This is a genomic window from Bacillus sp. MSP13 (assembly GCF_000815295.1).
GTDB lineage: Bacteria > Bacillota > Bacilli > Bacillales > Bacillaceae > Bacillus > Bacillus vallismortis.
The window spans coordinates 115,344-230,686 of sequence record NZ_JXAQ01000014.1; the positions used below are offsets into that span (position 1 = coordinate 115,344).

The window sequence follows — 115,343 nt, forward strand, 5'->3', positions numbered from 1 at the left end:
TAAGCGATTACATCGAGTGTACCCATAACCAACCTCCGTTTTGATATATATTCCGACCATACCCCGTACCCCTATTATTAAAACTTCTTACAATAAGACAAATAAAAACACGCTTTCCAGTTTGAAAAAGGTCAACGAAGGGCCTATGCCGGATCTTACCTGTGTTGCGGACATAGGCTTTTTGTTGATAAGAGAGTCATGTTTTACAAGCGGGGGAAGTGGATATGGTATAAATGAAATCATTCTTGAGGAGGTTTACGAATGGCATATGAACAATATCAATCGCTAGTTGAGACGCTTCACGACTGCATGGTGGCTTGCAACCATTGCTATGACGCCTGTTTAGAAGAAGAAAATGAAAATATGATGGCGGATTGCATTCGGCTGGACCGGGAATGTGCTGATATTTGTGCGTATGTAGCGCAATCGATCGTGAGAGGCACGCCGTTTGTTTCTGAGCTGACACAGGCTTGTGCGGCGATTTGCGAGGCTTGTGGAAATGAATGCAAAAAGCATGACAAAGAGCATTGTCAGGATTGCGCGGAAGCTTGTTTTTCCTGCGCCGAGGCTTGTAAACAGGCGGTTTAACATTGAGTCAAACAAGGGCTTGAAACAGTGGAGATGAGACTGTTTCAAGCCCTTTTTTATTCAGATGGAGAATTCTCTTTTTTATCAATATACAGAGTGCCGTCTGTTTGAACTTCTGCGTAAAATACTTCTTTAGGATGTTGGATGCCGGATTCTTTTAGCCGGTCCATCAGCCATTGTTTGTTCAGATTCAATTTTTTCAGGTTATCTTCTCTCACTTTCCCATCGGCTATGACTGAAGCGGGATGGGAAACGTTTGGATTTGTATTTTCTCCTTGAACGTTCATATCCTTTTTCGTCACGTTTTGTTTTGCTTGCTTTTTCAGGACGGATAAACTGCCGTCCGTTTCAAAAATGGCATAATCGACATCGGCTAAGGAAAATATATTTTTTTTGCGCAGTAAGGTTTGTAAAGCATCGAGATCAAGACGGACGCTTCTTAACTGCTTATCCATTATTTTACCTTTTCTTATTAAGATGACCGGCTGCCCTTCAACCGCATACCGAATAGCAGGGAACTTAATATCCAGAAATCCGACGATGATTGTAAAAGCGCTCCAGGCAAACAGGGCGATGAATCCATTTCTGATGCTGAGGGTGGAGTCAATGGCAAGCGAGGCTCCGATGGTTCCAATGGAAATGGCTGACACAAAGTTAAAAAAGGTCAGCTGGGCGATTTCTTTTCTGCCCATCAGTCTCGTTAACACCAACAAGGTGATAAAGGCGATGATCAGCCTAATGATCAATTGAGGAATAGGCATTGGCGAAAGCTCCTTTTATATAGATTCGATTCATATGTCTTTTATTTTCATCTTTCTTGGGGAAAACAATGCACCATTTTTTCGATCGTTCATAGCCTATACAGACCATAAAGGAGGGATGTTGATGAAACTTCCTGCCGTAGATCTGGGGATAATGGCAGAGCATTTGAGCACCCATGAAGGTGTGATTTCTAAGCTTGAAGCATACGAGTCTGCTGTTGGGCATCGCGATTTGAGGGATTTGCTCCAATTGCATGCGAATCTTTTGAGAACTCATGTCACGGCGATGCTGGCACTGATCAACCCGGATCAAACGGGTGAGGTGCATTTGCCTGAGATGCCGCACGTGCATTTTCACCAGCATTCAGGGGCTCTTTCGGCTGCTGAAAAAGATATCGCTCTTGAGGCTAGGTCGACCGCAAAACTCATGGGAAGCGATAATTTTAATTCGGCATTAATGATGAAACATCCTAACGTGAGGAATATTCATCTTCAAATGTCTTTCCAAAATGCCGCGCTGCAAATGCTGTATACCCGACTGATCAGAAGAGGAAATGGTGAATTTGTTCCGATGGCCAGTGAACAAATGCAGCGGTTGACGCTGCAGCACTATCAGCATGTCGGGAATGAGTGAACCATAGGTGAAAGCTTTTCCAATGATCAAATGGAAAGGCTTTTTTGAGTAATATTACATAAAAAGGGAACAACAAATAATGAGTTTTATTCAGGAGGTGCTTTTGCTTGGACATGCTTCAGAAAGAAATACAGATTGGCGAGCACAAATTGTTTTACCGGACTGCAGGTGTCGGCAGCAAAACGATTTTGCTGTTACATGGAATTCCGACAAACTCTTTTTTGTGGATGAATGTGATCCCGCAGCTGGCCAAGCAGTACACTGTTATTGCCCCTGATATGCTTGGATACGGACTTTCAGGCAGGGCGGCAAAAGAAGAGCTGACCCTTCCGATGCAGGCGCAGTACATCATATCGCTGCTAGATATGCTTGGCATTCAGAAAGTAAACGTTGTCGGGCATGATCTGGGCGGAGGAGTCGCACAAATATTAGCTGTCCAGTATCCGGACCGGGTAGAGAGTTTTGTGGTAATTGATGGCGTGGCCTTCAGCAACTGGCCGCTCCCTAAAGTAGTATCGCTGCGGTATCCGACAGCGCCTGAGTTTGAGCCGTCTCCATATTTCATTGAGCGGATGATCAGAGAAGGGATCTTTCATCAGCAGATGGTTACACCCGAGATTCTTCAAGCTTTTATCGCGCCGTTTGATCATGAAAACGGGCCAAGGGAGTTACAGGAAGCTTCGCTCGCGCTTGAACATCATCAAACAGAAGATGTGGTTCCCGGGCTTCAGGGAGTGCGCGTACCGGCCACGTTTTTGTATGGGCAATATGATCGGTACCTTCCGCCATACTGGGGATTCAAGCTGCAGGAAACGGTCCCGAATTCCATGTTTAAAGTGCTTCCGGAATGCAGCCATTATTCCATGCTGGACAATCCTTTATTGGTGTCTCAAGAGATTATGGCCCATATGAATCAAATGAATGGATAACACGTAATGCCTGACAGATTCTGATGTGATTTCACTGTCAGGCATTATTTATTTTGAGAAAAACGAGTTGACAGGATAAGAAAACAATTTCTTCCTATTGTCTTGTTTTCCCTTATATAGAGGGAGGGAAGTCATACCTCTTGCGTGTAACGGTACAACTGGCCACTAAGATTCTCATAGTTTCGTTTGGGGGTTGATAATATACAGACAGGTTGGAGAGATTCATCAGATAATAGGGGCCGTTTATATGAAGAAATGTCTTGTAGATTGGGCTTGTTCGTATGTGTGATAGATGTTCATGATGTGATCACGGGTACAATAAGCTTAAGGACTGAATGATTACATTGCACTGTTTTTACCAACTCTTAACAATCTTTATGCCAAATTAATCTTAGATTGATATTCGTTTGCTAGTATCAAAGTATGAAATAAATAAAGAGTGAGGAGTTTGATGATGAAAAGGACGTATTTTGCTTTGCTTACTTTAGTTATTCTTGCCGTATTTTCAGGTTGTTCATCTTCTGCAGGAGGAGCAGCGGCTGAAAAGGATACACTTACGATCGCTTGGCTTCCAAATGAATCTGGGGCAGATTTTACAGAAGCACGGGATGAAATAGGAAAGATTATTGAAGAGAAAACAGGCAAAAAGGTCAAACATCAAACGACAACAGACTATATTGTCGCAATTGAAGCAATCGCCAATGGAAATGCGGACATATCTTTTTTAGGAGCGCAGGGTTACATAGAAGCACATAATAAAAATGAAAAGGTTCTTCCTCTCGTCGTTCGATCTGGTGAGTCCGGGACTTTAGAGGATGCGGTTTATTACAGTTGGCTGGCTGTCAATAAAGACAATGTTGATGAATATCAAAAAGGTGATGAATTTTCGATTGATCACATTAAGGGCAAGAAGTTTTCTTTCGTATCTAACAGTTCCACTTCCGGGTTCAAGGTTCCATCGCAAGGCATCGTGGATTATTTCAGCAAAAAGGATGAGTTTAAGAACTTGAAGGCAGAGGATTTGCTGCAGGGCGGGAAAAACCAGTTTTTTAGCGAGGTATTATATGGAGGTTCTCACCAAGGATCTGCAGTCAACCTGTTATCAAACAAAGCGGATGTCGCTGCGTTCTGTGATTCATGTGTAAACACTTATGTAGAGTTGGCGGATGGGGAAGAGAATCGTGCCGGAGCGGTTTATAAAGTGAAAGAGGGGGCGGCAGAACCATTTAATACAGTTGTCGGGAAAGAATTTTCCCTCATTTCCGCTACTCCTGTGCTTAATGCGCCATTTGCCATCAACTCTGAGAATGTGGATAAAGATCTCCAAGCCAAGCTTGTAGACATATTGACATCTGATGCGGTGACGAATAACGAAAAAGTTTTCGTGCCAGAGGATTCCAAGTTTACAGGGTTATTCACGAAAAAAGGGGATGAGCGTTTAGTAGAAGTCGATGACTCTTGGTTTAACCCGATACGCGAACTTTCCAAATAACGAATAACGAACAAGGAGAGGTAGACTATGTCAGCCCTATTAGAAGTGAATCAAGTATCCAAACGATTTGGCGGTGATCAAGTGGCGTTGTCAGATGTTTCCTTCTCTGTCAATCAAGGAGAGTTTGTTTCAATTATCGGTCCATCAGGAGCAGGGAAATCGACTCTCCTTCGCTGCATTAATCGCATGATTGATGCAAGCAGCGGAGACATCACCTTTGATAACATCAATGTGACGAATTTAAGGAAAAGGGATTTAAAAAAAATCCGAACAAAAATGGGGATGATTTTTCAACACTATAATTTAGTGAACCGCTTGAGTGTAATTGAAAACACCCTTCACGGCAACTTGGGGAAAAAGTCCACCTTGGCAGGGGTTTTCGGCCTATACAGTCAAGATGAAAAGGAAGAAGCCGTTAAGATTTTGCAAGTTCTTGGTTTGGAAGAACACATTTACAACCGGACGGACCAGTTGAGCGGTGGACAAAAGCAGAGAGTGGGAATCGCCCGTGCTTTGATTCAAAATCCCCGCATGCTTCTATGCGATGAGCCCATCGCTTCACTAGATCCTAATTCTGCAAAGATCATCATGGATCATTTGAGAAACATTTCAACTGACATGGGCATAACCGTTCTCGTTAATCTTCACCAAGTAGATGTAGCTATGAAATACTCAGATCAAATTATCGGAATCAACCGGGGCCGGGTTGTGTATCATGGTTCGCCTAAAAACATTACGAAAGAGGATATTCAGAGTATTTACGGTTCAGAAGCTGAGGATCTTATTTTTGATATAGGAGGCATCCATGCAAGCTAACATCTTCGCAAAAAAGAGACGCAGTTCATTAGGCACTGTTTTTATCGTAGGCGCCGTAACATTGTTAGCGATTATCACGACCGAGTTCGATGTTATCAAAGGTTTTGCCTCTCTTCCTAAAGCCGTCGAGTGGGGGTTGGGAAACTTCTATCCGACGAAAGAGTCGTTAGCGAAACTGCCGGATATCATGGAGATGCTCATCGAGACATTGCTTGTCTCGATTGCAGCAACCACAACAGGTGCCATATTTGCTTTGTTATTTGCCATTTTAGGCTCCAACACAATGAGGGTGAATATGTTTTTTGGCCGTATCAGCAGAGGCATCGCCACTATTTTTCGAAACATTGATGTGGCGGCGTGGGCCATGATCCTGTTATTCTCGTTTGGCCAGAGTGCATTGACCGGTTATTTTGCTTTGTTTTTTGGCTCGTTCGGCTTTTTGACAAGAGCTTTTGTGGAAACGATTGATGAGGTGAGCGGAGGATCTGTTGAGGCGCTGCAATCGACTGGAGCGGGTTATTTTCCAATCATCATCCAATCGGTCCTTCCATCGAGCCTGCCGCAGATGATCAGCTGGATTTTGTTTATGATCGAGACAAATATAAGAAGTGCGACCTTGATTGGACTGCTGACGGGCTCAGGCATAGGATTTACCTTTAACCTGTATTACAAGAGCCTCAACTACGATATCGCTTCATTAGTGGTGGTCGTCATTATCGTAACGATTTTATTGATTGAAACGTTATCGAATTATGTAAGAAGGGTGATTTTGTAATGGAAGCAAACGAACAAATGGACGAATCAAACGAGGTGCTTACATCCCCGCTGCAAAAAAAATAAAAATCAAAACAATGACAAAATCAACGGTGGTTATAAGAGGCACCCTTCTTATTCTAGCATTGCTCACGGTATATGCGTTCAGCAGTTTTGACTACAAAGAACTGAATGTTGGGGAAGCGGTCCTTGCCACTTTTGCTAACTTGAAAGCTATGTTTTTTGAGCCTCATCTTGAACATTTAACGTTTACTGATGCCCTTTACGGTGTTTTTGTCACACTATGTCTCGCTTTTTTGACGACGGTATTCGGAGCAGTCATCGCCTTGTTTTTAGGATTGTTTGCTGCTGAAAACTTGACCAATAAACGGATTTCCACGGTTATGAAAGGATTGGTTGCTTTTATAAGGGCTGTTCCGACAGTATTGTGGGTCCTGATCTTTGCTGTAGCGGCAGGACTAGGAAGTGTTGCTGCTGTCATCGGCATGACGTTTCATTCAATCAGCTATTTGGTGAAGGCCTATTCAGAGTCTTTTGAAGAACTGGATAACGGTGTGATAGAAGCACTTCAAGCGAGCGGAGCGAACTGGTGGCAGATCATCTTTCAAGCCGTAATCCCTTCCTCTCTCACTTATATGATTTCGTGGACATTTCTGCGGTTTGAAATCAATTTTGCGGTCGCTGTCGCAATGGGTGCAGCTGCGGGTGCAGGCGGTATCGGATTTGATATGTTTATGGCGAGCAATTTTTATCAGGATATTAGAGAAATTGGCTCTATCACGTATTTTATTTTAGCCATTGCTGTCCTTTTAGAGATGGTAGCAATTAGGTTGAAGAAAACGCTTAAGGTAAATGGATGAGACTAAGGTCAACCCCTTTTTTAGCAAGAAGCTGGAATAGCTTCTTTTTTTGTTTTTGATTCGTCGTTTCGATTGTACAATTGTTTTCTTCATGCTGTTTAGCGGTCTATCGGCAGGATGGCTGGAAATGAAATGAGGATGGCGTATATCAAGTAAAATGACGTGGAACCATGCGTAAAGCGTCTTTTTTTTACGAGAAAAACGAATTGACAGGATGAAAAAACAATTTCTTCCTTTTGTCTTGTTTTCAAATTTTTGGATTGATAGAATATGACATATCTTACATAGAGGGAGGGAAGCCGTTGGGTCAAGCCATACCGTCTTCGCGTGTTGGTGTTAAGATTAATGACTGGTATAAGATGATACGTCAATTTAGTGTTCCGGATGCTGAGATTCTCAAAGCGGAGGTGGAGCAGGACATTCAGCAGATGGAAGAGGATCAGGACTTGCTGATCTATTATTCTCTCATGTGTTTTCGGCACCAGTTGATGCTGGATTATTTGGAGCCGGGACAATCATACGGGAATCGCCCTACAGTGACAGAGCTTCGGGAAACGATTGAAACTCCTCAGAAAAAACTCACAGGTCTTTTGAAATACTACTCTTTGTTTTTCCGCGGCATGTATGAATTTGATCAGAAAGAATATGTGGAAGCGATCGGATATTATCGCGAGGCGGAGAACGAGCTGCCGTTTGTGTCAGATGAAATCGAGAAAGCGGAATTCCATTTTAAAGTGGCAGAAGCATATTACCATATGAAGCAAACCCATGTGTCGATGCACCATATCCTTCAGGCCTTAGACGTTTATCAAAAACATCCTCTATACAGTATTAGAACCATACAAAGCTTGTTTGTGATCGCCGGCAACTATGATGATTTCAAGCATTATGACAGAGCGCTCCCGCATTTAGATACGGCGCTGCAATTGGCAATGGATATTCAAAACGACCGGTTTATCGCCATTTCTTTGTTGAACATCGCGAACAGCTATGACAGATCAGGAAACGATCATATGGCGATAGAACACTTTCAAAAAGCGGCGAAAATAAGCAGAGAAACGGTACCTGATCTGCTTCCAAAAGTCTTGTTAGGTTTAAGCTGGACACGATGTAAAGCTGGCCGGATACAAGAGGCGTTTCGGTCAATAGAAGAAGGATTGGCGCATATCACAAACAATCCGCAACTGACTTCTTATCAATTCTATAAAGAATTGTATACGTTCTTGCAGACCGTGTACAAAGAAGCTGTTGACGAAAGCAAAATTCATGATCTTTTAAGCTATTTTGAGAAAAAGAACCTGCACGCTTACATGGAAGCCTGTGCCCGAAGTGCTGCGGCTGTCTTTGAGAGCCGCTGCCATTTTGAACACGCTGCCGCGTTTTATCGAAAAGTGCTGAAAGCGCAAGAAGAGATTCAAAAAGGAGAGTGTTTATATGCTTATTAAGAAAAAAGTAATGATGTGCCTTGCTGTTACCCTGATTTGCGGAAGCAGTTCGTTTCCTTTCTTGACAAATTCCGGGGACTTTAAGGAATCAACGGATCGAAACACGACGTCTATCGATCATGCCCCTCATCTTATAAGTGACCAGATGGAGAAAGCCCTTAGCTAGGGCTTTTTCTTGTTTTTGGAAGATGTTCGCTTTTTCACACGCGGCATTCCTTCTATTTCCGACGCAAGACACTCGAAACAACCAAACCATTTGAGGTATAATGGATAAAGTGAATCACAATATGTAGATTGATATATATGAAAGAGAGTGGAGCAACATGGGCCGTAAGTGGAACAATATTAAAGAGAAGAAGGCGTCTAAGGACGCGAATACGAGTCGGATTTATGCCAAGTTTGGGCGTGAGATTTATGTGGCGGCAAAGCAGGGCGAGCCTGATCCGGAATCCAATCAGGCGCTGAAGGTTGTGCTTGAGCGCGCGAAGACGTACAGCGTGCCGAAAAATATCATTGAGCGTGCGATTGAGAAGGCGAAGGGCGGAGCGGAAGAAAGTTTCGATGAGCTTCGTTATGAGGGCTTCGGGCCGAATGGATCAATGATCATCGTTGATGCGCTGACGAATAATGTAAACCGTACAGCGCCGGAAGTGCGTGCAGCATTTGGGAAAAACGGCGGAAACATGGGTGTGAGCGGATCTGTTGCTTATATGTTTGACGCGACGGCAGTTATCGGTGTAGATGGCAAATCAGCTGACGAAGCGCTTGAAATCTTGATGGAAGCAGATGTTGATGTCCGTGACATTTTGGAAGAGGATGACAGCGCCATCGTGTATGCTGAGCCTGATCAATTCCATGCGGTGCAGGAGGCGTTTAAAAACGCCGGCGTTGAAGAATTTACTGTTGCCGAGCTGACGATGCTTGCGCAAAGTGAAGTGGAGCTTTCAGATGATGCGAAGGAACAGTTTGAAAAATTGATTGATGCATTAGAGGATTTGGAAGATGTTCAGCAGGTGTACCACAACGTAGATTTAGGTGAATAAAAAATGAGCAGGCTGCCACAGCCTGTTTTTTTCTTGTCCCTTGAATTTGTATGAGCTGTATATGGGCGGCCGCCTATACGATCTGTCAGGTATTCTCATACTCTGGACTGTAACCTATGTGAAGGAGAGAGTGAATATGACTGATATGGATACAAGACATATCTATGGCGGACCTGGTTTTGGCGTTTCTCCAGGCTATGGCATGCAAGGAGGCTACCCGGGCTATGGCATGCAAGGCGGAGGCTACCCGGGCTATGGAATGCAAGCTGGAGGCTACCCGGGTTATGGCATGCAAGCTGGAGGCTACCCGGGCTATGGCATGCAAGGCGGAGGCTACCCGGGCTACGGTATGCAGGGCGGGGTCTACCCGGGCTATGGCATGCAAGGCGGAGGCTATCCGGGCTACGGTATGCAAGGCGGAGGCTATCCGGGCTACGGTATGCAAGGCGGAGGCTATCCGGGCTATGGCATGCAAGGCGGAGGCTATGGAGGCTATCTTGGAACTGTAAGTTCGCCAAGCTATGGCATGCATCATGAGAATGATGGGAATCCCCATCATCATAAGGGTAACCCCCATCATGATGGAAAAGATAATCACCACCATATGGGCCACTGGGGACAAGGCGGCTATAAATAAAGATGATGTAAAAAGGGACACTCTTGCAAACCAAGGGTGTTTTTTGTTTTGACTGTTCAGTCTGAAATCGAATCGCTAACCGTTTGATTGCGTTCGGGCACAGGGGGCGTATTTCAGCCGGACGGTGAAAGGGTGCGCTTTGCTGATGCTGAAATGTGTATTGTCAATAAAGTCATTGGCCTTTTAACGGCTATCGTCTGAAACAGATTTCTCCGGCTTATTGTTCCCGTTTCTAAATGAGGCAAAGCGGCAGGGATCAACGGAGCTGTGTGGGGACGCCGGGTTTTCCGTTCCGATCTGTAGCAGAGAATAGAGGCGGCAGGTTTGCGGCTGCTTATGCTGCAAAGACTGATTAATCTAGAAAGACCTTCGGCTCTGCCGAAGGTCTTCTTTTTATTGATTCAATTGAAAAAGCTTAGCCGCGTTTTCAGTGCCGATTTTGTATCGGTCCGTTTCACTGATTGGGCATTGGTCAAACCATGAAGAAATTTCTTCCATCGTTTCATACGGATAGTCGACGGAGAAGAGGATGCGGTCTGAGCCAACCTCTAACAATGTATCAATTAGGGCCTGTGTTCTGAACACGCCGCTTGTTGTGAGATAAAAGTTTTTGCTGAGGTATTCAGTCGGCGCTTTCTGATGGTTGCCATGGGTTTCAGGACGCTGATGGCGAAGTCTGTGTTCAACCCGCGGCAATGTAAACGGCAGGCCCTCGCCTAAGTGGCCAAGGATGACAGTCAAATCAGGGTATTCGTCAAAAAGGCCGCTGAGCATCAGGCGGATGGCATGTGTTGCTGTTTCAAAACCGAAGCCCCACGCTGAACCGAGAAGCCCTTCGTAGCCTTTATAAATGCGCTGCTGATTCGGCAGCGGGATACGCGGATGCAGGTAGACGGGAACCTTTAGCTGTGCGGCTTTTTCCCAGAAAGGGCGCACCTGAGGCTCGTCTAAATATTGGGCATTGTTTTCGTCCCCGATGTTGCTGTAGCCGTTGACCAAGGCACCCACAAAGCCGAGCTTGTTTACGGCTCGTTCGAGTTCCTTCGCGGCTTCTTCAGGATCTTGCAGCGGCACCGCGGCAAATGCTTTAAAGCGGTCAGGGTGCTTAGAAACGAAGAATTCCGCAGCGTGATCGTTCATCTGCTTTGCGAGTTTCACCGCTCGCTCAGGATCAGTGATGCCTTCAATTCCAGGCTGTGTCAAGGAGAGAATTGACGTTTGGATGCCGTTTCGATCCATGTCTTCAATTCGGTTTTCGAATTCCTGCAAACGTTTTTGGACAGCGCTGAAATACTCATCGTCAGTAAAATTGTGGCTTCCTGTAGCCGGAAAATCAGGAGATTCCCAATGCTCTTCTAATGCGATTTTTCCATTCATGGCAAAGACTCCTCTCTTTATCAGCGGGTGAGATCAGATGGAGTGCACTCATCTTACGTAACGAAGCTTCGTTTAGAAAGATAATGAACACTATGTTCATTACTTTACACCGTGTACAAGATGTACGTTCATGGTACAGTAGATTTTAGAGAAAGGTCAATAAACAGAGAACGCTCAAATGTTTAGAAGTAGACATCCGCAGAAGATTTGTTCAGAAGAAAATGAAAGTTAGACAAGGAGGAAAAAAATGTCTAAAAAACGCAAAGTCGATCCGAGAATCAGACGAACAAACCAATATTTAAGAGATGCTTTAATTGCTCTACTGAAAGAAAAAGATGCGAACTCGATTACGATTCAGGAAATTACGGAAAAAGCGGACCTCACCCGCGGCACCTTTTATTTGCATTATCAGGATAAACAGGATTTTCTGTTTCAAAGCATGACCGAGGTTCTAGATGATTTGATCCGTCAGGTAAAGCCGGAAACGCCGGTCGAACCGGTCAGCATTGATGAGGATCATCCGCCTTTATCTTTTGTTAAGCTATTTGAGTATATCCATGAACATGCCGAATACTTTCAAGTGATGCTGAGCGACAGGGGTCTGCCGCAATTCAGAAGTCTTATGGCGGAGTTCGTACAGAAGCGAATTTACGAGGAATTGCTTTCTTCCATTAAGGAATCAGACAAGGCGGTGCAGGTGCCGAAAGAGATTCTCATCAGCTATATCACATCCGCTCATATCGGGGTCATTTGTTCCTGGCTGGAGAGCGGCATGAAGTACAGTCCGTTATTTATGGCGAATCAGTTAACGCGTTTAACGCTGCTGGGCCCGCTCCGTATCGCGGGGATTGAGGAGCAGATCAAGCTTCCTTATTAGCAGTTTCAGTCATAATCATCCCTCCCGCCTCATACCTATTAAGGTCATTGTTTTTGAGAAAGGAGGAGCCGGAATGAAGGATATGCAGCCGTTTACGCCTGTCAAATCATATACGCCCTTTCATAGCCGTTTTGATCCCTGTCCGCCCATAGGGAAGAAGTACTACAGAACGCCGCCCAATCTCTATATGGCCTTTCAGCCTGAGCATATGGAACAGTTTTCGCCGATGGAGGCTTTAAGGAAAGGCACCCTTTGGAAGGATCTCTATGATTTTTATGAAAACCCTTATCGAGGGGGAGACGAATATGGCAAAAAAGGTTGATGCCGAATATTACCGTCAGCTAGAGCAAATACAGGCAGCGGATTTTGTGCTTGTTGAGTTGAGCCTTTATTTAGATACACATCCTCATGATGAAGACGCGCTGAAGCAGTTCAATCAATACTCCGGTTATTCAAGGCACTTAAAAAGAAAGTTCGAATCCTCTTACGGGCCGCTTTTGCAGTACGGCAACAGCCCCGCGGGCGAGGATTGGGATTGGAATCAAGGGCCTTGGCCGTGGCAAGTATAAGGAGGAATGCCTGAATGTGGGTGTATGAAAAGAAGCTGCAATACCCTGTTAAGGTCAGCACGTGCAATCCGACGCTGGCGAAATACTTGATTGAGCAGTATGGCGGAGCGGACGGCGAGCTGGCCGCGGCACTCCGGTATTTGAACCAGCGGTATACGATTCCTGATAAAGTCATCGGCCTTTTAACAGATATCGGCACGGAGGAATTCGCCCATCTGGAAATGATTGCGACTATGGTGTATAAATTAACGAAAGACGCCACGCCGGAGCAGCTGCGTGAAGCCGGGCTTGGCGAACATTACGTGAATCATGACAGCGCGCTGTTTTATCATAATGCGGCGGGCGTGCCGTTTACAGCGAGCTATATCCAAGCGAAGGGCGATCCGATTGCCGATTTATACGAAGACATTGCGGCAGAGGAAAAAGCGCGGGCGACGTATCAATGGCTGATTGATATTTCGGATGATCCTGATTTGAACGATTCCCTTCGTTTTTTGCGGGAACGTGAAATTGTGCATTCCATGCGCTTCAGAGAAGCGGTTGAGATTTTAAAAGAAGAGCGGGATAAGAAGAAGTTTTTCTAACAGGCAGCCGGGTCTCTCTTTCATGCACCCTTTTACATACAGAGAAAATGTCTGTTTTTGCTGGCAGGTCTGCATTATAATCAAGGTGGGTGAAAGTTTACTTTTTGATTGGGAGGCCTTTATGTCATCTTTTAAGATTACGAATGAAACACTAGCTGATGGAATTTGCGCGTGTCCGGCCGTGTATGAGGATGCAGAATCGATTACCGGGCTGCTCGTCCGAACAGCTGAATGGCTCCGGGACCGGGGCTCTAACCAATGGAGCGGACTGCTGGAAGGACAAGATACTCATGATATCGCGGGTTCAATTGAAAATGGGCATGTGTTTGTGTTTAAAAAAGACGAAGAGCTTGCGGCTGTCGTGATGCTGCTGCCGGAACCGAGCGAGTGGGACCGGACGCTTTGGGGAGACGATGGGCATGAGGCGTCCATTTATTTGCACCGTTTGGCGGTCAGTCGCCGGTTTGCGGGACAAGGGCTTGGTGCGCGTATCCTTCATTGGGCAGAGACGGGTGTTGACTATCCGGGGAAAACACGGATTCGGCTTGACTGTGTCGCTGATAATGACGCCTTGCACTCGTTTTACCGGCGAATGGGATATGATTTCAGGGGTGCTGATGCATCCGGGTATCATTTGTTTGAAAAAGAAATATCGGCAGAATAAGCGTCCTTTGCTGGAGGCTTTTTTGTCTTTTTCTAAAAGGAGGGACAGGGAATGTGGTCATTTGTTTTGCTGGCAGGGATCTTGACGGCTTGTCTTTTCGCAGGCGCATCCGTTTTTGTAAGGGTGAAACTTCCTGATAAAAGATGGCCGGAATGGATATTGGCAGGGCTGGTTGTCCTTGGTGTGCTTGCGATCTGGTATAGCCTCGTTTATGTGCGCGGCTGGGAAGGTGCTATGCTCGGTGTGCTTGGATTTCAAGTCATTGGCGGAGCCATTGCGGGATATTTGATCCAAAACGTTATCATGCGATACAGGAATAGATAAGGCTGTTTGCTGCTTCTCATGATATCGAATTTTTATAGGGAGGCAGGAATTTTCTTTTGAAAGGAGAAATACATATTACTTTGGAATGAAAGCGTTTTCTACAACAGGAAGGTGATATTGATGATACACAGTGTGGCGAATGGGCTGAATCGTTTTTGCACGTGGGTGATGAGACTGGCCTATTTGAATGTCCTTTGGCTGTTATTTTCTCTTGCGGGTCTCGTTGTGTTTGGATTGATGCCCGCTACTGCCGCGATGTTTTCAGTGGCAAGAGAATGGGCGAAGGGGGACACGGATGCCCCGGTGTTTTCTGTCTTTTTTCAGGCATTCAAAAAGGAGTGGCGGGCCGCACAGATTCTCGGGCTCATTCTTGTGACGGCCGGCTTGTTTCTGTTTGCGGATATGCGGATTGCGGCGCAGATGAATCAGCCTGTGCTCGTCAATGTGTTTTTGAGCATCAGCTTGATTTTCGCGTTTGTTGTCCTGTATGTGTTTCCGGTGTTTTCCCATTTTGATGTGAAAATCAGAGAAGTGCTGAGCATCAGCTTTTTGATTGCTTTCAGCCGTCCTGCGGTGACGCTCATGATGGCGGCGGGCGCAGTCGGTGTGTTGTTTCTCGTGCTGTTTCACGTTACGTTTCTGCTGTTTTTCAGCGGGAGTTTGCTTAGCCTGATCTTAACGAAGCTTTCCTTTAAAGCGTTTCAGTCAATGGATCAGCGTCAGGAGAAAGAAAAGGCAGCATGAAAAAAAGAGCTGCGGGCTGGTACAGGCGGATGAAGATTAGGGATAAGCTGTTTGTGTTTCTATCTTTCATTATGGCCGTGTCCTTTCTGTTTGTATACAGCGGGGTGCAGTACGCCTTTCATGTGTATGATGAGCAGATTTACCGCAAGTCTTCGGAGGTGCTGCGGATGTCTTCTGAAAGGATCGAAGACGAGCTGAAGAAGATTGAGGATGTGTCATATGAAATCATTACGAACGAACAGATTCAGCGCATCCTGAGCATGCAACATCGTGATGATACATATGATCAGTATCAAATGAAGCAGGAGCTGTGGGATCAGCTTGCGGAATATGCCGGAGATGAAAAGTACATCGATTCCATTCATTTGATTGATGCCCGCGGCTCAGCGTATTCAGCCGGAAGCAGTTCTTCAGACAAGTTGAAGCAGCAGCAGGAAGAGGTGTTTACACAAGCCAAAGCGAAAAATGGAAGAAATCTTTGGATGACGCTCGGCGGTTCAGATCCTGTCCTGATTTCAGCGCGGCAGATCAGATCGTATCGCCAGCTGAGTTTGAACGACTTGGGCATGGTGCTGATCCAAGTCAATGTGAAACAGATGATTCGTGATTTGCCGAAGGATTGGGGCGATGCGGTCGGAGACATCATGATCGCCGACCAAGGCGGGAATTTGGTGTATTCTGCACATGCCTCGGTGCTTGTGCCCGAGGCGGCAAAGGAGACGCTGAAGCAACCTGGTTATGACCTGATAAAAAAGAATGGCAAACGGTACTTTATTTCTTTCCTTCAATCATCCTATCAAAATTGGAGCTACTATAACGTCATCCCCTTTGATCAGATGTTCGAAAAAATTTCCTTTATGAAAACGGTGATCGGCACGTGTTTTCTCCTGTTTTTCTGTGTGGTTTTGCTTGCCGGAAGGAAAATCGCCAATAGTATCACGGAGCCGATCGAGCAGCTTGTGTCCGCGATGAAATCGGTGCAGGACGGCGGCATTGAAGCGGGGGTATCGCTTTCTCTGCCGGAACATACACAAGATGAGGCTGGCATGCTGAACCGCCATTTTACTGTGATGATGAAACGGATTAACGAGCTTATGGAAGAAAATGTGGAAAAGCAGCTCATCATTAAAGAAACCGAATTGAAGGCACTGCAAGCCCAGATCAACCCGCACTTTTTATATAACACGCTTGAGTCCATCAATTGGCTGGCCAAAGCGAATCAGCAAAAGCAAATCTCGAAAATGGTGGAATCGCTCGGTTTTTTGCTGCGAAACAGCATTCATATGAAGAAAGATACAGTGACCATTCAGGAGGAGGCGGATATCGTTCTTCACTATATGACCATTCAGCGATTTCGATTTGAAGAGCGCTTAAATTTCACTTTGGATATCGACGCAGAAGTGAAGCATTGTCTCATTCCGAAACTGACGCTTCAGCCGCTGGTCGAAAATGCGATTCAATACGCGCTTGAGCCCTTCACAAGGCCGTGCGCCATCCGCCTTCAGGCGAAAAAAATGAAGGACTGTGTTTGTATTACGGTCGAAGATAACGGTCCCGGCATGGATGAACAAATTCTCGAAACTTCGGGCGGGAGAGGAATCGGACTTTGGAATATTCGAGAACGCATCAAACTGACATTCGGTGAACCGTACGGCCTGCGCATTCAAAGTGAACAAGACAAGGGAACAAGGATTGTGATCACAATACCGTGCCGAAATGAGGTGGCGTGATGTATAAAGTATTGCTGGCTGATGACGAGAGGATTATTCTTGACGGAATGGCAGAAATCATTGAGTGGGAGGCGCTTGGCGTTTCTTTAATCGGCAAAGCGCAGAACGGGAATGAAGCGTATGACAAGATTTTAAATAACCAGCCGCATATTGTCATCACAGACGTGAAAATGCCCGGCATGGACGGGCTTGAGCTGATTAAAAAGGTGTCAGCCGCCAATCCGTCGGTTCAATTTATCGTCTTGTCGGGTTTTGGAGAGTTTGAATACGCGAAGGAAGCAATGAAATACGGAGTGAAACATTATTTGCTGAAGCCCTGCAATGAACAGCAGATTATCAGCTCGTTGGAAGAAATCATTGCCGAGCTGAAGCAGTGCGATATGCGGCAAAAGAGAACCGCTCATCTGAAGCATGAGCTCGATCATATCCGTTCCTTTGCCGCCGATCAATACTTGGAGGGCTTGATCGCCGGAGTGGCCCAGCTGTCACCGCCGCCTTCACTTGCCGGAAACAAGGTCCGCCTTTTGATTGTAAAAGGGGAACAATCTATTGATGCCGCGGTTAGAGAAGCGCTTGGCTCGGCGCTGACAGCGGTTTGCAGCAGCGGAGATTGGACGGTGCTCGCTGTGGAAGAGAACGCCGCTGAAAAGGCGGCGGACGTCTTCTCAGACTATCAGATGGCAATCAGCCAGACGGGAGAACTCCGGCACGCGGGGCAGCTGTTTCGGGATACCGTTGAAGCGTCTGGTGACCTGTACGGGAGCGCGGTGATTTCGAAAATGATCAGGCTTGTTGCCGATGAGCTCGCAAATCCGAATCTATCCTTAAAATGGGCGGCGAAGGATATGCTGTTTATGAATCCCGATTATCTTGGGAAATTATTTAAACAGGAAACAGGAGAGAAATTTTCCCAATACGTGACGCGAGTGCGTCTTGAGCATGCGATGAAGCAGTTGAAAATCAGGCGGGACGCAAGTGTCTCAGACATCGCGGAAGAAATCGGGTTTGGCGATAATCCGAAGTATTTCAGTCTCGTCTTTAAAAAATATACCGGGCTGACACCGTCAGAATTCAGAAGAAAACAGGGAGGCGCTTCCGCAGGATAGCCATCTCTGTTTTTTTTACTTTCGCCACTGTTTTTTGAGTGTTTCGCCTTCACTGAACGTTTTACAATAAAATGTAAGCACTTACATTAAAGGGGGGATTGGTTTGAAGAAGATTTGTTACGTGCTGCTGTCGTTTGTCTGCGTCTTTTTTTTTAGCGGATGTTCCGCGGGTGAAGAGGCATCGGGGAAAAAAGAAGACATTACGCTCAGAATTGCATGGTGGGGCGGGCAGCCAAGGCATGATTATACAACGAAGGTAATTGAACTTTACGAAAAAAAGAATCCGCATGTCCATATTGATGCTGAATTTGCGAACTGGGATGACTACTGGAAAAAGCTCGCGCCGATGTCTGCCGCCGGCCAGCTTCCCGATGTCATTCAAATGGATACCGCTTACTTGGCACAGTACGGAAAGAAGAACCAGCTCGAAGATTTAACGCCGTATACAAAGGATGGAACGATTGATGTCAGTTCAATCGACGAGAATATGCTGTCGGGCGGAAAAATCGACAATAAGCTCTATGGGTTTACGTTGGGCGTCAACGTGCTGTCTGTGATTGCGAATGATGATTTGCTGAAGAAAGCGGGTGTGTCCATCAATCAGGAAAACTGGGCGTGGGAGGATTACGAAAAGCTGGCGTATGACCTTCAGGAAAATGCCGGCGTTTACGGCTCTAACGGCATGCACCCGCCTGATATTTTCTTCCCTTATTATTTGCGCACGAAGGGTGAGCGTTTTTACAAAGAAGACGGCACAGGCCTCGCGTATCAAGATGATCAGCTGTTTGTCGATTATTTTGAACGGCAGTTGAGGCTGGTGAAAGCGAAAACATCCCCAACACCTGATGAAAGCGCACAGATTAAAGGGATGGAGGACGACTTTATCGTGAAAGGCAAGTCGGCGATTACGTGGAACTACTCCAATCAGTATTTGGGATTTGCACAGCTGACAGACTCGCCGCTGTCTCTGTATTTGCCGCCGGAGCAAATGCAGGAAAAGGCGCTGACGCTGAAGCCGAGTATGCTGTTTTCGATTCCGAAAAGCTCTGAGCATAAAAAAGAGGCCGCGAAATTTATTGATTTCTTCGTCAATAATGAAGAAGCGAACCAGCTGATCAAAGGCGAGCGGGGCGTACCGGTATCCGACAAGGTGGCGGCCGCGATTAAACCGAAGCTGAATGAGGAAGAGGCCAATATTGTGGAATACGTAGAAAACGCTTCAAAACACATCAGCAAAGCCGATCCGCCGGAACCGGTGGGAAGCGCGGAGGTCATCAAGCTGCTGAAGGATACGTCTGATCAGGTTCTGTTCCAGAAGGTAACACCGGAAAAAGCCGCCAAAACGTTCCGGAAGCAGGCCAATGAAATTTTAGAGAGGAATAATTGACGGGAAATGGGGCTGACGCAATGAAAAAAAGCCGGAGTATGAGAAAAGACAATCTGGCGGGATACGCTTTTATTTCTCCGTTTATTATCGGGTTCCTTTGCTTTACGGTGATTCCGATGGGAGCGTCCCTGTTTCTGTCCTTCACAAGCTATGACTTGTTTACGGCGCCTAAATGGATCGGGCTCGACAACTACAAGGAAATGTTTACGGGTGACGAAAAGTATTGGCAGTCGCTCAAGGTGACGTTTACGTATGTGCTTGCCGGGGTTCCGCTCCGCCTCGGCTTCGCGCTTTTTATCGCAGTCATTTTAAACAATGCATCAAAAGGAACGGCTGTTTACAGAACGCTCTTTTATCTGCCTTCAATTATTGGCGGGAGCGTGGCCGTGGCGATCATGTGGCGCAATATTTTTGGCAATGACGGAGTTATCAACGCGCTGCTGTTTTTTGTCGGGATTGATCAAAAAATTCTTTGGTATCAGGACCCGACTAGCGCGCTGTGGACGTTGATTTTGCTGTCCGTCTGGCAGTTCGGATCGTCGATGCTGATTTTTCTGGCCGGCCTGAAAAACATTCCGTCTTCGTATTTAGAAGCGGCCAGTGTGGACGGGGCGAATCGGGTGCAGCGCTTCTTTCAAATCACGCTTCCGATTCTCACGCCGATTATTTTCTTTAATCTAGTGATGCAGACGATTTCTGCTTTTATGACGTTTACACCTGCCTATATCATTTCAAAGGGTGAGGGCGGGCCGCTTGACGGGACGCTTTTGTATTCTCTCTATTTGTTCCAGCGGGCGTTCAACTATTTTCAAATGGGTTACGCATCGGCGATGGCGTGGGTCATGCTGATCATTGTCGGGCTGATTACGCTGATTTTGTTTAAAACATCGGCCTATTGGGTTCATTACGAGTCAAAGGAGGAATGACGGATGGAGCCGGTCAACCAGCCTGTCAGAGAAGCCCCGGTTTTTGAGAGAAAAAAAGCCGGGCGCGTCAGGCTCAAGCGCATACTGTTCCATGTGTTTACGGCATCGCTGGCGGTGTTATTGCTGTACCCGGTTATTTGGCTGTTTGTCAGCTCGTTTAAGGAAAGCTCCAGTATTTTCACAACCTCCCATTCTCTCATTCCCGATCCTTTTATTCTCAGCAACTATGCTGAAGGATGGAAGGGCATTGCGGGGCAGCCGTTTCTGACCTTTATTAAAAACTCTGCGATCATTGTCGGGTTGTCCACAATCGGCGCCGTCCTGTCATCGGCTGTCATTGCGTACGGATTTGCGCGCATCCCGTTTAAGGGAAAAGCGTTTTGGTTCGTCTGCATGATGGGGACGTTAATGCTGCCGCATGAAGTGTTGATGATTCCGCAGTATATTTTGTTTGCGAAATTGGGCTGGCTGAATTCATTTAAACCGATTGTCGTTCCGCCATTTTTCGGGCATGCGTTTTTTATTTTTCTGATGATCCAATTCATCCGGACGATTCCCGTGGAATTGGATGAAGCGGCGAGAATCGACGGATGCGGGCGATTTGCCTGCTTTTGGCGGATCATTCTGCCGCTGATTGCCCCGGCGCTTGCGACATCTGCGATTTTCTCTTTCTATTGGAAGTGGGAGGAGCTGATTCAGCCGCTTTTGTACTTGAATAAACCTGAGCTTTACCCTGTTTCACTTGCGCTGAAGCTTTTCCTCGATACGGAATCGGCTTCGAACTGGGGTGCGATGTTTGCCATGTCGGCCGTTTCGTTATTGCCTGTGATTCTTGTCTTCTTTTTGTTTCAGAAATATATCGTTCAGGGCATTAGTACGACCGGATTAAAATAAAAGGAGTGTTGCAGATGGCACAGCTTATCTTTGATGAAGAAAAGGTTACATCCGTGATTGACCGCATTGTGAAACGGACATTTCAAATGGATTTTGCCTGGGATTGGCCGGGCGGCGTAGCATTTTACGGTGTGGCTGAGGCGTATGAAGCGACGGAAAACGAAGAATATATCAATCTGCTAAAAACGTGGGTGGATGAACAGCTGGAGGATGGGCTGCCGCCGCTTTCGATCAACGGGGTTTCCATCGGCCATACGCTTTTGTTTCTCCACAAGGTGACGGGTGATCATGTGTATTTGGAAACGGCGGGTGAGATGGCTGAATATGTGCTGCATAAAGCGCCGCGCTTTGGCGAGGGGATTCTTCAGCATACGGTTAATTCCGCGGATTATGTGTTTCCTGAGCAGGCATGGGCGGATACGCTGATGATGGCGGGGCTGTTTATGCTGAGAATCGGGCGGGTGATGGAGCGTGAGGATTATTTTGAAGACGGCCTGCGCCAGTTTCACGGACATGAAGACGTGCTTCAGGACCCTGTCACGAATTTGTACTACCATGCCTGGGACAACAAAGCGCAAAATCATCTGTCGGGGATTTATTGGGGCAGGGCGAACGGCTGGGCGGCACTCACGATGGCGAAGGCGCTTCCCCTCATTGAGGTGACGCACCCTTCTTTTATGATCATTGACGGCTCTCTCAGAGACCAGCTGAGCGCGCTCGTCCGGCTGCAGGATGAATCAGGTCTCTGGCATACGATTTTGGATGATCCGGATTCGTATCTCGAGGTTTCGGCATCGGCGGGCATTGCATCTGCTCTTTTGTCGAACGGAAAACTGTATACAAAATATGTGCAGAAATCGCTATCCGCCATTTTGGATGCGGTGGAAGAGGACGGACGGGTCAGCAAGGTATCGGCCGGAACAGCCGTCATGAAAAATGCCGAAGGATACAAACAGGTGCCTTACAAACGAATACAAGGTTGGGGACAGGGACTTGCGCTGACGTTTCTTGCTGATGTGTTGAGAACGAAAAAACGCGTGTACCAGTAGAGATGGCGGCGGGGGGAAAGGGATGAAAAAACAGCCTCAACAGAAGGAACGGGTTTCACGCTGGAAGGGAACGTATTTCAAAAGAAACTTTGTCTTCATTTTGCTGATTGCCTGTATTCCCGGATTGCTGACTGGCGGCGCTATCTATTTTCTTTCGATTGATAAGGTGGAGAAGGAGCTGCAGAGGTCGCATGAAACACAGGTGGCGCGGGAAGTCAGCCGGATGGATGAAAAGCTTGGCGTGCTGGAGCTGACTCTCACCCAGATGGCATACGATTCTTCGCTGATGAATGGATTGGCAGAAAAGGATTTGGAGAAAGATTATACATTCTCCTATCAATTAACGAAAAAGCTGTTTCTTTTACGGGACCAGCAGCCGCTGATCGAGCAGGCTTCCATCTTTCTGAACAGCCCCCGGCCTCTTGTGCTGAGTCCCGAATACAGCCCTTTGACAGAACAGGAGACGCTTCGCCACTATCGCTCGCTGCTTGCCTCGGACAACAGCATTTATTGGGAGCGATCCGGAAATCAGGCGATGCTGATCCAGCTCATTCCGGGTTCGGCGGAGAAACCGTTCGGCGCGATCATGCTGGCGGTTGATCAGAAAGAAATGGAGTCGATCCTGCAAAGCTTGTCCCCTTATCCTGATGGCAGTGCGCTGCTTCTGGATCAAAATCGGGAAGTGCTTTTTCATGAAGGAGAAAAGAATATAGAAAAGACTTTAATTGAAGAGGTGAAAAAACAGCCGGACCGGAAAGGCCATTTTCAGATGGAATGGGAGGGCAAGGTGTATTCCGTCTCATTTGGAAAACTGAACCGCATGCATCAGCAGTGGACCTTTGTGTCAGCGGCGCCTCTTTCAGCCATTACAGCACCGATGGTGTTTTTATCAAAAGTGATCATCACCATGCTTGTCATTTGCATCGGCTTAGCGGTTTGCATGACGTGGTACGCTTCAAAAAAAATCTATCGTCCTATTCAGCATTTGCTTGGCCTATTTACCGGCGGAGAGAAGAAAACGTGGCAGGTGTCCGGGGAGGATGAATTCAAGTGGATTGAAAAGAGATGGCATGACCTATCCCTTGAAAGCCGGAAGCTTCAAGAGCAGCTCCTGCGGCAGACGCCCCATATGAAAAAAAGTTTTTTGCAGCATCTCTTGCAGGGCGATTTTTATTATGAAAACGAGGCAAGTCTCAGATCACGAATGGGGGAGGCTGGATGGAACATTGGAGAAAAAAAGTTTCAGGTGCTTGATCTTCAGGTGACAGGCCTCCGCTGTGAAACAAGCATCTTTCGGCCTGATGATGAACAGCTCGCTGTATTTACTCTGACCAATCTGGCCGAGGAGCTTGCGGCAAAACACTGTTTTCAGCCCTCCATTCTTGATGTCGGCCGGCTTTCCGTCACCGTGCTTGTAATGAAAACAAACAGAGCTGATCTGAAGGCGTATGTAACGGACTTAGCAAACCAATTTTGTGATGTCACCGGTTTACACCTGACCGGGACGATGAGCAGAAAGACGGAGCTCATCTTGGAAATCCCTTCATTATATCAGGATGTGAAAAGCGGCAAATCCCACAGGCAGTTTGCTAACCGGCATCAGGTGATTGATTTGCAGACAAACTTCCCTCAGGATGAGCAGTCGGCCCCTTATTACCCTTTTGAGCTGGAAAAACAAATTGTTCAGGCCATCCGGCTGGAAAGAAAACAGGAAGCCGGGGAACTGATTCGTGTCTGCATGGAAGAACTGGCGGAGAAGACGGCCATAGACAGACATGTGCACTCCGCCCTGATACAGCTGCTTTCCCGCATTCAGGAGGATATTTTGCACTCCGGGCTCAATCCGAGCGAACTGTTTCAATGCCGAGAGCTGCTTCTTGAAATTTCAGAATTGCGCGAACCGGATGAGGCGGCGGTCTGGCTGATGGATGCTGTCGTTACGCCTTACCTATCCAAGCTTGAGGGCAGAAAAAACAGACACCAGAAGCAGCTGGCGGATCGTGTGATCGCCATGATTCACGAACAGTATATGGCGGATATTTCGCTGGAAAGCTGTGCCGATGAGCTTGGCATGAATTCATATACGTTAAGCAAGGCGTTTAAGCAAGTAACCGGCATTAATTTTATTGATTATGTAACCCAAATCAGAATTGAAAAGGCGAAAGAGCTGCTGGTGAATACGGATAAAAAAATACTTGATGTATCAGAAGAAGTCGGCTATCGCCACAATTACTTTAATCGGATTTTTAAAAAACAAGTCGGCGTGCCGCCGGGTGTTTTCAGGCAAATGTATCAGGAAACGCCGTGAAAGGAGAGAACATGTGATGGAAAAAGCGATTCAAGTGTTTTTAGCGGGGGATTCCACCGTGAGTGACTGCCCGCCTCATGAAGCGCCGATGGCGGGGTGGGGCCAGGTATTCGGGCAATTGTTTTCTGAAGATGTGAAGGTGCACAATCACGCCAAAGGAGGGGCGAGCACCAATTCTTTTGTGGAGGAAGGAAGGCTTCAGGCGATTGCCGAGCGCATCACACAAGGCGATTATTTGTTTATTCAATTCGGCCACAATGACCAAAAACCCCGGGGGACGAAGCCGTACTCCACATTTCAGCAATTTCTCACCCTGTTTGTCGATACGGCCCGCGAAAAGGGAGCGCATCCTGTGTTCGTCACATCTGTGCAGCGCCGCCGTTTTGATGAAAACGGGCGGATTGAGCATACGCTCGGCGAGTATCCTGATGCGATGAAAGCACTGGCGAAGGAGCTTGATGTGCCTGTGATCGACCTGCTGGCGAAAACAAAGGTGCTGTATGAAACATACGGGCCGGAGGAGTTGAAGCGATTGTTCGTTTGGCTTCAGCCGAATGAACATCCGAATTATCCGGACGGCATTGAAGACAATACGCATTTTTCAGAAGAAGGGGCGATGGAGGTTGCGAAGCTTGTGGCAGAAGGCATTGAAGAACTCAGCCTTCCGCTGAAGGATCATCTTGTGAGCCGGGAGGGAAAAGAATATGTATAAGGAAGGCGCGTGCCTGTACCGCAATCCGCTCCGGTCAGCAAGCGATGTGAAGGATTGGCGGATGGAGGGAGGCGGACAGATCTCTTTTGGCGATCATCGCTTACAGCTGTCGCATGTTCAGGACGAAGCGCACTTTGTCTATTGGTGCCCGGAAACGTTTCCGGACGGCATCATTGTGACATGGGACTTCTCCCCGATTGAGCAGCCTGGACTGTGTATGCTGTTTTTTTCCGCTGCGGGGATTGGCGGCGAGGATTTGTTTGATCCAAGTCTCAAGAACAGGACGGGAAAGTACCCCGAATATCATTCAGGGGACATCAACGCGCTTCACCTATCGTATTTCCGCAGAAAATACGCGGAGGAAAGAGCGTTCCGCACCTGCAATTTAAGAAAAAGCTACGGTTTCCATCTCACCGCGATGGGAGCCGATCCGCTTCCTTCTCCAGACGACGCTGATTCTCCGTACCATATGAAGCTCATCAAAGACAAAGGCTATGTGCACTTTTCAATTAATGATCTGCCCATTCTTGAGTGGACGGACGACGGCAGCACATATGGGCCTCTGTTAACAAAAGGGAAAATCGGGTTCCGGCAGATGGCGCCCATGAAAGCGGCTTATCGAGATTTTGCCGTGCATCAAGCGGTGAGAAGATGAAAACAACGGTAACGGATGCGCTCTATGCGGGCTGCGAAGCGGTGGTGAAAATCGCGTGGCTCAACGGGCTGTGGCTGTTGTTTACGCTCTTGGGCGGCGTTCTTTTCGGGTGGGCGCCGAGTACAGCCGCGATGTGTGCCGTCATACGGAAATGGCTGATGGGGCAAAAGGATATCCCGGTGTTTTCGTTATTTCTTGATACCTACAAAAAAGAGTTTCTCAAGATCAATGCGATTGGATTGGCGTTTGCGGCTCTTTTGCTCATATTGTCCGCGAATTATCATTATTTTTCTGCCAGTACGGATTGGCTGTCCTTTGCCGTAACAAGCTGCACGTTGCTTGCTGGTTTTTTGTATATCATTGCCCTAATGTATGTGTTTCCCCTTTACGTGCACTACCAGCTCCCGCTCCGTAAATATATTCCGCAAGCACTGCTGTATGGCGCCATGCAGCCGCTGACGACCGGCTGTATGCTGGTCGGATGCGGATTTGTCCTTTATTTGCTGTATACGCTCCCGGGTTTGATCCCCTTTTACGGCCCTTGTTTATTTGGGCTTGTGTCGATGTTTTTTGCTTTCAGAGTGTTTCAAAAGACGGAGGCCCAGCACCGCCAAGCCGGGTAACAAAAAAGTGCCAGTTTCGCAAAAAAGTGCAGTGTCTGAATAAGGCGGATGCAAAAAAGTGAAATTGAAGGCAGCTCATACAGCGCATAAAATCCAATTTAAGTAAGCGCTTACAAATAAATGAGAAGGAGCTGTCTGATGAATACACGAAGGAAACGCATGTTTACCGCTGTTACACTGCTTGTCTTGTTGGTGATGGGAGCCTCTGTATGTCCTGTGAAAGCTGAAGGGGCAGCCCGGCAGATGGAAGCGTTGAACCGGGGGCTTGTGGCGGTCAAGACGGATGGCGGGATTTTTGTCAGCTGGCGGTTTCTTGGCACTGAAAACGCATCTGTTTCGTTCAATGTGTACAGAGACGGACAAAAGCTGAATGCTTCACCTGTCAAAACCACGAATTATGTGGATAAAAACGGATCGGCTGGCTCAACGTATACGGTTCGGGCTGTCGTAAAAGGAACCGAACAGGCGGCTTCTGAAAAAGCCTCCGTATGGGCGCAGCCGTATCATTCGGTCCCGCTGGATAAACCGGCTGGCGGCACGACGCCAAAGGGCGAAGCTTACACGTACAGCGCCAATGACGCCAGTGTAGGCGATGTGGATGGAGATGGGCAATACGAGCTGATCCTGAAATGGGACCCGTCAAATTCAAAGGACAACTCACAGGATGGCTATACGGGTGACGTGCTGATTGACGCGTATAAACTGGACGGAACGAAGCTATGGCGGATCAATCTCGGCAAAAACATCAGAGCGGGAGCGCACTACACCCAGTTTATGGTGTATGACCTTGATGGTGACGGAAAAGCGGAAGTGGCGATGAAAACGGCGGACGGGACAAAAGACGGCACGGGCAAAGTGATTGGTAATGACAACGCTGATTACAGAAATGAACAGGGGCGTGTGCTTGCAGGGCCGGAATACTTGACGGTGTTTCAAGGTGCAACCGGGAAAGAGCTTGTTACAACAAACTTTGAACCGGCCCGCGGCAAAGTGTCGGATTGGGGGGACAGCTACGGCAACCGGGTGGACCGGTTTCTAGCTGGGATTGCCTACCTCGACGGACAGCGGCCGAGCCTGATTATGACGAGAGGGTATTATGCCAAGTCCATGATTGTTGCCTATAACTTCAGAGGCGGTAAGCTTTCAAAGCTATGGACATTTGATTCCTCACAGCCGGGAAATGAAGCGTTTGCCGGACAGGGGAATCACAGCCTGAGCATCGCGGATGTTGACGGAGACGGTAAAGATGAGATCATCTTCGGCTCAATGGCTGTAGACCATGACGGCAAAGGCATGTATTCGACTGGCTTGGGCCACGGGGATGCCCTCCATACCGGGAATCTTGATCCGAGCCGGCCGGGTCTGGAGGTATTCCAGGTACATGAGGATAAAAATGCGAAATACGGCTTATCCTTCCGTGATGCGGCAACCGGTAAAATCCTTTGGGGCGTTCATGCGGGCAAGGATGTAGGCCGGGGCATGGCTGCTGATATCGACCCGCGTTATCCGGGACAGGAAGTGTGGGCAAACGGTTCTCTTTACACAGCGAAAGGGGTCAAAATCGGAAGCAGTGCCCCGTCCTCGACGAACTTCGGCATCTGGTGGGACGGCGATCTGCTGCGGGAACAGCTGGACAGTAACCGAATCGATAAGTGGGATTATCAAAACGGCGTATCGAAAAATATGCTGACTGCATCAGGCGCGGCCGCCAACAACGGCACAAAAGCAACGCCGACGCTTCAGGCTGATCTGCTTGGGGACTGGCGCGAGGAAGTCGTGTGGAGAACGGAGGACAGCAGTGCGCTCCGCATTTACACGACAACCATTCCGACTGAGCATAGGCTGTACACGCTGATGCACGATCCTGTGTACCGGCTTGGCATCGCTTGGCAAAATGTCGCGTACAACCAGCCGCCGCATACAAGCTTCTTTTTAGGTGACGGCATGGCGGAACAGCCAAAACCGAATATGTATATACCTTAACAGAAAGGGGGAAGGAACGGGCTGCGCGCAGCCCGTTCCCACTAAAATGAAACCAAAAAAGAGGCAGATGGAATACTTGACCAGAGGTTTAATTGCGGTCAAGACAGAGCAGGGCGTGTTTGTCAGCTGGCGTTTTCTCGGTACGGATCATGAGACGACGGCTTTTCACCTTTATCGGGATGGAACGCGGATCACCCGCAAGCTGATCGCGGACAGCACCAATTTTCTTGATCAAAACGGAACGGCGGACGCTGTTTACCAGGTGGCGGCTGTCAATAAAGGGCGTGAAGAAAAGCTTTCCAAAGAAGCTCCCGTCTGGCGGGAAAATGTCCTGAAGGTCCCGCTTAACAAACCGGAAGGCGGGGTGACGCCGGACGGAAAGCCGTACACCTACAGCGCCAATGATGCCAGTGTCGGGGATGTGGACGGGGATGGAGAATATGAAATCATCCTGAAGTGGGACCCGTCCAATTCAAAAGACAACGCCCATGACGGATATACCGGGGACGTGCTGATAGATGCCTATAAACTGGACGGCACCTTTTTGTGGCGCATCAATCTCGGCAGAAACATTAGAGCGGGCGCGCATTATACCCAGTTTATGGTCTATGACTTGGACGGTGACGGAAAAGCAGAAATCGCCATGAAAACAGCCGACGGCACAATAGACGGGAAAGGACACATCATTGGCGATGAGCATGCCGATTTTAGGAACGAACAGGGCAGAATCCTATCCGGTCCGGAATATTTAACGGTGTTTAAAGGAGAAACCGGTGAAGCGCTCACGACCGTGGAATATGAACCGCCCCGCGGAAAGCTGGAGGATTGGGGAGATGGCTACGGCAACCGGATGGACCGTTTTCTCGCCGGGATCGCTTATTTGGACGGGGAGCGCCCGAGCCTTGTGATGGCGCGCGGCTACTATACGAGAGCGGTGCTCGTGGCATACGATTTCAGAAACGGAAGGCTCAAAAAACGCTGGATATTTGATTCCAATCAGCCGGGCCATGAAGCGTACGCAGGACAGGGCAACCACAGCTTGAGTGTGGCGGACGTTGACGGAGATGGGAAGGATGAAATCATTTACGGCGCCATGGCGGTTGATCATGACGGCACAGGCTTGTATACAACGGGGCTCGGACACGGAGACGCGATGCATGTAGGGGATTTGGATCCTTCCCGAAAAGGGCTTGAAGTATTTCAGGTTCATGAGGATGCCACCAAGCCGTACGGTCTGTCGCTGCGTGATGCCGGAACCGGCGAGATTTTGTGGGGCGTTCATGCCGGAACTGACGTCGGCAGGGGCATGGCGGCTCATATCGACCCAAACTACAAAGGCTCGCTCGTCTGGGGAATCGACCCGCCGGGCAATGACGGAATGTCATACGGCCTTTTTACCAGTAAAGGAGAGAAAATCAGCGACAAAGCCCCGGCCTCAGCCAATTTCGCCATCTGGTGGGACGGCGACTTGGTCAGGGAATTGCTCGATCATGACTGGGATGGAACGGTCGGCAGGCCAAAGATTGAGAAATGGGATGCTGAAAACCGCTGCCTGAAGCCGATTTTTCAGCCGGAAGGCGTGCTGTCCAACAACGGGACAAAAGGAAACCCTGTTCTTCAGGCCAACCTGTTCGGCGATTGGCGGGAAGAAGTGATATGGAGAAACGAAGACAGCAGCGCGCTTTGCATCTATACAACGACACAACTCACTGGCCACCGCTTGTACACGCTCATGCACGATCCTGTGTACCGGCTCGGCATCGCCTGGCAGAACACCGCCTACAACCAGCCGCCGCACACGGGCTTTTATCTTGGAACGGGAATGAAAAAACCGCCGAAGCCCGCCCTGTACATAGCGGGCAGCAAAGCGGAGGCGCCGCTATAGAGGATACAAATCAAAGGCTGAACAATACGGCAAGATGACGTAGCTAAGAGCAGGAAGACCAAAGATCGGTTTTTTCAAGGAAAAAGCCGTCCAGATTGATGCCAGATGAAATGAAAAAAACGAGGGGGAATGAGAAATGGCAAATCACATTTATCTTGCTGGAGATTCGACGGTTCAAACGTATGGAGACAGCACAAATCAAGGGGGCTGGGGGCAGTTTCTCGGCTCGCATCTGCCGGAGCATATTCAGGTGATCAACAGAGCGATCGGGGGAAGAAGCTCGAAAACGTTTGTGGAAGAAGGCAGGCTTCAGGCGATTCTGGATGTGATTGAGCCGGATGACTGGCTGTTTGTGCAGATGGGCCACAATGACGCGTCGAAAAATAAGCCGGAGCGCTACACCGAGCCCTATACCACCTACAAACAATATTTAAAACAGTATATCGCAGGCGCGCGGGAAAAAGGCGCCCATCCGCTGCTCATCACCCCTGTAGCCCGCTTTCATTACGAGAACGGCGTGTTTTTGAACGACTTTCCTGATTATTGCATTGCCATGAAGCAGACGGCTGCTGAGGAGAATGTCCGGCTCATTGATCTCATGGAGAAAAGTCTCGCTTTCTTTACCGAGAAGGGTGAGGAAAAGGTGTACACCTATTTTATGGTATCGGAAGGAATAAACGATTACACGCATTTTACAAAGAAAGGCGCAAATGAAATGGCGAAACTTGTGGCAAAAGGCATCAAGGAGCTCGGTGTGCCATTGACAGAATCGATCATCAAAGAAGGGTGAAGAATGTGAGGAGAAAACTGTATCACGGCGCTTGCTATTACCCGGAATTATGGGATGAGGAAACGATTCAGCAGGACATTGACAAGATGTCTGAAGTTGGTGTGAATGTAGTGCGGATCGGCGAGTTTGCCTGGTCTGTCATGGAGCCGGAAGAAGGGAAAATTGACGTCGGTTTTTTTAAAGAGATCATCACCCGGCTGTATGACAACGGCATCGACACGATCATGTGCACGCCGACGCCTACACCGCCGATTTGGCTGTCTCACGGCAGGCCGGAGCGCATGCATGTAAATGAAAAAAGAGTGGTCATGGGGCATGGCTCCCGTCAGCATGCTTGTACAAACAACCCGTATTTCCGAAAAAAAGCCGCCATTATTACCACAAGCATCGCCAAGGAGCTTGGCGAGCTCCCGGGACTGATCGGCTGGCAGCTAGACAATGAGTTTAAATGCCATGTCGCAGCATGCATGTGTGAGACGTGCCTGCACTTATGGCATGACTGGCTCAGAAACCGCTATGGCGTGATTGAGCGGTTAAACGAGGCATGGGGAACCGATGTGTGGAGCGAAACGTATCAGGCGTTTGAGCAGGTGCCGCAGCCCGGGCCGGCCCCATTTCTGCATCACGCCTCTCTAAGCACAATGTATCAGCTGTTTTCGATGGAGATGATCGCTTCATTTGCGGATGAACAGGCCAAAATGATCCGCTGCTATTCGGATGCGCCGATCACGCATAACAGCTCTGTCATGTTTAGCGTGGACAACGAGCGGATCTTTCAGAATCTCGATTTTGCCTCCTATGATACGTACGCTTCGCAGGAAAATGCCTCCGCCTTTTTACTGAACTGTGATTTGTGGAGGAATTTGAAACAAGGGCGCCCGTTCTGGATTTTAGAAACGAGTCCGTCGTATGCCGCCTCGCTCGAAAGCTTTGCTTTTCCGCATGCCGATGGGTATTTACAGGCCGAAGCCGTATCTTCCTATGCCTTAGGAAGCGAGGGTTTTTTCTATTGGCTGTGGCGCCAGCAGCGTTCAGGAAGCGAGATTTCACACGGTTCGATTCTCAGTGCCTGGGGTGAGCCGGCCGTGGGCTACCAGAATGTGCTGGCGGTCGAGCGGGCAAGAAAGGAGATCGAATCAATCATTCTATCGACAGAACCTGTTCAAGCCGAGGCGGCGATGACATACTCCGACAGAGCAAAAGCCTTTATTAAAACAGAGCCTCATCGGGGACTCCAGCACCGTTCGCTTGTGACGCATTTTTATGAACGTATTCTCCATACTGGAATTCACCGTGACCTTATTCCGGAAGGCGTTCCGCTGGACGGCTACCGCTTGCTGTTTACGCCATTTGTGCCGTTTCTGTCTTCCGAATTTATCAACAAAGCTTCGGCATTCGCTGAAACGGGAGGCATTTGGATCGCTGGGCCGCTGACAGGAGGGCGCACAAGCGAGCATACGATTCATACCGCTTGCGGCCTTGGTGAGCTTGAGAAAACAGCCGGGATCAAAACGCTGTATACCTTTCCAATGAACGAAGATGTGAATACCGGAAAAGCGTTTGGCATCACGGCGCCGCTCGGGCTGTGGAGCGCGGTGTTTGATACAGAGAGCGGAAATGCTCTTGGCAGGGTTGAGTCAGGGCCGGGATCAGGCCATGCTTTTTTGACAGAACGAAAGCATGGCAAGGGGAAAATCGTTATGCTTGGCTCGCTTCCATCAGCGAAAGAAGGGGATGCGATGCTGGAAGCGCTCGTCAGGCATTACGCGGCTGAAGCGGCCATTTCCGTCCGGTCGGATGTGACACCCGGCACAATCGTTGCCCCGCGCAAAGGCGATCATGGCCTTGTGTGGATCATCGTCAATATGGATGGAAAAGGCGGAAGCGTAACATTGCCGGAAGCGGGAACGGATTTGTTGGCGAACCGTTCGGAAAAAGCGGGGAGGCTGGCGGTCGGGCCGCATGAATACCGTGTGATTCAGTTTGACAATCACAGCTGATTCTTTGCATCGAATCAGCTTTTTTCTATGGAAGGAGAGAACTGATGAAAAAAATCAAATGGTTATCAGAACAGCCAAAGGTGACAAGCGGTGTGACGTGGGGCGTGCCATGGAAAAAAGGAGAATTGAAACAAGCAGACTGTCTGGTGCTTGTGAATGAAAATGCGGAAAATCAATATGTCCAAAGCGAACCGTCCGCCTATTGGCCGGACGGGAGCATCAAGTGGACGAAGCACGCGGCAGTGTTTGGAGAACAGGAGCATCAAAGCTATACAGTGCAAAAAGGCGAAGTCCCGGGGGCAGACAAAACGCTCAGCATCAACGAGTCAAAGCATGACATCCAAGTGGATACAGGAACGCTCGTCTGTACCATTCATAAAACAGGCTCGGATCTCATTCAATCCTTGCAGATCAACGGAAAGCCGATCGCCGCAGGCGGGAGGCTCGTTGCTATAAGAGAAACGAGACGGGAGTCGGCGGCGGAAACGGTTCTTTTTCATGAAGCGTCTGTCAGCCTCATCAAACGTGCGGCGATAGAGAAGCAAGGCCCTGTCAAAGCGGTGGTCAAAATAGAGGGTGTGCATCTCCTTCAAAAAACAAATGAGGAATGGCTGCCGTTTGTGGTCAGATTGACGTTTTACGCCGGGCTTTCTGAGATCGGCATCGTGCATACACAGCTGATCGACAGGAATGGCAAACAAGAATTCGTGAAAGGGCTCGGCATCGCATTTGATCTTTTTTTGGAAGGGGAGCCGTACAACCGCCATTTCCGTTTTGCGGGAGAGAAAGGGATATACAAAGAACCCGCCCAGCTGTTTGGCACACGGAAATTCAATGAATGGTATCCGCTTTATGAAAACCAAATCAATGGCGAAACGCTGTCTCCAAGTGAAGAGCATAAGGAATGGTTCGCTCACGGCACACAGAACGCGGTGTGGAACGATGTCAAGCTCGTTCAGGATTCCAGCGATCATTACAGCCTGTCAAAACGGACCGGAAAAGATTATGCGTGGGTCGGCATGCTGCATGGCAGCCGGGCGAAGGGGCTCTTTTATGCAGGCGGCGAAAACGGCGGCATTGCCCTCGGCCTGCGGTCTTTTTTTGAGAAATATCCGTCATCATTGGAAATCACAGGCCTTGCCGGCGGCCACCCAAAAATGACTGTCTGGCTTTGGCCTCCGAACGGAGAAGCGATGGATTTGCGGCATTATACAGGAAACACCCATGCGGCCAGCGCATATGAAGGCTTTGATGAAATGCGTTCTGATCCGACCGGCATTGCCAACACAAATGAAATCAGCCTATCGTGCTTTTCGCATATGCCATCTGATGATGTCCTTTATACGCTCGCTGACAAATGGCAGGCGCCGCCGCTCATTGTATGCGAGCCGGACGTCTATTACGAATCAAAGGCACTCGGGGTTTGGAGTGTCATTGATACATCCCATCCGCTCAAAAAAGAGCTGGAAGAACAGCTCGACGCCGCCTTTCGATTTTACAAAAAGGAAGTAGAGCAGCGCAGGTGGTACGGGTTTTGGCATTATGGCGATGTCATGCATACGTATGATCCGATTCGGCATATGTGGCGGTATGATCTCGGCGGATACGCATGGCAAAACAATGAGCTCGTTCCGACTTTATGGCTGTGGCAGGCGTTTTTCCGCTCAGGCCGAGAGGACATCTTCCGCATGGCAGAAGCGATGACCCGCCATACGAGCGAAACGGACAGCTTTCACCTTGGGGAATACGCAGGTCTTGGCTCACGGCATAACGTGGTGCACTGGGGATGCGGCTGCAAGGAAGCAAGGGTCAGCATGGCCGGCCTTTATAAATTCTATTATTATCTGACGGGAGATGAGCGGACGGGAGATTTGTTGACAGAAGTGAAGGACGCCGATTACGCCCTCGTCAAAACCGATCCGATGCGCGCTTTTTACGAGAAAGGCAAGCATCCGACCCATGCCAGAACGGGACCTGACTGGGCGGCATTTTGCTCGAATTGGCTGACAGAATGGGAGCGAACCGGGAATCCAGATTATCTACACAAAATCCAAACGGGCATCAGCTGCCTGAAGCGGCTGCCGCTTCGCCTATTATCCGGCCCGACATTTGAATATGATCCGGCGAGCTCGATGCTTCATCACATGGGCGACGGCATAGCAGGCGGATACCATATGATGATCGCCTTTGGCGCGCCGCAAGTATGGATGGAGCTGGCTGAGCTTCTTGATGACCTGGAATGGGAGGAAATGCTGAGTGAATTCGGCGAATTTTACACACTCAGTGATGAAGAAAAACGGAAACGAAGCGGAGGCGCGCTGCATGACGGGCATTTTCATTGGCCGATGTTCGCGGCTGCCATGACAGCCTATGCCGCGAGAAACAAACAGGATCAGAAGCTCGCCGCCAAAGCGTGGAATCTTTTGCTCGATGACAAGCTGAGCCATACACCGCTTCCGATCAAACCAGAGTGCATTGAGACGTGGACGCAGCTGGAGGAGCTCCCGTGGGTGACGACGAACACCGTCTCGCAATGGTGTTTAAACGTCATAGCGGCGCTGGAATTAATCGGAGATGCCCTGCCGGCAAAAAAAGAGACATCCGGCAAAAAAGGATAACAGCTGGAATTTCATAGGAGAATTGGTGCAAAAAATGAAGATTGCAAGAATTTATGTAAGCGCTTTATATTAGGAGGGGCAAAGGGGAATTGCAAAATGAGAAAAAGGGGGACTTACGCATCATGAAAAATAGAATACGAACAAAATGGCTGGCCTTGCCGCTCGCTGCCATGATGATCGCCGGATGCAGCAATTCGGAAACATCCAATTCAGCAAGCGGCTCGAAAGACACGATCAAAATCATGGCGCCGCTCTTATCACCGGAAAGCCCGAGTGAAAAGAGCCCATCACTAAAAGCACTGGAGAAATACACAGGCAAAGAGATTCAGGTCACATGGGTGCCTGATTCATCTTACAACGACAAATTCAATATCGTCATGGCTTCTGGAGAGATGCCTCATGCGATTGTGATAAAAGATAAATCAGCAGGCTTTATCAAGTCTGTCAAAGCAGGGGCGTTTTGGGAGCTGTCTCCTTATTTAAAAGACTATAAGAATGTAAGCCAGGCAGATGAACAGATTTTAAAGAACAGCTCGGTGAATGGAGAGGTATACGGGATCTACAGAACGAGGGACCTGATCAGAGCGTGTATGATCATCAGAACCGACTGGCTTGAAAACGTCGGTTTGGATATGCCGGAAACGCTTGATGATTTCTATGAAGTGCTGAAAGCCTTTAAGGAAAAAGATCCTGACGGAAACGGCAAGGATGATACGTACGGCATGGTCGTGCCGAAATGGATGGGGCTTGGCAACGGAAGCCCGTGGGATGTTCTGCAAATCTGGTTTGGCGCCCCGAACCGCTACGGCGTTGAAAACGGAAAGCTGATTCCTGATTTTACAACGAAGGAATACATGGAGGCGCTCACGTTTTTTAAAAAGCTATATGACGAGGGTTTGATCAATAAGGACTTTGCGGTCATGGATTCAGCGAAATGGAATGATCCGGTTGTGAAAGGAAAAGCGGGTGTCATCGTTGATACCGGCTCCAGAGCGTCTCAAATCCAAAGCGCGATGGAGGAAGCGGATGAGTCGAACAAGGGTGTGATTGATATCGTCGGATCGCTTGAGGGGCCGAATGGCAAGCGCACCTTCCCGACATCCGGTTACTCAGGGATGATCGCGATACCAAAAACAAGCGTCAAAACCGAAAAAGAGCTGAAAGAGGTACTGTCCTTCCTCGATAAGATGAACGATAAAGAAGCGCAGATTCTCACAAACAACGGAGTGGAGGGACGCAATTACGAGCTCAAGGACGGCGTATTCACCTCACTTGAAAAAAACAACAAATCTCTCCTGTATGAGCATGAAGGCTTGGCACAGTTCAGCATGTCGATTCCGAAAAGCGAGTATTACATCGAAGACCAGAAAACAAAGCTCTTCCAGCATCGCAAGGACATCATCACCGAAGGAGAAAAAATAGCCGTCTTTAACCCGGCTGAGTCGCTTGTATCTGATGTCTATACCCAAAAAGGAGCCCAGCTTGACAACATCATTCTCGATGCGAGAACACAATTTATTATCGGAGAAATTGATGAAAAAGGATTCGAGGATGCGGTGGAGCTTTGGAAAAACAGCGGCGGCAATGACCTGATGAAGGACTTAAACAAATTGTATCAATCATCAAAATAAACCGATGCGCCTGCAGTACAGCGGGCGCATCGGTATCACGAAAGGAGAACAGATATGGAAACTGTGCCGAAGAAGGGAGATGCACCTGTTCTCACTGCTGGAAAAGGCATCAGCTGGATGGCTGCGTTCAAACGTGACAAATGGCTTTATCTTCTGCTTATTCCCGGACTGCTTTATTTTTTGATTTTCAAATATTTGCCGATGTGGGGCGTGCTGATCGCATTTAAAGACTATTCGCCATATCTCGGCTTCTGGAAAAGCGAATGGGTCGGCTTTGATTATTTCAAAGACTTTTTTATGAATCCGGATTTTTTCCGGCTGCTGCGCAACACCCTCATGCTGGCGAGTTTGGATCTTTTGTTTGCCTTTCCAGCGCCTCTCATTTTGGCCTTGCTTTTGAATGAGGTAAGGAAAGCTGTGTATAAAAGATGCATCCAAACCTTTATTTACGTGCCTCATTTTGTTTCATGGACAATCGTGGTCAGCATCACCTTTGTTTTCTTTACTGTCGATACAGGTGTGATCAACAAATTGATCATGAGCTTGACAGGTGAGCAGATTTCCTTCTTATCGGACGCGGACTGGTTCCGGCCGATGATTGTGATGCAAAGCATCTGGAAGGAGACGGGCTGGGGAACGATTTTATTTCTGGCCGCGCTCGCGACGGTTGATCAGGAGCAGTATGAAGCGGCCATTATGGACGGAGCGGGCCGATTCAAGAGAATGTGGCATATTACGCTGCCGGCGATCAGAAGCACCATTATCGTTCTGTTAATTTTAAGAATCGGCAGCTTTTTGAATCTTGGCTTTGAACAGGTGTATTTGATGACGAACTCGCTCAACCGCAGCGTGGCTGACATTTTTGACACGTATGTATACATGATGGGGATTACCCAAGGCGCGTACAGCTACAGCACGGCGGTCGGACTGTTTAAATCGGTTGTCGGGATTATCTTGATTTTCGGCGCCAATTATATTGCGAAAAAGTTTGATCAGGAAGGATTGTTTTAGAGGAGGGAGAGGTATGGCTGACATTCACACGATGCACAACACAAAAGCAGGACGGGTGTTTGACGTCTGTAACATTCTGTTTCTCGGCGGTGTCGGTGCGATTACCATTTTGCCGTTTTTGTACATTATCGCCGGTTCCTTTGCGACAGAAGCGGAACTTGCCCGGCGCAGCTTCTTTATTTTTCCAAAAACCTTTACGCTTGACGCTTACAAGTATGTGTTTTCGACACCGACATTCATCCGAAGCATGGGTGTATCTATCTTCATCACAGTGGTCGGAACAGCTGTGCAGCTGTTTTTCACCTTTACGATGGCGTATCCGTTGGCGAAGCGGCATGTGAAGGGGCGGAATCTGCTGTTGAACCTGGTCATTTTCTCTATGCTATTTTCCGGCGGCATGATCCCGACATACCTTGTCGTAAAATCACTTGGCCTTTTGGATACGTATTGGGCATTGATTCTGCCGATGGCGATTAATCCGTTCAACCTGATTATTATCAAAAACTTCTTTCAGCAGCTGCCGCGCGAACTGGAGGAATCGGCAAAAATTGACGGCTGTTCAGAAATCGGCGTTTTCTGGCGGATCGCCCTGCCGCTGTCAAAGCCGGTTATTGCGACCTTTGCGCTATTTTATGCGGTCGGGATTTGGAATGATTTCTTCCACGCTCTCTTATATATCAACGACAGTGCAAAATGGCCGCTGCAAATGGTGCTTCGCCAAGTCACAATTTTATCGGATTTAACAGCGACCAATGGCGATACGATGCAAAATACCGTTCCGCCGGAGCAGGGGATTAAACTCGCGGTCATTGTCATTGCGACGCTGCCGATTTTGGCGGTCTATCCATTCCTGCAAAAACACTTTGCGAAGGGAATGCTGATCGGATCAGTGAAAGGCTGAGAAAGGGAGTGTTTCATATCAGTACGTTAGATCAGATGAAAATCGCCTATATCGGCGGGGGGTCTCAGGGCTGGGCCAGAAGCCTGATGAATGATTTGTCGATTGATGAGCGGTTGTCAGGCACGGTGGCGCTCTATGATCTTGATTTCGAAGCTGCTCAGAAAAATGAAGTGATTGGCAATCACAGCGGAGACGGCAGATGGAGGTATGAAGCGGTTTCTACTATGAAAAAAGCGTTATCGGGCGCGGATATCGTTATCATTTCCATTTTGCCGGGTTCATTGGATGATATGGAAGTTGATGTCCACTTGCCTGAGCGCTGCGGCATTTATCAATCCGTAGGTGATACTGTCGGGCCGGGCGGAATCATCAGGGGCTTGCGGGCTGTTCCGATGTTTGCCGAAATTGCCCGGGCAATAAGAGACTACGCACCTGAATCATGGGTCATCAATTATACAAACCCGATGTCTGTCTGTACAAGAGTGCTGTATAAAGTGTTTCCCGGCATTAAAGCGATTGGCTGCTGCCACGAGGTATTCGGCACGCAAAAGCTGCTGGCGGAAATGGTCAAAGAACGGCTCGGAGCAGAGGTGTTGCGGCGTGAAGATATCCGCGTCAATGTACTTGGCATTAACCATTTCACATGGATTACGGAAGCCTCTTACCGCCATATTGATCTGTTGCCTATATTCCATGAATTCAGCGCGCATTATGGAGAATCAGGATATGAGCTTGAGGGGGAGAGCTGGAGGGACAGCGTCTTTCGTTCGGCGCACCGTGTGGCGTTTGATTTATTTGAAACGTATGGTGCCATCCCCGCTGCGGGTGACAGGCATCTGGCGGAATTTCTTCCCGGCCCTTACCTCAAACAGCCTGAATCATGGAAATTTCATCTCACACCTGTATCATTCAGAAAACAAGACAGAGAGGAAAAACGAAAAGAATCAGAACAATTGATTGTGCAAAAACGGGGCGTTGCCGGGAAGGCATCGGGAGAGGAAGGGGTGAACATCATAGCGGCTCTTCTCGGAGTGGGTGAACTTGTCACGAATGTAAATGTGCCAAATCAAGGCCAAGTTTCCAATCTTCCTTTACATGCGATTGTCGAAACGAACGCCTTGATTACCCGCAATAGTGTCCAGCCGATTTTCTCTGGAGCGCTGCCAAAGAGTGTGGAAATGATTGCGGCGAGGCACGTGTCCAATCAGGAGGCAGTGGCGGAAGCCGGTTTAACAAAGAATCGCACGCTTGCTTTTCAAGCCTTTCTCAATGATCCGCTTGTCACGATTGATCGCAGTGATGCAGAACCGCTTTTTGATGACATGCTGGCGAAGCACCAAACAATGTGAAAAATGTCAGCCGGCGAACGGGCTGATTTTTTGGTCGAAATCAGCAGTTTCGGTTTAGAAAGATGGCACTTGACTATAATGGTAGTAGTTTTTAAGAAGTAGGTGCTATCAACAGTGGGAGATTATGTAAATGTAGCAATAGAACTAGTTTGCGGTCTCGGTATTTTATTTGTCATCTTGAAGTTTCTTGGGAAAACCCAATTCTCTCAACTCACCCCGTTTGACTTTATTTCTGCTTTAATTTTAGGGGAGCTAGTCGGAAATGCCGTCTATGATCATGAAATCAAGATTAAAGAAATTATTTTTGCTTCACTCCTATGGGGCTTTCTTATCTATTTGATTGAATTGATTACACAAAAGCTAAAAGGGTCCAGAAAGTTACTGGAAGGCGAACCGAATATTGTAATTCATAAAGGGAAAGTGAAATACAAGGCGCTGAAGAAAAACAAACTCGATATTAACCAACTGCAAAGCCTTCTGAGGCAGGAAGGCTGTTTTTCGATTCAGGAAGTGGAATATGCGATTCTAGAAACAAACGGAATGATCAGTGTACTCCCGAAAGCCGCTTTTGGTAAACCGACCAGAAAAGATATGAACCTCCCAATAAAGGAAGTGTCATTGCCGATTACGTTAATTCTTGATGGGGAGATTGTGTATGATAATCTGGCGGAAGCGGATGTGGATGAACAATGGCTGAAGCAATCGCTGCAAAAGCAAGGCGTTGAAAAGGTTGAGGATGTCCTATACGCGGAATGGCATGCCGACCAGCCGCTTTATGTCACCACGTATGAAGAAAGCGGTTCGTCATGACCGTAAAAAAGAGCTTGCAGCGCGTGCAAGCTCTTTTCATTATTCATGAGTCCCTTGTTTCACAGCTTTTACATGATACATGCTCACTTCAGTGTTGATCAGATAGTCAGGCTTTGGTTTGCCTTTGTTCGCTTTATGACTCGCGATATGCGCATCGCTTTTTTCCCATTGTTTCCAGTGATCCTCAGATTCCCAGCGAATCATGACAACAACTTCCTCATCACCGCGGCGGACGTTTTTCTCAAGCACTGTTACATCAATCAAACCTTCTTGTTTTTCAATGATTCCTTCAGCACTGAAACGTTCGATTACTTTGTCTGCATGGCCTTCTTTTACCGTCATTTTTCTCAACTGAATAAACATTTGTCCCTCTCCAATCATTCTCATATAAACACAATTGTAAATGAAATTCATTCTCATTGTCAAAGGAAGAGCATGGCGGAATAGAACTGTCGCCGCACAGTTATTCTTTCAATAAAATACATGGCCACCTTCGTCCTTAAATTGAACGAAGGTACCCCACTCCATGTGATTGGGCTCACCAAGAAATTCTACACCGTTTGATTTCTTTTTCTCGTATGTAGCAAAGATGTCTTCACACTCAAACACGTTCGAAGCCTTCATTTGTTCAGAGCCTTTCATCATGGCTTTCGGGAAATCACTAAACGGGTCTGGGCTCCTTGTGGCGCAACCTCCAGCCAGCTTGCCTCAGATCCCATTGGGTGGTCCGCCGCAATATCAAAGCCAACCTTCTCCGCCCAAAATGGCTTCGCTTTTTCTGGTCTTCAACATACACAGCAACAGAGCCTATTTGTTTGATCATAGAGAAACCTCCAAGTGGAAAGATATTTATACTATAATCTGTTTACGGGCGAAGGAATATAAAAAACAGCCGGCAAAACCGGCTGTTTTTTGATTAATACGAGCAGCTTACAACATCTATCAAATTTGTGTCTAAGGCGAAATAAATCCAACGCCGCCGGTAAGAATCCCAATAAAAGCCGCCTACTGATCTTCTGCCAAGGATGATTGGATAGAACCAAAATGAGCTGCCGTTGGTTAGCCAAACATAAGTAAAGCGGAAGAGGCATGGCTGAATGGCAACGGGTTCAACTAAATAAGTGCCTGCTTGAGCGCCCTGCGGCTTTTTCGGTTTCTCGGGTTTTTTGGAAGGAGGGGGTCCCTGCGGCGCACCGCCACCGAAGCCGGGCGCACCGCCGCCAATGCCGGGCACAGCACCACCGCCAATGCCGGGCGCGCCGCCGCCGAAGCCGGGCACACCGCCGCCGAAGCCGGGCACACCGCCGCCGAAGCCGGGCACACCGCCGCCGAAGCCGGGCACACCGCCGCCGAAGCCGGGCACACCGCCGCCAATGCCAGGAACAGTGCCGCCGCCAATTCCGGACCATGGGTAACCATCCGGATTACGGTATTCATATTCAAAAGCAGGCCAAGGCTCATAAAAATGCCCGGCAAACATATAAGGATCGACATAATACATGCAATAACGTCCTTTCTCATTGTAAACTTTACATATGCAGTTTATGCGAGCGGGCATTTATTGGTGCATTTGCCTATGGATGAAACTGGAATGCGCTCGTGAAGCACAATCATTCTATTTTTCTCTAGTCCCATTCACAATTCCGGTGTATCATTTTATAATAAAAGAGCTTCTATTATGAAAAAGGAGACAGACCGTGAATATCGATCAATTATTATATCAATATATTATAGACAACACTGCGGATATTACCGAGAAATGGTTCAGTTTGCGATGTCAGCTGAAAGGCGAGCTATATTCCGCCGACGATTTAAGTGCAGAAACGAAAAAGCTCCTAACTGAGCAGCATACGTTTACCAATATCACAATCGCAAGCGCGTTTCTGGACGATCAAAACGAGTTTCACGAAAATATGGCAAAATGGGCGCAAACCGTTGCGAAAAACAGAGTAGAGCAAGATGTTCAGGTGCATGAGGTCGTAGAAGCTATTTCAAACTCAAGAATCGCATTCTGGGGCGCAGTCGCTGCGTTTATCAAAGAGAATCGAGATATCGTCACAGATGAGGATGCCGACCGATGGAACCGCATTGTGAATCAGTCGTTTGACAAGCTGATTATTGAATTTTCTGAGCAGTACCAAAAATTTATGCTGATGAGGCTCACGTCTCAGCAGGAACTGATTTCTGAGCTGGGCTGCCCGGTGATTTCCGTGGCGGATGGAATCGGGATATTGCCGATAATCGGCTCCATTGATACAAAGCGGGCACAGGTCATTTTAGAAACAGTGCCGGTCCGCTGTATCGAGAGAAAAATCACAAGCCTTGTCGTTGATCTTTCAGGTGTTCCGATCGTGGATACCATGGTGGCGCAGCAGCTGTACAATCTGTCAAAAACACTTTTCTTACTAGGGGTTAAAGCTGTATTTTCAGGGATTCGACCGGATGTGGCCCAGACATCCATTCAATTGGGGCTTGATTTCAGTGAATATGAAACGTACGGAACGCTGAAGCAGGCGTTAGAAAACATGGGCGTCCGCTGTATTGTGGATGAATTGGAAGAAAACAAATAGGAAGTATGTCAGGCATATGATTGTCCGTTAACGGATGATTATATGCCTTTTGGCTTTCCCGGCTTTTACAAAAAGGGGATAAATAGAAAATCATCATTTGCGCTGAAAAGGAAAGAAGGAAGTCTTGGCGTAATGGTGTTTGGTTTCTTTAAATTTTCCTTAAAACACATACATATTTCATCCATTTTTTATATAATAGACCTTTAAGATCATTTTTTAGGAGGATTTTTGACATGCAAGCTACGGTTCACGAGAGTAAGCAATCGATCATGCAGCGCATTTTGACAGTCTTTGTTTTCACACTGCTGATCGCGACTGTCGGTCTTTTTATCGGCCAATTTGTTCCTGCCGCTTTGATGCTGCCGCTTTCTATTCTTGAAGTGGGAATGATTATTCTGGCTTTCTGGATGCGCAGGAGAAAAGCGGTGGGGTATGCGTTTGTATATACATTCGCGTTTATTTCCGGCATTACCTTATTTCCGATTGTCAGCCACTACGCTTCCATCGCTGGCGCCTATGTTGTGCTTGAAGCCTTTGGTTCTACATTTGTCATTTTTGCTGTTCTAGGCACAATTGGCGCGAAAATGAAAAAGGATTTATCCTTCCTGTCGTCATTTCTGCTGGTTGCAGTGCTCGCACTTGTTGCGGTTGGCATCTTCAACATTTTCAGTCCGTTAAACTCAGCGGCGATGATGGCGTATTCCGTGATCGGAACCATCGTCTTTTCCCTTTACATTTTGTATGATCTAAACCAAATCAAACATCGCCATATTACCGAAGACTTAATTCCTGTTATGGCATTATCGCTGTACCTCGACTTTATCAATCTATTCATCAACCTGCTTCGTTTCTTCGGGATTTTGAGCAGTGATGATTAATCAGAGAGCGCCTTTCATTGGATAGGCGCTTTTTGTCATACATAAAAAGGCAGGTGATGTTGTGATGAAAAAACAAATGGGCGCTTATGTCTCCTTGGCAGCAGCCATGGCAATCGTCGGCAGCTCTGTCGTCATCGGCAAGCTCATGGTCGAGCGCATTCCGGTCTTTCTATCCTCGGGACTGCGTTTTTTGCTGGCTGCTATTGTATTGCTGACGCTGCTGTTTTGCATTGAAAAAGGGTTCCCGGCTTTGACGAAAAAAGATGTGCTTGTCTTGCTGGTGCAGTCTTTCACAGGCGTGTTTTTGTTCAGTATTTGCCTGCTGTATGGGGTTCAATATACGACTGGAACGGAAAGCGGCATTTTGACAAGCACAACACCGATGGTAATCGGGATATTATCCTTTTTCCTGCTGAGAGAAAAAATAGAGAAAAAGACGTTGATCGGCATATTGCTTGCTGTTTGCGGCGTGATGGCGATTAATCTGTTTGGAACAGGGAGCCAAGACGGGACGCCGCACGCCTTATTCGGGAACATGCTGATCATTGCTGCAGTCATTGGCGAAGCGTTGTTTACATTGCTGGCCAAGCTGCTGTCTCCGCATATTTCGGCATTGGCGATTTCAACCTTCGTATCGCTCTTCGGTTTTCTGTTTTTTCTCCCGTTTGCTTTGGTTGAGGCCTCTTCATTTGATTTCAGCGTGCCGACAGTTTTGGATTGGTCGTATGTGCTGTATTACGCGCTTTTTGTCACCGTTTTGGCGTTTTACTTATGGTATAGCGGGGTGACGAAGGTGCCGGCGGGGGTGTCTGGCATTTTCACATCCGTTCTTCCGGTCTCCGCTGTTATGTTGTCAGGTGTGATATTAAAGGAGCCGTTTGAACTTGTGCATTTGATCGGTATTACATGTGTCATCAGCGGCATATTTGTTACAGTTATAAAGAAAAAACAGCCGGATACGTATCCGGCTGCAGAAGAAAAGACGCTGTAGCCTGTTCTGGCCGGGCGGGTTTTTTAGCTTTAAACACGCTTAGCTTTTCAAAAAGATCACCAAGCATCTTCACGAACTTCTCAGAGTCCGGAACCTCTCCTCAGAAATCGTCCGCCGCGGGCTGAAAGGAGAGCCGGGAGCGGAAGAGCTGATCGGGGAGCGCTATGCGGTGTTGAGGGAAGGATATTAAATAGGAAAAGTCCAGATTTAAATTCTGGACTTTTTTAATCTTGCTCTGTTTTGTGGCGTATCCGCTCAATCACCTCATGCAGCCCCTCAGGCTTATAAAACTCCACCGGAGAACTGCCCTTCTCAAACGAAATCGTCTCGGCTTCAATCAGCGCGACATAGCGCCCGTTCACTTTGGCGAGGTGAATCGAGTCGCCAAAATCCGCTAGCAATCCTTTAATCTCGGTTTCTCCGACTTTCATTTTCAGCTGGGCCTCTGGCGTGTGCTCGATGATTTGGGCGGAGGCTTCGATCACTTGATGGGTGTCGAGGCGTTCTTGGATTTCCCGTTTTTCGCTCGCTTCCCAAATCTCAATGTCCTGCTCGAATTGCTTCAGCTCTTCGCTATTGTCTTCAAATGTCTCGTAGACATGCTCCTGCACCATGTTCATGACCTGGTTTTTCATGATTTCCGGCATTGATTCGCCGTACTCGACGAATTTCAGAAAGTCCTCGAAATAGCGGGCGTGCGAGGACTGATGGATTTTCAGCTCGCCTTCCTCGACCATTCCCTCCTCTGGCATGTACGGATACTGGATGCTTTTCATGTTTTTTGTCGTGATCGCCATTTCGACTTTTTTAATGAGAGATGACGCGTCTGAGATGCGGGCAACCTTCGGCTCAAAGTCACATTTCATAATGAAGACAAATGACTCGTCGAAGTATTTCCTCGGCACCGCCGAAGCCACAAGGAATACGCCGCCGCGGACCGCGCTCGTGTCGAGATACGTGCGGACGAACTGCTCGCTCAGCTCGTTAAAATCCTCTTTTGTTTCCGCCAAACGTGCGCGGTTGAACATATTGTAATTCGGATTGGAATCGAGCTCGTGGCCGGGCTCGACGATAAAATGGCCGATTTTCGTTGGCACTTGCTCGGACTGCGGATGGCGGTCGGCTTTCCGTTTGACGATTTTTTTCAGCTCCCCGTCGAGAAAGTCCTTCAGCTCGCTTTCTTCAAATTCACCCGTATCAAGGGTTTGGAAATGCTTGAACTGCTTGTTCGCCTGCTCATCCTTGCCTTCCACTTGTATAACATAAAAGGATAAAAATCGAATTTCAAAATCCATATGTGAACTCACCTTATTCGCGTATTGTACAGCTTCTCAAGTATAGAAAAAACGGTGTCCATACGTCAATCGGAGGAACGGAATAATCATCACCATGAAAGGGAAATGTAGTCAGATAGAAGGCATTTCATACGGAAAGGAATGGTTCGATGAAGGAAACAAGCCCGATTCCTCAGCCGAAGACATTTGGTCCGCTCGGCAATCTGCCTCTTATTGATAAAGACAAACCGACACTTTCGCTGATCAAACTGGCGGAAGAGCAGGGCCCGATTTTTCAAATGCACACACCTGCAGGCACCACGATCTTTGTGTCCGACCATGAGCTGGTGAAAGAGGTTTGTGATGAAGAGCGATTCGATAAAAGCATTGAAGGCGCCTTGGAAAAGGTTCGCGCGTTTTCCGGGGACGGATTGTTTACAAGCTGGACACATGAGCCTAATTGGAGAAAAGCCCACAACATTCTGATGCCGACGTTCAGCCAGCGGGCCATGAAGGATTATCATGACAAAATGGTCGATATCGCGGTTCAGCTCATTCAAAAATGGGCCAGGCTCAATCCGAATGAAGCCGTTGATGTCCCAGGGGATATGACCCGTTTGACGCTGGACACGATTGGTCTGTGCGGGTTTAACTATCGCTTTAACAGCTACTATAGAGAAACGCCCCACCCGTTTATCAACAGCATGGTGCGCGCGCTTGATGAAGCGATGCACCAGATGCAGCGGCTTGATTTTCAAGATAAGCTGATGGTGAGGACAAAGCGACAATTTCATCATGATATTCAAACGATGTTTTCGTTAGTCGACAGCATTATTGCGGAGCGCAAGGCGGATGGGGATTGGGAGGAAAAAGATTTGCTTGCCCGCATGCTGAAGGTGGAGGATCCTGAGACCGGAGACAAACTTGATGATGAAAATATCCGTTTTCAGATCATTACGTTTTTAATTGCCGGACATGAAACAACGAGCGGCCTGCTTTCCTTTGCGATCTATTTCTTATTGAATCATGCCGACAAACTAAAAAAAGCGTATGAAGAGGTCGACCGGGTGCTGACGGATGCAGCGCCGACCTACAAGCAAGTGCTTGAGCTAAAATATATCCGGATGATTTTAAATGAGTCCTTGCGTTTATGGCCGACAGCCCCGGCTTTCAGCCTTTATCCAAAGGAAGACACAGTCATTGGCGGAAAATACCTGATTACGACGAAAGACAGAATTTCTGTGCTGATTCCGCAGCTTCACCGTGATCGGAACGCTTGGGGAGAGGATGCCGAGGAATTCCGTCCAGAACGGTTTGAATATCAGGACCAAGTGCCCCATCATGCGTACAAACCGTTCGGAAATGGGCAGCGGGCCTGTATTGGCATGCAGTTTGCCCTTCATGAAGCCACACTTGTGCTGGGCATGATATTAAAATATTTCACGTTGATTGACCATGAGAATTATGAGCTTGATATTAAGCAAACTTTGACACTCAAACCGGGCGATTTCCGGATCAGGGTTCAAACACGGCATCAGGAGGCCATTCATGCCGACGTCCCGGCAGCTGAAAAAGCGGCGCCTGATGGGCAAAAAGAGAAAGCGGAAACGAAGGGTGCATCGGTCATCGGCCTCAATAACCGCCCGCTTCTCGTGCTGTACGGATCTGATACCGGCACCGCGGAAGGCGTAGCCCGCGAGCTTGCCGATACAGCCAGTCTTCACGGCGTAAGAACTGAAGCGGCACCGCTGAACGACAGGATTGGAAAACTGCCGAAAGAGGGAGCGGTTGTCATTGTGACCTCGTCTTATAACGGAAAACCGCCAAGCAATGCGGGGCAGTTCGTGCAGTGGCTTCAAGAAATCAAACCGGGTGAGCTTGAAGGCGTTCATTATACGGTATTTGGCTGCGGCGATCACAACTGGGCGAGCACGTACCAGAACGTGCCGAGATTCATTGATGAGCAGTTTGCGGAGAAAGGCGCGACTCGGTTTTCTGCGCGCGGAGAGGGGGATGTAAGCGGTGATTTTGAAGGGCAGCTTGACGAGTGGAAAAACAGCATGTGGACAGACGCCATCAAAGCATTCGGACTTGAGCTTAATGAAAACGCCGATAAGGAGCGAAGCACGCTGAGCCTTCAGTTTGTCAGAGGGCTTGGAGAGTCTCCGCTGGCCCGATCGTACGAAGCGGTTCACGCATCCATCGCTGAAAATCGAGAACTCCAGTCCGCAGACAGCGATCGCAGCACCCGACACATTGAAATCATTTTACCGCCGGATATTGGGTATCGGGAGGGCGATCACCTTGGTGTTTTGCCGAGGAACAGCCAAACCAATGTCAGCCGGATTCTTCATCGCTTCGGCCTAAAGAGAACCGACCAAGTAACATTGTCGGCAAGCGGACGCAGTGCGGGGCATCTGCCATTAGGGCGGCCTGTCAGCCTGCAAGACCTTCTCAGCTACAGCGTTGAGGTGCAGGAAGCCGCCACTAGGGCGCAAATCCGGGAGCTGGCGGCATTTACAGTCTGTCCGCCTCATAAACGTGAATTGGAAGAACTGACGGCAGAGGGTGTCTACCAGAAACAAATTTTGCAAAAACGGAAGTCCATGCTGGATCTGCTTGAACAATATGAAGCGTGCGATATGCCGTTTGAACGATTTTTAGAGCTTTTACGGCCGTTAAAACCAAGATATTACTCGATTTCTAGCTCGCCAAGGGTGAATCCGGAGCAAGCATCCATTACAGTCGGTATTGTGCGCGGTCAAGCGTGGAGCGGCCTTGGCGAATACAGGGGCGTGGCTTCAAATCACTTAGCTGAACGCCAAGCGGGTGATGATGTCGTAGTGTTTATCCGCACACCCGAATCCCGGTTTCAGCTTCCGGAAGACCCTGAAACCCCCATCATTATGGTTGGGCCGGGCACAGGAGTTGCGCCATTCCGCGGTTTCCTCCAAGCCCGTTCAGCTTTAAAGCGGGAGGGAAAAACGCTTGGCGAAGCCCATCTCTATTTCGGATGCAGGAACGATCGTGATTTTATTTACCGGGATGAGCTTGAGCAGTTTGAAAAAGACGGAATCGCCACTGTGCACACAGCCTTTTCCCGAAAAGAAGGCATGCCGAAAATGTATGTCCAGCATCTCATGGCTGACCATGCAGAAACATTGATTTCGATTCTTGATCGCGGAGGCAGGCTCTATGTATGCGGTGACGGCAGCAAAATGGCCCCAGATGTGGAGGCCGCCCTGCAAAAAGCGTATCAGTCTGTTCATGGCACCGGCGAACAAGAAGCGCAAAACTGGCTGAAACATCTGCAGGATACCGGCATCTATGCAAAAGATGTTTGGTCGGGGATATAAAGACTGGGGGCCATCCAGTCTCAGCTTGTAGAGAAAACGATTTTTTTCTACAAGCTTTTTTGTTTTTGTGCTGTTTCTTTGGATTTCCAGCTGATTTTTTTGCCCTTTTGAAAAAATTGTGAACACGCTAAACATGAGTGCATACAATAGCCACAGCCCTCTGGCAGGACAGGCTGTCTGCAAGACCTATTTTTCGTTTTTGCTAGTTTATGTTATTCTTATACTCGGTATCTATTTATTCAAAGGCATTTATGACAAAAAAAATCTTTTTTATTTCCCGAAAAAAATGTGAAACGAAACGAAGGCTTCTTTCGTCCAGTGTTTGGCTTGAAATAGGTGCAATCAAAATGGTATGGTGCCAAACATAAATATTCCGGGCTTACCGGTGTATTTATTTGTTGTGTGATGCCTTAATTCTGTTTGAAAAGAAAGAATTGGAGACAGAATCAAGAGCAGGTAAATTTAAATAAAGACTTAAAGTGTTTAAGAAAGTAGAGGTTGCTATGAAGAAACTTTTCTCTTACAAACTTAGCTTTTTTGTGCTGGCGGTTATACTGTTTTGGGCAAAAACGTATTTATCTTACAAAGCAGAGTTTAACCTAGGAGTAAAAGGCACAACCCAGGAGATCCTCCTGGTATTTAACCCGTTCTCAAGCGCTGTCTTCTTTTTAGGACTGGCTTTGCTTGCGAAAGGGCGCAAATCAGCCATTATCATGCTGATTATCGATTTTGTGATGACATTTGTGTTATACGCGAATATTTTATTCTACCGTTTCTTTGACGATTTCTTGACGTTCCCGAACATTAAACAGTCAGGCAACGTCGGAAACATGGGAGACGGGATTTTCAGCATCATGGCCGCTCATGATATTTTCTATTTCTTAGATATCATCATTTTGATTGCGGTATTGATCTGGAGACCTGAATTAAAAGAATACAAAATGAAAAAACGCTTTGCGTCTTTGGTGATCCTTTCCGGGATCGCACTGTTTTTCATCAACCTGCACTATGCGGAAAAAGACCGTCCGCAGCTGCTGACAAGAACATTTGACCGCAATTATATCGTGAAATATTTAGGTCTTTACAATTACACCATTTATGACGGTGTGCAGACGGCTCAAACGGAATCGCAAAGAGCCTACGCGAGCAGCGATGATTTAACAAGCGTCGAGAATTACACGACGTCTCATTATGCGAAACCGAATGCCGAGTACTTCGGTTCTGCCAAAGGCAAAAACATCATCAAGATTCACCTGGAAAGCTTCCAGACATTCCTGATTGATTATAAGCTGAACGGTGAAGAGGTGACGCCTTTCTTAAATAAACTCGCACACGGCGCAGAAGATATGATGTATTTTGATAACTTTTTCCATCAGACCGGCCAGGGAAAAACATCTGATGCCGAGCTGACAATGGACAACTCCCTCTTCGGCCTTCCTGAAGGCTCTGCGTTTGTGACGAAAGGCGAAAACACATATCAGTCGCTTCCGGCGATTTTAGACCAGAAGGAAGGCTACACAAGCGCTGTCCTGCATGGTGACTACAAATCATTCTGGAACCGTGACCAGATTTACAAACATATTGGGTATGACGAGTTCTTCGACGCAAGCAGTTATGACATGTCTGAAGAAAACCTCGTAAATATGGGACTCAAGGATAAGCCGTTCTTTACAGAGTCGATTCCAAAACTTGAATCTCTTAAACAGCCGTTTTACGCGCATTTGATTACGTTGACACACCATTATCCGTTTAACCTTGATGAAAAAGATGCGACCATTAAGAAAGCGACAACGGGTGATAAAACGGTTGATAATTACTTCCAGACAGCTCGTTACCTTGACGAGTCGATTGAGCAATTCTTCAAGGAGCTGAAGGAAGCCGGCCTGTATGATGACTCAGTTATCGTGATTTACGGTGACCATAACGGTATTTCCGAAAATCATAATCGCGCGATGAAAGAGATTCTCGGAAAAGAAATTACAGATTACCAAAACGCGCAGAACCAGCGCGTGCCGCTGATGATCCGCGTTCCTGGCAAAAAAGGCGGAGTGAACCACACGTATGGCGGTGAAATCGACGTCATGCCGACACTTCTGCACTTGCAAGGAATTGATTCGCAGAAATATATCAACTTTGGCACTGATTTATTCTCTAAAGACCACGATGACACAGTGGCGTTCAGAAACGGCGACTTCGTGACGCCGAAGTACACATCGGTCGATAATATCATTTATGATACGAAAACCGGTGAAAAACTGAAAGCGAATGAAGAAACGAAGAATCTGAAAACAAGAGTGAGCCAGCAGCTGAGCCTTTCAGACAGTGTTCTGTACAAAGACCTGCTGAGATTCCACAAACTGAGTGATTTCAAAGCCGTTGATCCGTCTGACTATTATTACGGCAAGGAAAAAGAAATCAAATAAGACGAGAAAGAGCCTTGAGCGGGCACATTGCCTTCGCTCAAGGCTCTTTTTTTGGTTACATAACCAACTTGAAAAAATAGATTCTATTTGGTCACCAAGGCCGGCTTTCTCTCATATCATTACAGTAGATTTTGAAACCGGTATTGAAGTGGACAAATTATCGGGGAAACGCCTTGATAGATTGTAAAGCTGTACCAGGTTTCGAACTCAATATTCATAGAGATGAGGGGTAGAGATGAAAGCGGTCATTCTCTGCGGCGGAAAAGGAACGAGAATGAGTGAAGTCACAAATGACATTCCTAAACCGCTCGCCATGATAGGCGGCAAACCGATTCTATGGCATATTATGAAAATCTATCAGTACTACGGAGTGAACGAGTTTATTCTGCTTTTGGGCTACAAAGGAGAAAAAATCAAAGAATACTTTCTCAACTATGAATGGAAGCATAACAGCCTGACTCTCGACAGTTCTACGGGAGAGGTGCAGATACTGGGACAGCCCGAAATGTGGAAAATGACGTTTTTGGAGACAGGGGAAGACACGCTGACAGCCGGAAGAATCTTGCAGGCAAAAGACTATATCGGCGATGAAACGTTTCTGCTTACCTATGGAGACGGGCTGGCCAATATCAATCTTTTCCATCTCATCAGCTATCATCAGGCAAAAGGAGCTGCCGCGACTGTCACAGGCATTGACAAAGTCTCGCAGTTCGGCACCTTGACGGTTGAGGACGGCATCGCGAAAACATTCTCTGAGAAGACCTCGAGTGACGGAATCATCAATGGCGGATTCTTTGTTCTCAGTCCCAAGGTTTTCGATTATTTGCCGAAGGACGGGAACACAATGTTCGAAGATGAACCGCTGAAGAACCTTGCCAAAGACGGGGAGCTTGCCGTGTACCGCCATTACGGATTTTGGACGGCCATCGATACGTATAAAAACCTCTTAGAAGTCAACAAGATGTGGGATCAAGGACAACAAGTATGGAAGGTATGGTGAACTGATTTGAGTTTCTGGAAAAATAAAAACGTATTTGTTACGGGGTGTACAGGTCTCTTAGGAAGCTGTTTGGTGAAAGAGCTGATCGAACAGGGCGCAAACGTGACGGGGCTTGTCAGGGATCATGTGCCTCAATCCAACCTTTACCAGGGAGAACATATCAAGAAAATGAACATTGTGCGGGGCTCTCTTGAAGACTTGCCTGTGATTGAGCGCGCGCTTGGCGAGTATGAAATTGACACCGTCTTTCACCTCGCTGCACAAGCGATTGTCGGCGTGGCCAACCGCAACCCGATTTCGACCTTTGAAGCGAATATTCTCGGCACGTGGAATATTCTCGAAGCCTGCCGGAAGCACCCACTCATCAAACGGGTCGTTGTCGCTTCAAGCGATAAAGCTTACGGCGACCAAGAAAACCTTCCGTACGATGAAAAGATGCCGCTGCAAGGCAAGCATCCGTACGACGTCTCGAAAAGCTGCGCAGATCTGATCAGCCACACCTATTATCATACGTACGGGGTTCCGGTCTGCATCACACGGTGCGGAAACCTATACGGCGGCGGGGATTTGAACTTCAACCGGATTATTCCGCAAACGATTCAGCTTGTGCTGAACGGGGAAGCACCGGAAATCCGCAGTGACGGCACGTTTGTCCGCGACTACTTTTATATCGAAGATGCCGTTCAGGCGTATATGCTTCTGGCAGAAAAAATGGAGGAAAACAACCTTGCCGGAGAGGCCTTTAACTTTAGCAATGAGATTCAGCTGACTGTACTTGAACTGGTCGAAAAAATCTTGAACAAAATGAACAGTGATCTGAAGCCGAAGGTGCTGAACCAGGGAAGCAATGAAATCAAACATCAATATTTATCCGCGGAAAAAGCGAGAAAGCTGCTGAATTGGACACCCGCCTACACCATTGATGAAGGACTTGAAAAAACGATTGAGTGGTATACGGAATTCTTCAAAAAGTAATATGAAACGAGGTGAGCATGACTGTGACCAGCGCATATTGCACCGTTTTATCAAAAGGGAGATTATATCAGGCAGTCGCGTTATTTAAGTCGTTGGAGCAAGTTGATCAAGACAGTCCGATTTATACGTTATGCATGGATGAAGACACGCACCGCGTCTTACAGAAGCTAAAGATGAAGCAGCTGAACCTTGTGCCGGTGGCCGCGTTCGAAAATGAGATGCTTTTGAAGCTGAAGGAAACAAGAGATCAAAGCGAGTACTGCTGGACGATGAAGCCGATCTTTCTGCAAGCCGTGCTGAACAGCAATCCCGAACTGGAGCGTGTGACGTATATTGACGGGGATCTCTTTTTTTACGCCGATCCGTCGCCGATTTTTGAAAACCAGCCGGACTGCTCGGTGCTCCTTTCACGGGGGGATATCGTCATTCCTTCCTTTGAGAGAGAGCAGATTGACATGCTGCAGCGTCTTTTAGGCAGATATAACTCAGGTTTTATCAGCTTCAAGCATGATGATGCCGGCATGGACTGTTTGGAGTGGTGGAAGGAACGCTGTCTTGAGGAATGCAAAAATGCCCCGGGTGAAGGGAAATTCGGTGATCAGGGCTATTTGGATGATATGTCTGAGCTGTTTTCGAATGTGTGTGACATTACGACACCCGGTGTGAACATTGGCCACTGGAACTACGGACAGCACACGTTTTCTTGGGAAGATGGCCGGATCGTGCTGGAGGATGGCAGCCCGCTGATCTTTTACCATTTCAGCGGATACCGAATCGTCAGCCTCAATGAAATCAAACAGATCCATGAAACAACCCGTACAGACTTGCCGTTTGTGCATGAGCTGTATCAAAAGACATTGCCGTATATCATTCGGCACATCTACATGTTAGACCCTGAATTTAACGGTTTTGCTTCGAAAGATGACAACAAATAAATGAGTAAATACAGGAAGTGAAAATGAAGTGAAAGCAAGCGTGATTATTCCTGCATATAATTCAAAGGAGCGTCTCTATAACAGCCTTCTGTCGTTAAACGAGCAGGAGTGCGATGAAGAATTTGAAGTCATTGTGGCGGATAATGGATCTGAGGACGGAACGCTCTCGATGCTTGAGTCGTTTCAAGCGGATTTTCCGCTCGTTTTTACAAGGGTTCAAGAAAACAGGGGCATTGCGTACGGACGAAATCAGGCGCTTCGCAATGCCAGAGGAGATATCCTGATTTTTCATGACAGCGATATGCTCGCGGCAAAGGATCTTGTGGCAAAGCATATCAAGGCTCATGAGAACGAAGAGAATCTCGTCGTATGCGGTTTGTTTTGGAAACGGATTTACAGTTTTTATTACGAGCGGTTTGAAGATGAGCATAAGGAACAGCTCGCAAAGCTCGTAGACGAAATGCCGAAAAAAGACAAACAAAAGCTGCTGAAGGAAGCGGATATCAAGAACGGAAGCTTTTTGGATAAAAGCTTTGACCTTGATACCGACTTTATTGACGTACTCAAGCAGATTTTAGTTGAGTACGGCGATGACCTGAAAGGCTATCATATGCCATGGCGCTTTTTTATCACGAATAATTCCTCTGTCAAACGCAAGCATGTGATTGATCTCGGTTTATTTGATGAAAGCATTGTGCGGTACGGGTTTGAGGATTATGACCTCGGGATCAGGCTACATCAGGCCGGACTGACGTTCAGGCTGCATCGCGACATTGTCAGTGTTCATCAGGAGCACCCGAGCAATTGTAAGTCTGTGGACGATATTCGGGTAAACATTGCCTATATGTGCGATAAATACAACAACATCCAGTCCTTAGATGTTCATCTCGCTTTTAACGGGCCGTTCCCGCCTGACATGACGAACGGCATCATGGCTGATATTCATAAGCTTTTGGAAGCTAAGAAATACGATATGCTGCTGAAAGTGTTTCTTGAGCTGCTCCATGTTGTTAAAGAACGCAATATTGACCCGGACTGGCAAAAGAAAGCCCCGAGGGTGACGGCGAAAAACTTTGATTTGCAATCTGTCCGTAAGCTTCTGCCAAGAGCGAAGAAAAAGCTAGGCGTAAACGATTTTGCCAACGCGCTGTATGCGCTTGTCAACGATTTGCTGCACGTGGATCTTAGATAATTGGATGTGGTATGGTGAGTACATTTCATTTTTCAACGATAGTGTCAAGGACGCATATCTTTAAGCTCATGCCCATGATTCATTCTCTCCATGAGCATTGCGATGATTTTCATTTATATGTGCTGTGTGTCGATCAAAAAGCGTATGAATTGCTTCAGCACGTGCCATGGAAGCATGTGACCTTTGTGCAGCTGCATGAAATGGAAGACCCGGAGCTGCTGCAAGCGAAAGGCAATCGAACGTTTCATGAATATTGCTGGACATTAAAACCCGCCTTTTTGTTTCATGTCATGAGCAAATGGGGGGATGCTCAATACTTTGCCCACATCGATACCGATCTGTTTTTCTTTTCTGATCCAGCACGTATTTTTGCCGAAAACCCAGCGGCGTCTCTATATTTGACTGATCACCGGAACTCGCCGCGATTCATGTCATATTATGAGCGGACCGGCCGCTTTAATACAGGCTTTGTCGGTGCCGGGAATACGAAGGAAGCATATGAAGCGGTGTGGCAGTGGAGACAGGACTGCGTTGCATTTTGTACGGTAGAAATGAATACGGAACGAAAGACGTACGGCGACCAAAGGTATGTGGAGAAATGGCCGGCGCAGTATAAGGATGTGCATGTGGTCAAATCAATCGGAGCCAATACAGCGCTTTGGAATATTGAAAACTATAAAGTCGGGCAAAAGGACGGACGCGTGTATATAGATGAAACACCGCTGATTTTCTATCATTTCTCCGGGTTTACATTGGTGACGGAAAAAGAGTTTAATCTTTGCTGGTATTACCGGATTGAAGACGAAGCGACAATTGAAATGATTTATATGCCGTATGTGTTAAACCTAAAAAGGTGGATTGACGAAATTCAGTCGGCATTCCCCGACTTTGCGGACGGCTTTATCCCGAAACATGCAGTGCCTGACACTCATTTTATACAGCTGGATTAAAAAAATCCCTGCCCCATGGCAGGGGTTTTTTAGCTGTGCCATTCTCTCAGCTTTTGATCGCTCGGCAATAGGAAGGCTAGGATGCCGAGAACAGGGAGAAAGGCGATGGCAATCATTGTCGGGGTCAGTCCCGATTAGCAGCGGACGGTTTTTTTGATATTCAACATGTCATACATCTCTTCAAGCTTGCGAATCTCATAAGTTGGCATAATCTCTGACTCATTTGGTTTCATGTCAGGGTTCATCCAGCAAGTATCAAGTCCGGCGAGCCGTCCGCCTTTGATATCGGCAGTCAGCGAATCGCCGATAATTAATGTGTGCTCTGCTGAAAAGTGGGGAATCCGTTCAAATACGTAATCGAAGTATTCCTTCATTGGCTTTTGGTAGCCTGTGTCTTCAGATACGAAAACATCTTTAAAAAACGGAAATAATCCTGAATCACCGAGACGCTTGTATTGTGTTTTAGACACGCCGTTTGTCACGATATACAACTCAAACCGGTGCTGCAGATTTGAGATGAGATCAAAGGCGCCATCAATAAGCTGATGCCCTTCTTCAAGAAAGCTGCGGTATTTTTGCTCAAGCAAAGCGCCGTCCGCCTCATAACCGTATTCCTTGAACAAAGCGGAGAAACGTGTGTTTACAACTTCATCACGTGTAATCTTTCCTTCTTCAAAGGCTCTCCACAGGCCTTGATTGATTGTTTGATACTGCGTCTTCATTTCATCTGTTAAAGGAATGTTCTGATCTTCAAACAGCAAACGAAGCGCTAATGCTTCTGCCGCTCTAAAATCAAGGATGGTATCGTCTACATCAAATAATAAAGTGCGGTATTGTTTCATCAGTTTGTCTCCCATTCTGCTAGGTTCTTTAAAGTATAGCTCATGAAAAAAAAGAAAAGCCGGCTGGTGAGGCACCGCCGGCTGAAATGAGATTATTTGTTTAATAAGCTGTGTTTTCTCGAATACAGGAAGTAAACCACTGTTCCAACAGCGATCCAGATGGCAAATGAAAGCCATGTGACGCCGGGAAGGCTGTACATAAACCAGAGACAGATACCTGCGCTGATGATCGGCACAACCGGAACGAACGGCACTCTGAAGGACGCTTTGATTTCCGGATGTTTCTTTCTTAACACGATGACCGCAATGGAAATGACTGTAAACGCGGCCAGCGTCCCCATATTCACGAGATGGGCCAGCGTTCCGAGGTTGATAAACCCGGCGATGCCCGCCGCAACGATACCTGTCAGCCACGTGTTGCGGAAAGGCGTTTTAAACGACGGATGGACCTTTGCGAACAATCCAGGCAGAAGGCCGTCTCTGCTCATGGCAAACGTCAAACGGACCTGAGCGTACAGCAAAGCGAGCATCACCGTTGTAATCCCGATAATGGCACCGACAGATATAATCCCGGCAACAGCATCCTGGCCGACGAATTTCAGCGCAAATGAGACCGGATCTCCGACATCCAATTTCGTATAAGGCATCATGCCTGTCAGCACAAGCGATACCGTGATGTACAGAACCGTACAGACGGCAAGAGCTGAAATAATGCCGACGGGCATGTTTTTTTGCGGATTTTTCACTTCCTCTGAAGCGTTAGAAACCGCGTCGAACCCGAGATACGCGAAGAACACAGTTGCCGCGCTGACGATGACGCCTGTCATCCCGAACGGCATAAAAGGAGACCAGTTATCCGGTTTGACATAACCGAGGCCGACAATGATGAACAATAAAATGATCCCGATTTTCATCAGGACGATGACGTTGTTAAAGCGTGTGCTTTCCTTGACGCCTCGGCTGACAATCGCAGTGATGATGAGAATGATCACCGCAGCCGGAAGATTAAACACGGCGCCCGGCGTGCTCCCCGGCGCTCCTGCCAGTGCGGCTGGAATATGAAGGTTGAAGCCGGCAAGCAGGGATTGAAAGTATGAAGACCAGCCGGTGGCAACTGCCGACAGCGCAATGACGTATTCAAGCATGAGATCCCATCCGATCAAAAAGGCGAGCAGTTCTCCGAGTGTCACATAGGAGTATGAGTACACGCTCCCCGAAATTGGAATCGAAGACGAAAACTCAGCATAGCAGAAGGCGGCGAGCGCACAGGCGAGACCAGCTAAAATAAACGAGATGATGAGAGCTGGACCTGCACCGGTCGCGGCCACTGTTCCTGTAATGACAAAAATCCCTGTACCGATGACACAACCGATGCCGAGCAAGGTTAAATCAAATGCGCTTAACGTACGGGCAAGGCTTTTTGACTTACTCTGCGCACTCAATGTTTCAAGTGTTTTTTTTCTGAATAATGAACTCATCAAAGTTCCTCCCTGAAAATTCAAAATATTCTAATCATTATATACAATTCTTATTGTATGATATTGTCGAAATTTGGCGCAGTCAACCATATTTTTTCCACTTTAAATGATAGAAGCGAAACAGCGTTGTCGTAGGATAGAATAGTAATTTACTAATAAGATATTCAATTTTATGCAGGGGGAACCGATAGAAACAATAGATTCGCCCACATTATGACTTTCGATTAAAAAGGAGATGCTGACCATGTTTCAATATGAAGAGTTGAATAAACAGTTTATCTGCGGGAAGTGGCAGGAGGGCAGCAGCCCAAATGTATTGGAAAACAAAAATCCTTATACTCAAAAAACATTCACAACCTTCCAAAAAGCGACTGCTGACGATGTAGATGAAGCGTACCGGGCAGCGGCGCTGGCAAAGAAAAAATGGGATGCGGTCAATCCGTTTGAGAAAAGAACCATTTTAGAAAAAGCCGTCACGTATATTGAAGAAAACGAAGAAGCCATCATTTATCTGATTATGGAAGAGCTTGGCGGAACAAGGCTTAAAGCGGCCTTTGAAATCGGGCTTGTGAAAAACATCATAAAAGAAGCGGCAACGTTCCCAGTCCGTATGGACGGAAAAATTCTTCCATCAACAATAGACGGCAAGGAAAACAGATTATATCGTGTGCCGGCAGGCGTGGTCGGCGTGATCAGCCCATTTAACTTCCCATTCTTTTTATCGATGAAATCAGTGGCGCCCGCGCTCGGAGCCGGCAATGGCGTCGTGCTCAAACCGCATGAGGAAACGCCGATCTGCGGCGGCACGCTGATTGCGAGAATTTTTGAGAACGCGGGAATTCCAGAGGGGCTGCTGAATGTCGTTGTCACAGACATTGCAGAAATCGGAGACAGCTTTGTCGAACACCCGGTACCGCGGATCATCTCGTTTACAGGTTCAACGAAAGTCGGAAGCTACATCGGCCAGCTTGCGATGAAGCATTTTAAAAAGCCGCTTCTTGAACTCGGCGGCAACAGCGCCTTCATCGTACTTGAGGATGCGGATATCGAATATGCGGTCAATGCGGCGGTGTTCAGCCGATTTACACACCAAGGGCAGATTTGCATGTCGGCCAACCGTGTACTTGTTCACTCATCAATTTATGATCAGTTCCTTGAAATGTATCAGGCAAAAGTGGAATCACTGAAGGTCGGCGATCCGATGGACCCTGATACGATTATTGGGCCATTAATCAACAGCAGACAGACGGACGGGCTGATGAAATCTGTTGAAAAAGCAATTGAAGAAGGCGCTGTTCCAGTGAAGCTTGGCGGATTTAACGGGACGATCGTGGAACCGACGATCTTAAAAGACGTGAAACCGTTCATGAGCATCGCCAAGGAAGAGCTGTTCGGACCTGTCGTTTCCTTCATGAAGTTTGATTCAGAAGACGAAGCGGTGGATATCGCAAACGAAACGCCGTTTGGCTTGAGCGGTGCTGTACATACGTCAAATCTTGAGCGCGGCGTGGCTTTTGCGAAGCGCGTGGAAACAGGCATGATTCATGTCAATGACACGACCATCAATGACGAACCGAATGTGGCCTTCGGCGGTGAAAAGCAATCCGGTCTCGGCCGTTTGAACGGCGAGTGGAGCCTTGATGAATTTACGACGCTGAAATGGATCTCGGTCCAGCACGAAAAACGCAGCTTCCCTTATTAATAAAAAAGGAGTGAATGGAATTGAGCATAAGAACGGAAAAAGAAACGGCAGACCTTCTGGACGCGTTTATCAAAGTAGCCCCTTATCTAAACAGCTTGGTCCAAGATGATATTACAATCGGCATTTACGATACGGAAAAACTGCTTGTGAATATACCGGCCAAAACCTTTTCGCTAAACGTAAAAGCCGGTGATCCGCTGCAGGAAGGGGATATTATCACAGATGCCATCCGCACCAATCAGAAGAAGACGAGTATGGTTCCGAAAGAATTGTTCGGCTTCCCATTGATTGCACGTGCCATCCCGCTTCACGACGAGAATGGAAGAGTGGTAGGAGGCGTCGGCCTGGGAACGAGCCTTGAGGAGTCGTCAAAGCTGCATGATGTGGCGGAAAGCTTATCAGCTGTCGTTGAACAAACGGCCGCGGCCATTTCTGATATTTCTGACTCAATCAACGGGTTTTCATCTCAAATGACGGGCATTTCCTCCCAGGCGAAAAAGGTCAGCGAAAGCGCCGGTGAAATCGCCGATATCTCAGTAACCGTGAAAGGCATTTCTGACCAAAGCAACCTGCTCGGCTTGAACGCCGCGATCGAAGCGGCGAGAGCAGGAGAGTCCGGAAAAGGCTTCTCTGTCGTCGCGGATGAGATCAGAAAGCTAGCAACGCACTCAAAAGAAAATGTCGGCCAGATCGATCAGATCACGAAAAAAATCCACAGCCTGTTGAAAGGGCTGGAGGAATCCATTGAGTCGATTAATCAGCATACGGACGGACAAGCCGTTGCTGTTGAACAAATCTCAGCCACGATGCAGGAGATTTCAGGAAGCGCGCAGCATCTCGCGAAAATGGCAGAAAAAGCGCTAGAGGAAGAATAAAAGACCGGGGACATGTCCCCGGTCTTTTTCTATCCTATATTTCCATGAAATATGTCTGATGTTTTACTAGTTTTATTCCAGCGGCTGATTTAAAATGTACACATGAACTTACGTGAGGATTGATAGGAACCATGAGCATATTAAAAGCGGAACATCTGTATAAAACATACGGAGATAAGACATTATTTGACCACATCTCCTTTCATATTGAAGAGAATGAGAGAATCGGATTAATCGGGCCGAATGGAACTGGAAAATCAACGCTGCTGAAGGTGATTGCCGGCTTGGAATCTATTGAAGAGGGAGATATCACGACATCCGGCAGTGTGCACGTCGAATTTCTGCATCAAGACCCGGAGCTGCCTGCGGGGCAAACCGTGTTGGAACATATCTATTCCGGTGAATCGGCTGTGATGAAAACCTTACGCGAATATGAAAAAGCACTGTATGAACTGGGGGAAGACCCTGAAGATGAACAGCGCCAGAAGCATCTGCTGGCGGCGCAGGCGAAAATGGACGCAAACCATGCGTGGGATGCGAACACCTTGGCGAAAACCGTATTGTCTAAGCTCGGCGTCAACGACGTAACAAAGCCAGTCAACGAGCTATCAGGCGGCCAGAAAAAACGGGTGGCGATTGCCAAAAACTTAATTCAGCCCGCTGATCTGCTCATTTTAGACGAGCCGACGAACCATTTGGATAATGAAACGATTGAGTGGCTTGAAGGACATTTAAGCCAATACCCCGGCTCTGTCATACTCGTGACGCACGACAGGTATTTCTTAAATCGTGTCACGAACCGCATTTATGAGCTTGAACGAGGCAGCCTCTACACGTACAAAGGCAACTATGAAGTGTTTTTAGAAAAACGCGCGGAACGGGAAGCGCAGGCTGAGCAAAAGGAAACGAAGCGCCAAAACCTGCTGCGCCGCGAACTGGCTTGGCTGAGACGGGGGGCGAAAGCCCGTTCCACAAAACAAAAGGCGAGAATTGACCGAGTGGAGGCGCTTAAGGAGCAGAAAGGCCCTCAATCATCGGGTTCACTCGACTTTGCGATTGGCTCTCACCGTCTTGGCAAACAGGTCATTGAAGCGGAGAACGTGATGATCGCTTATGACGGCCGCATCCTCGTTGATCGCTTTCATGAATTGGTCATACCGGGTGAACGGATCGGGATCATCGGGCCGAACGGCATCGGAAAAACAACGCTTTTAAACACGCTTGCCGGCCGTCATGAGCCAGACGGCGGCCATATTACGATCGGACAGACTGTCAGAATCGGCTACTATACTCAGGATCATAGTGAAATGAATGGCGAGCTAAAGGTCATTGACTATATAAAAGAAACGGCGGAGATCGTCAAAACAGTTGATGGCGATATCATTACAGCTGAACAAATGCTGGAGCGCTTCCTCTTCCCGCGCTCGATGCAGCAAACGTACATCCGCAAGCTGTCCGGCGGGGAAAAACGCCGTTTATACTTGCTGCAGGTTCTTATGCAGGAGCCGAATGTCCTGTTTCTCGATGAGCCGACGAACGATTTGGATACTGAAACGCTGAGCATTCTGGAAGATTACATCGACCAGTTCCCTGGCGTTGTCATCACCGTATCCCATGACCGCTACTTCCTTGACCGTGTCGTCGACCGTTTGATTGTGTTTGAAGGAAATGGTGTCATTTCCCGCTTCCAAGGCTCCTACAGCGACTATATGGAGGAGTCAAAAGCGAAAAAAACAACTGAAAAGCCGGCTGCGGAAGCAAAACCGGCCGAAGCTGAGCCAAAGAAAAACGGAAAAAGCTTTCTTACAAAGATCAGCTTGAATGGGACGGAATCGAGGATAAAATTGCCCAGCTTGAAGAAAAGCATGATCAGCTCGAAGCTGACATCGCCGCAGCAGGAAGCGATTTTGGAAAAATCCAAGAGCTGATGGCCGAGCAGGCGAAAACGGCGGAAGAGCTTGAGGCTGCCATGGACCGGTGGACAGAATTGTCCCTCATGATCGAAGAGCTGGAAAGCTGAAAAAAGCGCGGCCCGCAGGTGCCGCGCTTTTTTTCACATAATATACAAAAACGAAACGTCCTGCTTATGATAGGATAAAATGGTGTGTCATCGGCACATGGAAAACGAACGGAGATGATGAAGCATGACATGGACGATCGTGATGTTAATCCTCATGAGCCTGGTGAAAATCGTATTAACCTGTCTTCCAACAGGTGTCATGGAATGGCTGCTCAGCAAATTCGCGGTGCACGCCAAGCTGAGTGGCGAAAATGCTGTTCTCTCCCTAGATGGAAAACGTCTTGAGGGTGAAGAGAAACAGAAGGTGATTGCCCACTTTAACGAAGCTGTCTTCCTGGAGAAATATTATATCTACCCAGGTGACGAAGAGCGTTATTTACATCCGGAAAACGGCGGCACGCCGTTGGTGATAGATATGAAAAAAGGCAAAAAAGATGTGAAACTGTTTGTATACAGCTATGACGACCGTATCGACGTCGTCAAACAATACAAGAAGAAAGTCATTGCGTATCAATTGCTTTCTGAAAGCCTTCAAAAAGGATCTCTGTCAGTGACAGGAAGTATAGCTTAATCAGGATGTGAAAGACGGTTGCTTTATGCTGCTCGTCTTTTTTTATTGTTTTTTAAACCTTAACGTTTACGTTAAGGTTTAAAAGGTGTATAATGGTAACAGAAACGGCGAAGGGGGATTTACCTTGGAATGGATGAAGATTGATCAAGTAGCCAAAAGAAGCGGCCTGACGAAGCGTACCATCCGATTTTATGAAGAAATCGGCTTGATTCCGGCGCCGAAACGGACAGACGGCGGCGTAAGGCTTTATTCAGAGGATGATATGGAGGAGCTTGAGAAAGTCATCAGCACAAAAGAGGTGCTCGGGTTCTCCCTTCAGGAGCTTCAGCATTTCATGGAAACAAGCCGCCAGCTAGAGTTGAACAAAGAGGGGTATTTGTTGTCACTGGACCCTAAGGAACGGAAAGAAAAACTGGAGGAAATTCAGGAAAGCCTGAATCACCAGCTGGATTTGATTGATGAGAAAATCCGTACATTCCAAAGCTTTAAAGAACGCCTGCAAGGCATGAAAAACAAAGCGGAACGTGCCATTCAGTCAATCGAATGAAAAATTTGCCAAACGCTATTTTGTAGCGTTTCTTTTAATGGAATCATAATGGAGGTCAAGTCAAATGGATAAGACAACACAAGTGAATCAGAAAACAGGCTTGCTCAGCCAGCCGAAAGCGGTATGGGCTGTCGCGTTTGCCTGTGTGATTTCCTTTATGGGAATCGGGCTGGTCGATCCAATTCTTCCGGCAATTGCCGCACAATTACATGCTTCACCTAGTGAAGTATCACTCTTGTTTACAAGTTATTTGCTTGTCACAGGATTTATGATGTTTTTCTCAGGAGCCATTTCCAGCCGTATCGGCGCGAAATGGACATTAATTCTAGGACTCATTTTTATTATTGTGTTTGCGGGGCTTGGCGGCAGCTCAAGCTCAATTGCCCAGTTAGTCGGCTATCGCGGCGGCTGGGGATTAGGGAATGCTTTGTTTATTTCAACAGCGCTTGCGGTCATCGTCGGCGTGTCAGTCGGGGGCAGCGCCCAAGCAATTATTTTGTATGAGGCGGCGCTCGGTCTCGGGATTTCTGTCGGGCCGCTTGCAGGCGGAGAGCTTGGAAGCATGTCATGGCGCGCGCCGTTTTTCGGCGTATCTGTCCTGATGTTTATTGCGTTAATCGCGATTTCTATCATGCTGCCGAAATTGCCGAAACCGGCGAAACGCGTCGGTGTGTTTGATGCCATGAAGGCGCTCAAATATAAAGGGCTGCTGACAATGGCGGCATCGGCGTTCTTATATAACTTTGGATTTTTTATTTTGCTTGCTTACTCTCCGTTCGTTCTTGATTTAGATGAACACGGTCTCGGTTATGTCTTCTTCGGCTGGGGACTTCTGCTGGCGATTACGTCAGTCTTTACGGCGCCGCTCGTGCATAAAGCGCTGGGCACAGTGCGTTCGCTCGTCGTTCTCTTTATCGCTTTTGCGGCCATCCTCATCATCATGGGGATCTGGACAGACCATCAGACTTTGATGATTACATGTATCGTTGTCGCCGGTGCTGTCCTCGGTATGGTGAATACGATCATGACAACAGCTGTGATGGGGGCTGCGCCGGTTGAACGTTCTATCGCGTCTTCAGCCTACAGCTCAGTCCGCTTCATCGGCGGCGCGCTCGCTCCGTGGATTGCGGGAATGCTGTCAGAACACTTCACCGCAAGCACACCATATACGGTAGGCGGGATCGTCGTTTTTGTCGGCATGCTTGTCCTTCTCATGGGACGTAAACATCTTGCTGGAATTAAGGCGGGACATTAATAACGAAAGACACTGCTCATGAGGCAGTGTCTTTTTGAATCGTGCAACTTCCCATTACAACCTTGCTGTATCAATATACATATAGCATCATGAAAAACAGCTTTTCCGTCGAATGGTTCACCGCATGGGCTGATGAGGAAGACGTTGAATTGTCTGCCAAAAGAGAGCTGACACTTGATGAATTTACCTCGCCATTGCAGCTCATTTTAAAAGACAGAGAGCTTCTGAGAATCGTTCAGAAAAAATGGCAGTAAAAAACCCGCCCTTCAGCAGGCGGATTTTTTTATGAATTAAAGCACCTTCGTCGTCCAAGACTCGCAGTTCCACGTTTCTGTCGCGATATCCATATAAAACTCTGGCTCGTGGGAAATCAGCAGAATCGAGCCTTTGTATTCTTTGAGAGCGCGCTTGAGCTCTTCCTTGGCGTCAACATCCAAGTGGTTTGTCGGCTCATCGAGCACAAGCAGGTTTGTTTCTGAATTAATCAGCTTGCACAATCTGACTTTCGCTTTTTCGCCTCCGCTTAATACGGAGACGCGGCTTTCGATATGTTTTGTCGTCAGTCCGCATTTGGCCAATGCGGCACGGATTTCATACTGGGTATAAGAAGGGAATTCGCTCCATACCTCTTCGATACACGTATTGTTGTTTGTCTCTTTGACCTCTTGCTCGAAATAGCCGGTAAAGAGGTGCTCGCCGCGTTCAACCGAGCCTTCAAGCGGCTGGATTTCGCCAAGCAAGCTTTTCAGCAAGGTCGTTTTTCCGATCCCGTTCGCGCCGTAAAGGGCGATTTTTTGGCCGCGCTCCATGCGGAGGTTGAGCGGGCGTGACAGCGGGGAATCGTAGCCAATGACTAAATCCTTCGTTTCAAAAATCAGCTTGCCTGACGTTCTCGCCGGCTTGAAGTGGAATTCCGGCTTTGGCTTTTCTGCCGCAAGCTCGATCATATCCATCTTATCGAGTTTCTTTTGGCGGGACATCGCCATGTTTCTCGTGCTGACACGCGCTTTGTTGCGGGCAACGAAATCCTTCAGCTCCGCGACTTCCTGCTGCTGCTTTTTATACGCCGCTTCAAGCTGCTGTTTCTTCACCTCGTAGACTTCCATAAACTGATGGTAGTCGCCGACATAGCGGGTCAGCTCCTGATTTTCAACGTGATAAATCAGGTTGATGACGCTGTTTAAGAACGGAATGTCATGCGAAATCAGGATAAACGCGTTCTCGTATTCCTGCAGGTAGCGTTTCAGCCATTCGATATGCTGCTCGTCAAGATAGTTTGTCGGTTCATCGAGAAGCAGAATTTCCGGTTTTTCAAGGAGAAGTTTAGCGAGAAGAACCTTGGTGCGCTGTCCGCCGCTCAAATCGGTGACATCGCGCTCTAATCCGATATCGCTCAAACCGAGGCCGCGGGCGATTTCTTCCACCTTGGAATCAATGACATAAAAATCATTGTTCGTCAGCGCGTCTTGAATCACGCCGACTTCTTCAAGCAGCTTTTCGAGCTCGTCGGGATCAGCTTCGCCCATTTTGTTGTAAATCTCGTTCATTTCTTCTTCCATCGCAAATAAATAATGAAACGCGTCTTTCAGGACGTCACGGATGGATTTTCCTTTTTCCAGCACGGTATGCTGATCCAGATAGCCGACACGGACATTTTTTGACCATTCGACTTTTCCCTCATCAGGTTCAAGCTTTCCGGTAATAATATTCATGAAAGTGGATTTTCCTTCGCCGTTTGCGCCGATCAGCCCGACGTGCTCGCCTTTTAGCAGGCGGAAGGAGACGTTATTAAAAATGGCCCGGTCACCAAAGCCGTGGCTTAAATCCTTTACAGATAAAATACTCATATTTACACCTCTATCGTTTATCAAACACGCACAGCCGGCGTGTATTATTTACCCTTATGATTATAAAGGAGGAATCGGAATGTTGAAAGGTATAGGAAAGAAAAAGAAAAATTGCGTTCCGGGCGAGGTTTTGAGATACTATGGAATAGATTTCACGAATTGAGGAGACAAAAATGACGCAAACTTGGCCATTTTTACATAATGCACAATCATTTATTCAAGAGAATTGGAATGCTTCCGGTTTTCAAAAGCCGACACCTGTTCAGGAACAGGCGGCTCAGCTGATTATGGACGGAAGGGATGTCATTGCGGAATCGCCGACAGGAACAGGCAAGACGCTGGCGTACGCGCTTCCGGTCATGGAACGGATCAAACCAGATCAGAAGCATCCGCAGACGGTGATTTTAGCGCCATCCCGTGAGCTGGTGATGCAGATCTTTCAGGTGATTCAGGATTGGAAAGCGGGATCAGAGCTGCGCGCGGCTTCCTTAATCGGCGGGGCGAATGTGAAGAAGCAGATCGAAAAGCTGAAAAAACATCCGCATATCATTGTCGGCACGCCGGGCAGGGTATTTGAGCTGATTAAAGCGAAGAAATTAAAGATGCATGAAGTGAAAACGATCGTGCTTGATGAGACGGATCAGCTTGTTCTGCCGGAACATCGCGAAACGATCAAGCAAATCATGAAAACGACATTAAGAGACCGCCAGCTTCTGTGTTTCTCTGCCACGCTCAAAAAGGAAACAGAGGACGTGCTCCGCGAACTCGCACAAGAGCCTGAGGTGTTGAAGGTGCAGCGAAGCAAGGCGGAAGCTGGGAAAGTGAAGCACCAATATCTGATTTGCGAGCAGCGTGACAAAGTGAAGCTGCTGCAAAAGCTATCAAGGCTTCAAGGCATGCAGGCACTCGTATTTGTGAGAGATATCGGCAACCTGAGTGTATATGCGGAAAAACTGGCATATCACCATGTCGATCTCGGCGTGCTGCACAGTGAAGCGAAAAAAATGGAGCGGGCGAAAATCATTGCCGCGTTCGAATCCGGGGAATTTCCGCTCTTATTAGCGACTGACATTGCCGCACGCGGCTTGGATATTGAAAACCTGCCATATGTGATCCATGCTGATATTCCTGACGAAGACGGCTACGTTCACAGATCAGGCCGAACAGGCCGGGCCGGAAAAGAAGGCAACGTGCTGAGCCTCGTGACAAAACTGGAAGAATCAAAGCTGAAAAAAATGGCGAAGAAGCTTGGCGTGGAGCTGAGTGAAGTTGTTTATGCAGGCGGAAAACTGAAGACGAAATAAAGGAGGGCGGAAAGCCCTTTTTTTGTTGTAAAATAATAGAAAAGAGTATGCGCGGGGGTGGGGAGATGGCTTCAATAGACAGGTTTCAAATAGTGAAGGAGCCTGAGCTGGAAATCATTGAACACTGGTTCCGGAATGAGGAGACCAGAAGGAGAATGGATGGGATGCTGCCTTTAGATGTGTGGTATGCACGAGTGAATGAAGATGACAACGATTCTGTCATTATGGCATATGACGGGCAGCTGCCGGCTGGGATGGTCGTTGTGGAGTTCGTGGAGGAGCGGGCGTATATTGGATTGATCGTCAATCCTTTGTATCGGCTTCAAGGGTACGGAAAACAGATATTGAAAAAACTGCTAGGTGACCCTGATTTTACTAGAGTGTGGGAATGGGCTGCATGCATTGAAGAAGACAATCGAATCAGTTTGGCTAGCTTTCAAGCAGCCGGATTTACGTTGGAAGACACGGAACCTGATGAAGATGGCTTTCTCACGTTGATTTTGCGCACCTGACTTTCTAAAAAACAAAAGGAGGGCTTTTTGCCCTCCTTCACGTCAGCTCGGATCACTGACTTTGATCAGCTGTTTGCCTTTATTTTCTCCTTTAAATAAGCCGAGAAACGCGTCAGGAATGTTTTCGAAGCCTTCTGTGACGGTTTCCTCGTAATGGAGCTTTCCGTCCTTCAGCCATTCGGCCAGCTGTTTTGCTCCTTCAGGAAAACGATCAGAGTAGTCGCCTACGATAAATCCTTGCATCAGCGACTTCGTTTTGATGAGTTTCGATTGGACGCGAGGGCCCATGTCATCTGCTTCACTTTCCGCATTATAGGAAGAAATGGCACCGCACACGGGAATGCGGGCAAATTCATTGAGCAGGTTCATGACCGCATCTGAAATCGGCCCGCCGACATTGTCAAAATACACGTCGACACCGTCAGGACAAGCGTTTTCAAGTGCTTTTTGAATATCATCAGCTGTTTTGTAATTGATGGCTTCGTCAAACTGCAGCTCCTGTTTTAAATAGGAAATTTTTTCATCAGAGCCTGCGATGCCGACAACTCGCGCGCCTTTGATTTTGGCAATTTGTCCAACCGTTGAACCGACGGCTCCCGCAGCTCCGGAGACAACCACGGTTTCGCCTTCTTTCGGGCGCCCGATGTCCAGCAGTCCAAAATATGCCGTCAAGCCGGTCATTCCTAAAATGCCGAGATAGGCCGAAGCGGGAGCGAGGCTTGTATCAATTTTTCGCAAGGCAGACTCGCTCACAGCGGAAAATTCCTGCCAGCTGAGGTTTCCGATGACGATATCGCCTTTTTTCAGATGCTCACCGTCTGACACGACTTCAGCGATCACCCCGCCAGAGAGCGGTTCATCCAAGGCGAAGGGCTCAACATATGACTTCGTATCCTGCATACGGCCGCGCATATAAGGGTCAACGGATACATAAAGTGTTTTCACTAGCACTTCCCCTTGCTTCGGCTCGGGAACCTGAATGGTTTCAAAGCGAAAGTCTTCATGAACGGGAACACCTTGCGGACGTCTTGCTAATTGAATTTGCTGTTGAAATGCTGTCATTTTCATCCTCCTATTACTTGATTGACACCACTGTAACATGGAGAGGAGAGGAAATACAAAAGGTAAGGAGGTATACAAAAATGAGCGGGGGTTATCCTCCTTATCATTTCGCCCTTTCCTTGCCAAATATAAGAAGAATGGTGTTCCGATAATCGCCGTGACGATGCCGACCGGTGATTCATAAGGAAAGGCAATCCATCTGGCCAGAACATCGGCGTACACCAGCAAAATGGCACCGAACAGCGCTGAAAACGGAAGGACGTATTGATAATGCTCTCCGATCAGCTTGCGGACAATATGGGGTATGAGCAGTCCGAGAAAACCGATTGGTCCGGCGACGGCTACGGAAGCGACGGAAAGAATGAAAATGATAAAACTGATCAGAATCCGGATACCGTTCATATGTTGCCCAAGTCCTTTTGCCGTTTCGTCCCCGTGACCGAGAACAGAAATAGAACCGGAAAACACGAGGGCAAGCCCGATGCCGGTGACAGAAAACGGAGCGATGGTCATGACGTCCTTCCAATTGCTTCCGTCTATCATCCTTCCTTTTTTAAAAATAGTAATGAGAATTATTATCACGTGTAAACACATAATAGGATAGCTTACCATGTCAATCTTTTATATTAAAGAAAGCTGTGGTTTTACAGCCTTTTCATGTAAGCATCATCAGACACAAATAAATGGTATTCAGCGTTTCCATGCCTGCGGGATAGAAAAGCATCGGCATTGGCTTTAGAGGTCTCAAGCATATCAGCATTGACAGTTGGAAGGAGAGCGCCGAGATAGCTGGATAATTTCTTTTCTATTTCTTCTGGGAGAGCGAATTCAATGTCGCCGATATTCATAATGATCGAGAAAACAAAGTCGATATCGATTTGAAATGTTTCCTCAGCAAAGACCGCAAGCTCATGAATTCCTGGCGAACAGCCGGCCCGCTGATGGAAAATCTGTTTCACTAAATCACTCACAACCCATGCATTGTATTGCTGTTCTGGTGAAAAGTATTGCATTAGACATACCTCCTGCTTGTACGGATAAAGACAGCCATTCATGATCGTTAGCTCCGTGCAGCGGTTTCTCATCGATTTTGACTTTTCTGAAAATTTTTGCCTCCTATCACTTTACCATGGGCGGAAAAGAAATGGCTACTACCATTCTTCCTGTTTTTCTCCTCAATGTTCTGGAATCTGTTTTATCAAAATGCGATCGGGTATGAAAGAAATATAGAAAACATGAAGGAGGAATATTGACATGAAACCAGTTGTAAAAGAGTATACAAACGATGAACAGCTCATGAAAGATGTGGAAGAGTTACAGCAAATGGGTGTCGCGAAAGAGGATGTATACGTCTTAGCTCACGACGATGATAGAACGGAACGGCTGGCAGACAACACGAATGCCAACACGATCGGAGCCAAAGAAACGGGTCTCAAGCACGCGGTAGGAAACATGTTTAATAAAAAAGGAGACGAGCTCCGCAATCAAATTCATGAAATCGGCTTTTCAGAAGATGAAGCCGCTCAATTTGAGAAACGCTTAGATGAAGGAAAAGTGCTTCTCTTTGTGACAGATAATGAAAAAGTGAAATCCTGGGCTTAATGCAGAGATATAACCCAAAAGGCAACTTTGGCCTTTTGGGTTTTTTGCGGTCTTTGCGGTGTATGTTTGCTGAATGCCGCAATCAGGCAGAGGAACATTTTCGGTTCTGCGTGTCCCTCCATTTGATATCATAACGTTGTGAGAAATTGGTATAAAATCTCACGAAATAGAAAATGGAGGTTCATAGAGAATGAAAAAAGTGATGTTAGCTACGGCCCTATTGTTAGGGTTGACTCCAGTTGGCGCGAATGCGGCGGATTTAGGCCATCAGACGTTAGGGTCAAATGATGGCTGGGGCGCGTACTCGACGGGCACGACAGGCGGATCAAAAGCATCGTCGTCGAACGTGTATACCGTCAGCAACAGAAACCAACTTGTCTCTGCATTAGGCAAGGACACCAATACAACGCCAAAAATCATTTATATCAAGGGGACGATTGATATGAATGTCGATGACAACCTGAAACCGCTTGACGCAGATGATTATGCAGATCCAAAGTACGACTTGAACAAATATTTAAAAGCTTATGATCCAAGCACATGGGGCAAAAAAGAGCCTTCCGGCACACTGGAAGAAGCCAGAGAACGTTCTCAAAAAAACCAAAAAGCACGAGTGCTGGTTGACATTCCTGCGAATACAACGATTGTCGGTTCAGGGTCAAATGCCAAAATCGTGGGCGGAAACTTCCAAATCAAGAGTGATAATGTCATTATCCGCAACATCGAATTCCAGGATGCTTATGACTATTTTCCGCAATGGGACCCGACTGACGGGAGCTCAGGAAACTGGAACTCACAATATGACAACATCACAATCAATGGCGGCACGCATATATGGATTGACCATTGCACATTTCATGACGGATCCCGTCCTGACAGCACATCGCCAAAGTATTTCGGCAGAAAATATCAGCACCATGACGGCCAAACTGATGTTTCTAACGGTGCCAACTATATCACGATGTCCTACAATTATTATCACGATCATGATAAAAGCTCTATTATCGGATCAAGCGACAGCAAAACCTCCGATGATGGCAAATTAAAAGTCACGCTACACCATAACCGCTACAAAAATATTGTTCAGCGCGCTCCAAGAGTCCGTTTCGGGCAAGTGCACGTTTTCAACAACTATTATGAAGGCAGCAAAAGCTCCTCCGGCTATGCGTTCAGTTATGCGTGGGGGATCGGCAAGTCATCTAAAATCTATGCTCAAAACAATGTCATTGACGTACCGGGACTGTCAGCTGAAAAAACAATCAGCGTGTTTAAGGGCGGAACGGCTTTATATGATTCAGGCACACTGTTGAACGGCACGCAAATCAGCGCATCAGCCGCAAACGGGCTCAGTTCCTCTGTCGGCTGGAAACCGTCTCTGCACGGCACAATTGATGCTTCCGCGAATGTGAAATCGAATGTTATGTCTCAAGCGGGTGCGGGTAAACTAAATTAAGAAATGAAAAAAACACAAAGGGCTGCTCACCTTTGTGTTTTTTAATTAATTAAATTATTTATTAACTTAGTTAAGGAGTAAAATGGGAAAGGGGATTAGAAAACAAGGATATAGGAGGAGACCTATTTATGGCTTCAGAAAAAGACGCAGGAAAACAGTCAGCAGTAAAACTTGTACCATTGCTTATTACTGTCGCTGTGGGACTAATCATCTGGTTTATTCCCGCTCCGTCCGGACTTGAACCTAAAGCTTGGCATTTGTTTGCGATCTTTGTCGCGACAATAATCGGCTTTATCTCCAAGCCCTTGCCAATGGGTGCAATCGCCATTTTTGCATTGGCGGTTACTGCACTAACTGGAACACTTTCAATTGAGGATACATTAAGCGGATTCGGGAATAAAACCATCTGGCTGATCGTCATCGCATTCTTTATTTCCCGGGGATTTATCAAAACCGGGCTCGGTGCGAGGATTTCGTATGTATTCGTTCAGAAATTCGGAAAAAAAACCCTTGGTCTTTCTTATTCACTGCTGTTCAGTGATTTAATACTTTCACCTGCCATTCCAAGTAATACGGCGCGTGCAGGAGGCATTATCTTTCCTATTATCAGATCATTATCCGAAACATTCGGATCAAGCCCGGCAAATGGAACAGAGAGAAAAATCGGCGCATTCTTATTAAAAACCGGTTTTCAGGGGAATCTGATCACATCTGCTATGTTCTTAACAGCGATGGCAGCGAACCCGCTGATTGCCAAGCTGGCCCATGATGTCGCAGGGGTGGACTTAACATGGACAAGCTGGGCAATTGCCGCGATTGTGCCGGGGCTTGTCAGCTTAATCCTTACGCCGCTTGTGATTTACAAGCTGTATCCGCCGGAAATCAAAGAAACACCGGATGCGGCGACAATCGCCACAGAAAAACTAAAAGAAATGGGACCGTTTAAAAAGTCAGAGCTTTCCATGGTGATCGTGTTTCTACTGGTGCTTGTGCTGTGGATTTTTGGCGGCAAATTCAAAATCGACGCAACCACAACCGCATTGATCGGTTTGGCTGTTCTCTTATTATCACAGGTTCTGACATGGGATGATATTAAGAAAGAACAGGGCGCTTGGGATACGCTCACTTGGTTTGCGGCGCTAGTCATGCTGGCCAACTTCTTGAACGAGTTAGGCATGGTGTCTTGGTTCAGTAACGCCATGAAATCATCCGTATCAGGATTCTCTTGGATTGTGGCGTTTTTAATCTTAATTGTTGTGTATTTCTACTCTCATTACTTCTTTGCAAGTGCGACAGCCCACATCAGCGCGATGTATTCAGCATTTTTGGCTGTCATCGTGGCCGCGGGCGCGCCTCCGCTTTTAGCGGCGCTGAGCCTCGCGTTCTTCAGCAACCTGTTCGGATCAACGACTCACTACGGTGCTGGAGCGGCCCCGGTCTTCTTCGGAGCAGGCTACGTTCCGCAAAGCAAATGGTGGTCCATCGGATTTATCCTGTCAATCGTCCATATTGTCGTATGGCTTGTGATCGGCGGACTATGGTGGAAAGTACTGGGGATATGGTAGAGAGAAAAAGGAAAGGCAGACCGAGGTCTGCCTTTTTTATGTTTATAAAACAGACGGCCAACGCATCTGTAAAAATAGATAACCCGTTCACAAGAAAATGAATGTTGAAAAATGCATGGCCTCTAAAAATGGTATGATCTAGATAGAAAGGACGGCTGGTGCTGTGGTGAAAAAGCGGTTCCATTTTTCCCTGCAAACAAAAATAATGGGGCTGATTGCGGCTCTGCTTGTTTTTGTCATTGGTGTGCTGACCATTACGTTAGCCGTTCAGCATACACAGGAAGAACGGAAACAGGCAGAGCAGCGTTTACACATTCCTGATGCCGAATGACGCATATTTCTACGGGGTGCTGCCGATTTTTCAGAAATGGCTGTCGCATACGGCGTGGATAAAGTGGAAATTGCCAGAGCCTCTATTATCGGCCAGCCGATTCATATGCTGAGCCCGCTTGTGCCATCCACTCATTTGCTTGTAGGGGTTTCCATCGACGACCATCAAAAATTCGCCTTGAAGTGGGCGGTTCTCGCAGTGATCGTCATGACGGCTATCGCTCTATTGATTGGTTAGATTTCGATTTCTGTATGATAAATCAGGCGTAATGACATACACTAACGGGAACAACATACCGGAGGTGTCTTCATGAGTGATCCTTATATGCCGCTGACTTCAGTCAGAAGCGGTACGGGGTTCGAGGCGGCAAAAGGAGTGCACGGCTTAACCGTGCAAATTGCAAATGTCTATTTTATTCAGCTGCCTTCCGAACCTCACTCATTTGTTTTAATTGATGCCGGCATGCCTCAATCAGCCGACATGATTGTAGATGAAGCCAAACAACGATTTGGCGATGATTTTCAGCTGAAGGCGATGATCCTTACACACGGGCACTTTGATCATATTGGGGCGATAGAAGAGCTCCTTGCGCATTGGGATGTCCCTGTTTATATCCATTCTCGGGAAATGCCTTATGTAACAGGCAAAGAAGATTATCCACCGGCCCGTCCTGACAGCAAGAGCGGGCTGGTCGCCAAGCTGTCGCCGCTGTTTCCGCGGCACTCCATCGATATTTCTTCACATGTGCAGGCACTGCCGGAAGACGGCTCTGTACCGTTTCTTGACGAATGGATGTGGATCGCGACTCCCGGACACACCCCCGGCCATATTTCGTTATTTCGTGAGGACGGGCGTGTGCTTGTGGCAGGCGATGCTGTCATAACAGTGGAGCAGGAGAAAATGGCTGATGTCTTGATTCAAAAACAGGAGCTTCATGGGCCGCCGGCTTATTTTACGCCTGACACAGAGACTGCCGCTGAATCCATTCAGAAGCTGGCCGGCCTTGAACCTGAAGCGCTGCTGACCGGACACGGCATACCGATGGCCGGCAAAAACTTCCGCAGCGAGTTAACTGAACTGGCAAATCGCTTATCGTCTCTTTGACACCCGCACACGCGGGTGTTTTTATTGTTTTTCCAAGAAGATGCAGGAAAATCATTTGTCTTCCCGCTTAAAAACGATACAATGAAAAGCATCAATGCGATTTGAAGGAGAGAGTTTGTTGGAAGAAAAAGAAATACTCTGGAATGAAGCGAAAGCGTTTATTGCCGCATGCTATCAGGAATTGGAGAAGGAAGAGGAAGTGAAAGACCGTCTCGATAGCATAAAAAGTGAAATTGACCGGACCGGGAGCTATACACATACGAAGGAAGAGCTTGCGCACGGAGCGAAAATGGCTTGGAGAAACAGCAATCGCTGCATCGGCAGATTGTTCTGGAATTCTCTGAATGTCATTGACAGGCGTGACGTCAGGACGAAGGAGGATGTGCGGGACGCCCTTTTTCATCACATTGAAACCGCCACAAATAACGGGAAAATCAGGCCGACCATTACGATTTTTCCTCCGGAAGAGAATGGTGTAAAGCAAGTCGAGATTTGGAATCATCAGCTGATACGGTATGCAGGTTATGAGTCAGGAGGAGAAAGAATCGGCGACCCGGCTTCCCGGTCCCTGACCGCAGCCTGCGAGCAGCTTGGCTGGCGCGGAGAGCGAACCGATTTTGACCTGCTGCCGCTCATTTTTCGCATGAAAGGCGATGAGCAGCCGGTCTGGTATGAACTGCCGCGTTCACTTGTGATTGAGGTTCCCATCATACATCCGGACATCGAAGCGTTTTCTGATCTGGGGCTGAAATGGTATGGCGTGCCGATTATTTCTGATATGAAGCTCGAGATCGGAGGCATTCATTATAATGCCGCGCCGTTTAACGGCTGGTACATGGGCACGGAGATCGGAGCAAGAAATCTGGCGGATGAAAAGCGATACGACAAGCTCAAAAAAGTGGCGTCCGTTATCGGCATCGCCGCTGATTACAATGCTGATTTATGGAAGGATCAAGCGCTTGTTGAACTGAATAAAGCGGTGCTGCACTCGTACAAAAAGCAAGGTGTCAGTATCGTTGATCATCATACGGCCGCAAGCCAGTTTAAACGGTTTGAAGAACAGGAGGAAGAAGCGGGCAGGGAATTGACGGGGGACTGGACGTGGCTGATTCCGCCGATTTCACCCGCTGCCACTCATATCTTCCACCGTTCCTACGATAACTCAATCGTTAAGCCGAATTACTTTTATCAGGATAAGCCTTACGAGTATACAATGGAAAATCGATGATGGCCTTCAAGTGTGCTGGATTCAGTGACTGAGAGATCGGTAACCTTTGAGAAAGGGCTGCCTTTCTTTACAGCCTCAAGAAACGATTGTAACGTGTTTTCCGGGCCTTCCGCCAAAATCTCGACACGGCCGTCATCACGGTTTTTGACCCAGCCGGCCAGTTTTCGCTTGTCAGCTTCCATTTGAACAAAATAGCGAAAGCCCACACCTTGAACCCGGCCGTCTGCAACGATTCGATATTGAAGCATGGAAAAACCACCTTTTCTTTTTATGATAATCAATCATTTTATAACCTGTAAAGGGGATGTGTATGTATGAAACCACCGCACTATTCAGTGCTTTCACTTAACCTCGGGAAGCCGCAAACGCTTGAATATGACGGAAGAAAAATCGAAACTGGCATCATGAAGCAGCCGGCTGCTTCAGCTGTCATGCTGTATCGGGAGAATTTTGAAGGAGACGGACAGGCGGATCTCATGAACCACGGGGGACCTGATAAGGCCGTCTGTGTCTATCCGGCGAAGCATTATCCGTTTTGGGAAGAATTCCTCTCAAGGCCGCTGCCAAGCGCTGCGTTTGGTGAAAATCTGACCGTCATAGGCCTGACCGAGGAGAATGTTTGCATCGGGGATGTGTTTCAGCTTGATGAAGCTGTTGTTCAGGTCAGCCAGCCGCGTCAGCCATGTGTTAAGCTGGCAAAAAAATTTGGCGTGAAGGAAATGGTGCTGAAGGTTCAGCAAACGGGCTATACCGGTTTTTATTTTCGTGTGCTGGAAGAGGGCAGGGTGGCTCCCGGCGCTAAACTGGAGTTGCTGTCCAGAGGCGAAAAAGACATATCCGTTCAATTTGCTAACCGTATCAAATACCATGATGTGAACAATCTCGCTGCCATTGAACGGATACTAAGTGAAGACACACTGTCGGAAAGCTGGAGAGCGTCCTTTTTGAAAAAGAGGGACAGGCTGCAGCCCGCTGAATAGAAAAAAAGCCGCGCATCTCAACGTGCACGGCTTTACTATTCTTAAGATCAATTTTTCTTTGTTTCAAGCAGGTTTGCAAGAAAATAGGTTTTATAGCTTTGAAGCTTTCTTCCTTCATGGTGCGTGATCCCCTGCTTTTTTAATTCTGCCACATACCAGCCTTTACTGCCGTAATGCATGTCAGAAAACTCCTTTCCCTATCTCTCCTAATGGAGAGGATTTTACCAAGCGATTGGCATTGTAACATCTATAGAAAGATGCTGAAAAGAGGTGCGGGAAAAACTGAGTCTTTCGTACTAGCTACACGAATCTTCTTCTGTATGTATATGCGGAGCAAAGGCTAAATATGATTTAATGGCCGGTCAGTTTGATGATGACAACGCCAAATGTCATAATGCTGAAAACAATGCCGATATATGTGAGCATCCCGTTTTTTTTCTTCACGCCGTAAACGGTCAATATGATGCCTTCAATGAAAAAGATGATGCCAAAAATGATAAACCACATGCAAATAAAGGCTCCTTTCGCAGACATAATAGTAGTGTAGCATATCTGGAGGAGCCCGGCTGTGGCAATATCAAGAAAGCCGGGCAGCAGATGCGCCCGGCTCTTGTTTTTATTGCTTATCAACCAATTTGACCAGCAGCTGTGCCAAATGTTTTTTCTCGTCTTCGTCCGCAACGCTCCAAAGCTCTTGCAGCAGCATTTCTTCACTGTTGTGCGGCTCTTCATGCTTCGCGAGGTAATCTCCCAAGATCGCGGCGCTTTTGACCAGCTTGCCGTCGCCCAATCCCAGCTTTTTCCCTCGGTTGACTTGTTTACTCAGGTAGTCTTTAAACTCCTCAAAGTCTTTTAAGATTTCTTCTTTTGTTATGCCATGCATGGCATGCATTTCGTTTTCAATTTGGATTTTTTCTGGATCTCTGTTCATTGCAATACCTCCTCCTGCGGGATAGTGATGTTTTACCTGCAATTGGAGGAGGTTAAACCTTCCGGCAGCCGGGAATGTGTTTTACAGCTTCGTCAGGATAATCGGTTCATCTTTTGTGATGACGATGGTGTGTTCAACCTGGGCAACCATGCTTTTATCTGGTGTCTTGAACGTCCAGCCGTCTCCAGCTTCAACAATCGTTTCCGCTTTTGTTGAAATAAACGGTTCAAGCGCGATGACTGTGCCGTTTTTGAAAAGCGCGTTATCAAACGGGTCATAATAGTTCATGATGTGGTTCGGCGCTTCATGCAGGCTTCTGCCGATTCCGTGGCCGGTCAGGGTTTTGATGACGGTAAAGCCTTGAGAGCGCGCTTCATGATAAACGGCTCTTCCGATTTGGTTTTGGCGCTTGCCTGCTTTGGCCTGCTGCAGCCCTTTTTGAAAAGCGTCTTCCGCGCATTGGCAAAGCTTATGAAGGCGTTCTTCTCCTTCGCCGAGCACAAATGAGATGCCTGTGTCGGAATAGAAGCCGCCAAATTCTGCGGAGATGTCAATGTTCACAAGATCTCCAGCTTTTAGAATTTTGGAAGTGCTGGGTATGCCGTGAGCCACTTCATCATTTACGCTGATGCATGTCACGCCCGGAAAATCATATTCCTTCTCAGGAGCTGAAACGGCACCGTGCTCATCAAGCACTGCTTTCCCGATAAGGTCAAGGTCTTTTGTGCTCATGCCGGGCTCCGCCTTTTGTTTCATTTCTTCACGCGCAAGCGCGACAATTCTTCCGATTTTTTTCAGGCCTTCTAATTCTTGATCGGTTGTTACAATCATCTGTCATTCCCGCTTTCTTTTTAAATAATCTAGATTAAGCTTACCACAACTGTCTTAAAAATAGGAAACACGCGAACCTGAGAAAAAAGGAGCCGTGGGAAAATTGGTATAGATCACTAGATATCCTATATGGTATATTTGAAAAAAAAGGGTATGAGGGGGATGGGTATGCTTTCATTTTTACAAAAGCTCGGGAAGTCATTTATGCTCCCGATTGCGGTTCTGCCTGCAGTTGGAATGATCCTTGCGCTTGGCAGAGAGGATGTATTGAATATCCCGTTTGTCTATCAAGCGGGGACGGCGGTTTTTGATCATCTGCCGCTCATTTTCGCGATCGGAATTGCAATCGGCATTTCAAAGGACAGCAATGGGGCCGCGGGGTTGTCAGGAGCGATTTCATATTTGATGCTGGACGCGGCAACAAAGACCATTGATAAAACAAACAACATGGCGGTGTTCGGGGGAATCATTGCCGGTTTAATTGCTGGTTATACTTATAACCGCTTCAAGGATACAAAGCTGCCTGAATATCTCGGTTTCTTCAGCGGCAGACGGCTTGTGCCGATTGTAACAGCCATCATTACGATTATTTTAGCCGGCATTTTTGGAGCCGTTTGGCCGCCGATTCAATCGGGCATTAACGCGTTTGGAGAATGGATGCTTGGACTCGGCGGCATCGGGGCAGGCATATTCGGTTTGTTCAACAGGCTGTTAATTCCGCTTGGCCTTCACCACGTGCTCAACAATATTTTCTGGTTTCAATTCGGAGAATATAACGGAGTGACAGGAGACTTGGCGCGCTTTTTCGCGAAAGACCCGACGGCGGGCACATATATGACGGGATTCTTCCCCATCATGATGTTCGGTCTTCCGGCTGCGTGTCTGGCGATGATTGTGACTGCAAAGCCGTCAAAGCGGAAAGCGACGGCGGGAATGATGATCGGATTTGCCTTGACTGCGTTTATCACAGGGATTACGGAGCCGATTGAGTTTGCGTTTATGTTTTTATCCCCGCTATTATATGCTGTCCATGCGGTCTTAACCGGGTTGTCTTTATTTCTCGTCAACTGGCTCGGCATCCGCTCCGGCTTCTCTTTTTCAGCGGGAGCCATCGATTATGTGCTCAGTTACGGAATCGCTGAGAAGCCGCTTCTGCTTCTATTGGTAGGTATATGCTATGCGGCTGTATACTTTATCGTGTTTTATGTGCTGATTAAGGCATTGAATTTAAAAACGCCGGGACGGGAAGATGATGATGTGGATGAAGTGCTTGATGAAAATACTGTTCAGGATGTCAATGAAAACATCATGCTGAAAGGGCTTGGCGGAAAAGAAAATCTTCAAACGATTGATCATTGCGCGACAAGGCTGCGGCTGACTGTGAAGGATACCGCTTTGGTTGATGAAGCGCTGCTAAAGAAAGCGGGCGCAAAAGGGGTCGTCAAATCAGGCGGGCAATCTGTTCAAGTCATCATTGGGCCAAATGTGGAATTTGCGGCCGAGGAATTGAGAGCTGCTGTGAAATAAAAAAGCGGAGAGGGCATCCTCTCCGCTTCAGCGTGTCGACAAACCCTCGCATTCGTTGTCAGTCCTGCGCGTCGGTGCTCACGAATGACGAAAGGAACGGCGGCTAAATACTTAGGCGTCCTGCCTAAACGCCGCCGTCATCACATCCTGTGAAAGTCTGCTCCAATGCTCGTCCTTCCTAGACTTCAAGGGTTTTCAATCACGCTGAAAAGATGACAAAGTCCTAAAACAAAAAACGTTTTAGGACTTTGTCAACAATATGAAGCGGAGAGGGCAACCTCTCCGCTTTTTCTTATTTCTCTTCAACATCCGTTGACGTTTCGGAAGAATCTTCGTCACGTTTTGTGTAATCATAATCAGCAGGGTTTACCTTCGTAAAGCCTTTTGGCTCGTAGAAACGCAGCAGGTCTCCGTTTATGATTTTATCGGACATTTCAAGTTCCTTCTTGACGAGTGAGTCTTCTGATTTGTCGACTTCAGATTCATCAAGCTCTTTTCCGGTTTTCGTATCGTAATACTTTCCGGATACTTTCGTGTACTTCGGTGAAACAAAATCTCCGTTACGGAACGGAATCACTTCACGGTGTTCTTTCGATAAGATATCAGAACCGGACATCAGATAGTCTTTCGTATCCACTCCGAGCAAATGCAGGATGGTAGGAGCCACATCGACGTCTCCGGCATATTTATGAACTTTCTCGCCCTTCACGCCGGCAGCGTGGATAAAGAGCGGAACCCGTTGAAGCTGAGCGTTGTCATAATCGGTAACTTCATCTTTGCCAAGCACTTTGGCCATCGCTTTATTGTGGTTTTCTGAGATGCCGTAATGGTCTCCGTACATCACGATAACCGATTGGTCATATAGCCCGTCTTTTTTCAAGTCATTGAAGAATTGTTCAATGGACTGATCAAGGTAGTAGGCTGACTGGAAGTAGTTGTTGACGACAGAGTCACCAAAGTCTCCAGCCGGGAAGTCTGTATCCCCCTCATCCATTCCGAATGGGAAGTGGTTAGATAGGGTAATGAACTTCGTATAGAATGGCTGCGGCAGGCTTTCCAACAGCGGCATTGATTCTTTGAAGAACGGTTTGTCTTTCATGCCGTAATTTTTCGTGTTTTCTTCGTTCATGTCATAGTAGGCAGAATCGAAGAACTTATCGATGCCTTCCGCTTTGTACATTTCGTTACGGTTCCAGAACGTCTGCGTGTTTCCGTGGAACGCGGCAGATGTGTAATTCTTAGACTTCAGAATCGCAGGAACGGATTGAAGCGTGTTTTGCGCTTTGTTTACGAAAACGGAACCTTGTGCCAGCGGGTATAGAGAGTTTTCCATCATAAATTCCGCATCGGATGTTTTACCCTGTCCCGTTTGGTGGAAAAAGTTATCAAAGTAGAACGTTTCGTTATCATGTGCCAGTTTATTTAAGAACGGTGTGACTTCTTTGCCGTCAATTTTGTAGTCGATCGCAAAGGTCTGCAAGGATTCAAGTGAAACGTAAATGACGTTTTTACCTTCCGCTTTGCCGAAATACACGTTATTCGGCACGTCGTAATTGGCTTTCATGTAGTTTTCCACTTCCGTCACGTCGCTGGAATCGGCAAGCGCGCGCTGGCTGTTGGATTTGATATTTTGGACAGCGTCATAAATCGTGAAATTGTATGTTCCCAAGTATTTCACAAGATAGTTTCGGTCGAATGATCTTGTGAGCAATTCAGGACGGTCTGATTCCGCAACTGCCAGGTTGATAAGAAAAACAAGAATGGAAGACGCAAGAACGATTCGGAATGATTTTTTGTTCGACGTTTCGGCAGGCTTGTTCACTTTGATCGCCAAGATGATCAGAATAATTGTATCGATAAAGTAAAAGACGTCAGCCGGTCCCATCAGCGAAAATGCGCTGTCACCGAGTTGGCCTCCGTTTGTTTTAGCCTGCATAATGACCGGAATGGTAATAAAATCATTGAAAAATCTGTAGTACACAATGTTTGCGTACAGTAAAAAAGACATTAAAAAATGAATCACTATAATGGCTGTCTGCTGTAATTTTTTCTTGAACAAGAGTCCAAAGCCAAGAAAGAATAAGCTTGAGCTGAGAGGATTCACAAAAAGCAATATTTTTTGTATCGTGTTGTCTATTCCTAAGTTAAAATTCAGGACATAACCGACATATGTTTTGATCCATAATAGGACGACCGCGATGAGGAAGAAGGCCAGTCCTCTTTGTTTTATAAATGTTTTCATTGTGACACTCCTTTTTTCCGATCACAGTTCGAGCGAAACGATAGAAAAAACGAACGTATCAAATATAACACGAATCAGCGGATTAGAAAAGTGAAAATCGTCTGGTGGAAAAAGTGGCGAAAAACACCGTCGAATCAATGTTTTCCTTTACATATGGACTAATGTAAAAAAAGGTTTCTTTCTAGAAATGAAGGAATAAAATGGAACAACAGCTGCTGTATGATAAAATAGAAGAAATCACTGAAAAGAGGTGAAAGGATGGATTTTTCCCATATTGTGTCTGAAGATAAAATAAAGCGGGCTATCAAAGACGGAGATTTTGAAAACCTGCCGGGAATGGGAAAACCGCTGCCCAAGGATGACGCGGCACACTTGCCGGAATCGCTCCGCATGAGCTACCGTATGTTAAAAAATGCGGGAATGGCAGAGGACGAGGGCGCGCTCAAAAAAGAACTCATGACCATCGACCATCTCATCGCAAAGTGCCTTGACGAAGAAGAACGGGAACAATTAATCGAAAAAAAACCGAAAAGCAGATGATGCTTGATAAGCTTGTCGACAAAAAAGGCATGTTTTCAAAGCCGGCATCCGCTTTTTACAAACATAAAGTATATGATCGGCTTGGACGAAACAGACCTTCTTCCAGCTAATTTGTTTTGTCAGAAGGATGGTGATTGTTAAAAGCCATCCTCTTTATGTTCCAATGGTCTCTGTCTAAAATGTTTATGTTTATCCGTCGTGGGGGAAATGACTCATAAACGAAAAAAGGGTGATGGGATGGAACGACTATTAGAATGGGTAGAGCGTATATCTGATTGGCTGTGGGGGCCGCCGCTAATCATTTTGCTGACGGGAACGGGATTGTATTTCACCATTTTGCTGAAATGTTTTCAATTTCGCTATCCTTTATATATCTTTAAGCAAACGATTGGCAGCGTAGGAAAGAAGCCGAAGGGAGAGGGTACAGTCACACCGCTTCAGGCATTGACATCCGCCCTCAGCTCAACAATCGGCGCGGCGAACATTGTCGGTGTGCCTGCCGCTATTATGTTTGGCGGCCCCGGAGCGGTTTTTTGGATGTGGTTTATTGCCTTATTTGCCATGGCGATTAAGTTTTCTGAAAGTGTGCTTGCTGTTCATTACAGGGAAAAAAATGAGCAGGGGGAGTTTGTCGGAGGACCGATGTATTACATAACAAAAGGGCTGCGGATGAAGTGGCTGGGCGTATTTTTCTCTGTCGCGCTGATTGTGGAACTGATCCCTAGCATTATGGTTCAGGGGAATTCGGTTTCAGTCTCTCTTGCCGAAACGTTTTCTTTCAATAAAATATACGCGGGAATCGGAATTGCGTTTTTGATTGGATTAGTGGTCATAGGAGGAGTAAAGCGGATTGGAAAAGTAACAGAGTTCATCGTGCCTATTATGGCAGGGGCATATATTGGGGCCGGTCTCCTGATTTTTCTCACGAATCTTTCAGCGGTTCCGGCGTTTTTCTCTCTTATCTTTTCGAATGCGTTTACCTCAACTTCAGCAGTTGGAGGGTTTGCTGGCGCTGCGCTGGCTGAAACCGTTCGCTGGGGCTTTGCCCGCGGGCTGTATTCTAATGAAGCCGGAATGGGAACAGCCCCGATTGCACATGCGGCGGCCATGACGGATCACCCTGTGAGGCAAGGGTTTTGGTCTGTGATCGGCATTGTCATTGACACCTTGATCGTCTGCACCACCACGGCGTTTATCGTCATTACATCCGGTGTTTGGACAGGGGGAAATGCCTCAAATGACCCGGCGGCACTGACGACTGATGCATTCCAGCACTATTACGGTTCTGGAGGAGGGTACTTCGTCTCGATTTCCCTTGTCTTCTTTGTGATATCGACCATAATGGTTGTTATTTTTTACGGCGTGAAGCAAGCTGAATTTCTGTTCGGGCGGCTGGCAGGTCATGTGATCAAAATCGTTTATTTAGCGGCTATCATCATAGGGGCCGCGGGCGGAGCAAAAGCCATCTGGGGCTTTCTGGACTTAGCATTGGTTTTTATCGTCGTTCCGAATGTTATCGCGCTGCTGTTATTAAGCAGAAAGGTAAAAGCGCTGTATACCGAGTTTTTCACATCTGAACAGTACTACTTGAAAGACAGGGGAAAAACGAAACAGAATGCTGTTTATGAGACAAAAGAAGCCAAAAACTCTTAGTGTTTTGCTTTGGCGCCGAACATCGCTTTGCTTTTGATGATGAAATAGATGAGTAAAGGAAGCAAAAGGGAAATGACCACATTGATGATCGGCTTGATTCTGTTAAAGTCGATCAGCTGATTTGTATTTAGGAAGAACCAAAAGCTGCATACGAGCGAAAACATGCCGGTTGGTGTATACATGGCTTTCAGTTCGATTTTCGAGTGTAAGAAGGAAAGCCCGTATACCACAATATAAAGCGAACCGGCTATCTTCACCATAATGACCGGAATCCATAAGGCCGCGATGATTAGATCTAAACGATCCAGAAAATCAGTAATGCGGATCTGCCTGATCACCATATAGGCCGGATCAAAAAAAGTAGATGTCAGGTTGGGACCGAAAACAGCAATTGAACAAAATAACATCACACCAAGCAATAAAGCTCCCAGCAGTATCGCGAAAATGGTGTGTTTCAGCGGGACGCTCCGGCTTGAGAAGAGGAGCGGCAGAATGATTAATTCCCCCATTGTCCCAAAGGCGTAAAAACCTGACTGAAGGTATTGGACCGGCCCTTGAAGGACCGGTGTTATATTTTGCAGCTCAATTTGTGCGGCCAGCATAAAAGGAAGGAACAAGAACAAGACGCCGAATGGAATTAAAAAGAGCTGTGCCATTCTGGTCAACGTTTCTTTTCCTTCTCTCGCAATACAGATTGCTACAAAAATAATGACACCGCCAAGAACGGCCATTGGTGTTCTAGGAAGAAATAAAATATTAATCAGATTCATAAAAAAACGGATATCATGAGCGTTGATTAACAGGAAATATAAAGAAAACAGAAAAATGATAAACCGGCCGGCGATTGGTGAGGAATCGCTCAGCAGCTCATAGATATTTTTATCCTGTTTTTTCATCAGTCTATGCATCAGCCAGAGTGCCGGAATGACGATAATAACGCCGAGAATGTAGCTGTGCCAGGCGTTTTGTTTTGCCGATTCGATCATGAGGATCGGAGCATGCTTCAGTCCGACTGCTAGCGTATACAGCGCTCCGAAAAATAATCCTTGGTATGCGGAGGTCTTATCCATAAAGCACATCCTTTCTGTCATGTTCAAAACGGAATAAATTTAAACAGGTGTCCCAGCCGCGGAAGCAGTGGGTTCATTTTCATATAAACCCACAGAAAAGCACTGACGGCAACCAGCAGGCTGAACATCCATTTCGTCACCGGGTTAGCCGAACGAAAGTTTTTCCATTCATATGCATAAATTGCAATGCACACGATCACTGCCTGAATGATGAAACTGATCATGCTGTTGCACCCCCATTTAACGGCTGATGGTTTTGTACAATACACCGCCCTGTTCGATCACTATGGATGGGACAACGTTGACGTCCATATTCTGATAGACCTCGTCCCAGTCTTTTTTCAATAAGTCCTTCGTAATACCCATGCTTCTTATCGTTTTGTCTTGAAAACCTGTAGGATCCGCTTTCAGCTTTTGAAGCCGTTGGATGGTACTGATGATACCTTTCTTTACGGCTTTATTTACCGCTTTTTGAATGATATAAAATTGGTCATTTTCTCCCGTATCATAGGTGGATTGATTTTCGATGATGACTCCTTTGGCTCTGATCTCTATGGTCATTGCAAGTTTGCCGTTTTTTTCAGTAGCGCGAAAGTCAGCAGCCGACTTTTGAAGCTGAACTGAAGCTTTTCCCATCTGATTCGGCAGGTCTAACATGAATTCCGGCTGACGGGCCTGATTTAACAAAATCAGAGCGGACGTCAGGTGCTCATCTTTAAAAATATCCACCAGTTTGTCTTTTTTAAATATGGCAATACCATCAATCTTTAAATTGGTTTTTCCTTTGCCGCCTGGTTTGGTTTTTGTTGCAGATATTACCGGGGCATATGGGTCGTCGCCTTTTTCTAATAAATCGGACATAAACCGACTTAAAAAAACCGGTCGTTTTGTTGACAGAATGGCCAGTTCCCGAATCATCTCCGCTGGAAATTGTTCCAGCTGCACTTCAGTATTGATAATATCGCGGGCTTCACCCCGGCTAATTAATAGTAATGCAGTTAATCTGTTCTGCGGATTTCTCGTCAAGAGATCAAATACCGGGACCAGACCTTCTCTCGCTAAGTCCTCTCCGATGACCACCGTGCGTCTGTGGGATGTATTAATTGTTCGCGATAGTGAGGTTTGCAGCTTATTGGTCGCTTCTCTGAGTGTTTTGCCTGAGGCAGAATCCACATACCACGTTTTTGATCCAGCTGTTCCCCCGCCACCCCCTGTCTGTCCGCCTAACTGTCCGACTAAGGGAATCTGCAATGCTACTTGATATTTGTCTTTTTTCTTATCAATCGCGGAGCTGACAACAAACGCAATGTCATTGATTTCCGTCCGATCCCAACAGCCGGCGAGAAGTATACAAACGAGCAGCGGCGTAACAGCCTTAAATATTGTTTTCTTCATCATGAGTTTCCTCTCTTCTTTCTCCTTTCTGTCCGTTTTCACGAGAATACGTGCTCGGTCTTCTCGTCATCATCCACCAAGGGGCCCGCACAAAAATATCTTTTACTTCATTGCGTTTAAATGGAGAAATCCCGGATAAATAAGGTACGCCGAACGATTGCAGCTTGCATAAATGAAGCACTAAAATAATCGTGCCGAGCATGATGCCGAAAACCCCGAAAATACTAGCCAAAAACATAAAGGGGAATCGAAGCATTCTGATCGAAATGGCTAAATTAAACCTTGGAATGGTAAAGGACGCGATCCCTGTTAACGATACGATGATCACCATCGGGGCAGACACAATCCCGGCTTCAACGGCTGCCGTCCCGATGACCAGAGCCCCGAGAATGCTGACGGTCTGGCCGATGGTTTTTGGCAGGCGCACACCCGCTTCACGGAGAGCCTCAAAGGAAATTTCCATTATCAATGCTTCCACGATGGCGGGGAAAGGTATCGGTTCTCGGGCAGATGCCACGCTGAACATTAAGTTGGTTGGCATTAAGTCCTGATGGTATGTAATTACGGCAACATATATAGCCGGCAAATAAAGAGCAACGAATAAAAATATATAACGCAGCCAACGGATTAAGTTAGTCATCAAATAGCGCTCATAGTAATCTTCACTGGCTTGCATTAGCTGCCAAAACGTGATCGGGCCTGTTAAAACAAAAGGCGTATTATCTGTAAAAATGGCGAATCGGCCTTCGAGAAGCTGGGCGGCGACGGTATCGGGCCTTTCCGTATATTGCAGCTGGGGGAAAGGTGAGTACGTGTCATCCTCGATAAACTCCTCAATATATCCGCTTTCTAACACGGCATCAATCTTGATGTTTTTGATTCTTTTTTTCACTTTGTCAATAACCTTTGGATCGGCAAGCCCGTCAATATAGGCCAAGACAATGTCAGTTTTGGTTTTCGTGCCGATTTTAAACGATAGCATTTTAAGCTGGAGCGTTTTGACGCGAAAGCGTACAAGAGCGGTATTGACCCTGAGGCTTTCAGTAAAGCCCTCTCTTGATCCTCTGATGGTTGATTCCGTTATCGGTTCCTCAATGCTTCTTCTTTGGCCGCCTTTGATTTTCAAGATCAGGCTTTTTGAATGTCCGTCGGCAAATAAAGCCGCGTTCCCCTCAATGATGGATTCAGCCACTTTGCTTACACTCGATTCTGACGCAACGCTTGAAATCGATAGTGTGTTTTGCAGCGACTCTTCATGTTCATCTATCTGATCGGTCAGATGCCTCAAGAAAGGGCGGAGAGCGTGGTCTTGGATATGTTCCGATTTTATAATTCCTTCGATATAAACAATAAATCCACACAGCCCGTTTCCAAAGTCAAATTGCCTAAATACGATATCTGAGCACCCTTCTGTTAATAAGGTTAGCGTATCGAGGTTTTCCTTCAAATCGGGAGAGATCGGCCTGTCCTGATTATTTTCAAGCTCCTTGATGAGTTGAAGCGCTTTGTCGCGTTTATTCATAGAGGCTCACCCGCTTTTTCATTATCTTATGCAATAAGAGTTTGTGACTTTTAGGGTAACCTTGTCTGGTGTAGATATTCTCCGACTAGGATGAAAGCGCCTTAAAAAGTTGTGGACTGCATGTAACGAAACGATCTAAACTAAGCTGGGTGGTCCATAATGAAAATGAACAAATTGATCACAATTTACAAAGACATCGCACAGCACATTGAAGACGGCCGGTGGAAAGCGGAGGAGAGAATTTTCCGTCTGAACCCGACTTGACCGCGCAGCATGATACATCAAGAGAAACGGTCAGAAAAGCGCTTCATATGCCTGCGCAAAACGGCTATATCCAGAAAATCAGAGGGAAGGGCTCGATCGTTCTCAACCGTGAAAAAATGCAGTTTCCTGTCTCAGGCCTTGTCAGTTTCAAGGAGCTCGCGCAAACGCTTGGTAAATCAATAGAAAAACTGACATAAATTAGGGATGGAGACTCCGTCAGAGCTCCTCAATTTGCGCGGTTCTGACCGTATGGTCGTGGTGAGAAACTACGTCTTTTTGGAGGATACGAGTCTCTTTCAATATACGGAAAGCAGACACCGCCTTGACAAATTCCGGTTTGTGGATTAAGCGGTGTGGGGGAAATGAGAGGCGCCTGCCTGCGGCAGCGCGCTTTTTTTGTTTGGTATCAAATTTGATACTATCCAACAAAAATGTGCGTACTTTTACTTTCTATGATAATGGCTACAATAGAGATGAGAGTAACCAAAAGGAGAGGTGTTTAACATGGCAGATGTAAAGAAACAAATCCTTGACGCATACCATTTCAGACATGCGACAAAGGAATTTGACCCGAATAAAAAAGTATCAGACAGCGATTTTGAATTTATTTTAGAAACAGGAAGACTGTCTCCGAGTTCACTCGGCCTTGAGCCTTGGAAATTCGTTGTCGTTCAAAATCCGGAATTTCGCGAGAAGCTTCGTGAATACACATGGGGCGCGCAAAAGCAGCTTCCAACCGCAAGCCATTTCGTTCTGATTCTTGCGCGTACAGCGAAGGATATCAAATACGATGCGGACTACATCAAACGTCATTTAAAAGAAGTAAAACAAATGCCTCAGGACATTTACGAAGGCTATCTCAGCAAAACGGAAGAGTTCCAGAAACACGATCTGCATTTGCTTGAAAGTGACAGAACATTGTTTGACTGGGCTTCAAAACAAACATATATTGCGCTTGGCAACATGATGACTGCCGCTGCGCAAATCGGCGTTGATTCCTGCCCTGTGGAAGGTTTCCAGTATGATCACATTCACCGTATTCTTGAAGAAGAAGGCCTTCTGGAAAACGGAAGCTTCGACATCTCTGTGATGGTGGCGTTTGGCTACCGTGTGAGAGACCCTCGCCCGAAAACAAGATCTGCTGTTGAAGATGTTGTGAAGTGGGTGTAATAAAGAAAGCTGCTCGCTGAGGGATTGATCCCATAAAACAAATAAAAAACACCTTTAAGTTTGAAAACGGATAGTTATGATCCGAAATAGACTTGGAGGTGTTTTTTTCTATGAGGATAAGAGTGAGTTAACCGTTTGAAGTCAAACAGAAAGCTAAAGACAGAGACGTAGGAATCTGGGTTAGCTAGATGCTGTGACTCAGAATATTTTGGATCGAAATTCTCATGATCTTCTAGAGTGATTTTTTAACTCTCTATCTTTTTTAAAAAAATGAAGCACTTATTAATCTTGACAAAGTAAATAACATGGTTGGTTTAATCATACCAATTCGCAATTATATGTCTAGATCTCTAAGAATTGTAATAAACTTTTTTAAATGGTGCCGAATAAAAATTCTATCTCTCTTTTGATTGTTAAATTGATTTTTTCACTTAAAATGGTAGAATATACCCACTTATGAACAGATGCTTTTGTCCAATAAAATGTAAAAAATATATAATATTAATTGACAGTTATAAGAAAAAAAGGTAAGATAAAAACAACAAATGACCCACAGTCATAAAAATAAGGGGGAAAATGCTTATGGAATTGTTTAGAAAGGATGGTAGTGGTACACCTATAGTTTTTGTCTCAGGATTGTTTGCGGGAAATTGGATATGGGAAGATACCATCTCCTACATTTCTAAAACAGAATACAGTATCATTCAACAGTTAGATCCGCTTTCTGCATATGGAGGCAAAATTAGTGACTTGCGAGAAAAATTGCTAGGTTTTTTTAATGATTCAATTGACTCGAAGGCAGTTATTGTGGGTAACTCTTTGGGGGGGTTACTCGCGATGGAATTAGCATCATTAATCCCAGAAAAAGTTGCAGCAATTGTTGCAAGCGGTGCCCCTGGTATGGGCAGTATTAATCTCGGCATAGGACCTCCTAAAAAAGGGAGTAAAGAAGAAAGCAAAGAATGGTTCCGTAATTTATCGGAGCAGTTGTTTGTTGATCAAAATTGTGTCAATGATAAACAACTCGAACTATTATCTGAATTTTTTAGTAATAGACGGAGTTTTATAAATATGGTTAGATTAGCCAAGGAAGCGGATAGATATGATGCCAAGTTACTTTTGCCTAAGATAGAATGTCCGACGTTAATGTTATGGGGAGATCAGGACAAAGTTTCTCCAATTGAACCTTGGGAAAAATCACTTACACTTAACCCACAAATTCAATTACAAGTCATTGAAAATAGTGGCCATAGCCCAATGATGGAAAAACCAAAAGAATTTTGGCATTCTGTAGACAGATTTTTAAATAATATACAAGTACCTAATATGCAACTAATACCATAGTTTTTATAGCGATATGACTGTCGGTCAGTCATATCGCTATGTATAAAAATTTCGATTTGATTTTTTTTTCACTAAAGAATATGATACTGTCCATGTAAAATCAAAGGCATTCAAATGGAAATTGTTTTTTGTAAACATGTAATTGTTTATATATTTCGGAGGGAAACTATTTGAAAGTTTCAACAAAAGACAGAATTATGGAAGCAATGGTTGAGCTAGTTCATGAGAAAGGATACAAAGGAGCAACGACCAGGGAGATTGCTCAGATAGCTAGTGTGAACGAAGTTACTATATTCCGGATATTTGGAAATAAAAAAGGGATTGTAGAAGCAATCATTCAGAAATATGCGCTGATTGATTTACTTGAGAATATTTTTCAGGAAAAAGTAGTTTGGGACATAGAGAAAGATTTAAAAATGATAGTTAGAGAATATCAAAACATACTAGAACAAAAGAAAACGATTATCTTACTTAGTTTAAAAGAATCAGGACAATTTGCAGAATTAGATGCTTTACTAAAACAAATACCACAAAAATATATAGAAATCATAACTGATTATTTTGTAAAGATGATGGAAAAAGGAAAAATGAAAAAAATTGATACCTATGCTTTAGCAACTAATTTTGTTTTTATTAATTTTGGTTATTTTTTAACGAAAACAAAGATTCATCTTGAAGCTAAGGAATTATCTGTTGATGACTTTATTAATAAAAACATCAACTCATTTATACAAATGCTTAAATAATTTTTTAATAGTATGCAAGTATGTACATACTTTATTTTTAGAAAGGGAGAAAAAAATATGAGAGTGCTTAAAAGCTTTATCAAGCAAAAAGAAACACTGTTAGGTATTGTAGCAGCTATAGCTTTTCAACTTATATTCGTTATTGTCTGGTTAACTGGTTATAATGGTGTTTATGACCGAACAGATCAATTTTCTATTGGTATTGTAAATGATGATTCTGTACTAGGAAAAGAAATAACAAAGGAACTGGAAAATACGGATTTATTTCAGGTAACAAAATTTAAGGAATTAAACCAGGCAAAACAAGATTTAGATAAGAGAAGCGTTAATATGCTTATTCATTTTCCAAATCAAATGATGGAGCAATTAAAAGCAAATAAGAATATAAATGTTGATTATTATATCAACCAATCAGCTCCAACTTTAACTAAACAGTTGATGGAAAAAGCGGCGAATAAAGTAAATGATGAACTCAATCAACAAGTCAGAGAAAAGATGAATACACAATTAACAGAAACCATTCCACCAATGGTAGCGGAAAAGTTTCCAAGTGATGAAATGAAAGCGATGGCCAAAAATGTCGCAAGTCAGGTAGTAAAATTGGTTCAGGAGAACACTCAAGTTACACCTATGAAAGCCAATGTGGTGAAAACGAATGATAAAGAAGGATTTGCTATCACTATGGTTCCACTGTTAATTGTATTAGCTTCTTATATTAGTGCTATGCTTATTAGCCAATATTTACAATTAACAAATGCGAAGTTAATCGGTAAACATACTCGATTCTCCCTTTTTATTGGAAGACAAACTATTAATATCCTATTAGCTATCGGGATTTCCTTATTAACTGTTTGTCTAATGAACCTATTTAAAATTGAGCTGGATCATGGCTTTTTCTCTTTATGGGGTATTCAAGCTATTTTACTCTTTAGCTTTTTAGCGATATCGCAAGTTTTCGTGATGTTATTTGGTAATCCAGGGATGATTTTTAACATTGCTTTAACTGCAACGCAAATTGTTAGTTCAGGTGCTATTGTACCTCGAGAACTATTACCTTCTTTTTATCAAAAACTCGGTAATTTATTGCCAGCAACTTATGGTGTGAATAGTTATTTTAGTTTAATTTATGGCGGTGGGGACCTTAGTTCGGATTTGAAGCATTTATGTATTATTATTGCAGTCCTCTTGGGTATTGCTATTATCGTGCAAATCGGATTTTATTTTCGAGATAGATTAAAATCAGCAAAAACACCTGTTGTTAAGGCCAAAATATAATTTTTAGTATTAAATACTGCTTCTTTATTAATACTATTTTTTGGTTTAACACAGGGTGAAAAATTGGATGATAGCGAACGTTCTTTTTTTAAAAAGGAAAGTCTAGATTGGCGAAAAAGACAGTGGAGTTCTTGGAATCTTTTTACCTGTAAATATCAATTGAGATAAATCCAATTATACCTTATAGGAAATTAATTGGATTTATCTTATGTTTAGAAATGTGATTATCTTAACCATATGTAGAATTTTGGGATGGGAATGATGACATAATCTATCCTTCGAAAACGGGAGTATCTAGAAACTGGCAGATTCTCTCACTTTGTTTGTGAAAATAGAGACTTAATCTTAGACGTTGTAGTATATCGTTGTTGAGGTGAAAAATAAGTTAATAGAATAGAGTAGGACAACCCCCTAGATATACTAAAGAATCTTTTTATAATTTAAATTTCATCACGAATTGATATTTAATGATACTAGAGATATAGTGATAGTTTACTTGAATTTATACATGGAGAAAGCCTCGTGCTGAGAAAAGGACTCACGTAAAATAGTATTCCGAGGAGTTTTAAAAAATAAGAGAAACAAATATCTTAGATAAATAAGACGATTGTAAGTAGGAAAGGAAGTATTGATAATATAACTAGTTCGCTAAATATAAACGAAAATAGAGCATTGATAGGTAGCAGCTGCTATAAGAAGAAGGGGGCTATGGCGTTTAAGGATATAAAGTTCTTATTCTTTAAAAAAAACGTGGATACCCTGGTATGTAATTCATGTTATTGTGTTTGGTTGCAATTGCATATGCTTGTACTTATTATACTTAATGATCCAGTACTTTTGAACAGTTATTAGACGTAATTTTAATGATAGAAGAGGTCATGGTTAACAACTTTTGCAAAGGGCTCTACTCAATAATTGATCAATAGTATAGAGATACTTATCTTTGCGGAAGTCTGAATCATATACGAAACATTCGTGTGCTGCATGTTCAACCATACCTACGATTAATAGTGAAGCTATTTCGGGATCCAAGTCAGACTTGAATTCAGCGGATGTTTGGCCATTCTTGATTAAACTTTTAAGGAAGCTGTAGTAAGGTGTTCGTATCTCCCTCTCGGCTTTCCATTGATCTGTTTTAAATGCAGTAACCGCATTAAAAACTGGAAATACATCATTGTAACGTTCCATTACATTAAAAGCAGCCTTAATAACCCGCATGAGTTCTTCCCGTCGACTTATCTTAGAATCAATTGCCTTTTTTGCTTCAGAGAGTATATTTTGTTGCATTTCTCGTACCAAGGCAAGAACAAGATCTAACTTAGAAGGAAAGTAGAGATAGAATGTACCCTTTGCGACACCTGCTCTTTGCACAATTTCAGATACTTTTGTTTCCTCAAACCCTTTTTCTGCTAACACACTCCGCGCGGCATTTAAAAGTTCCTGATAACGTTTCGCTTTACCAACCAATTGAAAATTAGCCTCCTTTCAATGTGAATTTATCTCGACAAAGGCTCAATTATAAATTATTGTAGTAGATCTTTTATATGTAAATGAAGTTTAGCACAAATTAATTGAAATTTAAACTGGGGATTTTTCTCCTGCTAAAGTTCATTTTGCAGTATTACAAGCACTCACCCTAGTAATACTCTGCTAAATGATAAACCTCTTTTAATGTGATTACTTTCCCCGTCAAAAGATTTTCGTTTCAACTTATCCCGCAAACTTTGAACACTCTTCCTTAGACTGGGCTTGCTCGTGAGTCTATCCTTCTATTATTTGTTATTAATGTATTTAACAATAATTTATACCGAATGCTCTCATTTTTTCCATATAACGAGCTGAAGAATTACTTAGAGTATGTTTGAATATTGAAAACTTCCTATTTTAAATGAAGTTATTAATAGCTTCAGCTTGTAGACAAAGTCTAAGAATTAGACCAAATCTACAAGCTTTTTTTGTATAATAGTAAGGACATCAATTTTTCACGGGGGATTAAAATGTTATCAAAACATGTTGAAGATGGAAGAAATCAAATTGAAATGGTTGCGCTAGATCAACTTGTTCCTGATGATCATCTGGTAAGGAAGATTGAACAAGCAATTGATTTTACATTCATCTACGATTTAGTAGAAGATAAATATTGTTTAGATAATGGTCGACCGAGTATCGATCCGGTTGTCCTCATAAAAATGGTCTTCATTCAGTATCTCTTTGGTTTGCGTTCCATGCGTCAGACCATCAAGGAAATTGAAACCAACGTGGCTTATCGATGGTTTATTGGGTATGGATTCACAGAAAAGATTCCTCATTTTTCAACCTTCGGTAAAAACTACGTTAGGCGCTTCCATGATACAGATCTTTTTGAACAAATCTTCTACCGCATCTTGAAAGAAGCGATGACTAAGGGGTTAGTGGATCCATCCGTTGCGTTCATTGATTCTACCCATGTAAAAGCGAATGCGAATAAGAAGAAATTTGAAAAGAAAATAGCCCGAGTAGAAACCAGAACGTATAAGGCTCAGTTAGACGAAGAGATCAATATCGACCGTGAGGACCACGGAAAAAAGCCTTTTCCCCCACAGAATAAAGAAGAATTAAAAGAAATAAAGGTAAGTACGACAGATCCTGAAAGTGGTTATTATGTAAAAGATGAGCGTGAAAAGCTGTTTGCGTATTCTTTTCATACGGCAAGTGATTCTCGGGGCTTTATCTTAGGTTCTCTCGTCACGGGTGGGAATGTTCACGATAGTCGGATGTTGGATAAACTCGTCACTCAAGTCATAGATAAAGTCGGTAAGCCCAGTTCTGTCGCCGTTGATGCAGGATATAAAACACCATACATCGCTAAATTCCTCATGGATCAAGACATCAGGCCCGTTATGCCTTACACACGCCCGAGAACGAAAGACGGATATCTCAGAAAATATGAATACGTATACGATGAATATTTTGACGCCTATCTTTGTCCCAAAGGGCAAGTTCTTCCGTACCGCACAACGACAAGGGACGGATACAAACAGTACGCTTCAAACCCTTTGGTTGTAAAGATTGTCCTCTATTAGAACGTTGTACACAAAGCAGAAATCATACTAAAATGATTCATCGTCATGTATGGCAGAATTACATAGAGGAAGTTGATCATTTGAGACATACAGAACGAAATAAAACTCTATATGCGAAACGCAAAGAAACGATTGAACGAGTCTTTGCGGACGCAAAAGAAAAGCATGGCATGCGTTGGACGACCTTAAGAGGTCTTAAAAAAGTTTCAATGCAGGCGATGCTTACGTTCGCTGCCATGAATCTTAAGAAATTGGCAAACTGGACATGGCCAGGACCATGTCCGGCCTAAAAAACGGAGAAAATACTATAAGAAAACAGCAAACCCCACCTTGGTATAAAATGAAAGGCATTACCATGAGTATGTCTCGCAAGAGGATGCAAGTTGATAATGCCTCCATCGAATTGTTTTATTCTCAAACTATAGTCTAAAAAGTTTCTTCTTAAAAGCGCCATCAAACTACTTCCGTCATAAACGCGCACTGTAAAGAAAATACATATATTTTTATAACACAATAGTTGTTTGTTCCATGTCAAAAAAGAGGATCACTCTCATACCGAGCAGCTCTTTTTTTATGCCTGATTCGCTTTATTCTGTTTTCTCCTCTGGTGTAAGTACAATGCCGTTCCGAGCGCGCTGATCAGCAATCCAGCCAAGAGGATTGAGTACATGGATGTGGCTGTGTCGGGAAGCAAGCCGCCAGCCGGGCCGTCCGTTCCTGATCCGTCTGATCCGTTTCCTCCCGATCCGTTAGTTGGTTCAGTGCCGGGAGGTGTATCTTTTCCTCCGCTCCCGTCAGGCGGCTGTTTTCCGCCTGGTTTGTCGGAGCCTCCGCCATTGCTGCCGTCATCACCGCCTGTCGGCTGATCGGACGGGAATGCCGGCGGTTTATTGTTCGCACCGGAATTTAAGATCGTGTATTCACTAAAATGGGTTGTATATCCTGTCACGATATCATCGTCAACTGAACCCTTTTCTGTCTTAGTGAAAGCTTTCTTTTTCCTGTCGACATGATAAATGGCAGGGTTATGGGCTTCTTCAATATCAAACATGCGAAGCGAAAGCTGTACAGGCTCCTTGAATGATTTCACTTTTTTTCCTTTTTGCTTCACTGTAAAGTCATACACATCCGCAAGCGAAACATCCAACTCTCCCGTTGATTTGATGCCGATTGCTGTGTCTGCGGTTTTGAGGTTCGCCATTGGCAGCTTCATGCTGTACCAGTAGTTGAACACTGTTAATGAAGGGTCTGATTTTCTTTCTTTCAACAGTTTGACCTGATCTTTATTTATTTTAAGATTGATAGGGCTCTCTTGAGATCCTTCAGATGTTTCATAGTAGACAAACGGCGTGTTGGTATTTTGGGCATAAATCGCGAATTTGTCTTCATCAAGTGTCCAGCTGCCATCCTTCTGCTTTGTCGGCAGGAATACTTCTTTGATTCGCCCTTCGATGTTAGGAGAGACCTTGTTTCCTAGTTTTTTCAGCTGTTCGGTGAAAATCTCATAATCTACATAACCAAGGTCTTCACCATGGGACGCTTCCGTAAAGACAGAGTATCCGTCTCCTCCGGCGCCGACAAAGTTATTCGTTGCCACGCGATAGGTCTTATCGGAATCGAGATGAACCGTGTCTCCGTTAGGTAATTCGAGTTTGACGTCAAGAATTCGGTGTCCGGGTTCCTTGTTTAATGTAAACGTATATTGGATTCCGGCCACCTGAGGGAAGGCGCCGCCTCCGTTTTCCACATTGCTTAAGCCTTGTTCAAGGGCTTCTTTAATTTGTTTTCCGGTTAAGTCGGCCACATAAAGCGTGTTGCCGAACGGCATGACGTTCAGGACCTCGCCGAGTGTAATATCGCCTTTGTCAATGCCGGCTCTGATGCCGCCGCCATTTGTGATCGCTATTCTGGCGCCTGCTGCTTCTTTCGCTTTTGCGAGCATGCCGTCCGCAATGAAGTTTCCGAGGTTCGTTTCCTTCGTGCGCACATGCTCACGCTCGCCGTCAAGCGGTACAGCTGTATTGCCGACTTTTTTATTTTTGAACTTCTCTAATTCAGGTTTGAACTGATCAAGCTCTTTTTTTGCTTCTGCGTTTTCTTCCGTATGTTCATCAATTGGCAGCACGCTCAGATTTGATTTGTCTGTTTGCACTACACCGTTTTCATCAAACACGACATCGACACGTCCCAAGTATTGGCCGTATTCTTTTGCCTGCGCCACGATCGTCGGCTCTTCGTTGTTCACAACCTCCATTTTGTCTACGAGGGTGTGCGTATGCCCGCCGATAATCAAGTCAATGCCTTTTACTTTCTTGGCCAGCTCAAGATCGCGGTTATGCCCGAGATGGGTCAAAGCGATGATTTTATTTACTTTTTCATCTTCCTGAATCGTTTTCACTGTGTTTTGCGCTGTTTCAAACGCATCATGAAATACGATGCTTTTGCCCGGGCTTGAGGTGGTGGCTGTATCTTCCGTTGTCAGACCGAATACGGCGACTTTCTCACCGTCAACATCTAACAGAATGTAAGGGTGGATGCCGGGCTCTTTCTTTTCACCTGCTGTAAAGGTTTGCGGCTTTTTGACATATGAAGTCAGCTTAGGTTCATTTGACACATCGACGTTTGCGCTGACGACTGGAAATTCAGGCGCTTCAAAGTGATAACGGTTGGCTGGATCGACTGTTGCGCTGTTTCCGCTGAGAAAATCAGAAAGCACTGCCGGACCTTTATCAAATTCATGGTTTCCAAAGGTCATGGCGTCATAGCCCATCATGTTCATCAATTTCAAATCGGCTAAACCGTTCCATTTTGTGAAATACAGGTCGCCGGAAAACACATCTCCCGCATCAAGGAGGATATTGTGGTCTGTTTCGTTTCGTACTTCGTTGATTTTCGTCATTCGTCTCGCCGCGTCATCGAGATGGGCATGCGTATCATTTGTGTGCATGACAGTCAGATCCCACAGTCCGTCCTTAGGTGGCTCAGGATTTGAATCATCGTCGAATTGCAGCTTGTATACACCATAGCCCTCATTCGCAGCCTCACTTACATATGCGACGTCGTCTGCTTTATCTGCAAATGGCTTGGCCAAAAGGGAGGACTCAAACGTCAAGTTCGTGCCGGAAACAGGTGCGATTGACCAGTTGTTGTCCGCTTTTGGATTGACTGATTTCTGTTCAAGAATGTAATCCATCAGCACCTGCCTGTTTTCAACCGCGGAGCCGTGGACAATCTTATCGCTTGTCAGGTGAGGGAAACCGCCGCCTCCGGACGCACGATAATTATTGGTGACGACGAGAAATTCCTGATTCGTGCTGATGGGCTTGCCTTCATAGGAAAGGTTGATGATCCGGGAAGAATTCGCGTTGATGACTTTTCCGTTCTCATCGTATTTCGCCGGTTTTGTCACATCGACCTGATATGTGACACCGTCAATCACGTCAAAATTATAGGATCGGAAATTGTCATTCAGCAAGGCTTGATCGCCGCCTTTTGACGGGTTAATTTGATTGAATTGGCCTGCTGACATCTCAAGCCAGTCCTTGATCTCGCTTCCAGTCAGTTTGACGATCTGAACGGTATTATCGTAAAGATACAAGTCACCGATGTTTTTAATGGCGAGATCTCCGGCCGGAATATTCGTATAGTAATTGGCTCCGTTTCTGCCGCCCGCTTTAAACGGCGCTCCAGCGGACAAAATCGGGAGGTCCTTGTATTCGGTACCCTTCATTTCTTTTTCGGCGTACCATTTTTGCGCGTCGGTCACAATCTGAATGGAAGGGTCATCTTTCACCTGCGCGAAGAAACTGTTAATATCGGCTTCTGTTTTGCCGACTGGTTCTCTGACATACTCCAGTGTGTTTTGATGCGTTTGTTTGATGGTGTTTGTAACGGTTTCACTTCGGGATGTGACGTTGCCTGCGATAGATTCAATACTGGCCTTGGAATCTGCCACCTTCCATGAGCCGTCCGTCTTTACGAGTTTAAGGTCAATCATGCCCAAGTATTTGCCCCAGCTGCTTGGCATGACGACTGGAATGCCGTTGATCGTGCCTTTTTCAACATCGAATTGGGCAGCACCCGCATACTCGGCGGATGGGAAGAGTCCGTGCTGATGGCCAGAGATGATCGCGTCAATGCCTTTTGTTTTTGTGGCTAGGTCAAATACGGCATTTTCCGCGCCTGGCGATTGGGCTTGCTTTTCAATGCCGCTGTGGGCGAGGGCGATAATGACATCTGCGCCTTCCGCCTTCATTTTCGGGATCGTTTCATTGGCGGATTCTACGATATCCTGCACTTGCACCTGACCTTCGAGATGCTTTTTGTCCCATGTCATAATTTGCGGCGGAACGAAGCCTATGTAGCCCACCTTTACTTTCTGCTCATGGCCGTTTTCGTCAGTGACGGTTTTATCTGTAATGACATACGGCGTATAACGGTTTTTCCCGCTTGTTGTTTTGACGTTTGCATTTACAATCGGGAAATCGGCTCCTTTGATCGTGCCGTCGAGAAAGTCGAGCCCGTAGTTGAATTCATGATTGCCCAGCGTGCCGGCATCATAATCCAGCGCATTCATGACACTGATAATCGGATGGGTTTTCGCGCCGGAGATAATGTCGTCTTTTTCATACTTCACCGCGTATTCTCCAAGCGGATTCCCTTGAATCAAGTCTCCGTTATCCACAAGCAGGGTATTGGGGTTTTGCTGGCGGTGCTTTTGGATCAGCTGTGCCGTTCTTGCCAGCCCGAAATCCGTCGTTTCACTGTCGCTGTAGTAATCGTAATCCATCATGTTGGCATGAATATCAGTCGTGGCCAAAATACTCAGATGCACTTGAGGGGCCGCGCTTTCTTCTGCATGAATGGGTGGTGTTGGGAGGATTAGGCTAAGTATCATAATAGGGGGCAAAAGAATACGGAGAATGTTGCCGACGTACGTTCGTCTTTTCTGTATTCTCACCAGTTCTCCACCTTTCAACGAAATTTGTGTTACAGCTCCTATTGTAAGAATATTTTGTAACTATTTGTAGGTATTTCTTTATGATTATTGTAAAAGGGAGAAAAATGAGTATTATGTCATATCGTCAAACGGCAAATGAAGGGCATTTATGCTTATCGTTTCTCTGGCCTGCGAAAATGTTTATTTTAGTGTGGCTGGGGAAGAGTGTTTTATGTAGACAGATTAAACGGGAGGTTATGAAAAATGGGGAAAAAAATTGCAGTTGTTTTGACAGATTATTTTGAGGACAGCGAATACACTGAGCCTGCGAAAGCCTTTAAAGATGCGGGACATGAACTGACTGTCATCGAAAATGAAAAAGGCAAAACCGTAAAAGGCAAGCAGGGGAACGCGGAAGTGACGGTTGACGCGTCCATTGACGACGTAAACCCTTCAGATTTTGACGCGCTGTTGATTCCCGGAGGATTTTCACCAGATCAGCTTCGCGCCGATGACCGTTTCGTTCAGTTTACGAAAGCGTTTATGACTGACAAAAAGCCGGTATTCGCCATTTGCCACGGCCCGCAGCTTTTAATCAACGCGAAAGCGCTCGATGGCCGTAAAGCGACAGGCTATACGTCCATTCGTGTTGATATGGAAAACGCGGGTGCCGACGTTGTGGACAAGGAAGTGGTTGTTTGCCAAGATCAATTGGTCACAAGCCGCACACCGGATGATATTCCGGCGTTTAATCGTGAATCGTTGGCATTGCTTGAGAAATAAGAAAACGACGGACGCCCGCGGGGCGTCCGTTTTTTGTTGATTACAGTTTGACATCGGCCTGAGCACCCGTCAGTTTCCTGTATCTATAATACAAGAAGGCGGCTGCGGCTGTTCCGAGGACCGCAATGCAGAAGTCGAACATAAAGATATGGGCGATGCCTCCCGCTTTTGCGATAAGCCCGGTGGCAATCTGCAGCACAATCGACGCGATGCTTGAAGCCGTCGCTACAATTCCGGTAACGGCACCTTTGCGCTTCCAGAAAAGTCTGTCATTAATGTAATGGAGATTTGAAAAACACCCGTGGTTGAAAAGCCTAAGAAAAAAGCGGTGATATCCAGCACAATTGGCACATGAACCGATCCGACCGGCATCAGTTATGTCATTGCCGCTATTGGATTCGGCAAGCTGCTGACCTAGGCGTTTCCGGCGTGTTATTCCTAGAAAGAAATAGTTGATATACATTCCGAAGGCTGTTTTGATAGATGTCGTTTTCATGCTTCTACTCCTTCACATCTGATTCGAACATTTTGCTGTTTTCATGGCCTATTTTAAGAAAAAAATGATAAAAAAGACTCGCCGGGTTTCCGGCCAGTCTCCATTACTTTCGAAGCGAGGCTAGTTCTTGAGCAATCGCTTGCATTTCACTAGGGCTGAATGATTCTTTTTTCATCACCATGCTGTGGAGGTACGTGAGGTCTTCGATCTTCTCATCGCTAAAATCCTCCGCTTTGATCACGCCGACGTTCAGCATGTTCAGTTTTTGGGAAATTTCTTCAATCATTTGAATTAATGTTTCTGTATTTGGGCTGGGCAAATGGCTCCATCCTTTCTTAGCTCGATATTCGGTATGTTTTATTCTAACAGAATTCAATCAGAAAAAAACCCTATTCTAAGAGCAAGCTCTTGTTTTCAAAAAAGTGGAGACATCAGTTGAAAAGAAAATGAACATCCTACTAAGATAGTCATGAAGGTTTTTTTTTAGAGAAATATGGGCAAAGAATAGGGAGGTTGTACAACATGATAAGCGTGTTATTTGTTTGTTTAGGAAACATTTGCCGGTCTCCGATGGCAGAAGCGATGTTTCGGGACTTGGCAGCCAAAAAAGGATTAGAGGGGAAAATCAAGACGGACTCAGCCGGTATCGGCGGCTGGCACATCGGCAATCCGCCGCATGCAGGAACACAGGAGATCTTGCAGAGAGAAGGAATCAGCTTTGAGGGCATGCTGGCGAGGCAAGTCAGCGAACAGGATCTGGACGATTTTGATTACGTGATTGCGATGGATGCAGAAAATATCGGGAGTCTCAGAAGCATGGCGGGTTTTAAGAACACGCCGCATATCAAAAGGCTCTTGGACTATGTTGAAGATTCAGATCTGGCGGATGTTCCCGATCCTTACTACACAGGGAACTTTGAAGAGGTCTGTCAATTAATCAAATCGGGCTGTGAGCAGCTGCTTGCAGCCATTCAAAAAGAAAAACAACTGTAAGTGAAAGGAGAATTTGCATGAACAACGAACGTTTGATGCTGAAAGGTATTTTTCTCGGAGCTGCGGCAGGCGCGGCGTTATCGCTGCTCCATAAGCCGACAAGACAGGCATGCGGCATGAGATGGCTGACATGCAAGCATAAACTTTCACTGTACAAAAGCAATCCGGAGCTGTTGAAAAACACGGTCATCACAAAAATGGATGAAGCCAAGAAGCTGGCCCAATCCTTGTCCAATGAAGTCGGGTTTGTCAATCAGCAGGTGAAAGAGCTGAAGAAAACAACGCCGCAAGTGATGGAGCTTGTACAAGAAACGAAAGAGCATTTTTCAAAAAAATGATCAAACATGCGAGGTGAGGCGACGTGAATTTTTTAAAAGAGCTTTTCAGCAGATACACCCTTCATGAGGGGCCCAGCAAATCAGCGGAACTGGCGTATTTTTTTCTCTTGTCATTGTTTCCGTTTTTGATTTTTATGCTGACGCTCACCGCGTATCTTCCCATTTCTACCGATGATGTTCTGGGAGTTGTCAAACAATACGCGCCCGCCAGCGCGATGTCCCTCGTTGAATCCATTACCCAACAAACCTTAAATAATCGAAATGGCGGTTTGCTGTCATTCGGGATTATCGCGGCTTTGTGGTCAGCGTCTAATGGAATGAACGCCATTGTCCGATCGCTAAACCACGCGTATGAAGTGGATGAAAACCGCTCTTTTATCATCGTTCGTCTAACCTCAATTTTTTTGACGATTGCCATGGTATTTACGATTTTAGTGGCCTTGCTTCTGCCGGTATTCGGCCGGCAGATCGGGATGCTCGCTTCAGACTTCGTCGGTGCGTCGGATCTGTTTTTATCCGTTTGGTCTGCCGTGCGCTGGGGTGTCAGCCCGCTTGTGCTGCTGATCGTTTTTTCCGCCCTGTATTTCATCGCGCCGAACAAAAAACTGTCCCTCCGGTTTGTCATGCCGGGCGCTTTGTTTGCGGCTATTGGCTGGATTGTTGTCAGCACCCTGTTTTCATTTTACGTCAGCACATTTGCGAACTTTAGCGCCACATATGGCAGCATCGGGGGAATCATCGTCCTGATGATTTGGTTTTACTTGAGCGGCATTTTAATTATCCTCGGGGGAGAAATCAACGCTCTTTTACATAAACGTAAAAAGCTTCCTGATGAAAATCCCTATTATTAGCGCATCCTATAAATGAACTTCGGTTCAAATTGATGTCAGGGGGCAATCGTGATGAGTAAGAAAAAAGGCGGAAGCCATAACAAACAAAATTCGAAAAGCAAACCGAGCCATAAAACAAGCGGAAGCGCCAACGGGCAAAACGGCTATCATTAGCATAAAAGCCTCCTGATGTCATGTCAGGAGGCTTTCACATGCGCTTGCATTGACTCAAGCTGAAAAGATGAAAGCCTAAAACGCAAACCGTTTTAGGCTTTTTGTTTAAGAAGATGAAGAATAGGTTTCGGCTGGTGACCAGCTTTTCGGTTTGCCGAGCATAAGAGCAAGCCAGACTCCGCTTAGCGTGAGGGTAATAAAATAAAACAAGTTTGCGCTGTTAAATGTCTGCATATACCAGCCGCCGGCAATCGGGCCGAGGATGCTGCCAAGGCTGAATGTAATGCCGCAAAGCAGGTTCCCCGCCGGCAGCAAGTGGGGAGGAAGAAGGTCTGTCATATAGCTGATGCCAAGTGTAAAGGTTGATCCGACTGCCATTCCCGCTATAAAAAAGCAGCATCCGATCACGTAAGGCGAAGGGAATACGCCGGCGATCAAAAAGCAAAGCGCCCCTGTCAGCAAAATCACAAGCAGCACATTTCGCCGCCCGTATTTATCGCTGAGGATGCCGAGCGGAAACTGAAAAATAATGCTTCCAATCGCAAACGCGGGAAGGATCAGCGCCACTGCGTCCACAGATATCCCCAGCCGGAGCGCGTATACAGGAAAGCTTCCATTTAGCGCCGTCTCAAGAAAGCCGTAGCCGAATGTGGGCATAAAGGCAACCCACCCAAAGAGTAACGCTTGATAAAACCGCCTGAAGCTATTGTCTGATTTGGTTTCGTAAGGATTGGTTTCCGGGTATGCATTTTGTAGAAAGAAAACAAAAAGCCACGCAAACAGGCTGAAGCAGCCGGACACGATAAAAGGCAGCGCCGGGCTCATCTTAACAAGCGGAACCATGAAAGGACCCGCGGCAAAGCCAAGGCCGAAGGAAAGTCCGTAAACAGACAGGTTTCTTCCGCGATTTTGTTTTGATGACATCGAAGTCACCCACGTTTGCGTAGAAAAGTGAAGCATATGGTCGCCGATTCCGATACACAGGCGAAGCAGGAACCAGATCCAAACGGACTGAAGCCAAATAAATCCAAACAAGCTTAAAATGACAATGCTTCCGCCGATGACAATCAGCGGCTTAAATCCGAGCTTTCTAAGCGGCGCTTCCATAAAGGGCGAAGCCAAAAGCACACCGATATAGAGTCCCGTCGCATGCAGGCCGTTAATAGCGGCCGATTCCCCATTTGTTTCAAAGATGATCGAGATGACAGGCAGCAGCATGCCTTGTGAAAACCCGGAAATGGAAACGAGCAAGACTAGGATAAAAAAATGAAATCGTGACATCGTGTCTGTTCTCCTTATGTGGAATCTATGTTGATCGTACAATGTTTTCCAATAGCAGGCAACCTGAAAAAAGCCTATATCACATGTGAACATGCGACCTCGTGTAATCATGATGATTTTTGTGAAGAATACAAATAAAACAAGTCATATAAAAGGAGCCAATTCACCATGAATCGTATTTTTTTTATGTTAGTGGCGGCGGGTGTTCCGCTTTCTGTAATCGGCAGTTTGATGCATTGGCCTTCTGTCATTCTCTTTGCCTTGTATTGCGTAACGATTATCGCGCTTGCAAGCTATATGGGAAGGGCGACAGAATCATTATCAATCATCGCAGGCCCGCGGATCGGCGGTTTGTTGAACGCCACCTTTGGGAATGCGGTTGAGTTAATTATCTCTCTATTTGCACTGAAGGAGGGCCTGACCGGCATCGTGCTTGCCTCTTTAACCGGTTCAGTGCTGGGGAATCTGCTGCTGGTGGCCGGGCTATCGTTTTTTGTCGGCGGTTTAAAATATAAGCGGCAGGAGTTTAATATTCATGATGCGCGCCATAACTCCGGTCTATTGATTTTTGCCATCATTGTCGCTTTTGTGATTCCGGAGGTATTTTCTGTAGGGATGGGCGACGTGGGCAAGCTTAATTTAAGCATCGGCATCAGCATTATATTAATGCTGTTATATGTGGCGGCTCTGTATTTTAAACTCGTCACGCACCGCGGTGTTTATCAGCCGAAGAACAATGACGGCCAGCATGTGGAAGAGGAAGAGCCGGAGTGGTCAGGCAAGGTGGCCACAATTGTCTTGTTTGCGGCTACGATTGCTGTGGCATACATATCTGAAAACCTGGTTCACACGTTCCACTCTGTAGCTGAGCAGTTCGGCTGGAGCGAGCTGTTTATCGGGGTCATCATCGTGGCGATTGTCGGTAATGCCGCGGAGCACGCGTCCGCCGTCATCATGGCCTATAAAAATAAAATGGACGTTGCGGTTGAAATCGCAGTCGGTTCGACGCTGCAGATTGCTATGTTTGTTGCACCGGTTCTTGTAATCTGTTCCATCTTCTTCCCGGTAAGCATGCCGCTTGTGTTTACGCTGCCGGAGCTCGTGGCGATGGTATCGTCCGTTCTCTTGATGATCGCGATTTCGAATGACGGCGATTCCAACTGGTTTGAAGGGGCGACGCTGCTTGCCGCCTATGTCATTATGGCGATCGGCTTTTTCCTTCTATAACCTGAAAAAATGATGGATAACAATAAAGCGGGATGAAAAGACTAAGGGAAAATGCCATAGAAAGAGTGATATGATGAAAAAGCTATTTCATTCCACACTTATCGTGTTGTTATTCTTTAGTTTTTTCGGCGTTCAGCCCATCCACGCGAAAAAGCAGTTTAAGGTTCCTGACTCAGTTGCAAGCATTTCCAAGGAAAACACGTATCCGAATGCTTCACAGGATCAGCCGATGCTTCAGCCGAGCAAGCTTGCAAAGGAATTGCTCGATCATTCTGAGGTGAAGATTGAAAACCCGCACCTCATCAAAATGCTGAATGAATCCAACGTATCCGGCACACCGCTCGCGGTCGGCTACCGGGCGACAATATTTCTCGGGAAATGGGCGCTCGGCTATGAATCAAACGAAACAGTCGCAAACTGGGAATATAAAAAAATCAATACAAACCGTGCGGATAACCGCGGCGGAAAAGAAACAGCTGAAATGCATTATGCCCAGGAACAACAGTACAAAGTGAAGGGCGGCCTGACAGCTAAGGTTCCAAACGCTGAAGATGTCAAAAACATGATGATGCTAAAAGCGATGAAGAAAACGAATCTCCCGCTGGCATTTGATACGGTTGTCGGAGCGGGCACAAAGCGGGATCAAATATATAAAGTCGCTCCTAAAAAAATGGGTTATCTGCATGCGTATGCACCGGCTGTGAATGAAAAAGGAAAAGTGACTTACGGAGAAGTGTACTTAGTGCTGAAAGGGAATAAACGAAAACTAGTCGTGAAAAATGTCACGTCACAGGGAATCGGCGCTTGGATTCCGGTTCAAGACCACCTCACATTTGGTTTTCAGCTTGCTTCGCAGCCAAGATAAACAAAAAACTGATTCCAACTCGGAATCAGTTTTTTCGTTTATTGCGTTCTCTCGATTCTGACCGCTTCCTCAAGCATTTGCACATTGTTTTGATAGAGTTTTCGAACGAGAACCCGTCTGACTGCAAGGCTGGCGCTGAAATAATCGTCATCTTTCACCATGCCTTTTACCGTAAATTCAACGCCGCGATTGATTTGATTCAATGCGGTAATCCCATGTATTTGAAAGGGCTCTGTTGGGTTGCCGAATTCATCCAGCTTTAATGAGTTCCGAAGTTCTTCATTCAGCATGTCACATGCCTCTTCTAATACGCCGTACACGCGGTCTGGGTCTTCTTTAAAGCTGATGAGAAAGGATTCGGTGATCCGCATAAAATCGATATTATAGTTCTCTATTTGTCTGACCTCGCCGTTGCTGATGGTGAGCAGCTTCCCGCTCCATTCCCGGATTTGCAGCGAGCGAAGGCCGATTTCTTCAACAGTTCCGTTAAACATATTGTTGACGGTGACATAATCGCCTTTGTGCAGCTGGCGTTCATAAATGAAAAACACACCTGCCAGCACATCCTTAATCAGTGATTGGGCGCCAAAACCGATGACAATACCGGCTACACCCGCCCCGGCTAAAATGTTGCCGAAATCATGCACAAATAAAGAAATAACGTAAAAAATAAAAGCGATTGTCGCTGTGTACTGGGTGACAGAACGGATAAGGCTTTCAATCGTTTTTTCTTTTTTTCTTCAATAAAGTCCGTCCGTTTAAAAAATAGCTGGACCAGCCGGTTGATGATAAAAACACTGATCCATAGAATGACGGCGACGAGAAGAATATCGACGATTTTATTCTGGAAAATCTCTGTAAGTGTTTCTTCCATTCGCATCTAACTCCTGGCTTGACGTTTTGTGAAATCCACATCTTGATAATAACTATTTTTGACGAGAACATTTGGCCCGAGGCATCGGACATTCGGGCAGTGGCAATTCAGCTCTTTTGCAAGCTTTGTCTCTCTCCATTTTTCATAGGCGGAAGGGAGGCTGTCCGTCTGAATGTTGCCAAGCGGCGGTGTGTCGCCGAAATCAGTCACGATGATGTTTCCGTCGAAAATGTTCACATTCAGGCGGGAACGGCCGTCAGGATCGTTTCTCACTGTGACGTTTTTCGCCGCGCGAAGCCGGCGAAGCATCTTTTGATCCTCTTCGTCCGCACTGCAGGCATAAAACGGCAGTGTCCCGAACAGCATCCACGTCTTTTCATCACGAATGTCCAGCAAACGGTGAATGGCCTGTCTCATCTCTTTCAGGCTGAGAGAGTCAAGAGCGCTTGCGAAATCGCTCGGGTACATTGGATGGACTTCATGACGCTGACATTTCATATCTTCTGTGATTTGGCGGTGAATATGCTCAATATGCGGAAGTGTGCGTTTGTTCAGCATCGTTTCTGCAGAAACCATCACCCCGGCATCCACGAGCGTGCGGCTGTTTTCGATCATTTTTTCAAAATAACGCGCCCGCTGTTCGAAGGTCGGTTTTCTGTCCATCATAGCAAAGCCGATCTCAGCAAAATCCTCAACTGTACCCCAGTTATGAGAAATATGCAGGACATCAAGATACGGAATAATCCATTCGTATCGATCAATATCAAGGGTCAGGTTGGAATTGATCTGCGTCCGCACGCCCCGTTCATGGGCGTATTTCAATAATGGAACGACATATTCCTTTACTGATTTTAATGAAAGCATCGGCTCTCCGCCTGTAATACTGATGGATCTCAGGCGCGGAATTTCCTCCAGCCGTTTTAACAGAAGATCTATAGGCAGAGCATTCGGGTCTTTAGGCTGCAATGTATAGCCTACGGCGCAATGCTCGCATCTCATATTGCACAGTGTCGTCGTTGTGAATTCAACGTTTGTCAGCTGCATGTCTCCATACTGTTCAACATCCATATAGGCTTCCCAAGGGTCAAACTCAGGTGTAATGGGACGCAGCTTCGTGTTTTGTGTCATGACTATCTAACTCCTTTGTAAATGGGGCATACTAATGCTGCCAACAGTTAATTTTAGACCTGATTTGATAAGTGTGCAAGTAGCGGAGCGATTGAAAAACGGGAAAAAATGAGCTACCATAATAAAAAATGAATGGAGGAACAGAATGGGGAACGCCGTAAACAATAAGGATCAGCAGCTTGATTATTTAAAGAACAGACTCGACATGTTTATGAACGTCATTGATTCATTAGACCCTGAAGCAACCGAAGTTGAAGATATAGATAGGCTCATCAGCATGCTTGATGATCTGGAAGCCAAATACGAACGCTTTAAAAAAGACTGGGAATAGAACCGCGCGTACGCCGCGGTTTTTTATTTTGACATAAAGCGTCAGTATAAAACGTAGCGCCTATCTGTAAAATATAAAAAAATGCAGAAGGAGCGCTGGCCATGAAGTGGATGTGTTCAATATGCTGCGCCGCCGTCTTGCTTGTCGGGGGCGCAGTACAGGCGACAGCGGTGCCTAATGACCCGATTAATTGGGGCTTTAAACGAAGTGTCAATCATCAGCCGCCTGATGTCGGGAAGCAGCTAAACCGTTTAATTGAAAAATATGGCGCGTTTTATTTAGGCAATACAAAGGAAAAAACGATTTATTTAACCTTTGATAACGGCTACGAAAATGGCTATACGCCAAAAGTGCTCGATGTCTTAAAAAAACACCGTGTAACAGGAACCTTTTTTGTCACCGGGCATTTTGTAAAGGACCAGCCTGAGCTGATTAAGCGCATGTCTGATGAAGGGCATATTATCGGCAACCATTCGTTTCACCATCCGGATCTAACGAAAAAAACAGCGGACCAGATTCAGGACGAACTCGATTCAGTCAATGAAGAGGTCTATAACATTACGGGAAAGCAGGACAACCTGTATCTGCGCCCGCCGCGCGGCATGTTCAGTGAATACGTGCTGAAAGAAACGAAACGCCTCGGATATCAAACCGTTTTCTGGTCGGTCGCTTTTGTTGATTGGAAAATCAATAGCCAAAAGGGGAGTAAATACGCCTACGATCATATGATCAAGCAGGCGCACCCAGGAGCGATTTACCTGCTTCACACCGTATCCAAGGACAATGCCGAAGCTTTGGATGAGGCGATCACAGACCTGAAAAAACAAGGCTACACATTTAAAAGCATTGATGATTTGATGTTTGAGAAAGAAATGAACCTGCCGTCCTTGTAACCAGAAAGCCTCTCCAGAACGGAGAGGCTTTCTTCTTATTTGATACATTTAATGAGTGCGGCCCAATCCAGATCTCCAAAGCCTTTTTCAATCCCGCTTTCAAAATGGCTCTTGGCCAGCTCGGCGAGAGGGAGGTGTGCAGAAACCTGTTCAGCGGCGGCGAGTGCCAGGTTGGTATCCTTCAGCCCTAATGACATTTTAAAACCGGCCGGCTCAAATGTCTGCTCTGCCATGATGGTTCCGTAATTTTGATAGACAGGAGAGCCGAAGAGCGCGCTGGCGATATCTAAAAATTGTTTTTGTTCTAAGCC

At 46.3% G+C, this 115,343-nt stretch carries 101 protein-coding genes and 15 pseudogenes (2 of these 116 cut by a window edge); 84 read left to right on the plus strand and 32 right to left on the minus strand.

Annotation, left to right across the window (positions count from 1 at the left end; translation table 11 throughout):
* Nucleotides 1–26: the beginning of a DUF4396 domain-containing protein gene (locus SC79_RS17270; protein ID WP_039076120.1), read on the minus strand. The gene continues 712 nt to the left of window position 1, outside the view; the window shows 26 of its 738 coding nt (coding positions 1–26); the start codon lies at nt 24–26; its stop codon lies beyond the left edge, outside the window.
* A 235-nt stretch (nt 27–261) separates the two neighbouring features.
* Here SC79_RS17270 and SC79_RS17275 point away from each other — a divergent pair, with 235 nt between their 5' ends.
* Nucleotides 262–588 carry a four-helix bundle copper-binding protein gene (locus SC79_RS17275; protein WP_039076121.1) on the plus strand — a complete coding sequence of 109 codons (327 nt, stop codon included), beginning with the start codon at nt 262–264 and terminating at the stop codon, nt 586–588.
* Nucleotides 589–644: 56 nt separating this feature from the next.
* On the opposite strand, the gene SC79_RS17280 is transcribed toward SC79_RS17275, so the two are convergent.
* The gene (locus SC79_RS17280; protein ID WP_039076122.1) at nt 645–1,349 is read right to left on the minus strand and encodes a YetF domain-containing protein; all 705 of its coding nucleotides are present in this window, start codon (nt 1,347–1,349) and stop codon (nt 645–647) included.
* Between the two features lie 124 nt (nt 1,350–1,473).
* Between SC79_RS17280 and SC79_RS17285 the strand changes: the two genes are divergently transcribed.
* The 10 genes from SC79_RS17285 to SC79_RS17330 all read left to right on the plus strand — a co-directional run bounded on the left by SC79_RS17285 (nt 1,474) and on the right by SC79_RS17330 (nt 9,979).
* Complete coding sequence (locus SC79_RS17285; RefSeq protein ID WP_039076123.1) at nt 1,474–1,983, plus strand: spore coat protein; 510 nt, start codon at nt 1,474–1,476, stop codon at nt 1,981–1,983.
* Between the two features lie 113 nt (nt 1,984–2,096).
* Complete coding sequence (locus SC79_RS17290) at nt 2,097–2,912, plus strand: alpha/beta fold hydrolase (protein ID WP_231559212.1); 816 nt, start codon at nt 2,097–2,099, stop codon at nt 2,910–2,912.
* A gap of 454 nt (nt 2,913–3,366) precedes the next feature.
* A complete protein-coding gene (gene phnD / locus SC79_RS17295; RefSeq protein WP_039076125.1) occupies nt 3,367–4,404 on the plus strand; it encodes a phosphate/phosphite/phosphonate ABC transporter substrate-binding protein in 1,038 nt (345 codons plus the stop codon).
* A gap of 27 nt (nt 4,405–4,431) precedes the next feature.
* Nucleotides 4,432–5,220: a phosphonate ABC transporter ATP-binding protein gene (gene phnC / locus SC79_RS17300; RefSeq protein WP_039076126.1), complete on the plus strand. Its 789-nt coding sequence runs from the start codon at nt 4,432–4,434 to the stop codon at nt 5,218–5,220.
* Nucleotides 5,210–5,995, plus strand: a complete 786-nt coding sequence (locus SC79_RS17305; RefSeq protein WP_039076127.1) for a PhnE/PtxC family ABC transporter permease — start codon at nt 5,210–5,212, stop codon at nt 5,993–5,995. The genes phnC and SC79_RS17305 overlap by 11 nt, the downstream gene beginning before the upstream one ends.
* A 76-nt stretch (nt 5,996–6,071) precedes the next feature.
* On the plus strand, nt 6,072–6,854 hold the full coding sequence (locus SC79_RS17310) for a PhnE/PtxC family ABC transporter permease (RefSeq protein WP_082022813.1): 783 nt from the start codon (nt 6,072–6,074) through the stop codon (nt 6,852–6,854).
* Between the two features lie 302 nt (nt 6,855–7,156).
* The gene (locus SC79_RS17315) at nt 7,157–8,299 is read left to right on the plus strand and encodes a Rap family tetratricopeptide repeat protein (RefSeq protein ID WP_039076129.1); all 1,143 of its coding nucleotides are present in this window, start codon (nt 7,157–7,159) and stop codon (nt 8,297–8,299) included.
* The gene (locus tag SC79_RS17320; RefSeq protein ID WP_039076130.1) at nt 8,289–8,465 is read left to right on the plus strand and encodes a hypothetical protein; all 177 of its coding nucleotides are present in this window, start codon (nt 8,289–8,291) and stop codon (nt 8,463–8,465) included. The genes SC79_RS17315 and SC79_RS17320 overlap by 11 nt, the downstream gene beginning before the upstream one ends.
* Before the next feature lie 157 nt (nt 8,466–8,622).
* Nucleotides 8,623–9,342, plus strand: a complete 720-nt coding sequence (locus SC79_RS17325; protein ID WP_039076131.1) for a YebC/PmpR family DNA-binding transcriptional regulator — start codon at nt 8,623–8,625, stop codon at nt 9,340–9,342.
* A gap of 145 nt (nt 9,343–9,487) precedes the next feature.
* A complete protein-coding gene (locus tag SC79_RS17330) occupies nt 9,488–9,979 on the plus strand; it encodes a spore coat protein (protein WP_442852863.1) in 492 nt (163 codons plus the stop codon).
* Between the two features lie 393 nt (nt 9,980–10,372).
* On the opposite strand, the gene SC79_RS17335 is transcribed toward SC79_RS17330, so the two are convergent.
* Complete coding sequence (locus tag SC79_RS17335) at nt 10,373–11,356, minus strand: amidohydrolase family protein (protein WP_039076133.1); 984 nt, start codon at nt 11,354–11,356, stop codon at nt 10,373–10,375.
* Nucleotides 11,357–11,603: 247 nt separating this feature from the next.
* Between SC79_RS17335 and SC79_RS17340 the strand changes: the two genes are divergently transcribed.
* From SC79_RS17340 to SC79_RS17470, 27 genes are all read left to right on the plus strand, one after another.
* Entirely contained in the window at nt 11,604–12,233 is a 630-nt protein-coding gene (locus tag SC79_RS17340; protein ID WP_039076134.1) for a TetR/AcrR family transcriptional regulator, read from the plus strand.
* A gap of 73 nt (nt 12,234–12,306) precedes the next feature.
* Nucleotides 12,307–12,555 (plus strand): spore coat-associated protein CotJA, encoded by a 249-nt coding sequence (cotJA, locus tag SC79_RS17345; protein WP_039076135.1) that lies wholly within the window; start codon nt 12,307–12,309, stop codon nt 12,553–12,555.
* Entirely contained in the window at nt 12,539–12,802 is a 264-nt protein-coding gene (gene cotJB / locus SC79_RS17350; protein WP_010329138.1) for a spore coat protein CotJB, read from the plus strand. The genes cotJA and cotJB overlap by 17 nt, the downstream gene beginning before the upstream one ends.
* Before the next feature lie 14 nt (nt 12,803–12,816).
* Nucleotides 12,817–13,386 carry a spore coat protein CotJC gene (cotJC, locus tag SC79_RS17355; RefSeq protein ID WP_010329139.1) on the plus strand — a complete coding sequence of 190 codons (570 nt, stop codon included), beginning with the start codon at nt 12,817–12,819 and terminating at the stop codon, nt 13,384–13,386.
* 121 nt (nt 13,387–13,507) lie between these two features.
* A complete protein-coding gene (locus SC79_RS17360) occupies nt 13,508–14,050 on the plus strand; it encodes a GNAT family N-acetyltransferase (protein ID WP_039076136.1) in 543 nt (180 codons plus the stop codon).
* 51 nt (nt 14,051–14,101) lie between these two features.
* On the plus strand, nt 14,102–14,374 hold the full coding sequence (locus SC79_RS17365) for a YesK-like family protein (protein WP_039076137.1): 273 nt from the start codon (nt 14,102–14,104) through the stop codon (nt 14,372–14,374).
* A gap of 114 nt (nt 14,375–14,488) precedes the next feature.
* Complete coding sequence (locus SC79_RS17370; protein WP_082022829.1) at nt 14,489–15,118, plus strand: YesL family protein; 630 nt, start codon at nt 14,489–14,491, stop codon at nt 15,116–15,118.
* On the plus strand, nt 15,115–16,848 hold the full coding sequence (locus tag SC79_RS17375) for a cache domain-containing sensor histidine kinase (RefSeq protein WP_039076139.1): 1,734 nt from the start codon (nt 15,115–15,117) through the stop codon (nt 16,846–16,848). Before SC79_RS17370 ends, SC79_RS17375 begins: the two co-directional genes overlap by 4 nt.
* A complete protein-coding gene (locus tag SC79_RS17380; RefSeq protein ID WP_039076140.1) occupies nt 16,848–17,954 on the plus strand; it encodes a response regulator transcription factor in 1,107 nt (368 codons plus the stop codon). The genes SC79_RS17375 and SC79_RS17380 overlap by 1 nt, the downstream gene beginning before the upstream one ends.
* A 103-nt stretch (nt 17,955–18,057) precedes the next feature.
* A complete protein-coding gene (locus tag SC79_RS17385; RefSeq protein ID WP_039076141.1) occupies nt 18,058–19,341 on the plus strand; it encodes an ABC transporter substrate-binding protein in 1,284 nt (427 codons plus the stop codon).
* Complete coding sequence (locus SC79_RS17390) at nt 19,338–20,267, plus strand: carbohydrate ABC transporter permease (protein WP_082022815.1); 930 nt, start codon at nt 19,338–19,340, stop codon at nt 20,265–20,267. Before SC79_RS17385 ends, SC79_RS17390 begins: the two co-directional genes overlap by 4 nt.
* 3 nt (nt 20,268–20,270) lie before the next feature.
* Complete coding sequence (locus SC79_RS17395) at nt 20,271–21,161, plus strand: carbohydrate ABC transporter permease (protein ID WP_039076142.1); 891 nt, start codon at nt 20,271–20,273, stop codon at nt 21,159–21,161.
* A gap of 14 nt (nt 21,162–21,175) precedes the next feature.
* Nucleotides 21,176–22,210 carry a rhamnogalacturonyl hydrolase YesR gene (yesR, locus tag SC79_RS17400; protein ID WP_039076143.1) on the plus strand — a complete coding sequence of 345 codons (1,035 nt, stop codon included), beginning with the start codon at nt 21,176–21,178 and terminating at the stop codon, nt 22,208–22,210.
* Nucleotides 22,211–22,232: 22 nt separating this feature from the next.
* On the plus strand, nt 22,233–24,518 hold the full coding sequence (locus SC79_RS17405) for a helix-turn-helix domain-containing protein (protein WP_039076144.1): 2,286 nt from the start codon (nt 22,233–22,235) through the stop codon (nt 24,516–24,518).
* A gap of 13 nt (nt 24,519–24,531) precedes the next feature.
* Nucleotides 24,532–25,230, plus strand: a complete 699-nt coding sequence (locus SC79_RS17410) for a rhamnogalacturonan acetylesterase (RefSeq protein WP_082022816.1) — start codon at nt 24,532–24,534, stop codon at nt 25,228–25,230.
* Complete coding sequence (locus SC79_RS17415) at nt 25,223–25,885, plus strand: YesU family protein (protein ID WP_039076146.1); 663 nt, start codon at nt 25,223–25,225, stop codon at nt 25,883–25,885. The genes SC79_RS17410 and SC79_RS17415 overlap by 8 nt, the downstream gene beginning before the upstream one ends.
* A complete protein-coding gene (locus tag SC79_RS17420; RefSeq protein ID WP_039076147.1) occupies nt 25,882–26,508 on the plus strand; it encodes a YesL family protein in 627 nt (208 codons plus the stop codon). The genes SC79_RS17415 and SC79_RS17420 overlap by 4 nt, the downstream gene beginning before the upstream one ends.
* 138 nt (nt 26,509–26,646) lie before the next feature.
* Nucleotides 26,647–28,491 (plus strand): rhamnogalacturonan lyase, encoded by a 1,845-nt coding sequence (rhgW, locus tag SC79_RS17425; protein ID WP_039076148.1) that lies wholly within the window; start codon nt 26,647–26,649, stop codon nt 28,489–28,491.
* A gap of 46 nt (nt 28,492–28,537) precedes the next feature.
* Entirely contained in the window at nt 28,538–30,376 is a 1,839-nt protein-coding gene (gene rhgX / locus SC79_RS17430; RefSeq protein WP_052245625.1) for a rhamnogalacturonan exolyase, read from the plus strand.
* A 136-nt stretch (nt 30,377–30,512) separates the two neighbouring features.
* The gene (locus SC79_RS17435) at nt 30,513–31,166 is read left to right on the plus strand and encodes a rhamnogalacturonan acetylesterase (RefSeq protein ID WP_039076150.1); all 654 of its coding nucleotides are present in this window, start codon (nt 30,513–30,515) and stop codon (nt 31,164–31,166) included.
* A 5-nt stretch (nt 31,167–31,171) separates the two neighbouring features.
* On the plus strand, nt 31,172–33,166 hold the full coding sequence (locus SC79_RS17440; RefSeq protein ID WP_039076151.1) for a beta-galactosidase: 1,995 nt from the start codon (nt 31,172–31,174) through the stop codon (nt 33,164–33,166).
* A gap of 44 nt (nt 33,167–33,210) precedes the next feature.
* A complete protein-coding gene (locus SC79_RS17445; protein ID WP_039076152.1) occupies nt 33,211–35,784 on the plus strand; it encodes an exo-rhamnogalacturonan lyase family protein in 2,574 nt (857 codons plus the stop codon).
* A 122-nt stretch (nt 35,785–35,906) separates the two neighbouring features.
* The gene (locus SC79_RS17450) at nt 35,907–37,415 is read left to right on the plus strand and encodes an extracellular solute-binding protein (protein ID WP_039076274.1); all 1,509 of its coding nucleotides are present in this window, start codon (nt 35,907–35,909) and stop codon (nt 37,413–37,415) included.
* A 54-nt stretch (nt 37,416–37,469) separates the two neighbouring features.
* Nucleotides 37,470–38,426, plus strand: a complete 957-nt coding sequence (locus tag SC79_RS17455; RefSeq protein ID WP_010329159.1) for an ABC transporter permease — start codon at nt 37,470–37,472, stop codon at nt 38,424–38,426.
* Between the two features lie 13 nt (nt 38,427–38,439).
* A complete protein-coding gene (locus SC79_RS17460) occupies nt 38,440–39,327 on the plus strand; it encodes a carbohydrate ABC transporter permease (protein WP_039076153.1) in 888 nt (295 codons plus the stop codon).
* An 8-nt stretch (nt 39,328–39,335) separates the two neighbouring features.
* Entirely contained in the window at nt 39,336–40,676 is a 1,341-nt protein-coding gene (gene lplD, locus SC79_RS17465; RefSeq protein WP_039076154.1) for an alpha-galacturonidase LplD, read from the plus strand.
* 114 nt (nt 40,677–40,790) lie between these two features.
* Nucleotides 40,791–41,486: a DUF421 domain-containing protein gene (locus tag SC79_RS17470; RefSeq protein WP_039076155.1), complete on the plus strand. Its 696-nt coding sequence runs from the start codon at nt 40,791–40,793 to the stop codon at nt 41,484–41,486.
* 39 nt (nt 41,487–41,525) lie between these two features.
* On the opposite strand, the gene hmoA is transcribed toward SC79_RS17470, so the two are convergent.
* The 3 genes and pseudogenes from hmoA to SC79_RS17485 form a co-directional block, all read right to left on the minus strand.
* Nucleotides 41,526–41,849 (minus strand): heme-degrading oxygenase HmoA, encoded by a 324-nt coding sequence (gene hmoA, locus SC79_RS17475; protein WP_039076156.1) that lies wholly within the window; start codon nt 41,847–41,849, stop codon nt 41,526–41,528.
* A gap of 108 nt (nt 41,850–41,957) precedes the next feature.
* Nucleotides 41,958–42,309 (minus strand): annotated as a pseudogene (locus SC79_RS17480) (VOC family protein).
* Between the two features lie 93 nt (nt 42,310–42,402).
* Nucleotides 42,403–42,987, minus strand: a complete 585-nt coding sequence (locus SC79_RS17485; RefSeq protein ID WP_039076157.1) for a hypothetical protein — start codon at nt 42,985–42,987, stop codon at nt 42,403–42,405.
* 196 nt (nt 42,988–43,183) lie between these two features.
* Here SC79_RS17485 and SC79_RS17490 point away from each other — a divergent pair, with 196 nt between their 5' ends.
* From SC79_RS17490 to SC79_RS21445, 4 genes and pseudogenes are all read left to right on the plus strand, one after another.
* On the plus strand, nt 43,184–44,056 hold the full coding sequence (locus SC79_RS17490; protein WP_039076158.1) for an STAS domain-containing protein: 873 nt from the start codon (nt 43,184–43,186) through the stop codon (nt 44,054–44,056).
* Between the two features lie 233 nt (nt 44,057–44,289).
* Nucleotides 44,290–44,934 carry a Bax inhibitor-1/YccA family protein gene (locus tag SC79_RS17495; RefSeq protein ID WP_039076159.1) on the plus strand — a complete coding sequence of 215 codons (645 nt, stop codon included), beginning with the start codon at nt 44,290–44,292 and terminating at the stop codon, nt 44,932–44,934.
* Nucleotides 44,934–45,925, plus strand: a pseudogene (locus SC79_RS17500) (DMT family transporter). Before SC79_RS17495 ends, SC79_RS17500 begins: the two are co-directional and overlap by 1 nt.
* Before the next feature lie 79 nt (nt 45,926–46,004).
* Nucleotides 46,005–46,115, plus strand: a pseudogene (locus SC79_RS21445) (hypothetical protein); the annotation flags it as partial.
* 34 nt (nt 46,116–46,149) lie between these two features.
* Here the strand turns inward: SC79_RS21445 and SC79_RS17505 are convergent.
* Nucleotides 46,150–47,220 (minus strand): DUF3900 domain-containing protein, encoded by a 1,071-nt coding sequence (locus SC79_RS17505; protein WP_039076161.1) that lies wholly within the window; start codon nt 47,218–47,220, stop codon nt 46,150–46,152.
* Between the two features lie 149 nt (nt 47,221–47,369).
* Between SC79_RS17505 and SC79_RS17510 the strand changes: the two genes are divergently transcribed.
* The 7 genes from SC79_RS17510 (at nt 47,370) to SC79_RS17540 (ending at nt 58,030) form a co-directional block, all read left to right on the plus strand.
* Nucleotides 47,370–50,555: a bifunctional cytochrome P450/NADPH--P450 reductase gene (locus SC79_RS17510; protein WP_039076162.1), complete on the plus strand. Its 3,186-nt coding sequence runs from the start codon at nt 47,370–47,372 to the stop codon at nt 50,553–50,555.
* A 503-nt stretch (nt 50,556–51,058) separates the two neighbouring features.
* The gene (gene ltaS1, locus SC79_RS17515) at nt 51,059–52,978 is read left to right on the plus strand and encodes a lipoteichoic acid synthase LtaS1 (RefSeq protein ID WP_039076163.1); all 1,920 of its coding nucleotides are present in this window, start codon (nt 51,059–51,061) and stop codon (nt 52,976–52,978) included.
* Between the two features lie 235 nt (nt 52,979–53,213).
* Entirely contained in the window at nt 53,214–53,978 is a 765-nt protein-coding gene (locus SC79_RS17520) for a glucose-1-phosphate cytidylyltransferase (protein ID WP_039076164.1), read from the plus strand.
* 6 nt (nt 53,979–53,984) lie between these two features.
* The gene (locus tag SC79_RS17525) at nt 53,985–54,953 is read left to right on the plus strand and encodes a GDP-mannose 4,6-dehydratase (RefSeq protein WP_039076165.1); all 969 of its coding nucleotides are present in this window, start codon (nt 53,985–53,987) and stop codon (nt 54,951–54,953) included.
* Nucleotides 54,954–54,976: 23 nt separating this feature from the next.
* Nucleotides 54,977–55,888 (plus strand): putative nucleotide-diphospho-sugar transferase, encoded by a 912-nt coding sequence (locus SC79_RS17530; protein ID WP_039076166.1) that lies wholly within the window; start codon nt 54,977–54,979, stop codon nt 55,886–55,888.
* Nucleotides 55,889–55,916: 28 nt separating this feature from the next.
* The gene (locus SC79_RS17535) at nt 55,917–57,080 is read left to right on the plus strand and encodes a glycosyltransferase family 2 protein (protein WP_039076167.1); all 1,164 of its coding nucleotides are present in this window, start codon (nt 55,917–55,919) and stop codon (nt 57,078–57,080) included.
* Between the two features lie 14 nt (nt 57,081–57,094).
* Entirely contained in the window at nt 57,095–58,030 is a 936-nt protein-coding gene (locus SC79_RS17540; RefSeq protein ID WP_039076168.1) for a putative nucleotide-diphospho-sugar transferase, read from the plus strand.
* 29 nt (nt 58,031–58,059) lie between these two features.
* Here the strand turns inward: SC79_RS17540 and SC79_RS21450 are convergent.
* From SC79_RS21450 to SC79_RS17550, 3 genes and pseudogenes are all read right to left on the minus strand, one after another.
* Nucleotides 58,060–58,164, minus strand: a pseudogene (locus tag SC79_RS21450) (hypothetical protein); the annotation flags it as partial.
* Nucleotides 58,165–58,872: a YjjG family noncanonical pyrimidine nucleotidase gene (locus SC79_RS17545; protein WP_039076169.1), complete on the minus strand. Its 708-nt coding sequence runs from the start codon at nt 58,870–58,872 to the stop codon at nt 58,165–58,167. It abuts the pseudogene before it with no gap.
* A 92-nt stretch (nt 58,873–58,964) separates the two neighbouring features.
* Complete coding sequence (locus SC79_RS17550; protein WP_039076170.1) at nt 58,965–60,350, minus strand: amino acid permease; 1,386 nt, start codon at nt 60,348–60,350, stop codon at nt 58,965–58,967.
* A 244-nt stretch (nt 60,351–60,594) separates the two neighbouring features.
* Between SC79_RS17550 and yfmT the strand changes: the two genes are divergently transcribed.
* The 7 genes and pseudogenes from yfmT to SC79_RS17585 all read left to right on the plus strand — a co-directional run bounded on the left by yfmT (nt 60,595) and on the right by SC79_RS17585 (nt 67,574).
* On the plus strand, nt 60,595–62,052 hold the full coding sequence (yfmT, locus tag SC79_RS17555; protein ID WP_039076171.1) for a benzaldehyde dehydrogenase: 1,458 nt from the start codon (nt 60,595–60,597) through the stop codon (nt 62,050–62,052).
* 509 nt (nt 62,053–62,561) lie between these two features.
* Nucleotides 62,562–62,927, plus strand: a pseudogene (locus tag SC79_RS21695) (methyl-accepting chemotaxis protein); the annotation flags it as partial.
* Nucleotides 62,928–63,058: 131 nt separating this feature from the next.
* A pseudogene (locus SC79_RS17565) lies at nt 63,059–64,947 on the plus strand (ABC-F family ATP-binding cassette domain-containing protein).
* 124 nt (nt 64,948–65,071) lie between these two features.
* Nucleotides 65,072–65,518, plus strand: coding sequence for a YfmQ family protein (locus tag SC79_RS17570; RefSeq protein ID WP_039076173.1), 447 nt, complete (start codon nt 65,072–65,074; stop codon nt 65,516–65,518).
* Nucleotides 65,519–65,642: 124 nt separating this feature from the next.
* Complete coding sequence (locus tag SC79_RS17575) at nt 65,643–66,065, plus strand: MerR family transcriptional regulator (RefSeq protein WP_010330336.1); 423 nt, start codon at nt 65,643–65,645, stop codon at nt 66,063–66,065.
* Between the two features lie 64 nt (nt 66,066–66,129).
* Entirely contained in the window at nt 66,130–67,320 is a 1,191-nt protein-coding gene (locus SC79_RS17580) for an MFS transporter (protein WP_039076174.1), read from the plus strand.
* A 41-nt stretch (nt 67,321–67,361) separates the two neighbouring features.
* Complete coding sequence (locus SC79_RS17585) at nt 67,362–67,574, plus strand: hypothetical protein (protein ID WP_052245626.1); 213 nt, start codon at nt 67,362–67,364, stop codon at nt 67,572–67,574.
* 36 nt (nt 67,575–67,610) lie between these two features.
* Here the strand turns inward: SC79_RS17585 and SC79_RS17590 are convergent, their stop codons facing one another.
* Complete coding sequence (locus SC79_RS17590; protein WP_039076176.1) at nt 67,611–69,167, minus strand: ABC-F family ATP-binding cassette domain-containing protein; 1,557 nt, start codon at nt 69,165–69,167, stop codon at nt 67,611–67,613.
* Nucleotides 69,168–69,340: 173 nt separating this feature from the next.
* Here SC79_RS17590 and SC79_RS17595 point away from each other — a divergent pair, with 173 nt between their 5' ends.
* Both SC79_RS17595 and SC79_RS17600 read left to right on the plus strand, forming a co-directional pair.
* Complete coding sequence (locus tag SC79_RS17595; protein WP_039076177.1) at nt 69,341–70,471, plus strand: DEAD/DEAH box helicase; 1,131 nt, start codon at nt 69,341–69,343, stop codon at nt 70,469–70,471.
* Nucleotides 70,472–70,536: 65 nt separating this feature from the next.
* Nucleotides 70,537–70,983, plus strand: coding sequence for a GNAT family N-acetyltransferase (locus tag SC79_RS17600; protein ID WP_039076178.1), 447 nt, complete (start codon nt 70,537–70,539; stop codon nt 70,981–70,983).
* A 42-nt stretch (nt 70,984–71,025) separates the two neighbouring features.
* Here the strand turns inward: SC79_RS17600 and SC79_RS21180 are convergent, their stop codons facing one another.
* From SC79_RS21180 to SC79_RS17610, 3 genes and pseudogenes are all read right to left on the minus strand, one after another.
* Nucleotides 71,026–72,045, minus strand: coding sequence for an NADP-dependent oxidoreductase (locus SC79_RS21180; protein ID WP_039076275.1), 1,020 nt, complete (start codon nt 72,043–72,045; stop codon nt 71,026–71,028).
* Nucleotides 72,046–72,144: 99 nt separating this feature from the next.
* Nucleotides 72,145–72,585: pseudogene (gene fecD, locus SC79_RS21185) on the minus strand (Fe(3+) dicitrate ABC transporter permease FecD); the annotation flags it as partial.
* A gap of 104 nt (nt 72,586–72,689) precedes the next feature.
* Nucleotides 72,690–73,058, minus strand: a complete 369-nt coding sequence (locus tag SC79_RS17610; RefSeq protein WP_039076179.1) for a DUF3212 family protein — start codon at nt 73,056–73,058, stop codon at nt 72,690–72,692.
* Nucleotides 73,059–73,299: 241 nt separating this feature from the next.
* Here SC79_RS17610 and SC79_RS17615 point away from each other — a divergent pair, with 241 nt between their 5' ends.
* From SC79_RS17615 to nosA, 7 genes and pseudogenes are all read left to right on the plus strand, one after another.
* The gene (locus SC79_RS17615; protein WP_010330324.1) at nt 73,300–73,647 is read left to right on the plus strand and encodes a general stress protein; all 348 of its coding nucleotides are present in this window, start codon (nt 73,300–73,302) and stop codon (nt 73,645–73,647) included.
* Nucleotides 73,648–73,837: 190 nt separating this feature from the next.
* Complete coding sequence (locus SC79_RS17620) at nt 73,838–75,100, plus strand: pectate lyase family protein (protein WP_039076180.1); 1,263 nt, start codon at nt 73,838–73,840, stop codon at nt 75,098–75,100.
* Between the two features lie 128 nt (nt 75,101–75,228).
* Nucleotides 75,229–76,665 carry an anion permease gene (locus tag SC79_RS17625; RefSeq protein ID WP_039076181.1) on the plus strand — a complete coding sequence of 479 codons (1,437 nt, stop codon included), beginning with the start codon at nt 75,229–75,231 and terminating at the stop codon, nt 76,663–76,665.
* Nucleotides 76,666–76,828: 163 nt separating this feature from the next.
* Nucleotides 76,829–76,969: pseudogene (locus tag SC79_RS21080) on the plus strand (hypothetical protein); the annotation flags it as partial.
* Nucleotides 76,965–77,233 (plus strand): annotated as a pseudogene (locus SC79_RS17630) (citrate transporter); the annotation flags it as partial. The pseudogenes SC79_RS21080 and SC79_RS17630, both read left to right, overlap by 5 nt.
* Before the next feature lie 72 nt (nt 77,234–77,305).
* On the plus strand, nt 77,306–78,100 hold the full coding sequence (locus SC79_RS17635) for an MBL fold metallo-hydrolase (protein WP_039076183.1): 795 nt from the start codon (nt 77,306–77,308) through the stop codon (nt 78,098–78,100).
* A gap of 118 nt (nt 78,101–78,218) precedes the next feature.
* Complete coding sequence (gene nosA / locus SC79_RS17640; RefSeq protein ID WP_039076184.1) at nt 78,219–79,328, plus strand: nitric oxide synthase; 1,110 nt, start codon at nt 78,219–78,221, stop codon at nt 79,326–79,328.
* Here nosA and SC79_RS17645 read toward each other — a convergent pair.
* A complete protein-coding gene (locus SC79_RS17645) occupies nt 79,301–79,576 on the minus strand; it encodes an acylphosphatase (RefSeq protein WP_010330314.1) in 276 nt (91 codons plus the stop codon). The genes nosA and SC79_RS17645 overlap by 28 nt on opposite strands.
* Nucleotides 79,577–79,642: 66 nt before the next feature.
* On the opposite strand from SC79_RS17645, the gene SC79_RS17650 reads away from it, so the two are divergent.
* A complete protein-coding gene (locus tag SC79_RS17650) occupies nt 79,643–80,308 on the plus strand; it encodes an MOSC domain-containing protein (RefSeq protein ID WP_039076185.1) in 666 nt (221 codons plus the stop codon).
* 47 nt (nt 80,309–80,355) lie between these two features.
* Here SC79_RS17650 and SC79_RS20230 read toward each other — a convergent pair whose 3' ends face one another.
* The 4 genes from SC79_RS20230 to map all read right to left on the minus strand — a co-directional run bounded on the left by SC79_RS20230 (nt 80,356) and on the right by map (nt 82,070).
* Nucleotides 80,356–80,487 (minus strand): YflJ family protein, encoded by a 132-nt coding sequence (locus tag SC79_RS20230; protein WP_052245627.1) that lies wholly within the window; start codon nt 80,485–80,487, stop codon nt 80,356–80,358.
* 172 nt (nt 80,488–80,659) lie between these two features.
* Nucleotides 80,660–80,815 carry a hypothetical protein gene (locus SC79_RS20235; RefSeq protein ID WP_010330311.1) on the minus strand — a complete coding sequence of 52 codons (156 nt, stop codon included), beginning with the start codon at nt 80,813–80,815 and terminating at the stop codon, nt 80,660–80,662.
* A 109-nt stretch (nt 80,816–80,924) separates the two neighbouring features.
* On the minus strand, nt 80,925–81,239 hold the full coding sequence (locus SC79_RS17655; RefSeq protein ID WP_039076186.1) for a DUF3243 domain-containing protein: 315 nt from the start codon (nt 81,237–81,239) through the stop codon (nt 80,925–80,927).
* An 81-nt stretch (nt 81,240–81,320) separates the two neighbouring features.
* Complete coding sequence (gene map, locus SC79_RS17660) at nt 81,321–82,070, minus strand: type I methionyl aminopeptidase (RefSeq protein WP_039076187.1); 750 nt, start codon at nt 82,068–82,070, stop codon at nt 81,321–81,323.
* 168 nt (nt 82,071–82,238) lie between these two features.
* Between map and nagE the strand changes: the two genes are divergently transcribed.
* Complete coding sequence (gene nagE, locus SC79_RS17665; protein ID WP_039076188.1) at nt 82,239–83,597, plus strand: N-acetylglucosamine-specific PTS transporter subunit IIBC; 1,359 nt, start codon at nt 82,239–82,241, stop codon at nt 83,595–83,597.
* A gap of 292 nt (nt 83,598–83,889) precedes the next feature.
* Here nagE and ltaS read toward each other — a convergent pair whose 3' ends face one another.
* Nucleotides 83,890–85,839 (minus strand): lipoteichoic acid synthase, encoded by a 1,950-nt coding sequence (gene ltaS, locus SC79_RS17670; RefSeq protein ID WP_039076189.1) that lies wholly within the window; start codon nt 85,837–85,839, stop codon nt 83,890–83,892.
* Between the two features lie 258 nt (nt 85,840–86,097).
* Between ltaS and SC79_RS17675 the strand changes: the two are divergent.
* A pseudogene (locus SC79_RS17675) lies at nt 86,098–86,489 on the plus strand (J-domain-containing protein).
* 127 nt (nt 86,490–86,616) lie between these two features.
* The gene (locus SC79_RS17680) at nt 86,617–88,032 is read left to right on the plus strand and encodes an alanine/glycine:cation symporter family protein (RefSeq protein WP_039076190.1); all 1,416 of its coding nucleotides are present in this window, start codon (nt 86,617–86,619) and stop codon (nt 88,030–88,032) included.
* On the opposite strand, the gene SC79_RS17685 is transcribed toward SC79_RS17680, so the two are convergent.
* Genes SC79_RS17685 through SC79_RS17700 form a run of 4 tightly spaced genes read right to left on the minus strand, consistent with a single transcriptional unit; the run spans nt 88,029 to nt 92,019 of the window.
* Nucleotides 88,029–89,102, minus strand: a complete 1,074-nt coding sequence (locus SC79_RS17685) for an endospore germination permease (protein ID WP_039076191.1) — start codon at nt 89,100–89,102, stop codon at nt 88,029–88,031. The genes SC79_RS17680 and SC79_RS17685 overlap by 4 nt on opposite strands.
* A 23-nt stretch (nt 89,103–89,125) precedes the next feature.
* Nucleotides 89,126–89,326, minus strand: coding sequence for a hypothetical protein (locus SC79_RS17690; RefSeq protein ID WP_039076192.1), 201 nt, complete (start codon nt 89,324–89,326; stop codon nt 89,126–89,128).
* Between the two features lie 16 nt (nt 89,327–89,342).
* On the minus strand, nt 89,343–90,497 hold the full coding sequence (locus tag SC79_RS17695) for a Ger(x)C family spore germination protein (RefSeq protein WP_039076276.1): 1,155 nt from the start codon (nt 90,495–90,497) through the stop codon (nt 89,343–89,345).
* Nucleotides 90,478–92,019: a spore germination protein gene (locus SC79_RS17700; RefSeq protein ID WP_039076193.1), complete on the minus strand. Its 1,542-nt coding sequence runs from the start codon at nt 92,017–92,019 to the stop codon at nt 90,478–90,480. The genes SC79_RS17695 and SC79_RS17700 overlap by 20 nt, the downstream gene beginning before the upstream one ends.
* 159 nt (nt 92,020–92,178) lie before the next feature.
* Between SC79_RS17700 and SC79_RS17705 the strand changes: the two are divergent.
* From SC79_RS17705 to SC79_RS17725, 5 genes and pseudogenes are all read left to right on the plus strand, one after another.
* Nucleotides 92,179–92,631 (plus strand): annotated as a pseudogene (locus tag SC79_RS17705) (GntR family transcriptional regulator).
* 156 nt (nt 92,632–92,787) lie between these two features.
* A complete protein-coding gene (locus SC79_RS17710) occupies nt 92,788–93,453 on the plus strand; it encodes an NAD(P)H-dependent oxidoreductase (protein WP_039076194.1) in 666 nt (221 codons plus the stop codon).
* Nucleotides 93,454–94,035: 582 nt separating this feature from the next.
* Nucleotides 94,036–94,797 carry an alpha/beta fold hydrolase gene (locus tag SC79_RS17715; RefSeq protein WP_039076195.1) on the plus strand — a complete coding sequence of 254 codons (762 nt, stop codon included), beginning with the start codon at nt 94,036–94,038 and terminating at the stop codon, nt 94,795–94,797.
* Between the two features lie 170 nt (nt 94,798–94,967).
* Nucleotides 94,968–95,543 (plus strand): TetR/AcrR family transcriptional regulator, encoded by a 576-nt coding sequence (locus SC79_RS17720; protein ID WP_052245628.1) that lies wholly within the window; start codon nt 94,968–94,970, stop codon nt 95,541–95,543.
* Nucleotides 95,544–95,600: 57 nt separating this feature from the next.
* Entirely contained in the window at nt 95,601–96,818 is a 1,218-nt protein-coding gene (locus tag SC79_RS17725) for a YhgE/Pip domain-containing protein (RefSeq protein ID WP_039076196.1), read from the plus strand.
* An 882-nt stretch (nt 96,819–97,700) separates the two neighbouring features.
* Here the strand turns inward: SC79_RS17725 and SC79_RS17730 are convergent.
* Entirely contained in the window at nt 97,701–98,285 is a 585-nt protein-coding gene (locus tag SC79_RS17730) for a TetR/AcrR family transcriptional regulator (protein ID WP_039076197.1), read from the minus strand.
* 530 nt (nt 98,286–98,815) lie between these two features.
* Here SC79_RS17730 and SC79_RS17735 point away from each other — a divergent pair.
* Nucleotides 98,816–100,170, plus strand: a pseudogene (locus SC79_RS17735) (IS1182 family transposase).
* A 281-nt stretch (nt 100,171–100,451) separates the two neighbouring features.
* Here the strand turns inward: SC79_RS17735 and SC79_RS17740 are convergent.
* Entirely contained in the window at nt 100,452–104,840 is a 4,389-nt protein-coding gene (locus SC79_RS17740; protein WP_082022822.1) for a multifunctional 2',3'-cyclic-nucleotide 2'-phosphodiesterase/3'-nucleotidase/5'-nucleotidase, read from the minus strand.
* Between the two features lie 243 nt (nt 104,841–105,083).
* On the opposite strand from SC79_RS17740, the gene yfkM reads away from it, so the two are divergent.
* The gene (gene yfkM, locus SC79_RS17745) at nt 105,084–105,602 is read left to right on the plus strand and encodes a general stress protein 18 (protein ID WP_010330295.1); all 519 of its coding nucleotides are present in this window, start codon (nt 105,084–105,086) and stop codon (nt 105,600–105,602) included.
* 40 nt (nt 105,603–105,642) lie between these two features.
* Here yfkM and SC79_RS17750 read toward each other — a convergent pair.
* Nucleotides 105,643–105,962, minus strand: a pseudogene (locus SC79_RS17750) (MFS transporter); the annotation flags it as partial.
* Between SC79_RS17750 and SC79_RS21700 the strand changes: the two are divergent.
* Nucleotides 105,958–106,037, plus strand: a pseudogene (locus tag SC79_RS21700) (hypothetical protein); the annotation flags it as partial. The pseudogenes SC79_RS17750 and SC79_RS21700 sit on opposite strands and share 5 nt — an antisense overlap.
* 164 nt (nt 106,038–106,201) lie before the next feature.
* Here the strand turns inward: SC79_RS21700 and SC79_RS17755 are convergent.
* The gene (locus SC79_RS17755) at nt 106,202–106,417 is read right to left on the minus strand and encodes a DUF1128 domain-containing protein (protein ID WP_039076199.1); all 216 of its coding nucleotides are present in this window, start codon (nt 106,415–106,417) and stop codon (nt 106,202–106,204) included.
* A gap of 203 nt (nt 106,418–106,620) precedes the next feature.
* Between SC79_RS17755 and yfkJ the strand changes: the two genes are divergently transcribed.
* The 3 genes from yfkJ to SC79_RS17770 are packed head-to-tail and all read left to right on the plus strand — an operon-like array spanning nt 106,621 to nt 108,280.
* Nucleotides 106,621–107,091 carry a protein-tyrosine-phosphatase gene (yfkJ, locus tag SC79_RS17760; protein ID WP_039076200.1) on the plus strand — a complete coding sequence of 157 codons (471 nt, stop codon included), beginning with the start codon at nt 106,621–106,623 and terminating at the stop codon, nt 107,089–107,091.
* A gap of 17 nt (nt 107,092–107,108) precedes the next feature.
* Complete coding sequence (locus SC79_RS17765; RefSeq protein ID WP_010330291.1) at nt 107,109–107,429, plus strand: hypothetical protein; 321 nt, start codon at nt 107,109–107,111, stop codon at nt 107,427–107,429.
* 23 nt (nt 107,430–107,452) lie between these two features.
* Entirely contained in the window at nt 107,453–108,280 is an 828-nt protein-coding gene (locus SC79_RS17770) for a YihY family inner membrane protein (protein WP_039076201.1), read from the plus strand.
* Between the two features lie 258 nt (nt 108,281–108,538).
* Here SC79_RS17770 and SC79_RS17775 read toward each other — a convergent pair whose 3' ends face one another.
* Nucleotides 108,539–109,714 carry an MFS transporter gene (locus tag SC79_RS17775; RefSeq protein WP_039076202.1) on the minus strand — a complete coding sequence of 392 codons (1,176 nt, stop codon included), beginning with the start codon at nt 109,712–109,714 and terminating at the stop codon, nt 108,539–108,541.
* Between the two features lie 168 nt (nt 109,715–109,882).
* Between SC79_RS17775 and cax the strand changes: the two genes are divergently transcribed.
* Together cax and SC79_RS17785 are read left to right on the plus strand one after the other, a co-directional pair.
* Nucleotides 109,883–110,941, plus strand: coding sequence for a calcium/proton exchanger (cax, locus tag SC79_RS17780; protein ID WP_039076203.1), 1,059 nt, complete (start codon nt 109,883–109,885; stop codon nt 110,939–110,941).
* Nucleotides 110,942–111,011: 70 nt separating this feature from the next.
* Entirely contained in the window at nt 111,012–111,806 is a 795-nt protein-coding gene (locus SC79_RS17785) for a YfkD famly protein (protein WP_082022824.1), read from the plus strand.
* 38 nt (nt 111,807–111,844) lie between these two features.
* Here the strand turns inward: SC79_RS17785 and mscC are convergent.
* Together mscC and yfkAB are read right to left on the minus strand one after the other, a co-directional pair.
* Nucleotides 111,845–112,686 (minus strand): annotated as a pseudogene (gene mscC / locus SC79_RS17790) (mechanosensitive ion channel protein MscC).
* Nucleotides 112,687–113,808, minus strand: a complete 1,122-nt coding sequence (gene yfkAB, locus SC79_RS17795) for a radical SAM/CxCxxxxC motif protein YfkAB (protein WP_039076205.1) — start codon at nt 113,806–113,808, stop codon at nt 112,687–112,689.
* Between the two features lie 145 nt (nt 113,809–113,953).
* On the opposite strand from yfkAB, the gene SC79_RS17800 reads away from it, so the two are divergent.
* Nucleotides 113,954–114,139 (plus strand): SE1561 family protein, encoded by a 186-nt coding sequence (locus SC79_RS17800; RefSeq protein ID WP_039076206.1) that lies wholly within the window; start codon nt 113,954–113,956, stop codon nt 114,137–114,139.
* Nucleotides 114,140–114,240: 101 nt separating this feature from the next.
* Entirely contained in the window at nt 114,241–115,032 is a 792-nt protein-coding gene (pdaA, locus tag SC79_RS17805; RefSeq protein WP_039076207.1) for a delta-lactam-biosynthetic de-N-acetylase, read from the plus strand.
* Nucleotides 115,033–115,067: 35 nt separating this feature from the next.
* Here the strand turns inward: pdaA and SC79_RS17810 are convergent, their stop codons facing one another.
* Nucleotides 115,068–115,343 carry the 3' end of an NAD(P)-dependent oxidoreductase gene (locus SC79_RS17810; protein WP_039076208.1) on the minus strand. The gene runs 585 nt beyond the window's last position, so only the last 276 of its 861 coding nucleotides appear in the window; the start codon falls outside the window, past its right edge; its stop codon occupies nt 115,068–115,070.

Coding starts and splice junctions, on each gene's coding strand:
- SC79_RS17275 (WP_039076121.1), top strand. CDS start 262: ATGGCATATGAACAATATCAATCGCTAGTTGAGACGCTTCACGACTGC.
- SC79_RS17280 (WP_039076122.1), bottom strand. CDS start 1,349: ATGCCTATTCCTCAATTGATCATTAGGCTGATCATCGCCTTTATCACC.
- SC79_RS17285 (WP_039076123.1), top strand. CDS start 1,474: ATGAAACTTCCTGCCGTAGATCTGGGGATAATGGCAGAGCATTTGAGC.
- SC79_RS17290 (WP_231559212.1), top strand. CDS start 2,097: ATGCTTCAGAAAGAAATACAGATTGGCGAGCACAAATTGTTTTACCGG.
- phnD (WP_039076125.1), top strand. CDS start 3,367: ATGAAAAGGACGTATTTTGCTTTGCTTACTTTAGTTATTCTTGCCGTA.
- phnC (WP_039076126.1), top strand. CDS start 4,432: ATGTCAGCCCTATTAGAAGTGAATCAAGTATCCAAACGATTTGGCGGT.
- SC79_RS17305 (WP_039076127.1), top strand. CDS start 5,210: ATGCAAGCTAACATCTTCGCAAAAAAGAGACGCAGTTCATTAGGCACT.
- SC79_RS17310 (WP_082022813.1), top strand. CDS start 6,072: ATGACAAAATCAACGGTGGTTATAAGAGGCACCCTTCTTATTCTAGCA.
- SC79_RS17320 (WP_039076130.1), top strand. CDS start 8,289: ATGCTTATTAAGAAAAAAGTAATGATGTGCCTTGCTGTTACCCTGATT.
- SC79_RS17325 (WP_039076131.1), top strand. CDS start 8,623: ATGGGCCGTAAGTGGAACAATATTAAAGAGAAGAAGGCGTCTAAGGAC.
- SC79_RS17330 (WP_442852863.1), top strand. CDS start 9,488: ATGGATACAAGACATATCTATGGCGGACCTGGTTTTGGCGTTTCTCCA.
- SC79_RS17335 (WP_039076133.1), bottom strand. CDS start 11,356: ATGAATGGAAAAATCGCATTAGAAGAGCATTGGGAATCTCCTGATTTT.
- SC79_RS17340 (WP_039076134.1), top strand. CDS start 11,604: ATGTCTAAAAAACGCAAAGTCGATCCGAGAATCAGACGAACAAACCAA.
- cotJA (WP_039076135.1), top strand. CDS start 12,307: ATGAAGGATATGCAGCCGTTTACGCCTGTCAAATCATATACGCCCTTT.
- cotJB (WP_010329138.1), top strand. CDS start 12,539: ATGGCAAAAAAGGTTGATGCCGAATATTACCGTCAGCTAGAGCAAATA.
- cotJC (WP_010329139.1), top strand. CDS start 12,817: ATGTGGGTGTATGAAAAGAAGCTGCAATACCCTGTTAAGGTCAGCACG.
- SC79_RS17360 (WP_039076136.1), top strand. CDS start 13,508: ATGTCATCTTTTAAGATTACGAATGAAACACTAGCTGATGGAATTTGC.
- SC79_RS17365 (WP_039076137.1), top strand. CDS start 14,102: ATGTGGTCATTTGTTTTGCTGGCAGGGATCTTGACGGCTTGTCTTTTC.
- SC79_RS17375 (WP_039076139.1), top strand. CDS start 15,115: ATGAAAAAAAGAGCTGCGGGCTGGTACAGGCGGATGAAGATTAGGGAT.
- SC79_RS17380 (WP_039076140.1), top strand. CDS start 16,848: ATGTATAAAGTATTGCTGGCTGATGACGAGAGGATTATTCTTGACGGA.
- SC79_RS17395 (WP_039076142.1), top strand. CDS start 20,271: ATGGAGCCGGTCAACCAGCCTGTCAGAGAAGCCCCGGTTTTTGAGAGA.
- yesR (WP_039076143.1), top strand. CDS start 21,176: ATGGCACAGCTTATCTTTGATGAAGAAAAGGTTACATCCGTGATTGAC.
- SC79_RS17405 (WP_039076144.1), top strand. CDS start 22,233: ATGAAAAAACAGCCTCAACAGAAGGAACGGGTTTCACGCTGGAAGGGA.
- SC79_RS17415 (WP_039076146.1), top strand. CDS start 25,223: ATGTATAAGGAAGGCGCGTGCCTGTACCGCAATCCGCTCCGGTCAGCA.
- SC79_RS17420 (WP_039076147.1), top strand. CDS start 25,882: ATGAAAACAACGGTAACGGATGCGCTCTATGCGGGCTGCGAAGCGGTG.
- rhgW (WP_039076148.1), top strand. CDS start 26,647: ATGAATACACGAAGGAAACGCATGTTTACCGCTGTTACACTGCTTGTC.
- rhgX (WP_052245625.1), top strand. CDS start 28,538: ATGAAACCAAAAAAGAGGCAGATGGAATACTTGACCAGAGGTTTAATT.
- SC79_RS17435 (WP_039076150.1), top strand. CDS start 30,513: ATGGCAAATCACATTTATCTTGCTGGAGATTCGACGGTTCAAACGTAT.
- SC79_RS17445 (WP_039076152.1), top strand. CDS start 33,211: ATGAAAAAAATCAAATGGTTATCAGAACAGCCAAAGGTGACAAGCGGT.
- SC79_RS17450 (WP_039076274.1), top strand. CDS start 35,907: ATGAAAAATAGAATACGAACAAAATGGCTGGCCTTGCCGCTCGCTGCC.
- SC79_RS17455 (WP_010329159.1), top strand. CDS start 37,470: ATGGAAACTGTGCCGAAGAAGGGAGATGCACCTGTTCTCACTGCTGGA.
- SC79_RS17460 (WP_039076153.1), top strand. CDS start 38,440: ATGGCTGACATTCACACGATGCACAACACAAAAGCAGGACGGGTGTTT.
- hmoA (WP_039076156.1), bottom strand. CDS start 41,849: ATGTTTATTCAGTTGAGAAAAATGACGGTAAAAGAAGGCCATGCAGAC.
- SC79_RS17485 (WP_039076157.1), bottom strand. CDS start 42,987: ATGTATTATGTCGATCCTTATATGTTTGCCGGGCATTTTTATGAGCCT.
- SC79_RS17495 (WP_039076159.1), top strand. CDS start 44,290: ATGCAAGCTACGGTTCACGAGAGTAAGCAATCGATCATGCAGCGCATT.
- SC79_RS17505 (WP_039076161.1), bottom strand. CDS start 47,220: ATGGATTTTGAAATTCGATTTTTATCCTTTTATGTTATACAAGTGGAA.
- SC79_RS17510 (WP_039076162.1), top strand. CDS start 47,370: ATGAAGGAAACAAGCCCGATTCCTCAGCCGAAGACATTTGGTCCGCTC.
- ltaS1 (WP_039076163.1), top strand. CDS start 51,059: ATGAAGAAACTTTTCTCTTACAAACTTAGCTTTTTTGTGCTGGCGGTT.
- SC79_RS17520 (WP_039076164.1), top strand. CDS start 53,214: ATGAAAGCGGTCATTCTCTGCGGCGGAAAAGGAACGAGAATGAGTGAA.
- SC79_RS17545 (WP_039076169.1), bottom strand. CDS start 58,872: ATGAAACAATACCGCACTTTATTATTTGATGTAGACGATACCATCCTT.
- SC79_RS17550 (WP_039076170.1), bottom strand. CDS start 60,350: ATGAGTTCATTATTCAGAAAAAAAACACTTGAAACATTGAGTGCGCAG.
- yfmT (WP_039076171.1), top strand. CDS start 60,595: ATGTTTCAATATGAAGAGTTGAATAAACAGTTTATCTGCGGGAAGTGG.
- SC79_RS17570 (WP_039076173.1), top strand. CDS start 65,072: ATGACATGGACGATCGTGATGTTAATCCTCATGAGCCTGGTGAAAATC.
- SC79_RS17580 (WP_039076174.1), top strand. CDS start 66,130: ATGGATAAGACAACACAAGTGAATCAGAAAACAGGCTTGCTCAGCCAG.
- SC79_RS17590 (WP_039076176.1), bottom strand. CDS start 69,167: ATGAGTATTTTATCTGTAAAGGATTTAAGCCACGGCTTTGGTGACCGG.
- SC79_RS17595 (WP_039076177.1), top strand. CDS start 69,341: ATGACGCAAACTTGGCCATTTTTACATAATGCACAATCATTTATTCAA.
- SC79_RS17600 (WP_039076178.1), top strand. CDS start 70,537: ATGGCTTCAATAGACAGGTTTCAAATAGTGAAGGAGCCTGAGCTGGAA.
- SC79_RS21180 (WP_039076275.1), bottom strand. CDS start 72,045: ATGACAGCATTTCAACAGCAAATTCAATTAGCAAGACGTCCGCAAGGT.
- SC79_RS17610 (WP_039076179.1), bottom strand. CDS start 73,058: ATGCAATACTTTTCACCAGAACAGCAATACAATGCATGGGTTGTGAGT.
- SC79_RS17615 (WP_010330324.1), top strand. CDS start 73,300: ATGAAACCAGTTGTAAAAGAGTATACAAACGATGAACAGCTCATGAAA.
- SC79_RS17620 (WP_039076180.1), top strand. CDS start 73,838: ATGAAAAAAGTGATGTTAGCTACGGCCCTATTGTTAGGGTTGACTCCA.
- SC79_RS17625 (WP_039076181.1), top strand. CDS start 75,229: ATGGCTTCAGAAAAAGACGCAGGAAAACAGTCAGCAGTAAAACTTGTA.
- SC79_RS17635 (WP_039076183.1), top strand. CDS start 77,306: ATGAGTGATCCTTATATGCCGCTGACTTCAGTCAGAAGCGGTACGGGG.
- SC79_RS17645 (WP_010330314.1), bottom strand. CDS start 79,576: ATGCTTCAATATCGAATCGTTGCAGACGGCCGGGTTCAAGGTGTGGGC.
- SC79_RS17650 (WP_039076185.1), top strand. CDS start 79,643: ATGAAACCACCGCACTATTCAGTGCTTTCACTTAACCTCGGGAAGCCG.
- SC79_RS20230 (WP_052245627.1), bottom strand. CDS start 80,487: ATGCATTACGGCAGTAAAGGCTGGTATGTGGCAGAATTAAAAAAGCAG.
- SC79_RS20235 (WP_010330311.1), bottom strand. CDS start 80,815: ATGTGGTTTATCATTTTTGGCATCATCTTTTTCATTGAAGGCATCATA.
- SC79_RS17655 (WP_039076186.1), bottom strand. CDS start 81,239: ATGAACAGAGATCCAGAAAAAATCCAAATTGAAAACGAAATGCATGCC.
- map (WP_039076187.1), bottom strand. CDS start 82,070: ATGATTGTAACAACCGATCAAGAATTAGAAGGCCTGAAAAAAATCGGA.
- nagE (WP_039076188.1), top strand. CDS start 82,239: ATGCTTTCATTTTTACAAAAGCTCGGGAAGTCATTTATGCTCCCGATT.
- ltaS (WP_039076189.1), bottom strand. CDS start 85,839: ATGAAAACATTTATAAAACAAAGAGGACTGGCCTTCTTCCTCATCGCG.
- SC79_RS17680 (WP_039076190.1), top strand. CDS start 86,617: ATGGAACGACTATTAGAATGGGTAGAGCGTATATCTGATTGGCTGTGG.
- SC79_RS17685 (WP_039076191.1), bottom strand. CDS start 89,102: ATGGATAAGACCTCCGCATACCAAGGATTATTTTTCGGAGCGCTGTAT.
- SC79_RS17690 (WP_039076192.1), bottom strand. CDS start 89,326: ATGATCAGTTTCATCATTCAGGCAGTGATCGTGTGCATTGCAATTTAT.
- SC79_RS17695 (WP_039076276.1), bottom strand. CDS start 90,497: ATGAAGAAAACAATATTTAAGGCTGTTACGCCGCTGCTCGTTTGTATA.
- SC79_RS17700 (WP_039076193.1), bottom strand. CDS start 92,019: ATGAATAAACGCGACAAAGCGCTTCAACTCATCAAGGAGCTTGAAAAT.
- SC79_RS17710 (WP_039076194.1), top strand. CDS start 92,788: ATGGCAGATGTAAAGAAACAAATCCTTGACGCATACCATTTCAGACAT.
- SC79_RS17715 (WP_039076195.1), top strand. CDS start 94,036: ATGGAATTGTTTAGAAAGGATGGTAGTGGTACACCTATAGTTTTTGTC.
- SC79_RS17725 (WP_039076196.1), top strand. CDS start 95,601: ATGAGAGTGCTTAAAAGCTTTATCAAGCAAAAAGAAACACTGTTAGGT.
- yfkM (WP_010330295.1), top strand. CDS start 105,084: ATGGGGAAAAAAATTGCAGTTGTTTTGACAGATTATTTTGAGGACAGC.
- yfkJ (WP_039076200.1), top strand. CDS start 106,621: ATGATAAGCGTGTTATTTGTTTGTTTAGGAAACATTTGCCGGTCTCCG.
- SC79_RS17765 (WP_010330291.1), top strand. CDS start 107,109: ATGAACAACGAACGTTTGATGCTGAAAGGTATTTTTCTCGGAGCTGCG.
- SC79_RS17775 (WP_039076202.1), bottom strand. CDS start 109,714: ATGTCACGATTTCATTTTTTTATCCTAGTCTTGCTCGTTTCCATTTCC.
- cax (WP_039076203.1), top strand. CDS start 109,883: ATGAATCGTATTTTTTTTATGTTAGTGGCGGCGGGTGTTCCGCTTTCT.
- SC79_RS17785 (WP_082022824.1), top strand. CDS start 111,012: ATGATGAAAAAGCTATTTCATTCCACACTTATCGTGTTGTTATTCTTT.
- yfkAB (WP_039076205.1), bottom strand. CDS start 113,808: ATGACACAAAACACGAAGCTGCGTCCCATTACACCTGAGTTTGACCCT.
- SC79_RS17800 (WP_039076206.1), top strand. CDS start 113,954: ATGGGGAACGCCGTAAACAATAAGGATCAGCAGCTTGATTATTTAAAG.
- pdaA (WP_039076207.1), top strand. CDS start 114,241: ATGAAGTGGATGTGTTCAATATGCTGCGCCGCCGTCTTGCTTGTCGGG.